The sequence below is a fragment of the Pseudomonas sp. RIT-To-2 genome, assembly GCF_029623465.1.
In the GTDB taxonomy this organism is placed as follows: domain Bacteria; phylum Pseudomonadota; class Gammaproteobacteria; order Pseudomonadales; family Pseudomonadaceae; genus Aquipseudomonas; species Aquipseudomonas silvicola.
Genome location: NZ_JAPYKM010000006.1, coordinates 111,771 through 226,836, shown reverse-complemented (window position 1 = coordinate 226,836; position 115,066 = coordinate 111,771). Strand labels below are relative to the sequence as shown.

Here is a 115,066-nt window from a genome sequence, read left to right as displayed (position 1 = left end):
CCACCCCTACCAGCCAACGACCGTCGGCGGCCGGCAAGGGGGTATCTATCCCGAAGCTGACGCCATTCTGTTGCTGCTGGTAGGCCACCCCGCCGCCTGCGGAAAGGTCATATTTGTTGCTGTAGGCGCGCACCCACGGGCCGCTGGTGCCATTACCCAGGCGCAATTCGCCCATGCGGCTGCGCAGCGTCGTGGTTTCGCCGTACCACACGGTAGGCGCGGCGTTGAACAGGCCCAGCACCGCTCGTGCGCTGGGGCTGACGATGGGGGTTCCACCGCCTTCCTCGCCTCCACTTCCCTCCTCGCCACCGCTACCTTCCTCGCCACCACCGTTTTCTCCCCCGGTGGTGCGTTGTACCAGCACCCAGTTCGCACCTTCATGCGCCAGGTCGTAGGTGTAGGTGCCCGCGTCGACCTGGCCACCCAGTACGGCGAATTGAGCGGACCCCGTGGGGCTGTTGACCAGCACCAGGCCCGAGTCGCCGGCCTTCGGCTCGGCACCGGTGTTGGCGACTGCCAAGGTGTGGCTGCCGCTCGCTTCACCGGTGATCACCAGCTTGTCGCCCTGCAACTGGGCGATATCGGTATTGAGGGCAAAGGTACCGGAGCCGGACAGGCTGCCCAGCGTCAGGGTGTTGAACGCGCCTACCTGCCCGTTCAGGTTCACCCGGCTGTTGTCGATGGCCAGGCTGTTGAGGTTGGCGCTCTGGGTCAGGTTCCAGACCGAGCTGCCGGCCAGGCTCAATTCGCCGACATCAGTCAGTTGCCCTGTCAGGGTTGACGCGTTTTGCAGGTTGACATCGGCCGTGGCGCCCGTGGCCGTGACGTTGCCGGTCATGGTGCTGTTGTCCAGCAGCAGGCTGGTTGTAGCGCCGTTGGAGGCATTCAGTGAGCCGTTCAGTTGGCTACCGTCACGCAGCGTTGTGTTGATGGTCGCCCCGCTGGCGGTGATGTTGCCGGTCATGCTGCTGTTGTCCAGAAGAAGTGTGGCGGTGGCACTGTTGGTGGCATTCACCGAGCCCACGAGGCTGCTGGCGTCTTGCAGGGTCGTGGTGACGGTGGCGCCGTTGGCGGTGATAGGGCCGGTCATGGTGCTGCTGTCCAGCAGCAGGCTGGCGGTGGTGTCGGCGTCGGCATTGACGGCGCCGATGATGCTGCTGCCGTTCTGCGCGGTGGTGCTGACCGTGGCGCTAGTGGCGTTGGTATCACCGGTCAGGGTGCTGCGGTCCAGGGCCAGGGTGGTGGTGGAAGAAACCGCGGCATTCAGGGCGCCAGTCATGGCGCTGCCGTTGGCCAGTGTCGCATTCACCGTGGCCCCTGTGGCGTTGGTGATACCCCCGGTCAAGGTGCTGGCATCGGCATTCAGCGTCGCGCTGGAGTTGGCCGTGGTTTCCAGGGCTATGCCGTTGCCACCGATCACCTCAGCGCCGTTGCGCAGGGTGATATCGGCGACGGGAATGCGGTTAGCCCGCGTTTGCACCAGCAGCAGCCCGCTGCCGCTGGTGCCTTGCAGCGTCGAGTTGTCGACGATCAAGGTGCCCAGCAGGCCGGGCGTGCCGGTACTGGGGACGTCTGCCGTGAACACGGCGCCGTTGGTCGCCCCTGCCACCCTGCTGCCCTGGCTCAAGGTGGCCGTGCCGGATACCAGGGCAACCCCGACACCGTTGCTGAAGATCGCCGAGGTGCTATTGCCGCTGGCGGTGACCTGACTGTTGATCACGGTCACCTGCCCACCGAAGTTAAGGTTCAGGCCGCGGCTGCTGGCATTGACCGTGCTGTCGGTCAGGGTACCGGTAGCTTGCGTACCGACGGTGACCCCAACGCTGGTGGTGCTGGTGAGGGTGCTATTGGCGACCGCTGCCGTGGCGCCGGCGCCTGTGGCCACCAGGGCGGCCGCGGCCCCTGGTGCCGCGGTTACCGTGGCGCCATCGAGGCTCACCGTCGAAGCGTTGGCGCTGATCTGCAGGGTCTGCCCGCCTGGGTTGACGACCAGGCTCGCGGCATTGGTCAAGGTCCAGAAGTCGGGGGCATCGCCGGGGTTGACGGTAGCGCTGGCGGGGCCGGCTAAAGTACCTGCGGTACTGTACCCGGAGCTCACCACTATAGAGTAAGCAAGGATCATCAATGAAGTGCGACGACGGCGTTGAATTGTTTTTTTCATACCGGCGGCCCTCGTCCGGAAGTTGGGTTGTGGGGTTGCACTGCCGATAACATATAGTTCAGGTTTTGCGTGTAGTGTTATTTGTATTTTGCGTTGGTTTGAATATTAATTATCACGCGGTTTTTAATCGGGTAACTGTTAGATTTGACAGGTGTCGGTGCGGGGGATGTTTGTTAGCGTATTTGAGGTCGAGGGTTTGAATGTTGGTCGCTTGAACTAACCGTCAAATGCTCTGTGCGCCTGCTGCCTATCGAAAATTCACTTTGATACGGCAGCTTTAATTTTTCTCAACGCTGGAGATCTACCCATGGGACACTTCAGAAGCATTCCGCTCGCTCGTCCGCTTCGCCCCTATAAAGGCAAGCGACTATCGCTGTTTGGCGCGCCAGTGGCACCTAATGCGCCCCCCTTGCTGGCCCCCAGCGTGCCCGATGCCGTGGAGGCGCCCGGTTATCCGCGTTATATCGTGGATAACTCCAAAGGCCAGGCGTCGTCGCCGGTGGCCATCGAGATTCCTTGGAACGAAGACTTCCTGCCCGCCTTCGGCTCCTATCCCGCCGATACCGTCCAGTTGCTGTTGGATGGCAGACCGTATGGCGAATTGCACGAAATTACCGTGGAAGAGTTTGACGCCGCAGCCCCGTTCACCATCATGTTGCCCCTTGCGCCTGATGATGAATTTGATCAGGACCACCAAGCCTATCGATTGCAGTATCTAGCCAATTGGAATGTGGGGGAGGGTGCGGACACCAGTATTAGCTCGGTCATCTTCATCGACCGTGTCGCCCCAGGCGGTAACCTGAATGGCCAGATTGTGCTGCCCAGCGTGGGCGACGATCGGGTGGTGTCCGCCGGCCAGCTGGACGACCAGCGGCGGCTGCTGGGACGTGTACCCAGTTACACTGGCGAGTGGCAGGGGGACACCATCACGCCTTACATTTACAAGGGTGGTCTTTATACCAACTTGACGGAATTCTCTATCCAGTTGCCTCCGGGCGCGGTGCCTTCGGTCGTCAATCTCTACTACCCGGAGGCGGCATTGATTGCCGCAGGGGACGGTCCTACCCTATTGGGTTACAAGGTGAAAGACCTGGCGGGTAATGAGTCGGTCTATTCTGAAGGCACCGGCGTTGTCCTGTTGCTGGCCGATGTGCCCCAGCCGGATGACCTTCTCGCCCCAGTGGTACCCCTGTTCAGCGACGATAACATCATCAATGAGGCGGACGCGCGCAACCTCGACGTGCTGATCCCCGCTTATCCCCATCCTGATCCGGCCGACTTCATCCGGCTCTATTGGGGGGGCAATGTCGTTAACTCGGGGTTCGTTGGGGATACAACGGCGGACCCGATCAAAACGTTCAGGGTCTTGTACACAAGTGTTCGCGATCACGCGGCTAACCCCTATCGTGCCGAGGTCAAGTGGGACCTTACCCGGTCAGGGGCTCCGCTTGGGACGTCGCCCGCTTTGGAGGTGACAGTCGATACGCGTCTGCCGGCCGGGCCCGACCCTGACCCGGAAACCCCGGAGCACGGCAACCTGCGCCTTCCAAGTGCCAGAGGCGAAGGTAGCGGTGACCTGAACGTGATCAGCGCCGGCCAATACGGTAAGGACGCACAAATTTCTGTTCCTTGGCCCGCAGCCACCGAAGATCCGGCTGTCAACTTCGCGGTCGGTGACCTTGTCACGGTGCGATGGGGCAGCACTCCCCTGCCAGTCCCTGCTTACAGCATCAGCGGCACGGACGTTACCAACCGCTTGCCGCTGAACTTCACGCTGACCGGAGCGCAGATGCGTGAGGAAGGGTCGGGTATCATCCCCTTGAGTTATGAGGTTGCCCGGAATTTTCCGGCTGCCGGGGATATCCCCGCGCACACCAATACGGCGTACTCCAATGTGCAGGAAGTGACGGTGGTCGGCACGGACGAACTGCCAGGCGGGGGGGCGGAACTGCCTGCCGGTAACTGGGTGCGGCTTAACAGCAACGGCGCACTGAACTTTGAAAACACCCGCAATGGTGCGCGTTATCGCATCAGCCTGACCTACGTCAACGTGGCGGTAGGGGACGTGTTGAACCTTTACTTCCAGGGTTACCAACGTACCAGTTCCACGATCACGCTTCCCAACACCTATTATGAGGCCACTCATACAGTGGGGCAGGGTGACCTTGGTAACACCTGGTACGACTTCCTTGTGCCCGAGTCCATGTTCACCACTGTGAACTTCCCGGGGGCGGTCAATAACGTACAGGTGAAATACGACGCCACAAACCATGCCGGTACAGGCGCGTCGGCTACCAGCCTGACGCTGATCGACTTGCGCGGTAGCTTGGCGCAGACCCCTGATGCCTCGTCCACTGGCAGTTCATCGACGGTTGGCAACGCAACCGGGCAGACCGCGACGTCGCCTTACCGCTCGCTGACTGCATCAGTACCCGACCGTAACGCAGCGATACTCGCCGCGTTCACCACGCAACTGAAGAACGGTGAATAAGGACGTGCGCGCAATAGGGTGAACTGGGCGGATGCACGAGCTGCATCCGCCCTTTTTTTCGGCCCGGATCGGCCATGCATATGCCGCCGCGCACCTCGCCGCTCGGCCCAGGGTAGCCTGAGGGCCGCACCTGTCAGAACCCGTATTCCAACCCGACACCCGCGTACCATGAAAGGCCTGGCGCCGCTTCGTAGTAGCGCTTGTTGCTGTCGCCCACGATCACCGAACCCACGTATCGCCGGTCCAGCAGGTTGTCCAGCCGCAGGGTTTCATGGAAGGTCCAGTGGTCTACCCTCTGCTCGAAGCGCGTGCGCCAGTTGAACACGGCGTAGGCGGGAGCGGCCTTGTCCTGGTTGGTGTCTTCCACATAAACCTTGCTGCGGTACATGCCTTCCAGGGCAGTGCTGGCCCAGCTGCGCGGCTGCCATTTCAGCTCGCCAAACAGGGTGTCCTTCGGCACGCCGGGCAGGTAGTTGCCCTTGTCCACTTGCTTGGCCGTGGCGCCGTTGCCGCTGACGAAGTCGCTGTCGTAGGTGGCTTTCAAGTGCGTGTAGGCGATCTGGGTGCTCCAGGTTTCGCTCAGTTGGCTGTCCAGCGATATTTCCAGGCCGCGGCGCAGGGTGCGGCCGGCGTTCTGGTAGCTGGTGCGGCCATCGGTGGAGTCGGCGACCACCAGCTCATCGTCGGTGGTGATCTGGAACAGTGCCGCGTTGATACGGCTGCTCTCGCCCACTTTGGCTTTCAGGCCTATCTCATACTGTTTGCTTTCGGACGGCTTGAGGCCGAAATTGAAGCCTTCGGCTGCGCCCGGGGCGTAGGCCATTTCCGCCTGTGTGGGGGTTTCGAAGCCTTTGCCGACGCTGACATAGCCGTGCAGGTTGTCGTTGAAGGCGTACATCACGCTCAGCGACGGGGTGTTCTGCTGGTAGTCCTTGCTGCCGCTGGCGTCGCCGTTGCTCAAGAACTGATCATGCACCTCCATGCGCATGGTGCTGTGGCGCAGGCCGGCTTGCAGGGTCCAGTCGCCTAGCGCCCAGTTGGCCTGGATGAAGGGGTCGAGGCTGGTGGCAGTGTCTGTTTCGTCGCGGCCCAGGGCGCCTTTCACGCCAAGGTTACTGCCGACGTAGTTCTGATAGCCCTGGCGGTCATCCTGGCTGCGGTCGTAGTCGAGGCCAGCAATCACCTTTAAGTCCCCGGGTGCACTGAGGATCGGCTGTACCCAGTGCAGGCTGCCGCCATAGAAGGTACGGTCGAAGTTGACCACGCCACCGCCGCGGGTATCGGCGGCCGAGCCCTTGGGAATAGACAAATACTGAATCACGCTGCGCGTCCCGTAGTAGGCCGTGGCCTGCAGCGTCGCATCGCCGAAATAGCGTTCGTAGTTCGCCCCCAGCTGCTGGTGGTCGATGCTCTTGCGGGTGTTGTAAGTCAGTGCGTTGGTGGCCACCGAGCGGGGGTCAGCCTTGTAGGCCGCCCAGGTCTGGCCCAGCGGATCCTGGGTGCCATTCTGTTCCAGGCTGCTGTAGATCAGCGCCAGTTTGCTGTCTTCGTCGGGCTTGAGGTTGAGCTTGGCGAAGGTGGTGTCGCGGCGCGCGGCGCTGTGGTCGCGGTAGCCGTCGGTGTCCATGCGCGAGGCGTCGAGCACGAAACCGGTGTCCTCATCGATTCCCCCTTCGGCGTACACATGGTTTTTGCTCATGCCGTCGCTGCCCATCAGCGTCTCGGCGCCGACTTTGGGCGCGCCTTGGCCGTCGCGGGAAAACATCTGGATAACGCCGCCGGCATTGCTGCCGTACAGGGTCGCCGCCGGCCCGCGCAGCACCTCGATGCGCTCGGCGGTGTCGAGGTTGAACGTGGCGGCCTGGCCCTGGCCATCCGGCGTGCTGGCCGGGATACCGTCGGCGATCAGCTTCAGCCCGCGCACCCCGAAGGCCGAGCGCGCGCCGAAGCCGCGGGAGGAAATCTGCAGGTCCTGAGCATAGTTCTGGCGGTTCTGGACCACCAGGCCAGGCACCCGTTGCAGCACTTCGGAGGCGTTGATGCCCAATTGCCCGTCGTGAATCTGCTCCTGGCTGACACTGTTCACCGAATACGGCAGGTCAAAGCTGCGGCTTTCGCTACGAGCACCGCTGACCACTACCGAATCCAGCACGACCTCGGGCGTGTCCGCCTGGGCCATGGGGCTGGCCAGCAGCAGGCCGGTGAGCAGGCTGCGACGGCGCAGGAAGGGCGGGGTAGAGGGCATGGCAGTGATCCGGGGTGGTAGAGGTATGAAAGCGGGCAAGTCTATCAAGGGTTGAGTGCGCGTCGCCTGTTTCCCGAGCTTCGCCCGGCCTGCGTCCTGCGTCACCTCGCCCCCCATATGCAGCCCCCCGCCCGAATGCGCTATAATCCCGCGCTTTAGCTGCCCACCGCCCCCGAGGCCCCCGGCGCACATATTCCGTTTAAAGAGGCTAGACCCTTGGCATTGACGATTCTTGGCCTGTCCGGCGCCCTTAGCCATGATCCTTCCGCGGCCCTGTACATCGACGGCAAGCTGATCGCGGCCGCCGAAGAAGAGCGCTTCGTTCGCGATAAACATGCAAAGAACCGCATGCCCTACGAATCGGCGAAGTTCTGCCTGGAGCAGGCCGGCATCAAGCCTTCGGACGTTGACGTGGTGGCGATTCCCTTCGCCCCCATCAGCCTGTTCGGCAAGGCCCGCTGGCACTATGCCAAGCGCTACTGGTACGCCCCGGATCGCGCCCTCGATGCGCTGTTGATGGGTAACCGCCGCTACAAGCGCTACCGCAACAAGATCGTCTGGTGCCTGGAGCAACTGGGCTTCGACCCGAAAAAGATCAAGATCGAGCCGGTGGAACACCACCTGGCCCACGCGTCCAGTGCCTACCACTGCTCGGGCTTCAAGGAAAAAACCGCGATCCTGGGTATCGACGGCAAGGGCGAGTACGCCACCACGTTCTTCGGCTACGGCGAAAACGGCAAGATCCACAAGATCAAGGATTTCTTCGACCCGGATTCGCTGGGCGGCCTGTACGGCGCGATCACCGAGTTTCTGGGCTTCGAGATGCTCGACGGCGAGTTCAAGGTCATGGGCATGGCGCCGTATGGCGACGCCAGCAAGTATGATTTCTCGCGCCTGGCCAGCTTCGAGAACGGCGAGCTGGTGATCAACACCGACTATGCCAACGTCATCGGCCTGCGCCGTTATAAAGAGAAAGGCAAAGGTTTCTACTTCTCGCCCAAGCTGATCGAATGGCTGGGCCCGAAACGTGAAGGCGACATCGCCGACGAGCCGTACATTCACTACGCGGCCAGCATGCAGGCGCTGTTCGAGAAGCTGGCGCTGCAGATGATCGACTACTACCTGGGCGACGTGCTCAAGGAAAGCGGCAAGCTGGCGTTCGCCGGTGGCTGTGCCCTGAACGTCAAGCTGAACCAGAAGATCATCGCGCGCAACGACGTGAAGGAGCTGTTCGTGCAGCCTGCGTCGGGCGATGCCGGTACCGCGGTCGGTGCCGCGGCGTATGTATCCCACGCCCGTGGCGTGCCGGTCGAGAAGATGGAGCACGTCTACCTCGGCCCCTCGTACAGCAACGAAGACGTGATCGCCGCCTGTGCGCGCCACCCGAGCAAGCCGGTGTTCCGCAAGCTGGAAAACATGCCCCAGAGCATCGCCAGGATCATGGTCGACGGCAACCCGGTGGCCTGGTTCCAGGGCCGCATGGAATTCGGCCCGCGCGCGCTGGGTGGTCGTTCGATCATCGGCTGCCCGAGCGTCGAAGGCGTGGCTGACCGCATCAACCACCAGATCAAGTTCCGCGAGCGTTGGAGGCCTTTCTGCCCGTCGATGCTCGACACCGTGGCCCCGCAAATGATCAAGATCGATCACCCGGCCCCCTTCATGACTTTCACCTTCGAAGTATCCGAAGAGTGGAAGACCCGCGTGCCGGAAGTGGTGCACGAGGACGGTACGTCCCGCGCCCAGGTGCTCAAGCGCGAATACAACCCGCGCTACTATGACATGATGAAGGCCCTGGAAGACCTGACCGGCAACGGCGTGTCGCTGAACACCTCGCTCAACCGCCGTGGCGAGCCGATGATCTGCTCGCCTACCGACGCCCTGAACATGTTCTTCGGTTCCGATCTGCAATACCTGATCATGGAAGACATCCTGGTGGTCAAAGACGGCGCGAACGCTTATGACACGCTCGGCTGAGCGCCATGTGCTGCAGTTCTGCCACGGCTATGACGGGCCGTTCCTGGACTGCGCGCGGCAATACGCCAGCCTCTTCGCCGGTACCGGCTATCGTGTGACCACGGTCTTCCTGACCGGGGTCGCCGACCCGCAGGTGGCGGCCGGCTGTGCGTCCGATGAAGTGCTGTTCATGGAATACAGCTCCAAGGCCATTCGTGGCCTGAAGCTGGGTGCCATCCGTGACCTGCGCAAGATCGCCGCCAGCCGCGATTTCAGTTTCTGCATCGCCCACCGTTTCAAACCCATCTACATCAGCTTGCTGGCTACCGACCTGCCGGTGATCGGCGTGCACCACGCCTTCGGTGACTACGAGCGCCGCTCTCGCAAGCTGTTCGCCCATCTGTTCCGCAAGCGCCTGAGCCTGCTGGGGGTGTCGGACGCGGTGCGCGACGACATGCGCCGTTGCCTGCCCAAGTGGCCGACCGGGCGCATCCGTACCCTGTATAACCGCATCGACGTGGCGGCCCTGCAGGCCAGCCAGTTGCCCGCCGAGCAAGCGCGCCAGGCGCTCAAGCTCGAGGCCGATGCCTGGGTGGTCGGCAACGTCGGCCGCCTGCACCCCGACAAGGACCAGGCAACCCTGCTGCGTGGTTTCGCCCAGGCGCTGCCGGCATTGCCTGCCAATGCGCTGCTGGCGATCATGGGGTCGGGCCGGCTGGAACAGGACCTCAAGGAACTGGCCACTGAACTGGGCATCAGCGAGCGGGTACGCTTCCTGGGCCAGGTGGCCGAGGCACGCCGCTACTTTCGGGCCTTCGATGTATTTGCCCTGAGCTCCGACAACGAGCCGTTCGGCATGGTGCTGCTGGAGGCCATGGCCGCTGGTGTGCCCTTGCTGGCCACGGCTTGTGGGGGGGCCAAGGAGGTCGTGGAAGGCGTGGGCATCCTGTTCCCCTTCGGCGACGCCGAGCACCTGGCCCAGGCCCTGGTGCACGTGTCTACGCTGAATGCCGAGCAGCGCCAGGCCTGTGCCGAACTGATGGCGCAGCGCCTGGGCGAGCGTTTTTCGGACCGGGCCGTCAGCGAGACTTTCTGGCGCCTGCCGCAAGTCACCGATATTACCGCGGAGGCTTGATGCTCAACCGTTTTCAGGGCTGGCGCGAACGCGGCTGGTCACTCATCGATGCTGCCACCTATGCACAGGCCTGGCAGCGTTTTGGCGGTAGCGTGGCTACCCACCCGCTGGTAGTGGAGCGCCTGGCCGACTTGGCGGGTATTCCCGTGCGCTACCTTGGTTGGGAGCAAAATGGCCAGCTCACGGCTGCCATTCCCACCTGGGGTCGCTGCGTGGCCCTGTCCAAGGATGTGCTCAAGCGTGCCGGCAAGAAAGGCCTGTTCGACCTGGGCAATGCCGAGCTGATTCTTCCCGCCGCCGCGGATGCGCAGGCGCCTTTGCGCCATGCCGTGCGTTACCTGTCGGAACTGAACCAGGGGCGTTTCGCCAACCTCAAGCCTCAGGCCGAAGCGCTGGCCATGGCGCGCACCCCGGAAGACCTGTCGAAGAAATTCCGCTACAACCAGCGTCGCGAATTGCGGCTATTGGAAGAGGCGGGCGGGGTAGTGCGCCCGGTCAGCGATTTCAGCAGCAGCGAACTGGCGGCAATCTATTGCGACCTGTTCCAGCGCCGCTGGGAGTTTCCTGCTACCGGTGCCGAGCGCATGGCTGAAGTGGTCGAACTGCTTCGTGAGCTGCTGATCGGTTCGGTGCTGTTTCTCAACGATGCCCCCATCGCCATCCAGTTGGTGTACCGCGTCGAGGCCCCGCAATGGGTCAGCATCGAGTACATCAATGGCGGCGTCGACCCGCAGACGCGAGCGTTCAGCCCCGGCAGCGTGCTCAGCTTCCTCAATACCCAGGCAGCGTGGGAAGATGCCCGCTCCCTTGGCAAGGCACTACGGTTTTCCTTCGGTCGCGCCGACCGAGAGTACAAGGACCGCTGGTGCAACCCCGTACCGGTATTCCAGATTTGAGCCGAAAACAGCAGCTTCTCAAACGTCATCGCCGTAACAAGCGCCTGGCCCTGCTGGCCGGGCTGGTGGTATTGGTACTTCTGGGCGTACTGGTGAAGTGGTGGCTGGCGCCGCTGCTGGCTGTGCTGGCCTGGGTGGCCCACGAGGCCTGGTTCGCCGACCACCTGTTCTACGCGCCAGGCGACGATTACCAGTACAACTTCGGTACCGATGCTCTACAGCCCGGCGTCACCCTGGCCGACGGTCGCTTGCGCTTGGCTGATGAGCTGGTGCTGACCGGCGGCGAGACACTGATGCTTGCGGTGCACGTCAAAGCGGGCTGGCTGGGGCGTTTCATCGACCCCCAGGTGCAGATAAGCGGTGCTGGCCAAGTGGATTACCAGGCGTTCGAGCGCGGCGTGGGTGGCGTGCGTTACCTGAACCTGAGCAGTTTCAGCGCCGCCCTGGCCGCGGGCGACCTGCAACTGCGCGGGCGCCACTGCCGGCTGGCGGGCGAACCGCGGCTGTGGCTGTGGCGCCACCCCGAGCTGCGCAACCGCCGGGTCATGGTCATCGCCCCCCACGCCGACGACGCCGAGCTCGCCGCCTTCGGGCTGTACAGCCAGGCCGACAGCTGGATCGTCACCTTGACCGCCGGCGAGATCGAAGCCGAACATTACCAGGCCATGGGCCTGCCTCGGGCCGAGGCCGCGCGGTTGAAAGGTCGCCTGCGTGCCTGGGACAGCATTGCCGTGCCTGCGTGGGCCGGCGTGCCACAGGAGCGGTGCGTGCAACTGGGCTATTTCTGCCTGCAGTTGCCCGCCATGCAGGCGGCGCCGGACCAGGCCATTGGCTCGCGTGAAGCCGACCTGGCCGATACCCGCCTGTTTCGCCAGTACAACAGCGTGACGCTGCCTGGCGACGCCGATGGTGTGCCGAGCTGGAACAACCTGCTGGCTGACCTGCGGGCCGTGCTGGAACTGGCGCGCCCCGAGGTGCTGGTGATGCCGCACCCAGCCATTGACCCACACCCCGACCACATCTGTTCCCAGGCTGCGGTGGTGGAAGCCCTGGAAGGGTTGTCCTGGCAGCCGGAGCTGATACTGGGCTACGCCAACCACTTGCACGACAACGATCGCTGGCCCATGGGCGATGCCCATGCGGGCGTCAGCCTGCCGCCGTTTTTTGATGCCTCGCAGGTCATGGTGCCGTGCTGCCTGGAACTGGCACCAGCCACCCAGGTCGATAAGGCCATGGCGTTGGGCATGATGCATGACCTGCAGCCCCGCCCGCCGTTCAAGCGCCGCCTGCGCCGCTGGTTGCAGCAGTGCCTGGCGGCAAGACGCTGGCCGCCCTATGGCGAGAATGAATTCATGCGCAAGGCTGTGCGCCGCCATGAGCTGTTTTGGATCGGTTCGCCGTCGCGGAGTAAAGAATGAAGGTGCTGTTCCTGGTACAAAAAGAGCAGCGGGTGATTCTTGATCGCCTTTATCAGGCCGTGGCCGAGCACTGCGAGTGCGACCTGCGCTGGCTGGACAGCGCCGACCAGCGCGACCTGCGTGGCTATTTCCGTCGCGAAGTGGATGCCAGCCAATACGACCGCATTCTGTTCTTCCTGCGTTTCAAGCAGGAAATCCGCCAGGTGGCCTTCATTCGCAGCGTGCCGAACCTGGTGATCCTGGAGCACGACGCCTACCAGAATTACATCGACTGCAAATACACCGGCAAATTCAGCCGTCATTACCGCAGTATCCCTTGGGTGCGGGTGATCAGCTCCGGTTTCCAGGTGACCGAGCGGTTGCGTCAGGAAGACGTTGATGCGGTATTCGTCGCCAAGGGTTACGACCAGACCCTGCTGCGTGACCTGGGGGTAGAGCGGGACATCGAGCTGGCCTTCGTCGGCAGCACCAACAGTGTCGCCTACAGTGGCCGCAAGGTGCTGCTGGACGAATTGGGGGCACGTGAAAACCTGCTGGTCACGCGTACCAAGTCCGGTGAGGACTACCTCAATACCCTCAACCGCATACGCTTCTTCGTCGGTGCCGATGTCGGCATGGGCGAGTACATGATCAAGAACTTCGAGGCGATGGCCTGCGGGTGCGTGTTGCTGGCGTGGGATCAGGGCGAGGTGGAGAACCGGGCGCTGGGCTTCGTGGACATGCACAACCTGGTGCTCTACCGCAGCGTGGAGCAGTTGCAGGAAAAGCTCGCCGTACTGCGCGCCGACCCCGAGCTTGTGCAGCGCATCGCCCGTAACGGCCAGCAGCTGGTGCAAAGCCAGTACAGCTTCGCGCGAATTGGTGAACAGATCGTCGAGGCCATGCGCCCCGCGCTGCGCCCGGCGGCGCTCAAGGGCGGCCTGGGCGAGTGGTGGTTGCGCCTGCGCCGAGCCTTGGCTGGCTAGTTTCATTTGAACAAACGGGCCAGGCCGTGCAGATTTACGCGTCCCGCCTTTTTTTGCCGCCCCAGCCTGTATGGCTAAAGGATTCGAGAATACGGATGTCTACCCTTGTACCTTCGCTGCCGGTCAACCGGCGTGTCAGTGAGTTTCTGATTCAGTACGTGCTGCCCCTGGGCTGGGTCGTGCTGCTGACTGGCCTGTTCTGGGTGGGCAACCGCTCCGCGGTGCATACCCTGTTCTATGTACTGCTGGCATTGCCTACCCTGGTTGCCCTGGTACTGCGCCCCCGCTTGCTCAAGCCGCTGCTAGGCAACAGCCTGTTCATCGCCTTCCTGCTTTTCAGCGTCTACATCTTCATCAGCCAGTTCTGGGCAGCGGGCATCGACGGTTTCGACGATGGCTACAAGCGTCCCTTTTACCTTGGCCTGCTGCTGTTCTCGGCCGGGTTGATGAACCATATCGATGCTCCCCGCTTTATCCTCTGCACCCGGGCCGCAGCAGTGCTGGCGGCGGTGTTCGCGGCGGGTTCGGTGGTGTGGTTTCTGGTCACGCCGCGGCCCATCGATGGCCGCCTGACCGGCTACGGGGCGCTGGAAAACCCGTTGTTGACCGCCCATGTGCTGGGCGCATTCGCCGCTTACTGGCTCGCGAGCTGGATACTGGCGCCGCGAATGCTCGATGCGCTGTCATTGTTATGCCTGGCCGCGCTGGGCGTGGCTATTCTGGCCACCGGTTCGCGCACGCCCATGGTCGGGCTGGGCGCGGCCGTGCTGTGGCTGCTGGTCGTCGGTAACCGCCGCCGTGCGCTATTGCTGGTCGGCCTGGTGGCGGCACTGGTGGTAGTACTGCTGCTGGTTGATCCCGCGCAGATTACCCAGCGTGGGGTCTCCTACCGCCCATCCATCTGGGCTGACTCCCTGCACCAGATCAGCCTCAAGCCCCTGCTGGGCTACGGGTATGGGACCTCCATGACGGTGAGCATCCCGGAGTTGCCAGGCGTCACCTTCTCCGACCCGCATAATATCGAGTTGGGCGTGCTGTATTCAGCCGGTATTGTCGGCCTGGTGCTATGGCTGGGGCTTTATGCGACCGCGGCGCGTTGGTGCTGGCAACTGCGTCGCGACCCGCTGATGATCATCGCCAGCACCTGGCTGATCTACGGGTTCGCCGCTGGCCTTACCGAAGGCAATGCGTTCTTCTCGCGGCCCAAGGAGCACTGGTTCCTGATCTGGATTCCAATGGCCATGGTATATGGCCGTGCACTGGCATTGCGCCTGCAGGCGCGCTAGCCGCGCAGGCCATCAATGGTGCTGGGGGCGTGGTGACAGTAGCCTGAACAGGCCGCGCACGGTCTTGCGGTTCCAGTGGCGAAGCGGAATCTGCTTGAGGGTTTCGCGCGCCAGCGGTTTGTTGTTCTTGGCGAACTTGAGGAACATCGAGTTGCGAAAACGCATGCACACCTGTTCATAGTCCGGGTGGTCGCTGAACTGCGCATAGGTGCGCAGTACATTGTCGATCATGAACCGGCCATTCTTGAAGGTGTTGGTGGGGTGGTCGCGATACTGTGCCAGGACTTCGCCCAGCACGTCGATGTAATAGCCGGCACGCAGAATGGCCAGGGTGATGTAGATGTCTTCCAGCCGAATGTCGGGGTTGAAGCCGCCTACCTGTTGCAGCGCCTCACGGCGGAACATCAGGGTGGCCGCGCTGGGGCCCGGCTTGCGGCCCAGGAACAGGTCATCGAATTCCAGGCGCCGGAATGGCAGGTTGCGGTGGCGCTGTTCGCGGGCGCCCATCACCTGGCCGAAGTGGTCGATGGTTTCGACATTGGCTGAACAGGCACCTACTTCCGGCTTGTCGGCCATGTAACTGACCTGGGTGGCGATGCGGTGGGGCAGCATGATGTCATCGGAGCCGAACGGCACGATCAGCGAGCCGCGGGCGCGGGCTATGCCAGCATTGAGGGTGCGCGACAAGCCCTGGTTTTCCTGGACCTGAAGGTCGAAGCCGTGTCGGGCCTGCAATTGGCGAAGCAGGGCGACACTGTCGTCCCTGGAGCCATCGTCGATGACCAGCAGCTCTATGTGGGGATAGGTCTGGTTCAGCACGCTCGCGATACTGGCCTCCACATAGGCCGCGTGGTTGTAGCACGCGATAAGGACTGTCACTAGCGGCTGGTCATTGGTGCGTGCAGTCATAAAGTGGCCTTGAGCAGAATTCTCGCGCAAACGGGCGACAGAGTCAGTTGAACGAGTGTCGCTGACATCAACCTGGGGGGCTGTCGTCGATTGAAAAGGGGCGTTCACAGGCCGAGCGCACCACTGCAATGATCTTGCCATGGGATGAAGGCGAATGCACCCCCGCCTGGCAGGTCAGACCAGGCGCTGGGCCAGTTGTTCACTGTTCCATTTTTGCGGGGCATGACGGGCGTAGGCGTCGAGGAACGGCACCCCGCCTTCCTGCAGCAGCCACTGGCGGTCTTCGTCATAGCGCAGCATGTGCTGGAAGTTGCGCAGGCACAGGCTCTTGCGCAGTGCCCAGGGGTAGGTGCGCAGGTCCGCGATGTCGATCAGGCCCAGCTCGTTCTGCGGGGTCATCACCACGTTGCCCAGGTGCAGGGAACGGAAGTACACCCCTCGCTCATGCAGCTGCGCCACGAAGCGGGCGAACTGGGTCAGCAGGGCGCGGGGTGGCGGCACGTCGGCGGTGATCAGCTGGCGCAGGGTCTGGCCGGGCAGGGGGGCATAATGCACCACGTCCCGTTCTATCTCGGCAACGCGGTAAATGCCCAGGATGCGCGGGCAAGGAATGCCGCGCTTGCTCAGCGCCTGGGTGTTGCTGGCGAACCGTCGAGCATAGGGGAACAGCGCTGCCGAAGTGATCACGCGCTTGCGGCGAAACAGCTTGATGAAGTTGCCGTTGGGCAGCAGCAAGACTTTCTCGCCGTGGCCGTCGGCCTCGATGACCCGGGCACCCTGGCGAAGGACCTGATAGTCCGCGTAGTCGAGTTTTTGCATGCCGGCCCCCTGAAAATAGCCGGCTATCATACCCTAGCTGGCCCCCATACGCTTAACCGGCCGCCCCTGTGGTAGTATTTCCGTTCTCTTGTACGTGCAGATTTTTATGAGTCATTCAGAAAAAGCCGAACCGTCCAGCCTCAAGGTCTACTTCCGCCTGCTGTCCTACATGCGGCCGTACGTGGGCATTTTTGCCTTGAGCATCGTAGGCTTCCTCATCTTTGCCTCCACGCAGCCGATGCTGGGCTACATCCTCAAGTATTTCGTCGATGGCCTGACCAACCCCAATGCCTCGCTGTTCCCCACCGTGCCTTACCTGCGCGACCTGCGGCTGCTGCAGGCGGTGCCGCTGCTGATCATTCTGATCGCGGCCTGGCAGGGGCTGGGGTCGTACCTGGGCAACTACTTCCTGGCCAAGGTTTCCCTGGGCCTGGTGCAAGACCTGCGCCTTCAGTTGTTCAACAACCTGCTCACCCTGCCCAACCGCTATTTCGACCAGAACAATTCCGGGCGCCTGATCTCGCGCATCACCTTCAACGTGACCATGGTCACGGGCGCGGCCACCGACGCCATCAAGGTGGTGATCCGCGAAGGCATGACCGTGGTGTTCCTGTTCGGCTCGCTGTTGCTGATGAACTGGCGCCTTACCCTGGTGATGGTCGCCATCCTGCCGCTGATCGCCGTCATGGTGCGTACCGCCAGCAGCAAATTCCGCAAGCAGAGCAAGAAAATCCAGGTAGCCATGGGCGATGTGACCCATGTTGCTTCCGAAACCATTCAGGGCTACCGCGTGGTGCGCAGCTTCGGCGGCGAGGCGTTCGAGCGCGAGCGGTTCTTCAAGGCCAGCCAGAGCAACACCGACAAGCAGCTGCGCATGACCCGCACCGGTTCCATCTACACGCCCATGCTGCAACTGGTGATCTACACCGCCATGGCCGTGCTGATGTTCCTGGTGCTGCTGCTGCGCGGTGATGCTTCGCCCGGTGACATGATCGCCTACATCACCCTGGCCGGCCTGTTGCCCAAGCCGATCCGTCAGCTGTCGGAAGTCAGTTCCACCATCCAGAAAGGTGTCGCCGGTGCCGAGAGCATCTTCGAGCAATTGGATGAAGAGCCGGAAGTGGACAACGGCACCGTCGAGCGCGAGCGCGTCAGTGGCCGCCTGGAAGTGCGCAACCTGAGCTTCACCTATCCCGACACCGAGCGGCGTGTGCTGGACAACATCAGTTTCACCGTCGAGCCGGGGCAGATGGTGGCGCTGGTGGGCCGTTCGGGCAGTGGCAAGTCGACCCTGGCCAGCCTGATCCCGCGCTTCTACCACCATACCGATGGCGAGATTCTGATCGATGGCGTCGAGGTCGAGGACTTCAAGCTGATCAACCTGCGCCGCCATATCGCCCAGGTGACCCAGCACGTGACGCTGTTCAGCGATACCGTGGCCAACAACATCGCCTACGGTGACCTGGCTGGCGCGCCGCGGGCCGATATCGAGAAGGCCGCGGCCGATGCGTATGCCATGGACTTCGTCCAGCAACTACCCAACGGTTTCGATACCCAGGTAGGCGAGAACGGCGTGCTGCTGTCCGGTGGCCAGCGCCAGCGCCTGGCCATTGCCCGTGCACTGCTCAAGAACGCCCCCTTGCTGATTCTGGACGAGGCCACCTCGGCGCTGGACACTGAGTCGGAGCGGCATATCCAGGCGGCATTGGACCAGGTCATGAAAGGCCGTACCACCCTGGTTATCGCCCACCGCCTGTCGACCATCGAGAAGGCCGACCTGATTCTGGTGATGGACCAGGGCCAGATCGTCGAGCGCGGCACCCACGACCAGTTGCTGGCGCACAACGGCTTCTATGCCAAGCTGCATGCCATGGGGCTGGATGAGCCGGTGGCGGCCGACATCACCTGACGGCCACATGTAGTCAGGTCTTTACGTTGGGGGCGGCCTTTGTGTCGCCCCCTTTACGTTGTTGACCAAAGGTAAATATATCTTCAGCCTCGCGTTGCTATTGTCGAGTCTCGCTGTCGCGGGTAGCCCACACGGGCCGCCGCACTCAAACGGGTACTGCAATGCTGCAACGTTTCGTCTGGAAGTTACTTCCCAAGTCCCAGAGGTCCTTTCTGCTGGGCCGCCTTTCGGTGGTTGACCGCCAGGCTGTCAACAAGTCCATGTCGGCCAGCCTGCGTTTTCCCGAGGCCTTCGCCCAGCGCGACTGCCTGTTCATACATGTGCCCAAGTGCGCGGGAAGCAGCGTGTGCACCGCCCTGTTCGATGGTTGGTACCCGGGCCATATCCCGTTGTACTGGTACGAACAGCAATTCCCTCGCCAGTTTGCCGCCAGCTTCAAGTTCGCCTTCGTGCGCGACCCGCTGGAACGGGCGTATTCGGCGTTCGCCTACCTGAAGGGCAACCCGCCCAACGACCGCGACCACACGGCTCACGCCATGGTCAACCGGTACACGGACTTCAACCAGTTCGTCAGCCACTGGCTGCATGCCGACAACCTGCACAAGCAGATTCATTTCGCCCCCCAGACCGATTTCCTCGTCGACTCGCTGGGCCATATGGCCATGGACTTCATCGGCCGTCAGGAAAATATCGGCGATGACTTTGGGCAGTTATGCGAGCATTTCGGGGTTGAGCGCGACTTGCCACGGGTCAACCCGTCACGCCAGCGCCTGCAAGCGCAGGCCCGGGACTTCTGTTCGGTTCGAACGCGGCGGTTGGTTCGCCGTGCCTACCAACGTGATTATGAGTTGCTCGGTTATGAGTGAGGCCCTGCCTGGCCTGGGAGAGGCACCACAGATCCAGCCTTGCGCCCCCAGCGTCCCGACCACCGCGCGCGCCGCGATCAAGGGCCAGCAGCCACGCTGCATCTGGTTGACGGGGCTGTCTGGCGCGGGCAAGTCGACGCTCGCCAACGCGCTGGAGGTGCAATTGCATCGGCGCGGGTTGCACACGTTCCTGCTGGACGGCGATAACGTTCGTGGGGGGCTGTGCAAGGACCTGGGCATGGACGCGGCGGCTCGCAAGGAAAACATGCGTCGCATGGCCGAGGTGGCTCGGTTGATGGTCGAGGCCGGGTTGGTGGTGATCGTGGCGGCTATCTCGCCATTTCGCGCCGAGCGCGAAGCCGCCAGGGCATTGTTCGGTAAGGGCGAGTTCCTTTCCGTTTACGTGAGCACGCCTTTCGCCGCCTGTGCACGCCGCGACCCCAAAGGGCTTTACCGCAAAGCCTTGAGCGGCCAGCTCAAGGACTTCACCGGGCTGGACAGCCCCTACGAGGCGCCGTTGGACGCCGATTGCAAGATCGACACCGCGAGCCTGTCGGTGGAAGAAGCCACCCTGTTATTGCTCGATCATCTGCAGGTCGCCTGAGCGGGAAGCGGGCGCCCCTGCTGTGCTAATATCCCGCCCCTGTCTATTTGTATGTGGGTTGCCCATGAAGTTGTCCATGCCGCGATTCGATCAAGCCCCTGTTCTGGTGGTCGGCGATGTCATGCTCGACCGCTATTGGCATGGCGGTACCTCACGGATTTCTCCCGAGGCGCCTGTGCCGGTGGTCAAGGTCGAGCAGATCGAGGATCGCCCAGGTGGCGCGGCCAACGTTGCCCTTAACATCGCCGCGCTCGGCGCCCCGGCGTCGCTGGTGGGTGTCACTGGCCAGGACGAGGCGGCCGAAAGCCTCGCCAACAGCCTGCAGGCCGCCGGTGTGCGTGCCCATTTCCAGCGTATTGCCCACCAGCCGACCATCGTCAAGCTGCGGGTCATGAGCCGCCACCAGCAATTGCTGCGTATCGATTTCGAAGAGCCCTTCGCCACCGACCCGCTGGCGCTGGGCGCCGACGTGGATGAGCTGCTGGAGGGGATCAAGGTGCTGGTGCTGTCCGACTACGGCAAAGGCGCGTTGAAGAACCACCAGGCGTTGATCCAGGCCGCCAGGGCCAAGGGTATTCCGGTATTGGCCGACCCCAAGGGCAAGGACTTTTCCATCTACCGCGGCGCCAGCCTGATCACCCCGAACCTGAGCGAGTTCGAGACCATCGTCGGCGGTTGCGCCGATGAGTCCGAACTGGTGGCCAAGGGTGCGAAGCTGATGAGCGACCTGGAGCTGGGGGCGCTGCTGGTGACCCGCGGCGAGCATGGCATGACCTTGTTGCGCCCCGAGCACCCGGCGCTGCATTTGCCGGCCCGTGCCCGCGAAGTGTTCGACGTGACCGGCGCCGGCGATACGGTTATTTCCACCCTGGCCGCGGCCATTGCCGCTGGCGAGGAGTTGCCCCACGCCGTGGCCCTGGCCAACCTGGCTGCGGGCATCGTGGTGGGCAAGCTGGGTACCGCGGCCATCAGCGCCCCGGAACTGCGCCGTGCCATCCAGCGCGAGGAAGGGTCGGAGCGTGGCGTGCTGGGCCTCGACCAGCTGCAACTGGCGATCGAGGATGCCCGTGCCCATAACGAGACGATCGTGTTCACCAACGGTTGCTTCGACATCCTCCACGCGGGCCATGTGACCTACCTGGAGCAAGCCCGTGCGCAGGGCGACCGCCTGATCGTGGCGGTCAACGATGATGCCTCGGTCAGTCGCCTCAAAGGCCCTGGCCGCCCGATCAACAGCGTTGACCGGCGCATGGCCGTGCTGGCGGGCCTTGGCGCGGTGGACTGGGTGATCAGCTTCGGCGAAGGCACTCCGGAAAACCTGCTGACCCATGTACGGCCTGATGTACTGGTCAAGGGCGGCGACTACTCGGTGGACCAGGTCGTGGGCGCTGACATCGTCAAGGCTTACGGCGGTACCGTGAAGGTGTTGGGGCTGGTGGAAAACAGCTCGACCACCGCCATCGTCGAGAAGATCCGCAGCAACTGAACCTGCCCGAAGCATGGGGATCGGCCACAGGGTGTTCCCAGCGATTGAGACCACCTCTGTGGGACCGGGCGCCAGCTCGGGAAGCAGACGGCGCGGTATTGCAGGCATACCGCGGTGTGGCGTTCCCGAGCTTCGACCGGTCCCACAGGTAACGGCAGGGCGGCGAGGAGGCTATTTGTGCAGATTGCCCCGCGCCAGGCGCAGCAGTGCCCGGGCCTTGTGGGTGAGTTTGCGCAGGCCAGTGCGGGGTTTGCGCACTTCGGCCAGGCCCTGCTGGTTCAGCCAGTCCTTCCAGCGAATCCTTTCTTCACGCACCACCCAGCCCTCCTGCGGTGCGAAGCTCTCTGCCAGGCAGAGACCTCGGGTACTGGCCGGGTGCAGTTGGCCTTTTTTCAGGGTGTACAGCTCCGCGCAGGGTTTGCCTTCGTCCAGCGGCATCAGGTACAGGTCGGGCCTGCTGCGGTCCAGGCGGGCCACCAGTTGTTCTTTCTCCAGGCGCTCATCCACATGGAAAAGGCTGAGGTTACGGGCTTCCTTGGGCAATTCCAGGCGCAGGTCATACACCAGTTGCAGCGAGGCCGTGGGCAGGTGGACATAGGCGCGCGGGCGTTCGATCAGGTTCAGGCTGCCAGTGCGCACCGGCAGTGCCGCGCCGGACAGCGGGCGCAACCTGAACGGCAGTTTCTCCCGATAGTGCAGCGCGCCGCTGTAGGGCGTGGGCAACCAGGTGTCATTGAAGCGGCCAATCAGCCAGCCTTCAGGGGTTTCCAGCAGGCACTCTTCGGCCACTTCCTGAATGGCAGTCAGCAGTGGCAGGTTCATTTCGTGGGCCGGCACGTAGCCGGAGATCAGCTTGAGCACCACGTCGCCCCTGTCCTGGCGGCGCTGGCGTACCAGGACCCAATAGTCGCGGTTTTGCCAGGTCAGGGTCAGGCGCACCGAAACCCCCAGGTTTGCCAGTTCCAGGGCGAAACGCTGGGGGTCGTCCACGTTCACCTGGCGACGGCGTTGCAAGGTCTGGGCGAAGTTCAGCGGCATGCCGACGCTCTGGTAACTCAAGCCTTCGGGCGTGGCTTCGACGAACAGTGGCAGGGTCTTGAAGTTGCTGGGGTTCTTTCTTATCAGGGTACGCGGCATGTCGGCTCCTTCTTGCGTCGGGGTCGGCCGCGTGGGCGGCTCCGTGTGTTTCAGCTCCCGCGAATGACAGCGGCTGCGGTGGCCACGTTATGGGCCAGGTGCAACGGGTTGATGGTACCGACAATAGCACTGGCCACGCCCGGGTGGGCAAACAGCAGATCGAAACTGGCCCGCACCGGGTCGGTGCCCGGGCTCAGGCAAGCGTGGCCGCTGGCCAGCGCCTTCTTCACCAGAATGCCCTTGCCGTGCGTGGCAGCGTAGTCCAGCACCGGGCGTTCGCCCTGTTCGTTGAGATTGTAGGTGACCATGGCGCAGTCGCCGCTTTCCAGCGCCTTCAGGCCGCCCGCCACGGTCTTGCCAGAAAAACCGAAGCCACGGATCTTGCCTTGCTCCTTCAAACGTACCAACGCCTCGTATACCCCCGTGTGTTCGAGGATGTGCAGGTCGTTGCCGTCTGAATGCACCAGCACCAGGTCGATGAAGTCGGTCTCCAGGCGCTGGAGGCTGCGCTCCACGGAAAAGCGCGTGTGCGCGGCACTGAAGTCAAAGTGCGATTGGCCGGCTTCGAACTCCTCGCCCACCTTGCTGACGATCACCCAGTCGTGGCGCTGGCCGCGCAGCAGCGGGCCCAGGCGTGTTTCGCTAGTGCCGTAGGCGGGCGCCGTGTCGATCAGGTTGATACCCAGCTGGCGGGCCTGGCCCAGCAGCTGGCGGGCTTGCTCATCATCGGGGATGGTGAAGCCGTTGGGGTACTTCACCCCCTGGTCGCGGCCCAGCTTGACGGTGCCCAGGCCCAGTGGCGAAACGCTCAGGCCGGTGCTGCCCAGTGGGCGATGCAGGTCGTGCAGGGTGGCGAGGGTCATGGCAGCAATTGCTCCCAGGGGGCCTGGCCCAGCGGGGGGCGTGACAATGGAGGCAGGCTCGGGTGTTGGCCCGGCTTGATGCCGTCGCGGTCCAGGCTGGCGATCACGCGGTCGGAGAAGTCCGGGGCCAGGGCCAGTTTGGTTGGCCAGCCCACCAGGAGCGCGCCCTGTTCGGCGAGGAACGCGTTATCGGGGCGAACCAGGCCCGACTGCGCCGGTTCTGCCCGGTCGACGCGCAAGGTAGCCCATTGCACCTGGCTCAGGTCTACCCAGGGCAGCAATTGCGCCAGTTCATTGCGGGCCGTGGCGATCTGCTGTTCTGGCGTGCGGGCCACGCCGTCGGCCTCGGCAATGTCGCCGCCCAGGTACCACACCCACTGGCCGTCGCGGGCCGGGTGGGTGGTGACCGTAATGCGTGGCTTGGTGCCGCCGCCCAGGCAGTGGGCGTACAGCGGCTTGAGGGTGGCGCCCTTGGCGATGATCATGTGCAACGGCCGGCGTTGCATGGCCGGCTGGTCCACGCCCAGGTTTTGCAGCAGCGCTGCAGTACCGGCGCCCGCACTCAATACCACCCGGCGGGCGCGAATCTCGCGGCCGTCGACGCGCAGGCCGGCCAGTCCACCGTTCTCCCGCAAGGGTTCTACGCTTTGGCCGGCCAGCAGGCCATCGCCGCCCAGTTGCGCCAGGCACTGGATGACGCTGGGGGTATCTACTACCAGCTCGGCCAGGCGGTAGACCTTGCCCTTGAATGCCTTGTCCTGCAGGGCAGGCGGTAGGTCGTTGCCTTTGACCTGGTCGACGCGCCCGCGCACCGCTTTGCTGGCAAAGAAGCTGGTGAGGTTGCCCGCCAGGGTGCCGGGCGACCACAGGTAGTGCGCCTGGGACAACACCTGCACGCCACTGAGGTCCAGCTCGCCGCTGCCGGCCAGCGCTTCACGCCAGCGCCGCGGCATGTCGGCGATGGCCTCGCTGGCGCCGGTCAGGGCACCGTGCAGGGCGTACTTGGCACCGCCATGGATGATGCCCTGGGACTTGAGGCTCTGCCCACCACCCAGGCTGGCATTTTCCACCAGCACGGTCGAATAACCCAGGCGCCGCAGGCGGGCGTTGAGCCACAGGCCGGCGACGCCAGCGCCGACAATCAGCACGTCAGTGGAAATAGCGGATGACATCGAGCAACCTCACAGGCGAAAACAGACCCGCAGTATACAGACTCAGTGCCCGGCGGTTTTCGAGAACAGCTGGATCACTACCACGCCCAGCAGGATCAAGGCCATGCCCGCCACGGCAGGCATGTCCAGCTTCTGGCCGTAGACGACCAGGGCGGCGATGCTCACCAGCACGATGCCCATGCCCGACCAGATGGCGTACGTGACGCCGACGGGAATGACCCGTACCACCAGAATCAGCATCCAGAACGCCACGGCATAGCCGCATATCACCAGGATCAGCGGCAGCGGGGTGCTCAGGCCTTTCACGGCTTTCATGCTGGTGGTGGCAATGACTTCGCAGCAGATGGCGAGTGCAAGATAGTAGTAGGCAATCATGTGTGAACCCTCTGAAGTTGCCTCGCATTCTAGTGGCTGGGCAGATGGGGTAAAGTGAATACCTATCGCTGGTGGAGATAGGTGGCCATGGCCCTTCGATGGAATCTGGAACAGATCGTGCTGTTCGTGCAGGTGGCCGAGCAGCGCTCGTTTTCGGCAGTGGCCCGCCAGCAAGGGCGCGCTCAATCGGCGGTCAGCAGCGCCATCGCGTTGTTGGAGGAAGACCTGGGCGTGACCTTGTTCAACCGCAGCAGCGGGCGGCAGCCGCAGTTGACTGAAGCGGGGCGGGCGCTGCTGGAAGAGGGGCGCGAACTGCTGCGCCAGTGCGAGCGCCTGGACGGTCGCGCGTTGGCCCTCAACCGAGGCCAGGAAGCACAATTGCGGGTGGCCCAGGATGAGGCGATGCCTTACCAGCCGGTGCTCGACAGCCTGGAGGACCTGGCCGGCACCTACCCGGCATTGGAAGTGCAGTTGGCCAGCGGCGCGCAGGGCGAGGTGGCGCGCAAACTGGTGGAGCGTCGTGCCGACCTGGGGCTGCTGTTTCACCATGAACACATGCCCGCGCAATTGGAGCGCCGGGCGTTGGGAAGCGTCGAGATGGTCACCGTGTGCGCGGTCAACCACCCCCTGGCCAGCGCCCGGCGGGTGAGCCGTCAGCACCTGGCCCGTCACCGACAACTACTGATCGCGCTGCAGACCAGCCAGTACGCTGGGGGCGACCCCATCAGCCCGCAGGTGTGGCGGGCTGACAGTTTCTACGCCATGGCCGAATTGCTGATGCGTGGCCTGGGCTGGGCCTGGCTGCCGCGCCATGTGGTGCAGTACCCGGCCTACCAGCAGCAGATGGTGGAACTGGCCAGCGAGTGGGTGCCCCCGGCGCTGGTGGTGGAACTGGTATGGCGCCGCGACGAGCCGCTGGGCCCCGCGGCCCGGCACCTGGCCGAGTGTTTCACCCGCCATTTGCGGGCCATTGGCTGAGCCGTGGCTCGACGGTGCCGTAGCAGTGGACCTGGCCACGTCCGGGGCGCCGCGCAACGTCAGCCTTACCGAGTGCGACGCCGACGCGGCCGGGTCCGCTGCTACACGCCTTACTTTTCTTGCAGAGCCTAGTAAACTCCGCGGCCATGAACAGAACCCTCTATACCTTGCTGTTTCACCTGGGGCTGCCGCTGGTGGCGTTGCGGCTATGGCTGCGCGCGCGCAAGGCGCCTGCCTACGCCAAGCGCATCGGCGAGCGCTTTGCCCGTAATCTGCCGCCCATGCGCACCGGTGGTATCTGGGTGCACGCGGTATCGGTGGGCGAAAGTATCGCCGCCGCGCCGATGATTCGCGAATTGCTGCTGCGCCACCCTCGGCTGCCCATCACCATCACGTGCATGACGCCCACCGGTTCAGAGCGAATCCAGGCCCTGTTCGGCAACGAGCCGCGTGTGCAGCACTGTTATCTGCCCTACGACCTGCCTTGGGCGTCGGCACGGTTCCTCGATCATGTTCAGCCACGCCTGGCGGTGATCATGGAGACTGAACTATGGCCCAACCATATTCACCAGTGTGCCGTGCGCGGTATCCCGGTGGCCTTGGCCAATGGGCGGCTATCCGAACGGTCGGCCCGTGGCTATGGGCGTTTTGCCAGACTCACCGCGCCCATGTTGGCGGAAATGAGCCTGATCGCCGTGCAGACCGAGACCGAGGCCGAGCGCTTCCGGCAACTGGGGGCCCGGCCCGAATGCGTGCAGGTGACCGGTTCGATCAAGTTTGATCTCAAGGTGGACAGTCAGTTGCTGGCGCGCGCGGCCAGCCTGCGTGAAGAGTGGCAGGCCTCGGGCCGCCCAGTGTGGATCGCGGCCAGTACGCACGAAGGCGAAGACCCGGTCATTCTCGACGCCCACCGCCAGGTGCTGAGCAGCCACGCTGATGCCCTGCTGATTCTGGTACCGCGCCACCCCGAGCGTTTCAACAGTGTGTTCGAGTTGAGCGTGCAGCAAGGTTTCACCAGCGTGCGGCGCTCCAGCGGCCAGCCTGTTACCGCGCAACACCAGGTGCTGGTGGGCGATACCATGGGCGAGTTGCTGTTCCTCTACGCCTTGGCCGACAGCGCCTTCGTCGGCGGCAGCCTGGTGCCCAATGGCGGGCACAACCTGCTGGAGCCGGCGGCACTGGCCAAGCCGGTGCTCAGCGGCCCGCACCTGTTCAACTTTCTGGAAATCGCCGCCATGCTGCGTGAGGCCAATGCGCTGATCGAAGTCGATGACGCCGCGGCGTTGGCGGTAGCGGTGCGGCAGCTGATCGAGTTGCCACAGGACGCTCGACGCAGGGGGGCGGCGGGCTTGGCGGTGATGCACGCCAACCAGGGCGCCCTGGAGCGCCTGCTCACCGCATTGGGCACGTTGCTCAAGTAATCCGGTCCCTGCAAGCGCTGGCTTGCCAGCAAGCGTTGCGGCCAGCTCCCACAGGTCAGGTGGTAGCGCTTATTTCCTTGCGGGCTTGAGCAGGTCCTGCGCAGCCTTCGCGAGGTCTGGCGGCAGGAAGTCCTTGTCAGGGTTGTAGTCGGGCTTCAGCCAGCGCGCCAGGTCCTGCAGGTCTTGCGGGCTGAGGGTGCCTGCCGCCTGCTTGAGGCGCAGGTTGTCGAGGATGTAGTCGTAGCGGCTATTGTTGTAGTCGCGTACCGAGGAATACAGCTGGCGCTGGGCGTCGAGTACGTCGACGATGTTGCGGGTGCCCACCTGGTAGCCAATCTCGGTGGCCTCCACGGCGCTCTGGTTGGAAATGATCGACTGCTTGCGGGCCTGCACCTGTTCTACATCGGTGTTCACCGCCCGGTGCAGGTTGCGGGTATTTTCCACCACCTGGCGGCGCAAGCCTTCGCGTTGCTGCTCGCTCTGGCTCAGGCGCTGGTAGGCCTCGCGCACCTGAGAACTGGTGAGGCCACCGCTGTACAGCGGAATGTTCACCTGCAAGCCGATGGTGCGCTGTTCCACATCGCCATGGTACTCCACCCCCGGGTAGGGGCTGGGGTTGCTGAAGCCCAGCAGGTCGTTGTCACCTTTCTGGTACTTGGCCACCGCATCCACCGTAGGCGCATGGCCGGCCTTGCGCTGGCGCAGGGTTTCCTCGGCGCTGGTCACGGCGTAGGCGCTGGCCTGCAGATTCAGGTTCTGCTGCGAGGCCGTTTCGACCCAGGTCTTGGCATCGTTCGGGCTGGGCGGCAGCACCGGCAGGGTGTGGACGATGCCCTGCACCGAGTTGTAGTCACGGTTGGTCAGGGTCACCAGGGCCTCGAAGGCATCGTCTACCTGGCGCTGGGCGAGGATGCGGTTCGCCCGCGCGGTGTCGTAGCTGGCCTGGGACGACAACACGTCGGTCTTGTCCGACAGGCCCACGTTGAACCGTTCGTTGGACTGGTCCAGCTGGCGCTTGAACGCGGCTTCCTCTGCCTTGGTGGCCGCCAGGCTGTCCTGGGCGCGCAGCACGCTGAAGTAGTCCTCGGCCGTCTGCAGAATCAGGTTCTGTTCGGTGGCCGACAGTTGCAGTGCGGCCTGTTCGTTGACCGCCTTGGCAGCCTGCAACTGGAACCAGCGGTCGGCACGGAAGATCGGCTGGCTGAGGGTCGCCTGGTAGGTCGTGCCGCTGCGGGTGGTGGTTTGCGCTGGCTCATCGAGCTGGGTACGCACGTCGGTGATATCGCTGCCCGCCGAGAGGTTGGGCAGCAGCCCCGCGCGTGCCTGGGGCACCACTTCGCTCTGGGCAGCATAGTCGGCCCGGGCGGCGGCCAGGTCGGCGTTGTTGTTCACGGCTTCCTGGTAGACGCTGACCAGGTCGGTACGGCTGGCCAGGGGGGCGATCTGCGCAGCCATGGCGTTGCACCCACTCGACACGGCAATGGCCAGTGCAATTTTGCGCAGCATGATTCAATCCTTGTCATTAATCGCAGTGCGAGTGTAGATGCCTGCGAGTTGCGCAACAATCAGGCATTTACGCCATTTATCGCACATCATCCCTCTGGGGCTTGGCGTTTTGCGGGCGGGGCGTCTAGACTGACGGCGTTCTTGTCGGGGTGCCTTGAGTGAAAGGCTGAGATCGGTTAATCCGGATCCCGTTGAACCTGATCAGGTTAGCGCCTGCGTAGGGAACAAGATTTCTCGTCCTCCCGGCGAGTCCTCTTGTGCTTCGTCCGGGAAAATCGTTCATTTCTTGAGCGGTTTGCGACGGTCCAAGCACAGCACCGCCCCAGGTGCAGTCCGTGCCTTTTCAGGTTCACTCCCGACATTCCACTGCTGGATGCTGTCTGGAGAGCCTGTGATGAGTAAACAAGAAAAAAACCTTGCCCACCTGAGCGAATCGGCTCAGGTCGACGCGCAATCGGTACAACCGTTCACCCGTTCGCAAAAAGTCTATGTGCAGGGCTCGCGCCCGGACATCCGCGTGCCCATGCGTGAAATCAGCCTGGACGTGACCCCCACCGACTTCGGCGGCGAGATCAACGCGCCGGTCACCGTCTACGACACCTCGGGCCCCTACACCGACCCCAATGTCACCATCGACGTGCGCAAGGGGCTGGCCGATGTACGCTCGGCCTGGATCGACGACCGTGGCGACACCGAACGCCTGGAAGGCCTGAGCTCGCACTTCGGCCAGCAGCGCCTGAACGATGCCGAACTGACCAAGCTGCGTTTTGCCCATGTGCGCAACCCGCGCCGGGCGAAGGCGGGCGCCAACGTCAGCCAGATGCACTACGCGCGTCAAGGCATCATCACCGCCGAGATGGAATACGTGGCCATCCGCGAGAACATGAAACTGGCCGAGGCCCGCGCCGCTGGCCTGCTCGAAGAACAGCACAAAGGCCATAGCTTCGGCGCCAGCATCCCCAAGGAAATCACCGCCGAGTTCGTGCGCGAGGAAATCGCCCGCGGCCGCGCCATCATTCCGGCCAACATCAACCACACCGAACTCGAGCCGATGATCATCGGTCGCAACTTCCTGGTGAAGATCAACGGCAACATCGGCAACAGCGCCCTGGGGTCATCCATCGAGGAAGAAGTGGCAAAGCTGACCTGGGGCATTCGCTGGGGCTCGGACACCGTCATGGACCTGTCCACCGGCAAGCACATCCATGAAACCCGCGAGTGGATCATCCGCAACTCACCAGTGCCGATCGGTACCGTGCCGATCTATCAGGCGCTGGAGAAGGTCAACGGCGTAGCCGAAGACCTGACCTGGGAGCTGTTCCGCGACACCCTGATCGAACAGGCCGAGCAGGGCGTGGATTACTTCACCATCCACGCCGGTGTGCTGCTGCGTTATGTGCCGCTGACCGCCAAGCGGGTGACGGGCATCGTCAGCCGCGGCGGTTCGATCATGGCCAAATGGTGCCTGGCGCACCATAAAGAGAACTTCCTCTACACCCACTTCGACGAAATCTGCGAAATCATGAAGGCCTACGACGTCAGCTTCTCGCTGGGCGACGGCCTGCGCCCCGGTTCCATCGCCGACGCCAACGACGAAGCCCAGTTCGGTGAACTGGAGACCCTGGGCGAGCTGACCAAGATCGCCTGGAAGCATGATGTGCAGTGCATGATCGAAGGCCCGGGCCATGTGCCCATGCAGTTGATCAAGGAGAACATGGACAAGCAGCTGGAATGCTGCGACGAGGCGCCGTTCTACACCCTGGGGCCGCTGACCACCGACATCGCCCCCGGTTACGACCACATCACTTCGGGCATTGGTGCGGCGATGATCGGCTGGTTCGGCTGCGCCATGCTCTGTTATGTGACGCCCAAGGAACACCTGGGCTTGCCCAACAAGGATGACGTCAAGACCGGCATCATTACCTACAAGATCGCTGCCCATGCCGCCGATCTGGCCAAGGGGCACCCCGGCGCGCAGATCCGCGACAATGCCCTGAGCAAGGCGCGTTTCGAGTTCCGCTGGGAAGACCAGTTCAACCTTGGCCTGGACCCGGATACGGCGCGGGCCTTCCATGACGAAACACTGCCCAAGGACTCGGCCAAGGTGGCGCACTTCTGCTCCATGTGCGGGCCGAAGTTCTGCTCCATGAAGATCACCCAGGAAGTGCGTGAGTACGCTGCGAACCAGAAGATCGAGGCGGTGGATATTTCCATGGAGGAGGGCATGCGCGAGCAAGCCCAGCGGTTCAAGCAGGAAGGTAGCCAGCTGTATCAGAAGGTCTGATTCATTCCTGATGGCTCATTGAAAATCGCAGGAGCTGGCAAGCCAGCTCCTGCAGGTTCTTAAAACAACCCATGTCTCTTTCGAGATCCAAATTGAACACACCCAGCCATTACTCCCCGGACGTCGCCGTCCCATCCTCCCAGCGCGTATTCGGCGCCCGGGACCTGTTTTCCCTGTGGTTTTCCCTCGGCATCGGCCTGATGGTGTTGCAGACCGGTGCCTTGCTGGCGCCGGGCCTGGGCCTGTCGGGTTCGCTGCTGGCGATTCTGCTGGGCACCGCCGTCGGCGTGGTGCTGCTGGCCGCTGTCGGCGTGATCGGCAGTGATACCGGCCTGTCTTCCATGGCCGCCTTGCGCCTGAGCCTAGGCCAATACGGCGCGTCATTGCCGGCGCTGCTCAACCTGCTGCAACTGGTCGGCTGGGGCGCGTTTGAAATCATCGTCATGCGCGACGCCGCCAGCCTGCTGGGCGCCCGCGCCTTCAGCGAAGGCAGCTTGCTGGCGAACCCCATGCTCTGGACCCTGGTGTTCGGTACATTGGCGACCCTGCTGGCGGTCAGCGGGCCGTTGACCTTCGTGCGCAAGGTCCTGCGCAAATGGGGAATCTGGCTGCTGTTGGCGGCTTGCCTGTGGCTGACCTGGAACCTGTTCGCCAAGGCTGACCTGGGCGCCTTGTGGGCCAAGGCCGGGGACGGCAGCATGGCCTTTGCCGCGGGCTTCGACATCGCCATCGCCATGCCCCTGTCGTGGCTGCCGCTGATCGCCGACTACTCACGCTTCGGCCGTGCGGCCAAGGGTGTGTTCGGTGGCACCGTGCTGGGTTTCTTCGTGGGCAACTTCTGGCTGATGAGCCTGGGCGTGGCCTATACCCTGGCATTTGCCCCGAGCGGCGAGACCAATGCCTTGTTGCTGGCCCTGGCAGGCGCCGGGCTCGGTATTCCGTTGTTGCTGATTCTGCTGGACGAGTCCGAGAATGCTTTCGCCGACATTCACTCGGCAGCGGTATCCACCGGTTTGCTGGTGCGCTTGAAAGTCGAACACCTGGCCCTGGCCATCGGCGTCATCTGCACGCTGATCGCCTGCTTCGCGCCCCTGGCCCAGTACCAGAACTTCCTGCTGTTGATCGGCTCGGTGTTCGCGCCGCTGTTCGGCGTGGTGCTGGTCGACCACTTCATCCTGCGCAAGCGCAGCAGCCAGGCCAAGGCCGTGCCGCTGCGCTGGACCGCCCTGGTGGCCTGGGGTGGCGGCATCGCCACCTACCACGTGCTGGCCAACCTCTACCCCGAGGTGGGCGCTACCTTGCCGTCACTGCTCCTGGCCGGGTTGCTGCACGCGGTACTGGCGGCCATCAGCCGCGGCCGGGAAACAGTTCCGGCCTGATCACGCCATTGAGGCGCAGGTAGTCGACCTTGATCTCCGGCTGGCCCAGGGCGTAGGGCGCGATGGTGTCCACGTCATACTTGAGAATGACGCCACCGTAGGTCAGGGCGATGTGCGGCGTTTGCTTGAAAGGCCAGTCGTGGACGAACTTGGGGTCGCTGGCCAGGCCGCGGGTCGCTAGCCAGCCGCGGTGTGCTTCTTCGGCGGCTTTCCAGAAGGCCGCTTCCTGGCCTGGCAGCAGCATGTCCTGCAATGTCAGCACCTTATGCTGCTGGCGCGACCAGTTGATGAAACCACGTCCTGGCGTGCCGTGAGGCGTGCCGGTATCCAGGTAGCTGGACACTTCGATGATCACCAGGCCGTCATGCTGCTCGCGTACCTTCGATTGCAGGTAGCTGCCATAGCCCGTTGGCGCCTGGCTGAGGAAGGTGTTCTCGTATTCCTTCAGCGAAGCAGGCAGCGGTGCATCGTTGCTGGTGCGGGTCAATTGCAGCAGGCGGCGCTCGATGATCGGGTCCAGGTCTGGCTCGTCGGGAAAGTGGATCACGTCCAGGTTCACCAGCGGGCAGTCCGGCGTGGTGCAGCCGGGCTTGGTGTGTTCCCAGGCATCACGCTTGGTTTGCAGTGCAGTGTGCATGTTCGGCTGGAACAGGCTCTGGCAGGCGCCCAGTGTCAGGGCCACGCAGGCCATGGCCGTGAATTTCAGAAGCGACATGGTGTTCCTTGGAGTTCAGGAAGAGGGTTGCGGGCAAATGCTGCCGTGCTTCGACTCTCGGCAACGGCTTCAGTTCGCCACTAAGCTCAATAGTATCGGGCCAGGGGGTTGCCGCCTATCTTGCCGGTCGCGGATCGGTCTTGAAAGGGGCTGCAAACACGCGGCATCACAGTTAGGATGGCGCGAAGCTGCATGGACGATGACGAGGTTTTACATGACAGACAGGGCCCAGCCGACCAAGGTCGAGATCCTCAAGCGCGAGAACTGCTACAAAGGTTTCTACCAGCTTGACCGCCTGCACTTGCGCCACGAACTGTTCGACGGCGGTACCAGCAAGGAGATGACCCGCGAAGTGTTCGTGCGTCATGACGCGGTGTGCGTGTTGCCCTACGACCCCAAGCGTGACGAAGTGGTGCTGCTGGAGCAGTTTCGCGTTGGCTCCATGCTCAAGACCGCCAACCCGTGGCTGGTGGAGATGGTTGCCGGTCTGATCGACAAGGCCGAGCAACCGGAAGAAGTTGCGCACCGCGAAGCCGAGGAGGAAGCTGGACTGACGTTGCAGGCGCTCTGGCCGATCACCAAATACTTCCCTTCGCCAGGTGGCAGCAACGAATTCGTGCACCTGTACCTGGGGCATTGCAGCAGCGAAGGCGTGGGCGGCCTGTTCGGCCTGAAAGAGGAAAACGAGGACATCCGCGTCACGGTCTGGGCATTCGAAGATGCCCTGCAGGCTGTGCGCGATGGCAAGATCATCAACGCGGCCACGATCATCGCCATTCAATGGCTGGCGCTGAACCGCGAGGAAGTCAGGGGGCTGTGGAAGTGAACCTGTTGCGCGAACGCTACCGCGTCGATCTGGTCGGCCTGCAGGCAGCCTGCGAGGCCAATTATGCTCGGCTGATGCGCCTGTTGCCGAACATGCGCCACGAGCAGCATTCGCGCAAAGTGGCCATGACCCAGGGCGAGCAGATGCTGGGCGTGCTCACTCTGGAAGTGGTGCTGGCCTGCCCGTATACCACCACCCTGCGCGTGCGTCAGGAACATAGCCTGCCGTGGCTGCCGGTGCCGCAGCTGGAAGTGCAGGTCTACCATGATGCGCGCATGGCCGAAGTGGTCAGCGCCGAGCATGCCCGGCGGTTTCGCAGCGTGTACCCGTACCCCAATGCCAGCATGCACCAGCCGGACGAGAAGGCTCAGTTGAACCTGTTCCTGGGGGAATGGTTGAGCCATTGCCTGGCGTGCGGGCATGAATATGAGTATGTGCGCTGAGCCATGCCCTCACGTCACCCCTGGTTGCCTTCAGCGCCGGTTTGAAGGCCTTGAGGTCGGCCGCAGCGAACATCAGGTGGCGGCCTGCGGTCGAGAGCTCAGCCCCGCGCAGCAAAGATTTTCATCCCCAGATGTGAGCCAAGTCCCCCATCAGGTTTGCCCCCCGCCCGCATCCCCACCATAATCCAGGCTGATCCCCGCCCAAGGAGACGGCCTTGCCGAGCGCACCTCTACCTACCGCCGATACACCTGTGCTGCTGGTGCAGATTTCCGACAGCCACCTGTTTGCCGAAGCGCACGGCACCCTGCTGGGCCTGAACACCGCTGACAGCCTGGCGCGCGTGGTGGAAAAGGTGTTGGCCGAGCAGCCGCACATCGACCTGGTGGTGGCCAGCGGCGACCTTTCCCAGGACGGAAGCGTGGAGTCGTACCGGCGTTTCGAGCAGCTCACCGCGCCAATCAAGGCCCCAAAGCGCTGGTTCGCCGGTAACCACGACGAACCGCTGCCTATGGAGCAGGCTGCCAAGGGGCAGGATTACCTGAAACCGGTGGTTGACCTGGGTAACTGGCGTATTACCCTGCTGGACTCATCGGTTCCCGGCTCGGTCCCCGGCTACCTCGCCGACGACCAATTGCAACTGCTGGCCCAGGCCCTCAGCGAGGCGCCGCAGCGCCATCACCTGATCTGCTTCCACCACCACCCGGTCTCCATCGACTGCAAATGGATGGAGCCCATCGGCCTACGCAATCCCCATGCGCTGTTCGAGGTGCTCGACCGCTTCCCCCAGGCCCGCGCGGTGTTGTGGGGCCACATCCATCAGGACTTCGAGCGCGAGCGCAACGGCGTCCGCCTGATCGCTTCGCCATCCACCTGCATCCAGTTCAAGCCCGGCAGCGAGGATTTCGCCCTGGATGAGCTGGCGCCGGGGTATCGGTGGTTGCGGTTGCTGCCGGACGGCAGGATCGAGACCGAGGTTTCGCGGTTGGAGGGGTTTGAGTTCACGCCGGATATGGGGGCGGATGGGTACTGAAACATTTGTGGAGGGGGCATCACGACTAGTAGAGTAATCCACGCGGCCCCGATGGAGCAGGAGGCTGTTCAATCCACAAGGAGCTACTGTGTTGCCATCTTCAAGCAGGCCGATAGGCCTTTATCCTGCGTCTGGGTGCGTTGGCATCGTCCCATCAAATTCGCCATCAGCACTCGCGTCAGCAGCCGGTGCTTATTTCACCCAAGCCGTTTATATCGAGGAAAAGGTCACTCTCTCCTTAGGCGCATTGAGTAATTTGGGATGGGATGGCTATCAACGATTGGTCTACGAACGTGCCGCTGCGGGCATTGCTCGCCAAGCCCAAGAGTTCCTCGCTCGGGGCTATGTAACGACTGCAGAACTAAGAGATCTTGTCGAGGTTCAGCGCAATGGCCTGGTCGTCTCGATGAGGAAGAGACTGACACCATTTGGACGCTTTTACTCGGAAAAGCTGAAGTCTGCGAAGTCGTTACCGACCGTCGACAGCCTTGTTGCCCGTAAGGGCTCCCCAATGGCTGTTTTGGCTAGCGTGGGGAAAACACGGGCGGTCACCAATCGAATCGCCGTTTTTGGGCGTTATGCGGGGCCGGCTGGGGTGGTGCTCGATATCGTAGTTGTAGGGGTTGTTATCCAGCAAGCTCCAGAGCAGGATCGAGCCAGGATTGCGACTAGAGAAATTAGCGGCGTGGTTGGCTCCTTCGCGGCCGGAACGGGCGGTATGTGGGCAGGCGGCGTTGCGGGTGCAACGTGGGCAGGAACCTGGGCTGCTCCGACGTTGGTAATCCCGGTAGTCGGAACTATTACGGAGGGCACTGCTATCGTCCTTGGTGGAGTCGCTGGCGCATTCATAGGCTCATGGTTGGGGCGTTCCGCGGGGCAAGCTGTCGGTGACCAGATCTGGAGGGTTGCGCCGGTGGAATGGACTGAATATGTGGGTTAAACGGCTGCTCGACAAGATCGATGCGCGCCTACCTTCCCGTCGGTTCGGGGTCGAATTTCGCTTCGAAGCAGACAGACTGGTGCTCGTTCAGAACGGCCAAGAGCAGCGCTTTACGCCTGTGCAGGTGCTGGATGTATTTGCGCACCGGCGTGAGCTCTACATGGAGGACTGCGTTTCATTAGTGGTTTGTCTGAAGGGTAATATCAGGCTCGAGGTTGATGAAGGAATACCCGGTTGGCGGAATCTTGACTACCAGCTAGCGAAGTTTATGGGCCGAGAAGTCAACGCGCAGTGGTATTTCGAAGCGCTGAATGCTGGGCCGGGCAGGCGAGTGGAAGTTCTTGGCTGAACTATGCCAAAGCGAAGGACACGAGGGTTTATGGCGAAAACAGAAACTTCACAAGCTTCCTCAGAGGGTATGGGGCACTCCGTGGACTTCGCTCATAGCACCCTAGCGGCCCCGCTGGCTGTGAAAGGCCCCAATTCAATGGCAGCGCTTACCATACGCGAAAGCTTCAAGAGAGAGGCTGAGGACTCATGGAGCCATTACCAGCGAACCGGTCGCCATCTAACCGGGGAGCAGGTTGGGGCATGGTTGAAAACCTGGGTTCGTGGCGATGAGCCACTCAGCGTCCTTGCGAAGTGGGATTTGCCCTGATCGTGACAAGCTGTTGGGCTTTCGCGCCGGTATCTGGATGGCCCAACATATCGTTTCCAAACATCTCAACCTGCCTAATCCCCCCATCCCACGGTAAACTGGCGCTCTTTTGCTCGGGAGGTGTCGGCGTGGCAGGTTCCATTCTCTATATACACGGGTTGAACAGCGCGCCGGCGTCGAAGAAGGCCAGCACCCTGGTCGAGGTCATGCAGCGCATCGGCCTGGAAGGGCAGTTGCGCGTGCCGGCGCTGCACCATCACCCGCGCCAGGCCATTGGCCAGCTGGAGGCGGCGATCGCCGAGCTGGGCGCGCCCTTGCTGGTGGGAAGCTCGCTGGGCGGCTACTATGCCACTCACTTGGCCGAGCGCCATGGGCTCAAGGCCCTGCTGATCAATCCGGTGGTCAACCCGCACCGCCTGTTCGACGGATTCCTGGGTACCCAGCAAAACCTGTATACCGGTGAGTGCTGGGAATTGACCCTGGACCACGTGGAGGCGCTCGGCGAGCTGGAAGTAGCGGCCCCGCAAGACCCCCAGCGTTATCAAGTGTGGCTGCAAACCGCCGATGAAACCCTTGATTACCGCCAGGCAGAGCGCTTCTACCGTGCCTGCGCATTGCGCATCCAGGCCGGCGGCGACCATGGGTACCAAGGCTTTGGCGCGCAACTGCCGAGCTTGCTGAATTTCGCCGGGATCGAACCCGGGCTGTACCGCGGCATCGATTTTGCCCAGCTTTGAGCTGCTTATTTTTCATGAACGACTGACGACGAGAACCCATGGCCAATCCCAGCGCTAGCTCTTATAACGCAGACGCCATCGAAGTCCTCTCGGGCCTCGACCCGGTGCGCAAACGCCCGGGCATGTACACCGACACCACGCGGCCGAACCACCTGGCCCAGGAAGTCATCGACAACAGTGTCGACGAAGCGCTGGCTGGCCACGCCAAGTCGATCCAGGTCATCCTGCACGCCGACCACTCGCTGGAAGTGAGCGACGACGGCCGCGGCATGCCTGTGGATATCCACCCGGAAGAGGGCGTCAGCGGTGTCGAGCTGATCCTCACCAAACTGCACGCCGGTGGCAAGTTCTCCAACAAGAACTACCAGTTCTCCGGCGGCCTGCACGGTGTGGGCATTTCCGTGGTCAACGCGCTGTCCAACCAGGTGCGGGTCAGGGTCAAGCGCGACGGCAACGAGTACCAGATGACCTTCGCCGATGGCTTCAAGGCCACCGACCTCGAGGTGATCGGCACCGTTGGCAAGCGCAACACCGGTACCAGCGTGTATTTCGCCCCGGACCCCAAGTATTTCGATTCGCCGAAGTTCTCGGTCAGCCGCCTCAAGCACGTGCTCAAGGCCAAGGCCGTGCTGTGCCCCGGCCTGTCGGTCACCTTTGAAGACAAAGGCACTGGCGAGAAGGTGGAGTGGCATTACGAAGACGGTCTGCGCTCGTACCTGGTGGATGCCGTCACCGAATTCAGCCGCCTGCCTGACGAGCCGTTCTGCGGCAGCCTGGCGGGTAACAAGGAAGCGGTGGACTGGGCCCTGCTGTGGCTGCCCGAGGGCGGCGACAGTGTGCAGGAAAGCTATGTCAACCTGATCCCCACCGCCCAGGGCGGCACCCACGTCAATGGCCTGCGCCAGGGCCTGCTGGACGCGATGCGCGAGTTCTGCGAATTCCGCAACCTGCTGCCGCGTGGCCTGAAACTGGCACCGGAAGATATCTGGGAGCGCATCGCCTTCGTCCTGTCGATGAAGATGCAGGACGCCCAGTTTTCCGGCCAGACCAAGGAACGCCTGTCGTCCCGCGAAGCCGCCGCTTTCGTTTCCGGGGTCGTCAAGGATGCCTTCAGCCTGTGGCTCAACGCCCACCCCGAGCTGGGCATGCAACTGGCCGAGCTGGCCATCAGCAATGCCGGTCGGCGCCTGAAGGCCAGCAAGAAGGTCGAGCGCAAGCGCATCACCCAGGGCCCGGCGTTGCCAGGCAAGCTAGCCGACTGCGCCGGCCAGGACCCGATGCGTTCCGAGCTGTTCCTGGTGGAAGGTGACTCCGCCGGTGGTTCGGCCAAGCAGGCGCGGGACAAGGAATTCCAGGCCATCCTGCCCCTGCGCGGCAAGATCCTCAACACCTGGGAAGTGGATGGAAGCGAAGTGCTGGCGAGCCAGGAAGTGCACAACATCGCCGTGGCCATCGGCGTCGACCCGGGCGCGGCGGACATGAGCCAGCTGCGCTACGGCAAGATCTGCATCCTCGCCGACGCCGACTCCGACGGCCTGCACATCGCCACGTTGCTGTGCGCGCTGTTCGTCCAGCATTTCCGCCCGCTGGTGGACGCCGGTCACGTCTATGTGGCCATGCCACCGCTGTACCGTATCGACCTGGGCAAGGAAATCTATTACGCCCTGGACGAGGCCGAGCGCGACGGCATCCTCGACCGCCTGGTGGCCGAGAAGAAACGCGGCAAGCCGCAGGTCACCCGATTCAAGGGCCTGGGCGAGATGAACCCGCCGCAGTTGCGTGAAACCACCATGGACCCCAACACCCGCCGCCTGGTGCAACTGACCCTGGACGACTTCGCCCAGGCCTCGGAAATCATGGACATGCTGCTGGCCAAGAAACGTGCGGGCGACCGTAAGTCCTGGCTCGAGTCCAAGGGCAACCTGGCCGAGGTGCTGACCTGATGCGGGCTGCGTTGGCAGCCCTGCTGCTGACCTTTTTGCCGCTGCTGGCGCAGGCCGAGCCGGTCGAGCAACTGAAGCTGCTGGCCGAACACCCGGTGGACGGTATGGTGGGCGGCAACCTTTCGGGGTTGGCCCTGTGCGGGGACCGCTTGTGGACAGAGTCGGACCGCGATGACGGGCTGATCTACCGCCTGGATATCCGCGAGCGCGTGTGGAAAGCCGAGCACGTGGCGATCGATGTGCCGCCACCGCCTGCCGACACCGGCCTGCCGCTGATGCTGCGGGCCACGGCCCATGCGGCATCGGTTATCCGCGGCGGTATCCTTGATTTCGAAGGCATCACCTGCGATGGCGCGGGTAACCGCTACCTGGTCAGCGAAGGTTTCGCCGCCGTTCTGAAAGTGCCCGTGGAAGGCAAGCCGTTCTGGTTGAAGATAGACCCGGCGGTTATCCGTGACGCCCATAACAAGGGCATGCTGCGCCGTTTCAACGCCATTTTCGAAGGCTTGACCATCAATGCCGCCGGCGATCACCTGTGGCTGGCCGCCGAACGTCAGAACCGTGGCCTGCTCTCCGTCTACAGGCAGCCAGGTGGTACCTGGGGTTGCCGAGGCGACTGTATCCTGCTCAACGAAGGTGGTGAAGAAATGCAGCCGGCCCAGTTGCCCGGTGCCCACGACGCCGCTCGCGACTTCTCGGACCTGGCGCTGTACAACGGCAAGCTGTACACCCTGGAGCGCAACATTTTCCAGATCTGCCGCCGCGACCTGCAAACCGGGCAGAAGGAACACTGCTGGTCGTTCGCCGACGAGGCGTTGATTCCCTCACGCCAGTACGCACAGAAATATGGCCTGGCCGAGGCGCTGGTGGTGGACGCCACCGGCGCCTGGGTGGGCGTGGACAACAACGACTGGACCCGCGCCGATGGCGAAGTTCGGCCGATTGTCTGGCGGTTCGCCGCGCCCCAGGGCGGCTGGGATGTGGCGCCGTGAGCCAGCAGCCTGCTGGCAAGCGGGCCGGGCGGATCTTCATGATTCTGGCCTGGGCGGCCTTGCTGTTCCTGGCCACCCGCTATTTCGGCCACTTGCAGCAGCAGCGCGAGAACCCCAACCCGGTGGTCGCCAGTGAACATGGCCAGGGTTACATCGAAGTGCGCCTGGCCAGCAATGGCCAGGGTCATTTCGTGGCCAGCGGTGCGATCAACGGCACCGCGGTACAGTTTATGCTCGACACCGGCGCCACCGACGTAGCGGTGGGCAAGTCCCTGGCCGAGCAGTTGAAGCTGCCTTACGGCTACCCGATCACGGTGAATACGGCCAATGGCCAGGCCCAGGGTTTCCGCACGCGCCTGGCCAGCCTGCAATTGGGCGACATCGTCCTCAAGGACGTGCGCGCCGTGGCCATCCCGGACATGGATGGCGACCAGGTGCTGCTCGGCATGAGCGCCCTGAAACAACTCGAATTTTCCCAGCGCGGCGGCACCATGCTGCTGCGCCAGACTACACAATGATGAGGCCCGCATGAGCGACTCCCTTGATCTCAGCCTGGACGGCGTAGAACGCCGCTCGCTGGCTGACTTCACCGAACAGGCCTACCTCAACTACTCCATGTACGTGATCATGGACCGGGCGCTGCCGCACATCGGCGACGGCCTCAAGCCGGTCCAGCGTCGCATTGTCTATGCCATGAGTGAGTTGGGGCTGGATGCCGATTCCAAGCACAAGAAGTCGGCCCGTACCGTGGGTGACGTGCTCGGCAAGTTCCACCCGCACGGCGACTCGGCCTGCTACGAAGCCATGGTGCTGATGGCGCAGCCGTTCAGCTACCGCTACACCCTGGTCGACGGCCAGGGTAACTGGGGTGCGCCTGACGATCCCAAGTCGTTCGCGGCCATGCGTTACACCGAGGCGCGGCTGTCGCGCTACTCCGAGGTGCTGCTCAGCGAGCTGGGCCAGGGCACCGCCGACTGGGTACCGAACTTCGACGGTACCCTGGACGAGCCGGCGGTACTGCCGGCGCGTCTGCCCAACATCCTGCTCAACGGTACCACCGGTATCGCCGTGGGCATGGCCACCGACGTACCACCGCACAACCTGCGGGAAGTGGCGACTGCCTGCGTGCGCTTGCTGGACGAGCCCAAGGCCACCGTCGAGCAGCTGTGCGAACACATCCAGGGCCCGGACTACCCGACCGAAGCGGAAATCATCACCCCGCGTGCCGAGCTGCTGAAAATCTACGAGACCGGCCGAGGCTCGGTGCGCATGCGCGCGGTGTATCGCATCGAAGACGGTGACATCGTGGTCACCGCGCTGCCGCACCAGGTATCCGGTGCCAAGGTGCTGGAGCAGATCGCCGCCCAGATGCAGGCCAAGAAGCTGCCGATGGTCGCTGACCTGCGTGACGAGTCGGACCATGAGAACCCGTGCCGCATCGTGATCATCGCCCGCTCCAACCGGGTCGACCTCGACGAATTGATGCAGCACCTGTTCGCCACCACCGAGCTTGAGTCCACTTACCGGGTCAACGTCAACATCATCGGCCTGGACGGCCGCCCGCAGCTGAAGAACCTGCGCGCGCTGTTGCTGGAGTGGCTGGAATTCCGCATCAACACGGTGCGCCGTCGCCTGAAGTTCCGCCTGGACAAGGTCGAGCGTCGCCTGCACCTGTTGGAAGGCTTGCTGGTGGCGTTCCTCAACCTGGATGAAGTGATTCACATCATCCGGACCGAGGAACACCCCAAGTCGGCGCTGATCGCCCGCTTCGAGCTGACCGAAACCCAGGCCGAATACATTCTGGAAACCCGCCTGCGGCAGTTGGCGCGCCTGGAAGAGATGAAGATCCGTGGCGAGCAGGAAGAGTTGGCCAAGGAACAAGCCAAGCTGCAGGCCCTGCTGGGCAGCGAAACCAAACTGCGCAAGCTGGTCCGTTCGGAGCTGATCAAGGATGCCGAAACCTACGGCGATGATCGTCGTTCGCCCATCGTCGCCCGCGCCGAAGCCAAGGCGCTGTCGGAAAACGAGCTGATGCCGACCGAGCCCGTCACCGTGGTGCTGTCGGAAAAAGGCTGGGTACGTTGCGCCAAGGGCCATGATATCGACGCCACCGGCCTGTCCTACAAGGCAGGCGACGGCTTCAAGACCTCGGCCATTGGCCGCTCCAACCAGTTCTCGGTGTTCATAGATTCCACCGGCCGCAGCTATTCGGTGGCATCGCACACCTTGCCGTCGGCGCGCGGCCAGGGCGAACCGCTGACCGGCCGCTTGACCCCGCCGCCTGGCGCCTCCTTCGAGTGCGTCCTGCTGCCCGATGACGATGCGCTTTACGTGATCGCCTCCGACGCCGGCTACGGTTTCGTGGTCAAGGGCGAAGACCTGCAGGCCAAGAACAAGGCCGGCAAGGCATTGCTCAGCCTGCCGAACGGTGCCAAGGTGCTGGCCCCACGGCCGGTGGCTGACCGCGAAAGCAACTGGCTGGCAGCGGTGACTACCGAAGGCCGGCTGCTGATTTTCAAGGTCGCCGACTTGCCCCAGCTGGGCAAGGGAAAGGGCAACAAAATCATCGGCATTCCAGGCGAGCGCGTGGCCAGTCGGGAGGAATATGTCACCGATTTGGCGGTGATTTCCGAGGGTGCGACCCTTGTATTGCAAGCGGGCAAGCGTACATTGTCGCTCAAGGGCGATGACCTGGAGCATTACAAGGGCGAGCGAGGCCGCCGGGGCAACAAGTTGCCGCGTGGCTTCCAGCGGGTAGATGCCTTGCTGGTGGAAAACGCGGGATAACGCGACCCAGAGCGTTCGGTCTGTCGTTTTAAGCGCAGATCGACGCTGAAGCGCTGGAGTCGTAGCGCATATTCGCGGATGATATGCCTTCTTGAGGTGCCGGCGTGGTCGTGCACCCGGACGAATTCGTTGAGTATCACTGCGGCGCGCCTTGTGGCTGCCGCCTGGATGAAATGATGACCTTTCTGCGCCTTCCTGTTTTATTGCTGACCGGCGTACTGGCCCTCGCGGGCTGCGCCGCTCACCAGCCGGTCGCGCTGTACCAGCTCGACAGTGGCAACCCCGGGCAACCCAAGCAGGGTGCCGGGATGTCGGTACTGCTGGGCCCGGTATCCGTGGCCGACTACCTGCAACGTGAAACCCTGTTGCAGCGCCAACCTGATGGCAGCCTCAGTGCCGCTACCGATGGCCGCTGGGCAGGCAGCCTGTCTTCGGACATCGACCAGTTGCTGCTGCGCCAACTGGCGTGGCGCCTGGACAGCCAGCGGGTGACCCTGGCACCGGCCAGCAACGCCGGCACGCCGGATGTACAGGTGCTGCTGTCGATTACCCGTCTGGACTCCGGCGACTCGCAGCCCGCCATTCTCGACGCCCAGTGGCGCCTGCTCGACCGCCGTGGCCAGGTACGGGACAACCGTATCGTCCACCTGGAAGAGAAACATGCTGGCGGTACCGCCGCCCAGGTGAAAGCCCAGGGCGTGCTGCTGCAGCGCCTGGCCGAACAGCTGAGCGTCGCGGTCAAGCCGCTGGCCAACCAGCCGGCGCTGGCTGACGAGAAGAAGGCTGCCGCCAAGCCGGTGGCCAAGGAAGAGCCGGACAAGCCTAAGATGCCATTGGCATCGCCTATCCGTACCGACATGGAAGTGTTCCGCTTCTAGGCCGTTACCCACAAAAAAGCCCGCAGCGATGCGGGCTTTTTTGTGGTCGCTGGGCGTCAGGCGCGGGTTTCGTGCATGCGCGCCAATTGGCGCTCCAGCAGCGACGGGTAGGGCTCCAGCAGGCGCTCCACGCAGCAGGCACCCTCGGGGCTGGCGATAGGGCGGATGCGGGCGCGCTGGCGCACCAGGCTGTCGTCGCTGATGCGGCGCTCCACCAGCAGCAGGTTGCGGCTGTGCTGGGACAACGCCAGGGCGTCCTGGGCCGGCTCGGTCAACAGCAGGTCGATCTGGCTCATGCCGGCCAGGTCATCGCCCAGTACCAGGCCCAGTTGCAGTTGCAGGGTAATGCCGCTGTCCGCTACTTCGATCTGCAATTGGTGACCCAGGGCCCGCAGCAGCTCACCGCAGCAAATGGCGTTGGTCAGGTAGTCCTCACCGCTGCTGTCGCTGTTGAACAGCATCAGCGTGCTGCCGTCGTTCAGGGTGTGCAGTTCGCTTTCGTACAGCGAGGCAGCCTGGTCCAGGCACCCACGGTAGCGCTGCAGCAATTCCATCAGGCGGGCGCGGGGCAGGCGTCGCAATTGCTCCTGGCCGCCCAGTTGAACCGCCAGCACGGCGCTGTGCTGGGGCTGCCTGGCGACCACGGGCGCAGGCATCGCGGCTGGCTTGAGTGCTACCGGCGCGGTGTCGCGCAGGTCGGCGAACGGGTCTTCGCCGTCCTCGTCTTCGTCTTCTTCGGCGTGGATGACCCGCTTGGGCACTGGCTTGACCGGCACCGGAGCGCTTTCGTCATAGCGGGTGTCGCGCAGGTTGCGCACCTCGAAGGCCGGGCCTTCGTCTTCCTCATCCTCGTCCTCGAACTCCGGTTCTTCCACTTCCGGCACGGGCGCAGGCTCAGGGGCGAAGCGCTGGTGAAGGTCGCGGGCCAGGTCGCCCACTTCATCCTGGCGCTGGGTGGCCGGGGTGTGTTCGTCGATCTCGCGCAGCCACACCCGCAGTTGCAGCAGCGGCGTGGAAATATTGCGGCCCATGCGAAGGCTCAGGACCAGTGCCACTACCAACAGGATCGCGGCCAGGATGCCCATGCTCTGCAGGCTGATGGTGAGCGGCTGCTGGAACTGGTTCATGTCCAGGCTGATGCGCAGATGCCCGGCCGTGACGTCCTGGAAGGTGATCTTGGTCTCGTAGACCCCGCCAGCCTCGCCCAGCAGGCCTGCCTTGGGCCGGTTGCCAGCCTCGGCCAGGGTCCGGTTGTCCACGCTGTAGATGGCGGCATGGGCCACCAGCGGGTTCTTCACCAGGTTGTTGAGCAGCACGTTGAGGCTGAGGATGTCGTTGGACACCAGCAGCTCGGTGGCGGAGGTAGCCGTTTGCGTGGTCAGGCTCTGGCCCACGGCATCGGCTTGCTCGTGCATGGCCTGCTTGAATTGCAAACCCATCACGCAGGCGTAGATCACCAGCGCCAGGGCGACCAGCACTACGTTGAGGCTGGCGATGCGCAATGCAATCGGTACACGGCGGTGGCGCAGTGCCCGGAAGATCAGCAGGAAGAAATTGTCGGTTTTTACTGGCGTGGGCCGGTTCACTGAGCGCGGCTCTTTATGTCCGTGAAGTTGCTGCGCAGTATAGCGACAGGCCCCAGAGCGGCAAAGCGCTGCCTGTGCCCGATGGTCACTGAAAGTAGGTAGAATGCGATTTTTTTCCACGAACGGGGTGCCCCTTGCGCGAAATCGTCCTGATTAACATCACCGGTTCAGACCGTCCTGGCCTGTTGGCTGCTGTCACCGGTGCGCTGGCCGAGGATGGCGTGAGCATTCTGGATATCGCTCAGTCGCTGCTGCACGGCGCCCTGTCGCTGGCCGTGGTTGCCTGCGCCGACGATGGGGCCCGGCTGGCGCTGTTGCGCGAGCGTATCCAGGGGGTAGCGGGTGCCCAGGCACAGTTCACTACGCTGTCGGAGAAGGACTACCTGGCATGGGCTGCCGCGGGCACTGACAACCGCTTCGTGGTCACGCTGATGAGCCGCCATGTCACCGCCAGCCAAGTGCGGAGCGTGACCGATATCGCTGGTCGTCACGGCTTGGTGGTCGAAGGTATCGACCGTCTGTCGGTTCGTCCGGGTTTGAGCGCTCCCGCCCCCGAAGGCAAGGCGTGCCTCGAGTTCACGGTGCGTGGCGTACCGGCGGATATCAACGCGCTGCGCCGTGACTTCCTGGCCGCGGCCATGCTGCTGGACGCCGATATCGCCATCCAGGAAGACACCCTGTACCGCCGCCACCGCCGCCTGGCGGTGTTCGACATGGACTCCACGCTGATCCAGGCCGAGGTCATCGACGAGCTGGCCAAGGCCCATGGCGTGGGCCACCTTGTGTCGGAGATCACTGAGCGGGCCATGCGCGGCGAGCTGGACTTCCGCGCCAGCTTCAAGGAGCGCATGGCGCTGTTGCAGGGCCTGGATGTGAGCGTGCTGGATGCCATCGGTGCCTCGCTGCGCCTGACCGAAGGCGCTGAGGTGCTGTTCGCCGAGCTCAAACGCCTGGGGTACAAGACGGCGATTCTGTCCGGTGGTTTCACCTACTTTGCCAAGCAGGTTCAAGCAAAGCTGGGCATCGACTACGTATTTGCCAACGAGTTGCAGGTGGTCGACGGCAAATGCACGGGCGTTGCCGTGGAGCCGATCGTCGACGCCCAGCGCAAGGCCGATCTGCTGGTGGAACTGGCCGAGAAGGAAGGCCTGACCCTGGAGCAGACCATTGCCGTGGGTGACGGTGCCAATGACCTGCCGATGCTGGCCAAGGCCGGCCTGGGCGTGGCCTTCCGTGCCAAGCCGCTGGTCAAGCAGTCGGCGCGCCACAACATCACCACCCTGGGCCTGGATGGGGTGCTGTACCTGCTGGGGGTACGCGACAGCCAGGCCTGATGGCGGCATGCGGGAGCTGGCAATTGAGCGCCCGCGAAAAGACAGGCACGGTTACACGGCCCGCACCGAGTCAGAGGTCCTTCCACAGCGAATCGAATTCGCTGTTCAACTGCTCCGCCACCGCCGGCGCGACTTCCAGAATGCGGTATTCGAACTGGTTGAAGCTGCCGGTGGAACTCACCTTGCGGCCCAGGTGGGCGCGTTGTTCGTCGCCATGGCTGTTGATCATCACCTTGTGCCCTTCCTGAAACGGCAGGCGTGGCGCCAGCAGCGATGCCTTGATGTCGATGGCGCGGATTTCCGGCAACTGCAGGCCACGCACGTACTGACTGTTTTCCTGGTTGTTGCGCAACAGCTGCAAGCCGCAGGGCAGGGCGTGAGGGGCAATCAGCTCAATGCCCATTTGCGTGCCGCCGCTGCGCACCTGGCGAATCCAGCGAACCACCGCCACGCTCCAGCCTTGGGAAGGGGCATCCTGAATGCCCACCAGTTCGCCGGCCTGCAGCTGCGCCGGTACTTCGCGTGGCCACGCCAGGCAATAGCCGCCGGGGCTGTGATTGACGATCTGCAGTTCATGCACAGGGTAGTCCCGCCCCGCCTGGGTGCCTGAACCCTCTGTGTCCAGGGCTGGGTATTCGATTTCCTCGTAGGGCAGCAGGTCGTTGTTCTCGCCATTTCTGGCGGCGTCGAAGGCATGGCTCCAGCTGTCATTGCCGCTCTGGCTGCGCGCCTGGAACGTGGCGCTAAGGCCTGCATCGGCACGTTTGAGCAGGCTGCTGAAATCGCGTTCGCCACCCAGGTAGTAGTGCAGGGTGCTCATGCCGATGCACAGGCTCATGGTGCCCTGGCCAGGTGTGCGCTGGAACGTGCGCTCGGCCACGTCGCCCCAGGCGGCAGCCATGTGCTGGAGCATGTCCACGGTCAGGCCGGCAGGCACCTGGAAGCGCGATTGGGAACGCTGTTCCACCGGGAGGTGCAGCCACTCGGTGATGGCCTTGACCAAGGGGTGTGGGTCCAGGCCGAGCATGGTCGGCAGTTGGCTGGCGGGAAACAGGTTCTTGTAGCGCGGCGGCGCGTCACTGTCGGGCGCCACGGCAAATTGCGCTTCGGCGCTGCTGGCCGGTATCACCCGCACGAGCGCACTCCAGGGTTCCAGCACGTTGGCCAACTGCAGGATGGCTTGTTGTCGCATCTGGTTGCAGCGTGAACTGCCCAGCAACAAGGTGGTGCCGTAGGTCTGTTCGATGCTCTGCTGGTGTGCCTGGGCTACCAGGTCATCGCTGACGAAGGTGCGGTGCAGCTGGAATTTCAGCGCCACCTGGTAGAGCTGGTGCAGTTCCAACCACAGCCCGTCGGGCACCGGGCAGTAGAGGAGGTTGGCACGAACCAGGGGGCCTTTGAGGGCATGCATGGCGCGCTGGATACCGGTGGCCAGCAGCAGGTTGCGGTCTTTCAGGCGCGCGGAAACCCGCAGCACGATCAGCTTGTAGCCCACGGCCAACAGGTTCTGCAGCGCCTGGCACAGGTTGGCGATCTTGCGTGCTCGCTCATCCAGTACGACGGCCTGGTTGAGAAAGTGCCGCTCCAGGTGGCTGCAGACGAAATACACCTCCGGGCGCAGCAGTTCCAGCAGTTGCAGGCGGTTGTCGCTGGGGGTCACCAACTGGTTGAGCTCGATCAGGCCCTGGTACAGCTGGCGCGCGGTTTCGCCCAGGTTGGCCTTGGGAAGTGCGGCGATCCAGCGTTTCAGATCGCGAGTGTTGGCCTCGCAGAACGACAGGCTGTGCTGTGACGGCGTGGGGGCGCGCAAAAGAGGTGGCGGGGTGGCGGCGGACATCGAGCGGTTCCCGTTGAGTCAGTCGTGCAAGGGTGACCTATTGTCACCCGATGGCGTAAAGACTGCACGGCCTTGGCGTCGCAGGCAAGTGCGCAACCCAGTCGCGGCAACTGGCTTTGATGGGGGCCGGCTTGGCACCGAGCTTTTGCGGGTTCGAAAAAACCGCTGGCAAGCCGGCCCCCCCCCCAAAAAAACATGCAGCGGCCCTGGCGGCCGCTGCCAAGGGGTGTCAGGCGTCAGCGCCCAGGCCGATGCGCTGGCCCATGTTGACCACGGAACCAGCAGCCAGCTCGTGGGCCCACTTCACTTGCTGTGGCCCGAACAACACGACTGCGGTGGAACCGAGCTTGAAGCGGCCCAGTTCTGCGCCTTTCTCCAGGTGAATGGGCGCGCGGGCGGCTTCGTCGTAGCGCACGGTCTTGAGCTCACGCTTGGGTGGCGTTACCAGACCGGCCCAGACGGTCTCGACCGAGGCCACGATCATCGCGCCCACCAGCACCACGGCCATCGGGCCGCGTTCGGTGTCGAACAGGCAGACCACGCGTTCGTTGCGCGCAAACAGCTCCGGCACGTTTTCGGCCGTGGTCTGGTTCACCGAGAACAGGCGGCCCGGCACGTAGATCATTTCCCGCAGGGTACCGGCCAATGGCATGTGCACCCGATGGTAGTCCTTGGGGGACAGGTAGATAGTGGAGAATTCGCCGCCCATGAACGGTGCGGCATTGGCCGGGTCGCCGCCCAGCAGTTCCAGGGTGCTGAAACTGTGGCCCTTGGCCTGGAAGATGCGGCCATGCTCGATGGCGCCCAACTGGCTGACAGCGCCGTCGGCCGGGCTGAGGATGGCGCCGGGGGTCGGGTCCAGCGGGCGGGCGTCGGGCTTCAGCGCGCGGGTGAAAAACGCATTGAAGTGCTCATAGGCAGTCAGGTCTTCGACCAGGGCCTGGGACATGTCGACCTGGTAGCGCTTGGCGAACCAGGCGGTAAAGGCGTTCTTGAACCAGCGCACGCGGCATTCAGCGACGCAGCCGGCCAGGCGCGACAGCAGGTGGTGGGGCAGCAGGTATTGGCTGAGGATGAACAAACGGGATTTCATCGGGTTTCCTTAAACTTCGACGGGCGTGTCGGGGTGGTTGCCCCATTCGCCCCATGAACCGGCATAGCCCTTGACGCGGGGGTAACCGAGCGCCTTGGCCACCAGGTAGGTAAAGCCGGAACGGTGGTGGGTCTGGCAGTGGGTGATGATTTCCTTGTCCGGGGTGATACCCAGGTTTTCAAGGATCTGTCGCATGTCGGTGCGGATGCGCAAGTTTCGGGCAGTGTCCATGCCGGCGGTCCACTCGAAGTTGACCGCGCCGGGGATATGCCCGCCCTTGGCCGCCAGCACCTTCTCGCCGCTGTATTCCAGTGGGCCGCGGGCGTCCCAGATGGCCAGGTCGGCGGCGCCAATACGGCTTTGCAGGTATTCGCGGGTGGCGGTGGGCCCTTCGTGCAGGGTCAGGTGCACGCTGCCGTTATGCGCTGCGGGTACGTCGCTGGTCAATGGCAGTTGCGCCGCTTCCCAGGCCAGCACGCCGCCGTCCAGGTAGTGATAGCGCTGGTGACCGATCACGTCCAGCAACCAGATGAAGCGCCCGGCCCAGCCGCCCCCTTCGTCGTCATACACGACATAGACGGCGTTGGGGTTGTGTCCCAGTTCGCCGAACAGCGATTCGAGTGCCGGCAAGGTCGGCATCAGCCCGGGAGCCGGTGGCTGTCCCAGTTGGGTGCGCTTGGGGTCGACGAAGCGCGCGCCGCGAATGTGGCCGGTGGCGTAACGTGCGGCGCTGGTCAGGTCGACCAGTATCAGCTCTGGAGCGTCGAGGCGCGGGAGCAGGTCGGCGGCTTCGATTACCAGCGGCAGGCCCGAGAAATCAGCCATGTGAGGTCTCCAGAAGAAAAAGTGGGGACAGATTGTAGCGCATGCTTCAGCTGCCGCGCTGGCTGAAGGTTGTCAGAGCGCGCTCTATGCATTGTGCGGTTTTTCCGAATGCCTGGACGGTAATTTCCGAGAATGGCCCGCCTCCCTGGTCCGCGACCACCAGCATCACCACACGGTCATTGCTCGCCAGGGAGCGCAGCAACAGGTGCTCGCCCTTGAACAGCCCGCGCAAGGCCGAGGGTATCAGCGCCGAGAACTGGGTATTGTTCTGCGGCGTCAGGCGGATTTGCGCGGCTTTGGTCAGCAGGCGCTGCACCACGTTGCTCTGGCTGATCAGCAGGTTGAGGCCGGAAGCTTCCGCCGGCAGCCCGGCTACCTGATGCACGCGCAGGTTGGTCTGGTTCTTGTCGATCATCAGCAGTAGCACCCGCTTCATGCCGCAGGCCACCAGTGCATCGCGGGCGCAGGTGGTCAGGTGCATGGCATTGGTGAACCTGCTGGGTTCGGCCAGCAGCTCGGCGCAGTATTTGCGCCAGCTGCCGAGGTCATCGGCGCTGGGTGGCAGCGCTGGCTGCTGGCCCCGGTGCACGCGGCGCGCATCCCATGGCCAGAGCAAGGCCTCGGCCGGGTGCCAGAGCCCCGGCACTGCGTAGTTGCGTGCGTTTTGTACCGCTTGTTGGTGCACCTGTTGTTGCAGCTCGCCCAAAGGCATTTGCAGGTAAAGGCAGGTCAGGTATTCCCAGCGCAGCAGGTGCGGGGTGTTCCAGGCCTCCTGGGCCGCCAGTGCCAGGCCGTTGGCCAGCACCACGGTGTTGGCGGGTTGGTTGAGCCAGCGGCGCAGGCTCGGGTCATCGTCCAGGCGCTGCTGCTGGCGCAGGCCATGTTCTTCATCACGGGCAATGTGCAGCACCTTGACCAGCTCGCGGTGCTCATCCAGCAACAGGTTGTAGCCGTGGAGGATCCAGGCCGGCAGGCGCCACAGGTGGGCCAGGCCTTGGCACAGGGCCAGCAGGCGCACGCCAAACAGTTCGTGCTCCACTTTGGCGGCTGCCTCGCCCTTGTGCACCACCCGCAGCTCCCATTCCTCCAGCAGGGCAGGGTGGGTGATGGCTAGGGGCCATAGCGGCGACAGGAACAGCAGGCTCCCCCAATGGACCTCCTGCCACAGCCGCGCCAGGCGCGCGGCAAATAAGCCGTTGGCCTGCTGCGCGGCGTGCTGGCTGATCAGCAGCAGTTGGCGCAGGCCCCGGGGCATGTCCTCGGGCAGCGCCGTGGGCAGGCGTTCGAGCAGTTCTTCGGTGCGCTTGAGCCCCAGGCGGTTGAGCGCCACCTCCAGGCTCTCCACCGGCTCGGCCAGGCTCTGGTTGATGTGGTGGTTGGCCTCGCGGATAACGCTCAGTACCAGTGCCGGGCTATCCTGCATCAGCTCGGCGATGTCGCGCAGCGAGCTGCGGCTATCTTCAAGGGCTGCGCGCACGCGGTCATGGCTGGCCACGGGCACCGGCAAACGCACGCCGTCGAGCAATTTCAGCCAGTCTGTAAGGGTATGGGGCGTCTTGGTAGGCACGTTGCGCTCAATTGGCATGCTGGAGGACCGAACTGGCTTTTCACCTTTTCAGGCTATAGTCTGGCGCAGAACTGCCGATAAGTAGAACAAGAGATTCAGAATCTTGCGCCCTCACCCTGACCACGACATGTAAGTGCTTCCAACCTATGGCTAAAATTATCGGCATCATCGTCGTATTCGCGAGTGTGCTCGGCGGATATGTTCTGTCCCACGGTAAGATTGCAGCGTTGATCCAGCCCTTCGAAGTGCTGATCATCGGTGGCGCCGCGTTCGGTGCCTTCCTGCAGGCGAACCCCGGCTACATGACCATGAAGGTCATCAAGAAAGGCTTGGGCATGTTCAAGTCGCGGTTCTCCCACGGCTTCTACATCGAAGTGCTGAGCCTGGTCTACGAGATCCTCAACAAGAGCCGTCGTGAGGGCATGATGGCAATCGAGAGCGACATCGAAGATGCCGCCGCCAGCCCCATTTTCGCCAAGTACCCGACCGTGCTCAAGGACGAGCGCATGACCGCTTATATCTGTGACTACCTGCGCATCATGTCGTCGGGCAACATGGCGCCCCATGAGCTCGAAGGCCTGTTCGACATGGAACTGCAGAGCATCAAGGAAGAGCTGGAGCACACCTCGCATGCGGTCACCGGCATCGCCGACGGCATGCCCGGTTTCGGTATCGTCGCGGCGGTACTGGGTATCGTGGTGACCATGGCGTCCCTGGGTGACGGCGACAAGGCCGTGATCGGCGCCCACGTGGGTGGCGCACTGGTCGGTACCTTCTTCGGTATTCTGGCAGCCTACGGTTTCATGGGCCCGCTGGCCACGGCCCTCGGTCACGATGCCAAGGAAGAAGTGAATGTCTACGAGGCCATCAAGGCCTCGCTGGTGGCCTCGGCCTCGGGCATGCCGCCCTCGCTGGCCGTTGAATTCGGCCGCAAGGTGCTGTTCCCGGCCCACCGCCCGAGCTTCTCCGAGCTGGAACAAGCAGTCCGCGGTCGCTGAGTCATGGAAAATAACCAGCCGATAATCATCAAGCGCGTCAAGCGCTTCGCCGGCGGCCACCATGGTGGTGCCTGGAAGATCGCCTTCGCCGACTTCGCCACGGCGATGATGGCGTTCTTCCTGGTGCTGTGGTTGCTGTCCACGGCCACCCCGGAGCAGAAACTGGCCATCGCGGGTTACTTCCAGGACCCGGTAGGCTTTTCCGAAAGCGGCTCGCCTTACATCATCGACATGGGGGGTACGCCCAAGCTCGCGCCGGACAAGACCCTGAACCCGGACATCGAGAGCTCGCCGCCCACGCCTACCACACCCGACAAGATCAACGAGAACGACGCCGAGCAGATGGCCGAGAAAATCGACCAGGAACGCTTGAACCTGCTGCTGCAGGAACTGCAGAACAAAGTGGACCAGAACCCGCAACTGCAGAAATTCAAGGACCAGATCCTGTTCGAGATCACTCAGGAAGGCTTGCGCATCCAGATCATGGACGCCGAGAACCGCCCGATGTTCGACACCGGCAGTGCGCGCCTGAAACCGTACTTCGAGGACATCCTGCTGGCCATGGCCGACACCATCAAGGCGGTGCCGAACAAGATCAGCGTCAGCGGCCACACCGACGCCCAGCCTTATTCGGGCCAGGGTGACTTCGGCAACTGGGAGCTGTCGGCCAACCGCGCCAACGCTGCCCGGCGTGCGCTGGAAGGTGGTGGTTATCCTGATGGTCAGGTTGCCCGAGTGGTGGGTTACGCGTCTTCTTCGCTGTTTGACCGCAAGAACCCGCTGAACCCGGTCAACCGCCGCATCGACATCGTGGTGCTGACCAAGAAGGCCCAGCGCGAGATCGAAGGCGAAAGCACTCCCGACGCCACGCCGCCTGCACCCGGGGCTGCCCCTGCCGCCGCACCGGCCGCACCGGGCACCCCGGCCCCGGCGGGCGCGGCGAAGCCGACGCCAGGGCCGGGGGCTTCGGCCGCTGACCCGAACGCGCCCGTGCAGCCGCGGGAGTTGCGCCAGAAGCTGAATCTCTTCGAGGACGGTACCTTGAAGATGGACGAGCCGAAGGAGTAACCCCGCTGCGTTGCCCGACGCCCGCCCCGACCCTGTCGCGGCGGGCGTCGTGCTTTTCAGGCATGACGGGTAATGGCGCTGATGATGTGGCGCGTGTGCCAGCCACACTCGGCGTGGGCCGCACCCCGCACCCTGGGAGATATGCGCTCCGGCCCAAACGGTTTGACCGCGATCACCGGCTTGCCCAGGCGCTGGGCCACCTCTATTTCGGGGTCGATCCACTGGCTATAGGTGGGGTACACCCCGGCCATGATCAGCAGTACCGAGCATGGCCGCAGGTGTTCGGCGATGGCCTGCTCCAGTTCTGCCGGCGTGCGCTCCACCACCGGGTGCGGGTCAGGCACCGCGTGGCTCTGGAAGATGAAGCTGGCGTCCAGTTCGAGCAGGTTGAGCAGGCGGTCGTAAGCGTCCGAATAGCGCCAGGAGCGGCTGATGAACAAGTGATAGGTCGACATGGCAGTCCCTTTCAGTCGAATGAGTGACGGGCTGACAATCGTTCAGAATCGTTTTATTCAGCAATGGATGGCGCGATAAAAAGAAGCGTCCTACATGCGGAGGTAAAATTTCCTACACGTTTCACCACAAAAACTTCGGAAACCGGCTTGCTGGCGCCCGCGCCCGCGGGGGCAGGAGCGCCAACGGCCCGCTAGTAGGTGTCTTCCGGCAAGCTGGCGATGATCGACCGGTAGCTGTTCATGCGCTGTTGCTGCACACGGCCTTCGGCCAAAGCCAGGAGCAGTGCGCAACCCGGCTCGCGGTCATGCTTGCAGTCGCGGAAACGGCAATGGCCAATCAGGTCGTCGAACTCGATGAAGCCAGCTTCCACGTCGGCGCGGCTCACGTGCCCCAGGCCGAACTCGCGAATACCAGGGGAGTCGATCAATTCGCCGCCACCCGGGAAGTGGAACAGCCGTGCCGTGGTCGTGGTATGGGTACCCTGCCCGGACAGCTCCGACAGCGGCCCCACGCGGGTCTGCACCTCGGGTAGCAGGCTGTTGACCAGCGAGGATTTGCCCACGCCGGACTGCCCGACGAACACGCTGATATGCCCGTCGAGTTGCGCCTGCAACTGCTGCATGCCATCACCGTGGTGCGCCGACACCTCCAGCAGCGGGTAGCCCAGCTGGCGGTACACGGCCAGCAGTGCATTCAGCGCCGGGGCGTTCTGGTCGTCGATGAGGTCGGCCTTGTTGAGCAACAGCAACGGGCGAATCCCCGCATGCTCGGCGGCCACCAGGTAGCGGTCGATCAGGTTGGCGTGTGGTTCAGGCATGGGCGCGAATACAATGACGATCAGGTCGACGTTGGCCGCCACCGGCTTGAGCTGGCCTCGGCTGTCTGGCCGGCACAGCTCGGTGCTGCGGGGCAGTTGGGCAACGATCACGCCGATGCCCTGGTTGCCCGCGCGCCATACCACCGTATCGCCGGTCACCAGCGCGGGCAAGTTGGCGCGCAGGTGGCAACGGAACACCTGGCCGGCCAGTTCGCCTTCCTGAGCCTCGACCTCTACCTGGACACCGAAGTGGGCGATCACCAGCCCTGTTTGTTCGGGGCCCAGGTCACCGCCTTCCAGCGCTTCCAGCGTGTGCGATTCGCGTTTGGCGGCGCGAGCGGCGCGCTCACCCTGGATTTTTTCGATGCGCCAATTCTGGCGACGGTTGAGCTGGCGTTTGGCCATGAGTGTTCCGTGCGGAGGGTAATTGAAACGGCGACGAGTTTAGCATGCCCGGGTGAGCTAAACTGCGCAGCCAAGCCGAGGAGTTTTTCACATGCAAAACGCTGACAACCTGATCTGGATTGACCTGGAAATGACCGGCCTGGACCCGGATACCGACGTCATCATCGAAATGGCCACTATCGTCACCGATAGTAACCTCAATACCCTGGCCGAAGGCCCGGTCATTGCCATTCACCACAGCGACGAAGTGCTGGCGCGGATGGACGAATGGAACACGCGTACCCACGGCAACTCGGGTTTGACCCAGCGCGTGCGTGACAGCAAGGTCAGCATGGCCGAGGCCGAAGCCCAGACCATCGCTTTCCTCGAACAGTGGGTGCCCAAGGGCAAATCGCCGATCTGCGGCAACAGCATCTGCCAGGACCGCCGTTTCCTGTACCGCCATATGCGCGCGCTGGAAAACTACTTCCACTACCGCAACCTCGACGTTTCCACCCTCAAGGAACTGGCCGCGCGCTGGGCGCCGGAGGTCAAGGACAGCTTCAAGAAGGGCAGCACCCACCTGGCGCTGGACGACATCCGCGAGTCGATCGCCGAGCTGCGTCATTACCGTCAGCACTTCATCAAGTTCTGATTTGGCGACGCCCGCGTCCCGGACGTGGCGCCGGGTGCAGGGGCTGGCTAATACACCGGACGCCGATTCAAGCGCAGCGACAGGGCAATATCCCCTGCCAGCGCCTCGATGTCGCCGATCTCGAGATTGGCCATGCTGACCCGCACCGCCGCACCGCTTCCCAGTTGGAAAGGCGCCCCAGCCTGCACGCCCCACCCATAGGATGCCAGCGCCTGGACCGCGGATGCCTCGTCCGCCACGGGCAGCCACACATGCATCCCTTCGCCACCTCGCTCGCACTGCACCCCATGGCGTTCCAATGCGTTGAACAACGCGTTGCGCCGCTGTGCATAACTTTCAGCAGCGCGCGGCAACAGCGCTTCATCCAGCGCCTGTTGCCACAACCTCGCGGCCAGCCGTTGCACCAGCAGGCTCACCCAGCGTGAGGCCAGTGACTGCAAACGCTGCATATCGGCCAGCACCCGGGGGGCGCCGGTCGCGACCGACAGCCGCAGGTCGGGCCCGAGAAATTTGCTCACCGAGGTAATGTGCACCCACAGCGCAGGCATCACCATGCCCATGGGCGGAACGGCATGGCTGAGCGGCCCCCAATGATCGTCCAGCATCAGCAAGGTCCCCGGCGCGTACTGGAGGGCAGTTGTCCAGGCGTGCCAGCGCGCGGCCGAGAACGTACGCCCGGTGGGGTTCTGGGCCCGGGGCGTGAGAATCACGGCAGTGGCGTCCTGCAGCGTCTGTTTACTCGCAACGCAGGCGCCGTGGGTGTCGCTGGCCAAGGCGACGGGTTTGAGCCGCAGGCTGGCCAGCAGCGCCAGCACCGGTGGCCAGCAGGGCGTCTCTACCAGTACCCGGTTGCCTGGCCGGCAGTGGGCGCGCAGGGCTTTTTCCATGCAATCCATTGCGCCCTGGAATACGCCGATGTCCTGGGAGGGCAGGTGCTGGCTGTGCAGCCAGCGGGCCGCGAGGGCCAGCAACTGTGGCTCATTGGCCTGGATGTCGTACCCGGTGTCGCGGGGCAGGTGACCCCAGTCGTCGCCGCGCAGGCGTGGAAGCAGGCGGCCGTCGACATTGCCGCTGGCCAGGTCGCGCAAATGCTCCGGCAGCGCATGCCGGGGAACCTCGGCCGCTTGCTGGGCTGCCACCCGGGTGCCGCGCCTGCCATCGGTGACGACCCACTGGGCATCGCGCAGCAGCTTGTACGCGGCGGCCACGGTGTTGGGGCTGACGTTGAGCTGCGCTGCCAGCGGGCGAACGGCCGGCAGCAGGTGCCCGGTAACAATTTCCCGGTCGCGGATTAGCCGCTCAATCGATTCAGCGATCTCGACAGCGGTGGAGCCAGTCACCAATAATGTACTCATACATTCACTATATTGTATTGGTACAAAAATGAAAAGTGCTTGGGTTGTGCGTCATGTGGCGTTTGAAGGCTTGGGGATCTTTGCCGAGGTGCTGGCACAGCGTGGTTACAGCGTGCGCATGTTGGAGGCGCCCGTGGCTGACCTCGACGGCCTGGATGCCGGCGAGCCGGATCTGCTGGTAGTGCTGGGCGGTCCCATTGGGGCCTTCGATGAGGCGGTCTATCCCTACCTGGGCGAGGTGCTGCAGCTGGTCGAGCAGCGTCTGGCGTCGGGCGGCAAGTTGCTCGGTGTGTGCCTGGGTGCGCAGTTGATCGCACGGGCAATGGGTGCCCAGGTAAAACCCATGGGTGTGAAGGAAATAGGCTATTGGCCGCTGACCCTGACGGCCGAAGGGCGCGCCTCGGTGCTGGCGCCCCTGCATGCGTCGATACCGGTGTTGCATTGGCACGGCGACCAGTTCGAGATTCCCCCGGGCGCCACGCACCTCGCGGCGTCCGCCATCTGCCCACATCAAGCATTCGTCGTCGGAGATGCCGTGCTGGCTTTGCAGTTCCATCTGGAAGCGGACCCACGGCAGATCGAGGCGTGGCTGGTAGGGCATGCTGCCGAATTGCACGGTGCTGGCATCGACCCGCGGGCGCTGCGCAGCCAGGCCGCCGAGTTGCGCGCTGGCGAGGTGCTGCTGTGCCAGCAACTGTTCGCCGATTGGCTCGACCTGCCTGCAGACCCAGCCTGATGCTGCTGGGCAGGGTTGAGGCCTTGCTGGTAGGCAAGGCGGTGCCTTTTACCCGGGAGGGTACCCACAGCGCCATCGCCAAACGGCTGGCGGGATCCACGGTGGCCGTCTCGACGCTGGGCCTGCAGGGCGATGAACAGGGCGATCGGCGCATCCACGGTGGCATTGACAAGGCGGTACATCAGTACCCGTCGGAGCATTACCCATCATGGCGCTCGCATGTGGGGGCGCATGCCCTGCTGCGGGCGCCGGGCGCGTTTGGCGAGAACCTCCATACGTCGGGCATGACGGAAAGCACGGTTTGCCTGGGGGATGTCATTCGCTGTGGCAGCGCGATGCTTGAAGTGAGCCAGACGCGGCAGCCCTGCTGGAAGCTCAACGACCGCTTTGCCGTGGGCGACATGGCGTTGCGCATGCAGCGTACGGGGATGACGGGCTGGTATTACCGGGTATTGGAAGAAGGCGAAATGAGCGTTGGCGATTCATTCGAACTGCTGGCGCGGCCTTATCCGGAATGGACCCTGTGGCGCATTATTTCAGTCCTCTACCACCGCTCGATGGATCGTGGCGAGTTGGCCAGGCTGCGCATGCTGCCTTTGGTGCCCTCGTGGCAACGGCTGGTTGATCGCCGTTTGAAGGAGGGGGAAGTGGAGGACTGGAGTGGGCGTTTGCAGGGTTCGACACCATTGATATGAGAAAGGAACTGTTTCATGGAACTATTCAGGGTTGAAGTCAGCAAGGAAGGAAAGGTGTGGTGTTCCATCGACGTTGAACGACCAGGCCCCTTGAGCGTTTTGGGTGATGTCATCGGCAGGTTCGGTGTGGAGGACGGTTTCAGTATAAGTGTGTTCAAGCGAGTGGGTGAAAAGCGGCTTCTTGAGTCGACACCCGAAGGTATAAAACTCTGTTTTGCCGAGCCGATTTTCACTCCCTATGTATTTGATTGACTGTTTGCCGGCTCTTTGTCTGTTTGAGTGTAGGAGGCTTCTCTTTATCGGCTATGGGGTATTGATTTGAACAATATTGCACGATAATTGTTTCTCTTGGGATCCACGCCCAAGTGAACAATCAAAGGTGCTGGTTACAGCATCGTCGTGCAGTATTTTCATGGAGAAGATCAATGTCCTGTGCGGGTGAAGAGTCCAGTGCGGTTATGGCTATGCTGGAAAAGCTCACAGTGCTCTGGAAAAGTCGGGCAGCGGTCAATCGTGCGCCGTTGCCGTTCGAACATATGGTATTTGATCCGACGCGTCCTGACTTCTGCGAAGGGTTGCTGCCATTCTCTCGGCATGAAGGGTGGCGTTGCGCAACGGCTGAGCAACAATCCGAATGCCTGACCTACGCCTGGATCATCTACAATCTGAAAACGATATATATCGAGTGCGATATTGTCACGCCTGCCTGTGAAGACCTCCTCAAGTTTTCGCCATTGGTCGGGCATCGAAGGTCCGTCATGCAGGAAGCCATCGCCGAGGCGTTGCTGGATGAGGCCCTGCACACGAAAATGTCGGTCAATGCGTGCAATTACATCTATGACAGGCGCCATGTACCGCTGCTGAACTTTTCGCAATTCAATCTGTTGCGCTGGAAAGATGAAATACTCGCGTCCTGCACGGCGGAGTGGCAACGCAGATTAACGCGCTTCGGCATGGCATGCGCCAGCGAAACCATGATTACCGACTATTTGAAGCGAATGTCGGAAGACACCGAGATTCAGGTTGTCTGTCGTGAGGTAACCAGAACGCATGCCGAGGATGAATGGAGTCACTCGAGTGTCTTTTCTTTCGTCGCCATGGATATTGTCCAAGGGCTCTCCAAGTCCGAGTGTTGTTATTTGCAGGAAGTCATCAGAAAAACCGTGCACATGTTTGCCGATAACGAAATGGGCGCTTGGGCGCATGTGTTCTCACTGGTGGGCCTGGCAGGCGCCAATGACATCATTGCCGACAGTCAGGGGTTTGGTGAAGTGCAGGTCTACACCGATTCCGTAACAGCATTGCTTGAGCGCATCGGCCTGGGTTGATTTCGTTGTCTGGATCATGGGGCGGGCAATACGGAGGAGGGGCATTTGGAATCGTTTTTGGTATGTGATTGGGTGCGACAGGAAGCACACGATATCTGGTCGATCGGCTTCACGCCTCTCAATGGTGAGGATAACAAGCAGATCGAGTTGGGACGTTTCATTTCCATCGACTTTCCGGATATGCAAGGGCGTTCCGGGCGTCGTTGTTATTCGATATGCGGGCTGGGGCCCGCACAGGGTTTCCAGGTGTCGGTCAGGCGGTCAGGCAATGGTGGCGTTTCCGATAGCCTTGTGGACCGAATGCGGCCTGGGTGCGTGGTGGGCCTGGCGGGGGTAGGGGGGGATATCAACATTGACCGGGTTGCGCAAAAGAACTCTTTGCTGATGGTGGCCTCGGGCATAGGGGTGACCTTGCCCGTTGCCCTTTTGCGTGGCCTGGTGCAACGGCGGCAGCAAGGTGAGCCTGTTCCCACGGTGCATCTGGTTGCGGTCATCCAGGACCTGCAGCGCTTGCCCTTCCTGCAGGAGCTGTTGTCACTTCACCTGGAGTCCGATTGGTTTGAGCTCAGTGTGTACTTGACCCGGCAGTGCGTTCTGCCGCGCATGCAATGCTTCAGCCATGGCAGGCCCGACCCGCAGGCGGTATTCGGGGCGCGGGGATGGGAAGGTGTAGTGATCTGCGGTGGCTCCCCGTTTGCTCAATTCCATGAGGAATGTGCGCGCCAGCGTTTGCCTGGCAGCGAAGTCTTCGTTGAGGCGTTCACCCGCCTGAACCTCGACAGCCCGGAGACGACAGCGGCAGCGCAGGTCAAGGCGCGGATTGATGGCCAGGTGGTGAATATCGACCCTGCCAGATCACTGCTGGAAGGGTTGGAGGCGCAAGGTGTTTCCATTCCCAACCAGTGCCGTGCGGGAATCTGTGGTCGGTGCCGGGTCAAGGTGCGGTCAGGTGAGTACCAGACCCGAGATGATTTCGCCATCAGTGCGAAGGACCGAGCGCAGGGTTACGTGCTGGCGTGTTGCACCTACGCGTTGGGTGATGAAATAGCCATAGAGCGACCCACTGCGCAACATAACCCGTCGGCCTGAGGGCGGTGTAATTCGATGGGTCCCAGGCCTGGGGGAAGTATCCAGTCACTGCGCCGAAGCGCGCTGCGCATGCTGGCGCAGCGCCCATTCCACATGCTCGCGCACCAGCTCGGAAGGGTATTCGCGCCGCGCAGCCAGTGCCTCCAGCACCGGAATGGTCGACGGCGCATTCCCCAGGCCCACTGCCAGGTTGCGCAGCCAGCGCTCATACCCCGCCCGCCGCAATGGCGACCCTTCGGTACTGCTGAGAAACGTCGCTTCATCCCACAGGAACAGCTCCGCCAAACCGGCGTTATCCAGGTTGTGCCGAGGCTTGAAGTCGCCCTCGCCGCTGGGGCGGGCGAAGCGGTTCCAGGGGCAGACGATCTGACAGTCATCGCAGCCAAACACGCGGTTGCCGATCAGGGGCCGCAGTTCTTCCGGTATCGCGCTTTTCAGCTCGATGGTCAGGTACGAGATGCACCGCCGTGCATCCAGTACGTACGGTCCGACGAAGGCATTGGTGGGGCATATGTCCAGGCAGGCGCTGCAACGGCCGCAGTGTTCCGTGGCGTGGGGTTCGTCCACGGGCAGTGGCAAGTCGACGAACAGTTCGCTGAGGAAGAAGTAACTGCCCGCCTTGCGGTTCAACACCAGGGTATTCTTGCCTATCCAGCCCAGGCCCGCCTGTTCGGCGATGGCCTTTTCCAGCACCGGGGCGCTGTCGACGAAGGCGCGGTAGCCAAACGGGCCGATGGCCTGCTGGATGCGTTCGGCCAGTTGCTGCACGCGCTTGCGGATCAGCTTGTGGTAGTCGCGGCCCAGGGCGTAGCGCGATACATAGGCCTTTTCCGGCTGGGCCAGCAGTTGCGCCATGCCGGTGTCGCCAGGTAGGTAGTCCATGCGCAGGGAGACCACGCGCAGGGTGCCGGGTACCAGTTCGTCAGGGTGCGAGCGCTTGCTGCCGTGGGCGCCCATGTATTCCATTTCGCCGTGGTAGCCGGCTGCCAGCCAGCGTTCCAGGTGTTTTTCGTGTTCGCCAAGGTCCAGGCCGGCGATGCCGACTTGCTGGAAGCCCAGTTCGCGGCCCCAGTCTTTGATGGATTGGGCCAGTGCGGGGAGATCGGCGATGACGGCGGACATGCGAAGAGGGAAACCGGGGCTGAGGTGGGTATAATTCTGCCAGACATTGCGAGTGAACGTTCAACCATGCCACTTCCAGACGACGACATGCCCGACCTGCTGTACAGCGCGGCCCAGGTGCGGGCGCTCGATGCGGCCCTGATCGCGGCCGGTACCGACGGTTTTGAACTGATGCAGCGCGCCGCCCACGCCGCCTGGCGCGCCTTGCGCCGGCACTGGCCCCAGGCCGATGGGGTAACGGTACTGGCCGGGCACGGCAACAATGCCGGCGACGGCTACCTGATCGCGGCCCTGGCCCAGCGAGCGGGCTGGTCGGTGACTGTGCTGGCGGTGGGTGATACCGCCCGTCTGCAGGGCGATGCCGCGGCGGCCCTGGCTGAGGCGCGGGCTGCCCGGGTCGACATCCAGCCGTGGTCGGCGGATACGCCCTTGCAAGGGGTGCTGGTGGACGCGCTGCTAGGCACCGGCCTGACCGGCACGGTGCGTTCGCCCTACGCCGACGCGATCGACGCTATGAACGCCAGTGGTCTGCCAGTGTTGGCGGTGGATATCCCTTCGGGGTTGTGCACCGATACCGGTCAGGTCCTTGGTCATGGGGTCAGGGCCGACCTCACGGTGACCTTCATCGGCTTGAAGTTCGGGCTGTTCAGCGGCCAGGCTGCCGACCAGGTGGGCCGCCTGGTGTTTGACGACCTGCAGGCTGAACCGGCGATCGTCGCTGCCCAGCCGGTCATGGCTCGGCGCCTGAGCATCGTTTCACTTCCCCGGCCCGCCCCAAGGCCCATGACCGCGCACAAGGGCAATTACGGCCAGGTGCTGGTCATCGGTGGCGACCTGGGCACGGGGGGCGCCACGTTGATGAGCGCCGAAGCGGCCTTGCGCACGGGGGCTGGCATGGTCAGCCTGGCGACCCGGGCCGAGCATGTGCCAGCGGCCATTACCCGGCTGCCCGAGGTGATGGCTCTGGGCGTTCATTCGTCCAATCAACTGCTGGGCCCGCTGGACAAGGCCGATATCGTCGTCATTGGCCCCGGCCTTGGCCAGGCCAGTTGGGGGCGTAGCCTGCTGTCCATTGCGGCGACGGTGGCCAAGGCTCAGGTCTGGGACGCCGATGCCCTGAACCAGTTGGCCGAGGGCCGCGTGGTCTTGCCGGCGGGGTGCGTCATTACTCCACACCCGGGCGAGGCAGCGCGCCTGCTGGGCGTGACAACCGCCCAGGTGCAGGCCGACCGTGCCCATGCGGCGCTGGCCCTGGCGAAGAAGTTTTCGACCGTCTGCGTACTGAAAGGCGCCGGCAGCTTGATCGCCGCGCCGGATGGTCGCCTGGCGCTGTGCAACCACGGCCACCCGGCCATGGCCACCGCCGGGCTGGGGGATGTGCTCAGCGGTGTGCTGGGCGCTCTTCTGGCGCAGCACATGGCCCCGTATGATGCCGCCTGTCTGGGCGTGTGGCTGCATGCGTGCGCGGGCGAGCAACAAGGTAGCAAGGGCCGCGGGCTGGCGGCCACCGATCTGATTCCAGCCATCCGTCAGTTGTTCGAGGAGCTGTCCCCTTGTCTGAAATAGAGCTGTTTGTGCCCGACGAAGACGCCATGGTCGCCTTTGGCGGCCGTCTGGCACAGGTCACCCAGGCCATCGGGGTGATCTTCCTCGAAGGCGACCTGGGAGCCGGTAAAACCACGCTGTCACGGGGGCTGATCCGGGGGCTTGGGCACACCGGCGCGGTGAAGAGCCCGACCTTCACCCTGGTCGAACCTTACGAGTCTGCGAGCTTTCGCGCCTATCATTTTGATCTGTATCGCCTTGTCGATCCCGAAGAACTGGAATTTCTTGGCATTCGGGATTACTTTGAAGGTGACGCTCTCTGTCTGATCGAGTGGCCTCAGCGTGGTGCGGGCTTTTTGCCAAAGCCTGACCTGACCATTACCATACGCCCCCACGCGGGCGGCCGTTCGCTGACTTTGACGCCACAGGGCGCGCGTGGCGAGTCGTGGTGTGCCGTCCTGGCACAGAAAATCAAATAATTCTGGGTGGGTGTTTGTATGCGCATTCGCGCGCTGGTCGCGTTGGTGGGGTTGCTGTTGGTGGCATATGCCGTCGACGCCGTGGCGGCTTCGCAGGTCAAGAGTGTTCGGCTGTGGCGAGCGCCGGATAACACGCGGCTGGTATTCGACCTGTCGGGCCCGGTCGAGCATAGCCTGTTCACCCTGCAATCCCCTGACCGCCTGGTGATCGACATCAACGGCGCCACCCTGGGCGCGCCGCTGAACCTGCCGATCGCCAACACGCCGATTACCTCGGTGCGTTCGGCCCAGCGCACACCCACCGACCTGCGGGTGGTCATCGACCTGAAAAAGGCCGTGACCCCGAAAAGCTTCTCCCTGGCGCCCAACCAGCAATATGGCAACCGCCTGGTGGTAGACCTGTTCGACAACGCCGCCGACGCCACGCCGCCACCGCCGGAGCCTACCGTGGCCACCACGCCCGCCGTGCCCGTGACGCCGGTGCAGCCGGCGATCAAGCTGGCGCCGGTGCCAAACGGCAAGCGTGACATCATCGTTGCCATCGACGCCGGCCACGGCGGCGAAGACCCGGGCGCCTCGGGGTCGCGCGGCCAACACGAAAAGGACATCACCCTGCAGATCGCCCGCGAACTGCAACGCCAGATCAACGGCGAGAAAGGCTTCCGCGCCGAATTGACCCGTACGGGTGATTACTTCATCCCGCTGCGCCAGCGCACCGAGATCGCCCGCAAGAAGGGTGCCGACCTGTTCGTGTCCATCCATGCCGACGCCGCGCCATCTTCGGCGGCCGTGGGCGCCTCGGTATTCGCGCTGTCCGAACGTGGGGCCACTTCCGAGACCGCGCGTTGGCTGGCCGACAGTGAAAACCGCTCCGACCTGATCGGTGGTGCCGGGGCCGTCAGCCTCGATGACAAGGACAAGATGCTTGCCGGCGTGCTGCTGGACCTGTCCATGACGGCCTCCCTCAGTTCCAGCCTCAACGTGGGCCAGAAAGTGTTAAGCAACATCGGCCGCGTGACCCCGCTGCACAAGGCGCGGGTCGAGCAGGCCGGGTTCATGGTGCTGAAGTCCCCGGACATCCCGTCGATCCTGGTGGAAACCGGCTTCATCTCCAACTCGGGCGAAGCCGCCAAGCTGCAAAGCTCCAGCCACCAGCAAGCCCTGGCGCGCTCCATCACCAGCGGCGTGCGCCAGTTCTTCCAGCAGAACCCGCCACCGGGCACCTACATTGCCTGGCTGCGTGACAGCGGCAAACTGGCCCAAGGGCCTACCGAGCACGTGGTGCGCCCCGGCGAAACCCTGCCCATGCTTGCCGTGCGCTACAACCAGTCGGTGGCTACCCTGCGCAGCGCCAACAACCTGACCACCGATGAATTGAAGATAGGCCAGACCCTGGAAATTCCTGCAACCGTACTGGCGGCACAGCAATGACGTCTTCCGCCCGTATCGAACTGCTCAGCCCCCGCCTTGCCAACCAGATCGCCGCTGGCGAGGTGGTTGAGCGCCCGGCGTCGGTCATCAAGGAACTGCTGGAAAACAGCCTGGACTCCGGCGCCCGGCGCATCGACGTGGAAGTGGAGCAGGGCGGCGTCAAGCTCCTGCGGGTGCGCGACGACGGCAGCGGTATTGCCTCGGACGACCTGCCCCTGGCGCTGGCCCGCCACGCCACCAGCAAGATCCGTGACCTGGAGGACCTGGAGCGGGTGATGAGCCTAGGCTTCCGGGGTGAGGCCCTGGCTTCCATCAGCTCGGTGGCGCGCCTGACGCTGACCTCGCGCACCCGGGATGCCGAGCAGGCCTGGCAGGTGGAAACCGAAGGCCGGGACATGTCCCCGCGCGTGCAGCCGGCGGCGCACCCGGTAGGTACTTCGGTTGAAGTGCGGGATCTGTTCTTCAATACCCCGGCGCGGCGCAAGTTTCTCAAAACCGAAAAAACCGAATTCGATCACCTTCAAGAAGTGATCAAGCGTCTGGCACTGGCGCGTTTTGACGTAGGCTTCCACCTGCGCCACAACGGCAAGAGCATCCTCAGCCTGCACGAAGCCCACGATGACACGGCCCGTGCCCGACGCGTGGGCGCCATCTGCGGCCCGGGTTTCCTGGAACAGGCGCTGCCCATTGAGGTGGAGCGCAACGGCCTGCACCTGTGGGGTTGGGTCGGCCTGCCGACCTTCTCGCGCAGCCAGGCCGACATGCAGTACTTCTTCGTCAACGGCCGCGCCGTGCGCGACAAGCTGGTGGCCCACGCAGTGCGCCAGGCCTACCGCGATGTGCTGTTCAACGGCCGCCACCCGACCTTCGTCCTGTTCTTCGAAGTCGACCCAGCGGTGGTAGACGTCAACGTCCACCCCACCAAGCACGAAGTGCGCTTCCGTGATGGGCGCATGGTGCATGATTTCCTCTACGGCACCCTGCACCGCGCCCTGGCGGACGTGCGCCCGGAAAACCAGTTGCCGTCTGCCCCGGCCATCGAACCAGTAGCGCGCCCCAGCGGCCTGGAGGCTGGTGAATTCGGGCCCCAGGGCGAGATGCGCCTGGCGGCCAACGTGCTCGAGCAGCAACAGCAGCAACCGGAAGTTGCCAGCCGCGGCTACAGTGCCAGCTCAGGTGCGGGCTACCAATACGTACCGCGCCCGGCCCAGCCGGCGCCCACCGCCGAGACCCAGGCGGCCTACCGTGAATTCTATGCGCCATTGCCCCAGGCAGCGGGCGCCGCGGCTCCCAACCTGCCGGAAGGCCAGGGTGACATACCGCCGCTGGGCTACGCGCTGGCGCAGCTCAAGGGCATCTACATTCTGTCCGAGAACGCCCAGGGGCTGGTGCTGGTGGACATGCACGCCGCCCATGAGCGCATCATGTATGAGCGCCTGAAAGTGGCCATGGCCAGTGAAGGCCTCAGTGGCCAGCCGCTGCTGGTGCCCGAATCCATCGCCGTCAGCCAGCGCGAGGCCGATTGCGCCGAGGAGCACGCCGTCTGGTTCCAGCGCCTGGGCTTCGAGCTGCAACGCCTGGGCCCGGAAAGCCTGGCCATTCGGCAGATCCCGGCCCTGCTCAAGCAGGCCGAGGCCAACCGCCTGGTGCATGACGTGCTCGCCGACCTCATGGAGTACGGTACCAGCGACCGAATTCAGGCCCACCTCAATGAACTGCTGGGCACCATGGCCTGCCACGGCGCCATCCGCGCCAACCGGCGCCTGGCCATCCCGGAAATGAACGGCCTGCTGCGCGACATGGAAAACACTGAGCGCAGCGGCCAATGCAACCATGGCCGTCCCACCTGGACCCAGATGGGCCTGGACGACCTGGACAAACTCTTCCTGCGTGGCCGTTGATACCGATGAGTGCGTTACCCCCAGCGATATTCCTGATGGGCCCCACGGCCGCCGGCAAGACCGACCTTGCCATCGAGCTGAGCAAAGTACTGCCCATCGAGTTGATCAGCGTCGATTCGGCGCTGGTGTACCGCGGCATGGACATCGGCACCGCCAAGCCTTCCAAGGACATCCTGGCCGCCCACCCACACCGCCTGATCGACATCATCGACCCGTCCGAGGCCTACTCGGCTGCCGAATTTCGTGCCGACGCCTTGCAGGCGATGGCCGAGATCACCTCGCGTGGCAATATCCCGTTACTGGTCGGCGGCACGATGTTGTATTTCAAGGCGTTGCTGGACGGGTTGGCCGATATGCCCCCGGCCGATTCCGCGGTGCGCGAACAGCTGGAGGCCATGGCCCAGGCCGGTGGGCTGCAGGTTCTGCACGACGAACTGGCCCGGGTCGATCCGGTATCGGCAGCGCGAATCCACCCCAATGACCCCCAGCGCCTGATCCGTGCATTGGAAGTTTACCGGGTAAGCGGTTCCAGCATGACCGAGCACCGCGCTCGACAATCTGCGCAAAGTACCGACGCAGGCGCTACGGGTGCCGGTCAATTGCCCTATACTGTTGCCAGCCTGGCGATTGCGCCGACGGATCGCCAGGTGCTTCACGAACGTATCGCCCTGCGTTTTCGGCAGATGCTGGAACAGGGGTTCGTCGACGAGGTCAGAGCCTTGCGTGCCAGAAGTGACTTGCACGCCGGCCTGCCGTCTATACGTGCAGTGGGTTACCGCCAAGTCTGGGATCATCTGGATGGCAAGCTGAGCTCGGTGGAAATGCAGGAAGGCGGCATCATTGCGACACGTCAACTCGCCAAACGGCAGTTCACCTGGCTGCGAAGCTTCGGTGATCTTCACTGGTTGGACAGCCTGGCTTGTGACAATCTGCCACGCACCTTGAAATACCTTGGAACGGTCTCCATATTGAGCTGAGTCCTTGTAATTGCCGTCTATCCTTGGGGTGGGGCGGCCTAAGCCATCATTTTTTCTGATATTTCTTACTATTGATCCTTAAAGGAGTGCGGCACATGTCAAAAGGGCATTCGCTACAAGACCCTTACTTGAATACATTGCGTAAAGAGAAGGTCGGCGTTTCGATCTACCTCGTTAACGGTATCAAGTTGCAAGGCACCATCGAATCGTTCGACCAGTTCGTGATTCTGCTCAAGAACACCGTAAGCCAGATGGTTTACAAGCACGCTGTCTCCACCGTCGTTCCTGTGCGCCCGATCCGTCTGCCTAGCGCAACCGAATCCGAGCATGGCGACGTCGAACCAGGTAACGCCTGATAGGAGTCTGCTTTGTTCTTTGAGCGCCACGGTGGTGGTGAACGGGCCATTCTCGTTCACTTGGATGGTCATGACCCTGAGGCGCGCGAAGATCCGCAGGAGTTTCAGGAGCTGGCCGTTTCGGCCGGCGCCGAAACTGTCGCGTTCGTCAACGTGGCGCGGCATCAGCCCACGGCCAAATACCTGATAGGCAGCGGCAAGGTCGAGGAATTGCGCGACCAGGTCAAAGCCGAACAGGTCGATCTGGTGATTTTCAATCACACCCTCACACCCAGCCAGGAACGTAACCTCGAACGTGCTTTCGAGTGTCGCGTGCTTGACCGTACCGGTCTGATTCTGGATATCTTCGCCCAGCGGGCGCGCACCCATGAAGGCAAGCTGCAGGTGGAACTCGCCCAGCTCGAGCACATGAGTACGCGACTGGTCCGCGGCTGGACTCACCTTGAGCGCCAGAAAGGCGGTATCGGCCTGCGTGGCCCGGGTGAAACCCAGCTGGAAACCGACCGCCGTCTGCTGCGGGTACGCCTGCGCCAGATCAAGGCGCGCCTTGAGAAGGTTCGCAGCCAGCGCGAGCAGGCTCGTCGTGGCCGTCGCCGCGCCGACATTCCTTCGGTCTCGCTGGTCGGTTACACCAACGCCGGCAAATCCACCCTGTTCAATGCCGTGACCTCGTCCGAGGTGTATGCGGCCGACCAGTTGTTCGCCACCCTGGACCCGACCCTGCGCCGTCTGGAGCTCGATGACCTGGGCCCGGTGATCCTTGCCGACACGGTGGGCTTCATTCGTCACCTGCCGCACAAGCTGGTGGAGGCTTTCCGGGCTACGCTCGAAGAGTCGAGCAATTCCGACCTGCTGCTGCACGTGATCGACGCCCATGAGCCGGAGCGCATGGCGCAGATCGAACAGGTCATGGCGGTGCTCACCGAGATCGGTGCCCAAGGGTTGCCGATCCTGGAGGTGTATAACAAACTCGACCTGCTTGAAGGGGTGGAGCCACAGATCCAACGCGATGCCGATGGCAAGCCGCAGCGGGTATGGGTGTCGGCACGCGACGGGCGTGGCCTGGACCTGGTCAAACAGGCCGTGGCCGAGCTGCTGGGCGAGGACCTGTTCGTCGCTACCTTGCGCCTGCCACAGCACCTGGCGCGCCTGCGGGCACAGTTTTTCGAGATGGGTGTGGTGCAAAGCGAGGCGCATGACGAGGAAGGTGCCAGCCTGTTGGCGGTGCGAATACCCCGTAGCGAGCTCAACCGTCTGGTCAGCCGGGCAGGGATGGAACCGCTGGAATTCATCGAGCAACACACTTTGCAATAAAAGCCCTGCAACGCGGCGGTGCCGCGAGCTCGGGCATTCTGTAGCATTGGTTGGCGCGCCGTGGGTGCGTCTTTGCTTTATCAGATGGAGAGCGCTATGGCTTGGAATGAGCCGGGTGGCAACTCGAACAATCAGGATCCTTGGGGTGGCAAACGCCGTGGTGGCGACCGCAAGGGGCCACCGGATCTCGACGAGGCCTTCCGAAAGCTGCAGGAAAGCCTGAACAGCATGTTCGGTGGTGGAAAAAAACGCGGTGGTGATGGCAACGGGTCTTCCAGGGGCGGTGGCTTCGGCCTGCTCGGGATCGGCCTGGTCGTGCTGGCCGCCATTTGGCTGTACAGCGCCATCTACGTGGTGGACGAGCAGGAGCAAGCCGTGGTGCTGCGCTTCGGCAAGTACTACGAGACCGTCGGCTCGGGCCTGAACATCTATTTCCCGCCCTTCGACAAGAAGTACCTGGAAAACGTGACGCGCGAGCGTACGTACACCAAGCAGGGCCAGATGCTCACCGAGGACGAGAACATCGTCGAGGTGCCGCTGACCGTGCAATACCGCATCAGCAACCTGCAGGACTACGTGCTCAACGTCGACCAGCCGGAAGTCAGCCTTCAGCATGCCACCGACAGCGCCCTGCGCCACGTGGTGGGGTCCACCACCATGGACCAGGTCCTGACCGAGGGCCGTGAGCTGATGGCCAGCGAAATCAAGAAGCGCCTCCAGGGCTTCATGGACACCTACAAGACCGGTATCACCATTACCCAGGTCAACGTGCAGAGCGCGGCCGCCCCGCGTGAAGTCCAGGAAGCCTTCGATGATGTGATCCGCGCCCGTGAAGACGAGCAGCGCTCGCGCAACCAGGCCGAAACCTACGCCAATGGCGTGGTGCCGGAAGCCCGTGGTCAGGCCCAGCGCATCATCGAGGACGCCAATGGCTACCGCGATGAGGTGGTGTCGCGTGCCAAGGGTGAGGCCGACCGCTTCACCAAGCTGGTGACCGAGTACCGCAAGGCACCGGAGGTCACCCGTCAGCGCCTGTACCTGGAGACCATGCAGGACGTCTACAGCAACACCAGCAAGGTGCTGGTGAGCAGCGAGAAAGGGGGTAACAACCTGATCTACCTGCCGCTGGACAAGATGGTCAACAGCAGCCACGGCAATGCGCCAGTGGTGTCGGGCAGCGTGACGCCGCCGGTCACGGACGCGGCAGGCGCCCGTGCGGCCGCCGATCTGCAGCAGCAACAACGTGAACTGCGTTCCAGGGAGACTCGCTGATGGGCAATAAATCACTGATCGCCCTGATCGTTGGCGTGGTACTGGCCATCGTGGCGTGGAACAGCTTCTACATCGTCTCCCAGACCGAGCGCGCGGTAATGCTGCGTTTCGGTCGCGTGGTACAGGCTGATGTGCCGCCTGGCCTGCACGTTAAAGTGCCGTACGTGAACCAGGTGCGCAAGTTCGACGCCCGCCTGATGACCCTCGATGCCCCTACCCAGCGGTTCCTGACCCTGGAGAAGAAGGCCGTGATGGTCGATGCGTACGCCAAGTGGCGCGTGAAGGACGCGGAGCGCTTCTATACCGCTACCTCGGGCATGAAGCAGATCGCCGATGACCGCCTGTCCCGCCGCCTGGAATCGGGGCTGCGTGACCAGTTCGGCAAGCGCACCCTGCACGAAGTGGTGTCGGGCCAGCGTGACGAATTGATGGCCGGTATCACCGAGTCGTTGAACAAGATGGCCAACGACGAGTTGGGCATCGAAGTCATTGATGTGCGGGTCAAGGCCATCGACCTGCCCAAGGAAGTGAACAAAAGCGTCTTCGACCGCATGAGTACCGAGCGTGAGCGTGAGGCTCGCGAGCACCGCGCCAAGGGTAACGAGCTGGCCGAAGGCATTCGTGCCGACGCCGATCGTCAACGCCGCGTGCTGCTGGCCGAGGCCTATCGCGAGTCGGAAGAAGCCCGCGGTGACGGCGATGCCCAGGCGGCCGCCATCTACGCCAAGGCCTACGGTCAGGATCAGGAGTTCTACTCCTTCTACCGTAGCCTGCAGGCTTACCGTCAGAGTTTCTCCAACAAGAGCGACGTGCTGGTGCTGGACCCAAGCAGCGACTTCTTCCGCTACATGGAGAAGTACAAGCCTTGAATGGAGCACTCCGCCGGGCGGTCAAATCGCCCGGCGGGGTGACCATTTCTGAAAACGTGTTATGATGCGGCAGCCGGGAAATTCCCGGCTTTTTTGCGTCTGCAAGATCGATTGGCCCTTCGCGCCAGTCTTTTGCGAAGTGTTTCAGACTGTTTCCAAAGTAATCGAGGGCAATGGCTCAAGCAGGCAGGGCGGCATGAAAACCGCTGCAACGTGCCTCGTCATTGCCTGCTTCACTCAAGGCTCGCCCGGAGGCGTGCCGCCCGGATCATAGGGGAAAGGCGTAATGGCAACGGTAGACCGCTGGCTGCTGCCAGATGGCATCGAAGAAGTACTGCCGCCGGAAGCGGCGCGCATCGAAGTAGCGCGTCGCCAGGTGTTGGATCTGTTCCAGAGCTGGGGCTATGAGTTCGTCGTCACCCCGCATATCGAGTACCTGGAGTCGCTGCTGACCGGCGCGGGCCAGGACCTGGATCTGCGCACCTTCAAGGTTGTCGACCCGCAATCCGGGCGGCAGATGGGCTTCCGTGCCGACATCACCCCGCAAGTGGCGCGCATCGACGCGCACACCCTGCGTCGTGAAGGCCCGAGCCGGCTGTGCTACGCCGGCAGCGTGCTGCATGCCCAGCCGCGGGCCCTGTCATCCTCGCGCAGCCCGATCCAGTTGGGTGCCGAGCTGTATGGCGATGCCAGCCCGAGCAGCGATGTGGAAGTGATCAGCCTGATGCTGGCTATGCTTCAACTGGCAGATGTCGCGGATGTGCACATGGACCTCGGCCATGTGGGCATCTACCGTGGCCTGGCGCGCGCCGCCGGCCTGAGTGGCGCCGTCGAGCAGCAGTTGTTCGATGCCCTGCAGCGCAAGGCCATCGACGAGGTCATCGCCCTCACCGAAGGCCTGCCAACCGACCTGGCGGCCATGCTGCGCGCACTTGTCGAGCTGTGTGGTGGGGCTGAAGTGTTCGCCGAGGCCCGTGTACGCCTGGCCAACGCCCCGGCGCCGGTCATCGCGGCCCTGGATGACTTGCAGGCCATCGCCGAACGCCTGGCGGCCCGTTTCCCCGAGCTGCCCTTGTATTTCGACCTGGGCGAGCTGCGCGGCTACCACTACCACACCGGTGTGGTATTCGCGGTGTTCGTTCCGGGTGTCGGCCAGTCGATCGCCCAGGGCGGTCGGTATGACGATATCGGCGCCGACTTCGGTCGTGCGCGTCCGGCGACGGGGTTCTCCACCGACCTCAAGACCCTGGTTACCCTGGGTCGCGCCGAGGTGGAACTGCCCAGCGGTGGCATCTGGATGCCAGACAGCACCGATGCGGCACTCTGGCAGCAGGTCTGCCAGCTGCGTCGTGACGGCCAGCGGGTGGTTCAGGCGCTGCCTGGCCAGGCGTTGAGCGCGGCCGCGGAGGCCGATTGCGACCGCCAATTGATTCAGCAGAACGGGCTGTGGCAAGTACTGCCGCTGGCTTCTTGAGTTTTCCCGCCGGCCGAAGCCGGCACCAAGTTTGCGCGAATGAGGACAAGTGTCATGGGTAAGAATGTCGTAGTCCTGGGCACCCAGTGGGGTGATGAGGGCAAAGGCAAGATCGTTGATCTGCTGACCGAACATGCAGCCGCCGTAGTGCGCTACCAAGGTGGCCACAATGCTGGCCACACCCTGGTGATCGACGGTGAAAAGACCGTTCTGCACCTGATTCCGTCGGGCGTGCTGCGCGAAGGCGTGCAATGCCTGATCGGCAACGGCGTGGTGGTAGCCCCCGACGCCCTGCTGCGTGAGATCATCAAGCTGGAAGAGAAGGGCGTACCGGTGCGTGAGCGCCTGCGCATCAGCCCCTCCTGCCCGCTGATCCTCTCCTACCACGTGGCCCTGGACCAGGCTCGCGAAAAAGCCCGTGGCGAGCACAAGATCGGTACCACCGGTCGCGGCATCGGCCCGGCCTACGAAGACAAGGTCGCGCGCCGCGGCCTGCGCATCGGTGACCTGTTCCACCGCGAGCGTTTCGCCGCCAAGCTGGGCGAGTTGCTGGACTACCACAACTTCGTGCTGGTCAATTACTACAAAGAGCCGGCCATCGACTTCCAGAAGACCCTGGACGAGTGCATGGAATACGCCGAGCTGCTCAAGCCGATGATGCTGGACGTCACCGCCGAGCTGCACGCCCTGCGTCGCGCTGGCAAGGACATCATGTTCGAAGGTGCCCAGGGCTCGCTGCTGGACATCGACCACGGTACCTACCCGTACGTGACCAGCTCCAACACCACCGCTGGCGGCATCGCCACGGGTTCGGGTGTCGGCCCCATGTACCTGGACTACATCCTGGGCATCACCAAGGCCTACACCACTCGCGTGGGTTCCGGTCCGTTCCCTACCGAGCTGTTCGATGACGTGGGTGCCTATCTGGCCAAGCGTGGCCACGAGTTCGGTGCCACCACCGGCCGTGCCCGTCGTTGCGGCTGGTTCGACGCCGTCATCCTGCGCCGCGCCATCGACGTCAACAGCATCTCGGGCATCTGCCTGACCAAGCTGGACGTACTGGACGGCCTGGAAACCATCAATATCTGCGTTGGTTACAAGAACGCCGAAGGCGCGGTCATCGACGCACCGACCGACGCAGACAGCTACATCGGCCTGGAGCCGGTGTACGAGCAGATGCCAGGCTGGAGCGAATCGACCCTGGGTGCCAAGACCCTGGAAGAGCTGCCATTGGCTGCCCGCAACTACATCAAGCGTGTCGAAGAGCTGGTCGGTGCACCGATCGACATCATTTCGACCGGTCCGGACCGCAACGAAACCATCGTGCTGCGTCACCCGTTCGCGTAAGCCTGCTGTAGCAAGCTCAAAGGGCCCTTCGGGGCCCTTTGTCGTTTCTGTCAGGCCCTCGGCGCCCAGGGCGCCCCTGCGGGCCTGGGCGAGGCCCGTGGCGTGCCTGATAAACCGAAGTGCCCTGCGCCCGGTCTGCACAGCGGCTCTGATAGCTGGGGGTGCCTTGAGGGGGTCGGGCGAAGCTCGGGAAGAGGGGGGCGCAATTTTCAAACGCCAGAAACGCAAAAACCCGCGTTAGCGGGTTTTTGGGGTGACTCAGAGACCAAGGATCTGTGAATCTGAATTGGTGCCCAGAAGAAGACTCGAACTTCCACGACCGTAAGGTCACCAGCACCTGAAGCTGGCGTGTCTACCAATTTCACCATCTGGGCATTTACTTCGACGTTGTCCGTCGTTGTGGGGCGCACTATACGGAGGGTATTGGAGGCTGTAAACCCCTGAGTGCAAAAATATTTGAAAAAGTTTTTCGGAGGCCAGAAACGCAAAAACCCGCTTTCGCGGGTTTTTGTGAGTGGCTCAAGATTGCTGTAATCTCAAGCCTGAATTTGGTGCCCAGAAGAAGACTCGAACTTCCACGACCGTAAGGTCACCAGCACCTGAAGCTGGCGTGTCTACCAATTTCACCATCTGGGCATCATCGTCAGCGCTGTTGCGTTTCCGATGGGGCGCACTATACGGGCGTCCTTTTGACCTGTAAACCCCTGTTATGAAAAAAGTTTAGGTTTTTTTGCATGGTGCAGGTTTCAGCCCGAATGTGCGGCATCGCGGGGGCTGTCAAACGGTGAAATTTCCCGTTTCAATACGCGTATGCCAAACTAACCCTTATATAGACAAGGTGAAATTTCTCTAATGGCCGATTGGCAGTCCCTCGATCCCGAGGCCGCTCGTGAAGCGGAAAAATACGAAAACCCTATTCCCAGCCGCGAGCTGATCCTCCAGCACCTCGACGAGCGTGGCTCTCCCGCCAGCCGCGAACAGTTGGTGGAAGAGTTCGGGCTGACCACCGAAGACCAGGTGGAGGCGCTGCGCCGCCGCCTGCGCGCCATGGAGCGCGACGCCCAGCTCATCTACACCCGCCGCGGCACCTATGCGCCCGTGGACAAGCTCGACCTGATCGCCGGTCGCATCAGCGGCCACCGCGACGGCTTTGGCTTCCTGATCCCCGACGACGGCTCCGATGACCTGTTCATGAGCCCGGCGCAGATGCGCCTGGTGTTCGACGGCGACCGTGCCCTGGCCCGGGTTTCCGGCCTTGACCGCCGTGGTCGTCGTGAAGGCGTGATCGTCGAAGTGGTGTCCCGTGGTCACGAGACCATTGTCGGCCGCTATTTCGAAGAGGGCGGTATCGGCTTCGTCACCCCGGACAACCCCAAGGTCAATCAGGAAGTGCTGATTACCCCGGGCCGCAACGCCGGCGCCAAGATTGGCCAGTTTGTCGAGGTGAAGATCACCCACTGGCCAACCCCGCGCTTCCAGCCCCAGGGCGATGTCATCGAAGTGGTCGGCAACTACATGGCGCCGGGCATGGAAATCGACGTGGCGCTGCGTACCTATGACATTCCTCACGTATGGCCGCAGGCCGTGCTCAAGGAAGCCGCCAAGCTCAAGCCCGAGGTGGAAGAGAAGGACAAGCAGAACCGCGTCGACCTGCGCCACCTGCCGTTCGTCACCATCGACGGCGAAGACGCCCGCGACTTCGACGATGCCGTCTACTGCGAAGCCAAGAGCAAACTGCGCCTGTTCAATGGCGGCTGGAAGCTATACGTGGCCATCGCCGACGTGTCCAGCTACGTGAAACTGGGCTCGGCCCTGGACGAAGAAGCCCAGGTGCGCGGCAACTCGGTGTACTTCCCCGAGCGCGTGATCCCGATGCTGCCGGAAGAGCTGTCCAACGGCCTGTGCTCGCTGAACCCGCACGTCGATCGCCTGGCCATGGTCTGCGAAATGACCATCTCCAAGACCGGCGAGATGACCGATTACCAGTTCTACGAAGCGGTGATCCACTCCCATGCGCGCCTGACCTACAACAAGGTCAGCACCATGCTCGAGCATTCGCGCACCAGTGAGGCCAAGGCCCTGCGCGGCGAGTACGGTGACGTGTTGCCGCATCTCAAGCAGTTGTACGCCATGTACAAAGTGCTGCTGGGTGCCCGCCATGCCCGTGGCGCCATCGACTTCGAAACCCAGGAAACCCGCATCGTCTTCGGTTCCGAGCGCAAGATCGCGGAAATCAAGCCGACTGTGCGCAACGACGCCCACAAGCTGATCGAAGAGTGCATGCTGGCCGCCAACGTTGCCACCGCCGAATTCCTGCAAAAGCATGAAATCCCGGCCCTGTACCGTGTGCACGATGGCCCGCCGCCAGAGCGCCTGGAAAAACTGCGCGCCTTCCTCGGCGAGCTGGGGCTGTCGATCAACAAGGGCAAGGACGGTCCGTCACCCAAGGACTACCGCGCGCTGCTGGAAAGCATCCAGGACCGTCCGGACTTCCACGTGATCCAGACCGTGATGCTGCGCTCCCTGAGCCAGGCGGTGTACAGCGCCGAGAACAACGGCCACTTCGGTCTGAACTACGAGGCGTACACCCACTTCACTTCGCCGATCCGCCGTTACCCGGACCTGCTGACCCACCGCGCCATCCGCAGCGTGATCCGCTCGAAGATGGACACCCCGCACGTCAAGCGTGCCGGTGCCATGACCATTCCGAAAGCGCGGATCTACCCGTACGACGAGCCGGCCCTGGAGCAGTTGGGCGAGCAGTGCTCCATGAGCGAGCGCCGTGCCGACGAAGCCACCCGCGACGTGGTCAACTGGCTCAAGTGCGAGTTCATGAAAGACCGGGTGGGCGAAACCTTCCCGGGCGTGATCACGGCCGTGACCGGTTTCGGTCTGTTCGTGGAACTGACCGATATTTTCGTCGAAGGCCTGGTGCACGTCACCGCGCTGCCGGGCGACTACTACCACTTCGACCCTGTGCACCACCGCCTCGCGGGCGAGCGCACCGGCCGCAGCTTCCGCCTGGGCGACACTGTGGAAGTACAGGTCATGCGGGTCGATCTGGATGAGCGCAAGATCGACTTCGGCATGTCGGAAAAAACCACCAGTGCTCCGGTGGGTCGCAAGAATCGCCAGGCTGAAAAGCCCGCGGCGAAGAAGGCTGCTGACAAGAAGCCTGCGGCCAAGTCCTACGACAAGCCTGCTTACGAAAAACCGGCCTACGAAAAGCCAGCGCCTGCCGCGCCGGTGTCCAAGCCGTCCAAGCGCCCGGCCAAGTCGTCGGAGTCGGCAAGCGCCTACCGCGCTTCCGATGCTGCGGCCAACAATGCCGACGTGCGCAAAAGCCGCGAAATGAAAAAAGCGCTGTTGGCCGAGGCCAAGAGCGGTGGCGGCAAGCCGGCGCGTTCGGACAAGTCGTCCGGCGCCAGCAAGCCCACCACGCATCGCAAAGGCCCGTCGAAGACGGGTGCCCGTAAACCGAAGGCGAAGTCATGAGTCAGTTGGAAAAGATCTACGGCGTGCACGCTGTGGAAGCCCTGTTGCGTCACCACCCCAAGCGGGTCAAGCAGATCTGGTTGGCGGAAAGCCGCAACGACCCACGTGTACAGCCGCTGATTGCCCTGGCCGCGGAAAACCGCGTGTCGGTGGGCCAGGCTGAGCGTCGCGAAATGGACGCCTGGGTCGAGGGCGTGCATCAGGGCGTGGTCGCCGAAGTCAGCCCTAGCCAGGTCTGGGGCGAGGCGATGCTCGACGAGCTGCTCGACCGTACCGAAGGTGCCCCATTGCTGCTGGTGCTGGATGGCGTGACTGACCCGCACAACCTTGGCGCCTGCCTGCGCACCGCCGATGCGGCGGGTGTGCTGGCCGTCATCGTGCCCAAGGACAAGTCGGCGACCCTGACCCCCGCAGTGCGTAAAGTGGCCTGTGGTGCTGCCGAAGTGATCCCGCTGGTGGCCGTGACCAACCTGGCGCGCACCCTGGAAAAACTCCAGCAGCGTGGCCTGTGGGTAGTGGGCACCGCTGGCGAAGCCGAGCAGGAGCTGTACCAGCACGACATGACCGGCCCGACCATCCTGGTCATGGGCGCCGAAGGCAAGGGCATGCGCCGCCTGACCCGCGAGCACTGCGATTACCTGGTGAAGCTGCCGATGCATGGCAGCGTCAGCAGCCTGAACGTGTCGGTGGCCACCGGCGTGTGCCTGTTCGAAGCCGTTCGTCAGCGCGGCGCCAAGAAGTAAGATCGGCGCCGTCTTTTTCCCGAGCTTCGCCCGGTCCCACGAGGGTTCATGCCGAACCCTGTAGGGCCGGGCGAAGCTCGGGAAGCAGGCACCGCAATTCTGTTCAAATATTCACCAATTCCCTTGCTTGTCCCCCGCCCCTTCTCTACAATTGCGCCCCTTGCCTCGACGGCAGGTGCTGGCAGTTCATCGTCGCCACCTTTTCCGCGAGCAAGACATACAGTGTCATTCACTCCTTGTCTGACCGCTCTGGCGGCAGGCTACAACCCGTAAGGAGCATTCATGCGTCATTACGAAATCATCTTTCTGGTCCACCCTGACCAGAGCGAGCAAGTCGGCGGCATGGTTGAGCGTTACACCAAGCTGATCGAAGAAGACGGCGGCAAAATCCACCGTCTGGAAGACTGGGGCCGTCGTCAACTGGCCTACGCAATCAACAATGTTCACAAGGCTCACTACGTGATGCTGAACGTTGAGTGCACCGGCAAGGCCCTGGCCGAGCTGGAAGACAACTTCCGCTACAACGATGCCGTGATCCGTAACCTGGTCATCCGTCGCGACGAAGCCGTAACTGGTCAGTCCGAGATGCTCAAGGCCGAAGAAAACCGCAGCGAGCGCCGTGAGCGTCGTGACCGTCCTGAGCATGCTGACAGCGCCGATGGCGATGACAGCGACAACAGCGACGCCAGCGATAACGCTGACGAGTAATCCACGGACCTTTTGAGGAGCCAATTACATGGCACGTTTCTTCCGTCGTCGTAAATTCTGCCGCTTCACCGCTGAAGACGTGAAAGAGATCGATTACAAAGATCTCAACACTCTGAAAGCCTACGTATCCGAAACCGGCAAAATCGTTCCAAGCCGTATCACCGGTACCAAAGCTCGTTATCAGCGTCAGCTGGCCGTCGCTATCAAGCGCGCCCGCTTCCTGGCCCTGCTGGCCTACACCGACAGCCACGGCCGCTGAGACCAGGTCGTCGACAAGTAACAAAGGATTGATGCATGCGCCCCATAGCTGATTTCATCATGCGCGGACGCGTGCAAGCCACCCTGGTGGTGGCGGGATGTGCGGCATTGCCGCTGTTGTTCTGGTTGAGTGCCGCCGCAGGTTGTCTTGTACTCCTGCGGCGCGGTTCGGACGCCTCGAGCGTCCTTGGTCTGGGGTTGTTGTCAGGGCTGGTTAGCTGGCACTTCACCCAAGACCCGGCAGGCCTTCTGGTGCTGCTGGGGGCTTGGAGCCTCGCGCTGATGTTGCGCGCAGGCCATTCCTGGAACCGCATACTGCTTGGCAGTGTGGCCGTGGGGCTGTTGTGTGCCGTGTGCGTGGGAACTGTGTTCAGTTCCGCCGTCGAACCGCTGGCCAAGGCATTTGCTGATGTCTTGCCGCAGGCGATGGGTGAGGTCTACCAGAATTTCTCGGCAGACCAGAAAGCCACATTCGGTGCACTGATGGTGCCGCTGACGATCATTTCAATCGCGTTTTCGTCGCAGGTCCTGAGCGTGCTATGCCTGATCCTTGGGCGTTATTGGCAGGCGATGTTGTATAACCCCGGTGGGTTCGGCCGCGAGTTTCGCGACATCCGAATCCCCCGAAAAGTGGCGCTGTCACTGCTGGCCATCATGTGCCTCGCACCGTTCTTCGGTGTGTACACATTGATCTTGTCGCCGTTGTGCAGTGTTCCACTGGTCTTTGCCGCGCTGGCCCTGATACATGGGCTGGTGGCGCGCAAGAAACTGGCAGGCTTCTGGCTTGTAGGGGTTTATGTGACATTGCTGCCTTTCATGCAGTTGCTCGGTCCTTTGCTCGTGGTTTTGGCCATTGTCGACAGCCTGATTGATTTTCGCGGACGTTTGGCGTCGAAAGACGCCGACAATGCGAACGGTGAAGGTTAAAAGTTAGAGGATTTCCACATGCAACTGATCCTTCTGGAAAAAGTCGCCAACCTGGGCAACCTGGGCGACAAAGTAAACGTTAAGGCTGGTTACGGCCGTAACTACCTGCTGCCTTACGGCAAAGCCACCGCCGCGACCCCAGCCAACCTGGCTGCGTTCGAAGAGCGTCGTGCCGAGCTGGAAAAAATCGCAGCAGACAAGAAAGCTTCGGCTGAAACTCGCGCTGCCCAACTGGCTGAGCTGGAAGTGACCATCACTGCCACCGCCGGTGACGAAGGCAAGCTGTTCGGTTCGATCGGCACCCACGACATCGCTGACGCTCTGACCGCCTCCGGCGTTGAAGTTGCCAAGGCTGAAGTTCGTCTGCCGAACGGCACCATCCGTAACGTTGGCGAATACGACGTTGCCGTGCACCTGCACAGCGACGTAGAAGCTACCGTACGCGTTGTCGTCGTAGCTGCTTAAGTAATGCCGATCGGCTTGGCACCTTCGGGTGCCAGCCGGTAACATCGGGCACGATCCTGTCTAACAGGTCGTGCCCTTTGTCTTTCTGTATCCCCTGATTTCAAGTGGCCATGAACGAGATATCCGCTCCCGAGCAATACGATCTGCAAACCGCTGCCCTGAAGGTGCCGCCGCATTCCATCGAGGCCGAACAGGCCGTGCTCGGTGGCTTGATGCTGGACAACAACGCCTGGGAACGTGTGCTCGATCAAGTTTCGGACGGCGATTTCTACCGTCATGACCATCGCCTGATCTTCCGCGCCATTGCCAAGCTGGCTGACCAGAACACGCCGTTCGACGTGGTTACCCTGCATGAGCAGCTGGACAAGGAAGGGCAGAGCAGCCAGGTCGGCGGCCTTGGCTACCTGGGTGAGCTGGCGAAAAACACGCCGTCGGTCGCCAACATCAAGGCCTATGCCCAGATCGTCCGTGAGCGGGCCACCCTGCGCCAGTTGATCAGCATCAGCAACGAGATTGCTGACAGCGCATTCAACCCCCAGGGCCGCAACGCCGCCGAGATCCTCGACGAGGCCGAACGGCAGATCTTCCAGATCGCCGAGGCCCGGCCGAAAACCGGCGGCCCGGTGAGCGTGAATGACCTGCTGACCAAGGCCATCGACCGCATCGACACCTTGTTCAACACTGATGAGGCCATCACCGGCCTGTCCACTGGCTACACCGACCTGGACGAGAAGACCAGCGGCCTGCAGCCGGCCGACCTGATCATCGTCGCCGGCCGGCCGTCCATGGGCAAGACCACCTTCGCCATGAACCTGGTGGAGAACGCCGTGCTGCGCAGCGACAAGGTGGTGCTGGTCTATTCGCTGGAGATGCCAGGTGATTCGCTGGTCATGCGGATGCTCTCGTCCCTGGGCCGTATCGACCAGACCAAGGTGCGTTCCGGCCGCCTGGACGATGACGATTGGCCGCGCCTGACCTCGGCGGTCAACCTGCTCAACGACCGCAAGCTGTTCATCGACGATACCGCCGGCATCAGCCCTTCGGAAATGCGTGCGCGTACCCGCCGCCTGGTGCGCGAGCACGGCGACATCGGCCTGATCATGATCGACTACCTGCAGCTGATGCAGATCCCGGGGTCCAGTGGTGACAACCGTACCAACGAGATTTCCGAGATTTCCCGGTCGTTGAAAGCCTTGGCCAAGGAATTCAACTGCCCAGTGGTGGCGCTGTCGCAGCTCAACCGCTCCCTGGAACAACGCCCCAACAAGCGCCCGGTGAACTCCGACTTGCGTGAATCGGGTGCGATCGAGCAGGACGCCGACGTGATCATGTTCGTGTACCGGGACGAGGTGTACCACCCGGAGACCGAGCACAAGGGCATCGCCGAGATCATCATCGGCAAGCAGCGTAACGGCCCCATCGGCTTCATCCGCCTGGCCTTCATCGGCAAATACACGCGCTTCGAGAACCTGGCCCCAGGCAGCTACAACTTCGACGACGACGAGTAACGTCAATCAGGATTCAAGGACCACCCCTGTGGGACCGGGCGAAGCTCGGGAATCAGGCGACGCGGACTATCGAATATAGCGTCGCGGCCTTCCCGAGCTTCGCCCGGTCCCACAATTGGTCAAAATTTGTGCTATATTCCGCGCCCGCGTTTTTTCAACACGTAGCCACACGGTCATCGACATGCAAGCAGCCAAGCCGTTATTCGACTATCCAAAGTACTGGGCCGAGTGTTTCGGGCCAGCGCCATTCCTGCCCATGAGCAGGGAGGAGATGGATCAGCTTGGCTGGGATTCCTGTGACATCATCATCGTCACCGGTGATGCCTATGTCGACCATCCGTCGTTTGGCATGGCCATCATCGGCCGCCTGCTGGAAGCCCAGGGCTTTCGCGTGGGCATCATCGCCCAGCCCGACTGGACGTCCAAAGACGACTTCATGAAGCTGGGCGAGCCGAACCTGTTCTTCGGCGTCGCGGCCGGCAACATGGACTCGATGATCAACCGCTACACCGCGGACAAGAAGATTCGTTCCGACGACGCCTACACCCCAGGCGGCCTGGCGGGCAAGCGCCCCGACCGCGCCAGCCTGGTGTACAGCCAGCGCTGCAAGGAAGCCTACAAGCATGTGCCGATCGTGCTGGGCGGCATCGAGGCCTCGCTGCGCCGCATCGCGCACTATGACTACTGGCAGGACCGCGTTCGCCATTCGATCCTGATCGACGCGTGCGCCGACATCCTGCTGTACGGCAACGCCGAGCGCGCCATCGTCGAAGTGGCTCAACGTCTGTCCTACGGGCAGAAGATCGAAGACATCACGGACATTCGCGGTACCGCCTTCGTGCGCCGCGACACGCCCCAGGGCTGGTACGAAGTGGACTCCACCCGTATCGACCGCCCGGGCAAGATCGACAAGATCATCAACCCGTACGTCAACACCCAGGACACCCAGGCCTGCGCCATCGAGCAGGAAAAGGGCGAGGTCGAAGACCCGAACGAGGCCAAGGTCGTGCAGATCCTGGCCAGCCCGCGCATGACCCGCGACAAGACGGTCATCCGCCTGCCGTCGTTCGAGAAAGTACGTGGCGACGCCGTGCTGTATGCCCACGCCAACCGCGTGCTGCACCTGGAAACCAACCCGGGCAACGCCCGCGCGCTGGTGCAGAAGCATGGCGAAGTGGATGTGTGGTTCAACCCGCCGCCCATTCCCATGACCACCGAAGAAATGGACTACGTGTTCGGCATGCCCTACGCGCGCATCCCGCACCCGGCGTACGGCAAGGAAAAAATTCCGGCCTACGACATGATCCGCTTCTCCGTGAACATCATGCGTGGCTGCTTCGGCGGCTGCACCTTCTGCTCGATCACCGAGCACGAAGGCCGCATCATCCAGAACCGTTCCGAAGAGTCGATCATTCGCGAGATCGAAGAGATCCGCGACAAGGTGCCCGGTTTCACCGGTGTCATTTCGGACATGGGCGGGCCGACCGCGAACATGTACCGCATCGCCTGCAAGAGCCCGGAAATCGAATCGGCGTGCCGCAAGCCGTCGTGCGTGTTCCCGGGTATCTGCCCGAACCTGAACACCGACCACTCGGCGCTGATCCAGCTGTACCGCAGTGCTCGTGCCCTGCCGGGGGTGAAGAAGATTCTGATCGCCTCGGGCCTGCGCTACGATTTGGCGGTGGAGTCGCCGGAGTACGTCAAGGAGCTGGTCACCTACCACGTGGGCGGCTACCTGAAGATTGCGCCGGAGCACACCGAAGAAGGCCCGCTGAACCAGATGATGAAGCCGGGTATCGGCTCGTACGACAAGTTCAAGCGCATGTTCGAGAAGTATTCGAAAGAAGCGGGCAAGGAACAGTACCTGATCCCGTACTTCATCGCCGCGCACCCGGGTACCACCGACGAAGACATGATGAACCTGGCCCTGTGGCTCAAGGGCAACGGGTTCCGCGCCGACCAGGTGCAGGCCTTCTACCCGTCGCCCATGGCGTCGGCCACGGCCATGTACCACTCGGGCAAGAACCCGCTGCGCAAGGTCACCTACAAGAGCGACCCGGTCACCATCGTCAAGAGCGAAGAGCAGCGCCGCTTGCACAAGGCGTTCCTGCGCTACCACGACCCGAAGGGCTGGCCGATGCTGCGTGAAGCGCTGGAACGCATGGGCCGCGCCGACCTGATCGGCCCGGGCAAGCACCAGTTGATCCCGCTGCACCAGCCGGCCACCGACACCTACCAGAGTGCACGGCGCAAGAACTCGACGCCGGCCGGCAGCCACAAGGTGGCCAAGGAAACCCGCATCCTGACCCAGCACACCGGCCTGCCACCGCGTGGCAGCGACGGCTCCAAGCCGTGGGACAAGCGCGAACAGGCCAAGGCCGCCGCCGAAGCCCGCGCCAAGGAAGCCGCCAAGGCCCGCCACGATGCGGCCAAGGGTGGCAAGGGCAAGAAGAAACCGTCACGCCAGCCGGTATTGCCGCGCTGAGTTGATATCCCCCTGTAGCCGCGGCCTCCAGGCCGCGCCACAGGCGCCGAGCAGCACCGACCCCACCGTATAAGGGCCGCGTGCTGCCAGACGGCGATTGCGGCATGTATCGCGTCTCCCCCACTGAACAAGGAACCGTCCAGTGAGCACAGCTCTCATCCAACCTTTCACCACTCCCTCGCAACGTTTTGCCCGCCAGCGCATTGAAACCAGCCTCAACCTGCCGCGCCTGTTCGCGGCCATCGACGCCGACCCCGGTATCGTTGGGGCTGGGGTGGTGTATATCGACAGCGACTTCAATGTCATTACGCTGCGTGAGTTCAAGCCGATCTGCAGCAAGGCGGTTAAGCGGGTCATTCTGCGCGAGGCCAAGCGGCATACAACGCCGGAGCAATTCATCAATCTGGTGCAAACAGACAGACGCGAGTCGCAGGTTCTTCAGGAAGCGATCAACGCCGGTTTGTCGTGCATGGGCGCGGTATTGAGCTGGGTCGTGATGCTCAGCGGCACCATCGCGGCGCCCTTTACCGGCGGGACAAGTACGGTCATCACTTTTATCGGTTACAGCGCAGCGACTGCCAGTGGTCTGCAATGCATTGCCGGCGTCGGGCGTACGGCGGTATCCGCTTACGACCAGGGGGCGGTCGATGAACTGGATAGCAATGAGTGGTACCAGGCTGTGTCCCTGATTCTGGATGGGATGTCATTGGCGGGCGTTGGCGCATCAGCGGTGACGACCACGAAACTGCTCATGATGGTCAAGGCCAGCAGTGGCAGACCGTTGCGCATGGCACTGCAGGGGCTGAACCGTCAGGAGCGCAAGCGGTTGACAGCTGAATTGCTTGCCCTGAAGGACCCGAAACTGACCCCTAAATTGATGAAGCTCAGGCAGGCAGCCAAGGCCTTGGAAAAGCGCTATACGCCGGCGCAGTTCAAGCACGCCACGGTTACCCAGATCAAGGACGCGCTCGGTGCCTCTCTTGGTGTGATCGGTAGCGCCCGGTCGGGGAATATCAATGTTGCCGTTGGGCTGTATGAGGAGCATGGCGAGTGAGCACAGAACTGAACCCGGTCAGCTGGCTCGCCAGGTACTACCCGGTATTCATTGGCGTAGTGCTCTGCAGTTGCGTGGCAATCGGAACAGCCGTTGCGGTCATTGGCTTCTCCTACTTGGGTGATGTTGCGCTCAAGCCCATCAAGGGCCTCGCACTTCTGGGGGGTGGCACGCTGGCCGGGCTTATAGTGTTCCTGGCCCACTTCATCATGGTGCGTGGCCGGCTTGCAGCTATGTGGGTCATTGTGGCTGTCCTGTTGGGCTGCCTGTTCACAGGACTTCCCAGCTATCTCTATCAGCCTCCTCTGGGCGTTTACGCGGTAGCGGTGCTATCGCCGCTTATTGGTTTGCTGCTGCTCAACTCCAGAAGGCACCGCGAGATGCGTCAGCATTGGTTGATGTTGCGTCGCCAGCGCGAGGGGCGTAGCCAATCCGGTCGTTAGCAATGTGCTTCGGCCATCGCAAAACTGCAGAGCTGGAGCGGTAATGTGGCCTCTGGAAACCTGGGCGATACCGGCAAGTCCATCAGCAGGGCTGTACGAGGAACTGAGTGATGACTGAGGTATCAAGCTTTCGCCAGTGGCTGGGGCGCTACCTGCTGGTGTTCATGGGTGTCATATTCATGGGGTGTTTTTCGTTGGGGGCGGCGGTGGCGATGGTGGCCAATGCACTCGGCAACGTTCACCAGCGCGCGATCTACGGTTGGCTGGCGTGCCTGGCACTGGGGGCTGTGCTGGTTCACATCAACCTGTTCATCGTGCTGGGGTGGCGTAACTGGGCAGGCGTAATGGCGGCTTTCTTCGTAGCGTGCTTGCTGGCGGTTCTGGCGGCGTTCGATCCCGGTGCTTCCCGCGTCATGGTCGGCGGCTGCCTGCTTTGGCCCGTGATTGGTCTGCTGTTGCTGAACAGCAAGCGCCACCGGGAAATGCGCGCGGGCATCCAGGCGAGGCGCCAACGGCGCCTTTTGCGACGCAGTGCCTGACTGGCCCAACAGTCGCCTCGCTCAGTTTCGTCATGCGCGCGCCCGATAAATGTGCAACGCTGTCGACGCAAACCGGGCATGGCACGATCTTGGTGCTGTGCTTGAATGAGCAAGCGCTCTAACGCTTGGCTTTGCCACGTGGCATAAGTCTTGCGCGGTACGCTTACCGTCCAGGCTCGCAGGAGGCACGCCGTGTCGATCCATGTCGCATTGCACCATGTCACGCATTACCGTTACGACCGTGCGGTTGAACTTGGCCCGCAGATCGTGCGCCTGCGCCCTGCGCCCCATAGCCGTACGCGGGTGCTTTCCTACGCGTTGAACGTACTGCCCGAGCAGCATTTCATCAACTGGCAGCAAGACCCTCAGGGCAATTACCTGGCACGCCTGGTGTTCCCGGAGAAGACCCGCGAATTTCGCGTTGAGGTGGACCTGGTCGCCGAGATGGCGGTGTTCAACCCGTTCGACTTCTTCCTTGAGCCTTATGCGGAAAATATCCCTTTCGCCTATGCCAAGGACGAACAGCACGAGCTGGCGCCATACCTGGAAAAGCTGCCGCTGTCGCCGAAGTTCGACGCCTACCTGAAGGGCATCGACCGCACGCCCATCCCGGCGGTGGACTTCCTGGTGGGCATCAACCAGCGCCTGAGCCAGGACATCGGTTACCTGATTCGCATGGAGCCTGGCGTACAAACGCCGGAGCAAACCCTGGAAAACGCCTCCGGCTCGTGCCGCGATTCGGCCTGGTTGCTGGTGCAGTTACTGCGTCACCTGGGCCTGGCCGCGCGCTTCGTGTCTGGCTACCTGATTCAACTGGCCGCCGACGTCAAGGCGCTGGATGGCCCGTCCGGTACCGAGGTGGACTTCACCGACCTGCACGCCTGGTGCGAGGTCTACCTGCCCGGTGCCGGCTGGATCGGCCTGGACGCTACCTCCGGGCTGTTCGCCGGTGAGGGGCATATTCCGTTGGCCTGCAGCCCGGACCCGTCCTCGGCGGCGCCCATCAGTGGCCTGGTGGAACCGTGCGAGTGCGAGTTCGGCCACGAAATGTCGGTGACCCGGGTCTGGGAGGCACCACGGGTCACCCGGCCTTACACGGACGAGCAGTGGCAAGCGATCCAGGCGCTCGGGCGGCAGATCGACGCCGACCTGGTGGAGGGCGATGTGCGCTTGACCATGGGGGGCGAGCCGACCTTCGTGTCTATCGACGACCCAGACGGTGCCGAATGGAACACCGCCGCCCTCGGTGACGCCAAACGCACACTCTCCGCCCAGTTGTACCAGCGCATGCGTCAGCAGTACGCGCCCAACGGCCTGGTGCACTTCGGCCAGGGAAAATGGTACCCGGGGGAGCAACTGCCACGCTGGTCGTTGAACGCTTACTGGCGGCTGGACGGCGAACCGATCTGGCACGACGACGCGCTGATTGCCGACGAAAGCAAAGACTACGGCGCCACCGGTGAATTGGCAGGACGCTTTCTGGCCAGCGTCGCGGAGCGGCTGAAATTGCCGCCGCGCTTTGTTTTTCCTGCCTACGAAGACAACTTCTACTACCTGTGGCGCGAGGGCGCGCTACCCAGCAACGTCACCGCCGAAGACTCGCGCCTGGGCGAAGAAATGGAGCGCAAGCGCCTGCGCAAGGTGTTCAGCCAAGGCCTGGATAAAATCATCGGCCAGGTGCTGCCGCTGGCCCGCACCGCCGCCGGTGACCAATGGCAAAGCGGCCGCTGGTACCTGCGCGACAGTCGTTGCCGCCTGGTACCCGGTGACTCGCCCCTGGGCTACCGCTTGCCTCTGGCTTCGCAGCCGTGGGTGACCGCCGCCGAATACCCCTTCGTTCACCCCCGTGACCCCAACCAGGATGTGGGCGCGCTGCCAACTTCGGAGCAATTGCAGGTGGCTGGCCAGGCACCCGCGATCGAAACCGACCGTGCGCCAGCGCTGGACGAGTCAGCCGATTGGCTCACCCGCACGGCGTTGTGCGCCGAGGCCCGAGAGGGGCGGCTGTACGTGTTCATGCCGCCGCTGGCAGAGGTCGAGGACTACCTGGCATTGGTCAGCGTCATCGAGGCCACCGCCAGGGAGCTGCGCTGCCCAGTGCTGCTGGAAGGCTACGAGCCGCCCCATGACCCGCGCCTGGCCAACTTCCGTATTACCCCCGACCCTGGCGTGATCGAGGTCAACGTACAGCCGTCCGCCACCTGGGATGAGTTGGTGCAGCGCACCGAGTTTCTTTACGAACAGGCCCGGGAAAACCGCCTGAGCACCGAGAAATTCATGATCGACGGTCGCCACACCGGTACAGGTGGCGGCAACCATTTCGTGCTCGGTGGCGCCACGCCTGCGGACTCGCCGTTCCTGCGCCGCCCCGACCTGCTGCGCAGCCTGATCAGCTACTGGCACAACCACCCGTCGCTGTCGTACCTGTTTTCCGGGCTGTTCATCGGCCCGACCTCCCAGGCCCCGCGCATCGACGAAGCGCGCAACGACTCGCTGTACGAACTGGAAATCGCCTTCCAGCAAATGCCGGCGCCGGGTGAGCCGTGCGCCCCGTGGCTGGTGGACCGCCTGCTGCGCAACCTGTTGATCGACGTGACCGGTAACACCCACCGGGCCGAGTTCTGCATCGACAAGCTTTACTCTCCTGACGGCGCCACCGGTCGGCTGGGGCTGCTGGAACTGCGCGGTTTCGAGATGCCGCCCCATGCGCGCATGAGCCTGGTGCAGCAACTGTTGCTGCGTGCGCTGGTCGCGCGCTTCTGGCGTGAACCATACGCCCCGGCCAAGCTGGCGCGGTGGGGTACCGAGCTGCATGACCGTTTCATGCTGGCGCATTTCATCGAACAGGATTTTGCCGATGTCATCGCCGAACTGAACACTGCCGGTTACCCACTGCGAGCTGAATGGTTCGCTGCGCACCTGGAGTTCCGCTTCCCCAAGATCGGCGACTACGCCGTGGCCGGCATCGAGCTGGAACTGCGCCAGGCCCTGGAGCCTTGGCACGTGCTGGGGGAGGAGGGCGGTGCCGGTGGAACCGTGCGCTACGTGGACTCCTCGCTCGAACGCCTGCAGGTCAAGCTCAACGGCCTGTCACCCCAGCGCTACGTGGTGACCTGCAACGGCCGCACCCTACCGTTGCAGCCCACCGGCCGAGTGGGCGAATACGTGGCCGGCGTGCGGTTTCGCGCCTGGCAGCCGTTCAACTGCCTGCAGCCGACTATCCCGGTGCATGCGCCGTTGGTGTTCGACATCCATGACACCTGGATGCAGCGCTCCCTGGGCGGCTGCCAGTACCACGTGGCCCATCCCGGTGGCCGCAACTACGAGACGTTGCCCGTCAACGCCAACGAAGCGGAAAGCCGCCGTCTGTCGCGTTTCTTCCGCCTGGGTCATAGCCCTGGCCCGCAGCCGGCACCTACACTCACGAACAACGATGAGCTGCCGATGACACTGGACATGCGTCGCACCTGAAAAGGAGGGCCGGGCTACCGGCCGTCCGCATTATTCTGATGCTTTACTGCCCGTGCCGAGCGTTCCATGCCAGACCTGCTTGACCGATACCCGCTGACGGCGGGAAGTTTTGACGAGATGCTTCAGGCAGACGGCTCGGTGCGTGCGCACTGGCGCAGGCTGTTCGAGCATTTGCAGCGCAGCACCCCTTCGCAACTGACCCAGCGCCAGGCGTTGCTGACCCGGCAGATCCAGGAAAACGGCGTGACCTACAACGTCTATGCCGACCCCAAGGGCGCCGACCGCCCGTGGGAACTGGACCTGTTGCCCCACGTTATACCTGCGGCCGAATGGCAGCAGTTGCGGGCTGGCATCGCCCAGCGTGCGCGCCTGCTCAATGCGGTGCTGGCCGACATCTACGGGCCTCAGAACCTGATACGGGAAGGCCTGCTACCCGCCGAACTGGTATACGGGCACAACAATTTCCTCTGGCCATGCCAGGGCCTGAAACAGCCCGGGGACATGTTCCTGCACCTGTATGCCGTGGACCTGGCGCGCACCCCCGATGGCCGCTGGTGGGTCACCGCCGACCGCACCCAGGCGCCGTCCGGTGCCGGTTATGCCCTGGAAAACCGCATGAGCGTCTCCAGGGCGTTCCCGGAGCTGTACCGCGACCTCAAGGTCGAGCACCTGAGCGGGTATTTCCGGACACTGCAGGACACCCTGCGGCGCCTGGCGCCAGACGGCCACGACTCGCCGCTGATCGTGCTGCTCACGCCCGGGCGCTTCAACGAGAGCTATTTCGAACATCTGTACTTGGCCCGGCAGCTTGGCTACCCGCTGGTGGAAGGCAGTGACCTGACCGTGCGCGATGCCACCGTCTACCTCAAGACCCTCAGCGGCCTGCGTCGGGTGCACGCCATCATGCGCCGGCTGGACGACGACTTCTGCGACCCGCTGGAATTGCGCACCGACTCCGCCCTGGGGGTGCCGGGCCTGCTGGAAGCCGTGCGCCAGGGCCGGGTGCTGGTGGCCAACGCGCTGGGCAGCGGCGTGCTGGAATCCCCCGGGCTGCTGGGCTTCCTGCCCACGATCAACGAACACCTGTTCGGCGAAAAACTGATCCTGCCCTCCATTGCCACCTGGTGGTGTGGCGAGCCTCCGGTAATGGCCCAGGCGCTGGAAAAGCTGCCCAACCTGGTGATCAAGCCCGCCTTCCCGTCCCAGAGCTTCGCACCGGTATTCGGTCGCGATCTGGACGCCAGGCAGCGCAAGGCCATGGCCGAGCGTATCCAGGCGCGCCCCTACGCCTATGTGGCGCAAGAGCTGGCGCAGCTTTCCCAGGCGCCGGTATGGCAAGGCAGCGGGCAACTGGCGCCACGCGCCATCGGCATGCGCGTGTATGCCGTGGCCGGCCACGACGGTTACCGGGTGCTGCCTGGCGCGTTGACCCGGGTGGCGGCCGAGGCCGACGCCGAGGTGGTCTCGATGCAGCGCGGTGGTGCCAGCAAGGACACGTGGGTGCTGGGCGAGCGTGCACCCATCGGCGAGCAGTGGAAGGCCCTGCGGACCATCGGCGCGCACGATGTGGTCAGGGTCGACCCCTACCTGCCGTCACGGGTGGTGGAGAACCTGTTCTGGTTCGGCCGCTATTGCGAGCGCTGCGATGATAGCGCGCGCCTGCTGCGCATCATTCTGGGCCGCTACATTGATGGCGATGACCCGCTGGCCCTGCAAGCCGCTGTGGAGCTGGGCGAGCGCCTGGGGCTGTTGCCCGAAGAAGGTGAACTGCAGGAGCGCCTGCTGGCGGCCTTGCTGGGTGAAGACTGGGCCTACAGCCTGCGCAATAACCTGCAACGGTTGCAGTGGGCGGCATCACAGGTGCGTGGCAAGCTTTCGCGGGAGAACTGGCAGGCCCTGGTGGAGCTGCAGCGCGAGGCCCAGGGCCTGGACGTGGAAGACCCCGACCTGGGCGAACTGCTGGACTTCCTCAACCGCCTGGTGATGTCGCTGGCCGCGCTATCGGGCTTCGCCCTGGACGACATGACCCGTGACGAGGGCTGGCGCTTCCTGATGATCGGCCGGCGTATCGAGCGCCTGCAGTTTCTCAGCACCAGCCTGGCCGGCTTCCTGCGTGGCGTGGGTATTGCCGACCAGGCAGGCCTGGAATGGTTGCTGGAGCTGGGCAACAGCAGCATCACCTATCGTTCGCGCTACCTGGCGGTGCCACAGTTGATACCGGTGCTGGACTTGCTCCTGCTCGATGACCAGAACCCCCATGCCGTGCTGTTCCAGCTCAAGCAGGTGAACCGCGCGCTACGCCGCCTGAACGATGAATTCGCTGTCCCGCGCGAGCGCGGTCTGGCCATGCTCATCGAGCGGCTGTCGGCCTTCGACCTGGGCAGCCTGGAAAACCCACTGTTCGGTGCGCCCAGCGTGCAGGCGGTGCTCGACGGCCTGGCCGACCTGTTGCAGACCATTGCCGAAGCCAGCGGCCAGGTGTCCGACCGCCTGGCCTTGCGCCATTTTGCCCACGTCGATGATGTCAGCCAACGGACGGTGTCGGTATGAGTGCCCAGTACCAGATCATCCACGATACCCATTACCACTACGACAGCCCGGTGTCCCTGGCCCAGCAGCTGGCGCACCTGTGGCCGCGCCCGTGCGCCTGGCAGCTGTGCCGGGAGCAGGTGCTGGAGATCAGCCCCCATCCCAGCTGGCGAGTCGACGACTACGACGTGTTCGGCAACCCGCTGACGCGCATGACCTTCGAGCGCCCCCATGATGCCTTGAAGGTGAGCGCGCGCTTGAAAGTGGAAGTGCTGCCGCGGCCCGCGGTGGACTTCGCCCGTTCGCAAGCCTGGGAAGTGGTGCGTGATGCCTTGTGCTATAGCAGCGCGCCCATCGCCGAAGACCTGATGAAGGCCTGCCGCTACCGCTTCGAGTCGCCGTACGTGCGGCTCAAGCAGGCCTTCGTGGCCTTTTCCGCCAGTTGCTTCCCGCCCGGGCGGCCGTTGCTGGAAGGGACCCAGGCGCTGATGGAAAAAATCTTCGAGGAGTTCACCTTCGACGCCGAGGCCACCCAGGTGGCGACGCCATTGACCGAAGTGCTGGAGCGCCGGCGCGGGGTGTGCCAGGACTTCGCTCACCTGATGCTGGCCTGCCTGCGCTCGCGCGGGCTGGCGGCACGCTACATCAGTGGCTACCTGCTGACCCAGCCACCGCCCGGCCAACCGCGGCTGATCGGTGCTGATGCTTCCCATGCCTGGGTATCGGTGTACTGCCCGCCGCTGGGGTGGATCGACTTCGACCCTACCAACAATGTGCAACCGGCGCTGGAGCACATCACCCTGGCGTGGGGCCGGGATTTTTCCGATGTGTCGCCTTTGCGAGGGGTGATTCTGGGGGGCGGCAGCCATGACCCGGAAGTGCAGGTCACGGTCATGCCGCTGGACGAAGTGCCGGGCTGATCAGTCCGGCTGCTTGTCGGTCCACTTGGGCAGCACCGTGGGTTGCCAGGCGTCCAGGGCATCGAGCAGGGCGTCGGCCGAGTCGTTCACCTGCAGCATGGCGCGGTGTTGTTCGCGCACGAAGTTCTCTTGCACCAGGTGGTCCAGGAAACCGGTGAGCTTGCTGTAGAAGCCATTCACTTCCAGCAGGCCAAGGGGCTTGCCGTGGTAGCCCAACTGGCCCCAGGTCCATACCTCGAACAGCTCTTCCAGGGTGCCCAGGCCGCCAGGCAGGGCGATGAAGGCATCGGCCAGCTCGGCCATGCGTGCCTTGCGCGCATGCATGCCGTCCACCACTTCCAGGCGGGTCAGGCCCTTGTGGCCAATTTCGAGATCATTGAGGCTGTGGGGGATGATGCCAATGGCTTCGCCACCCGCTTGCAGCACGGCGTCGGCGACGATACCCATCAGGCCCACTGCACCACCGCCGTACACCAGGGTGAGTTTGCGCTCGGCCAGCGTCCGGCCCAAGGTCACGGCGGCGTCCCGGTAAGCCGGATTGTTGCCGCTGCTGGCGCCGCAGAAAACACAGACTGAAGTCAGTGACATGGGGGTGCTCCTGGCAATGGGGGTGTCATAGGGTAAAGGCCCCGCTGCTCTGGCTCCAGCTTTTCATTCAGTCGTCCGGGCACTCGGTACCGGTGTTGCCGCACGCATAGGCGGCGAGGAGACTGCGCAGGAAATTGTTCATGTAAACGCTCCGTGATTGATATTGTATACAATATGCGGTGCGTGCAATGATTGTCCCGTTGATTCTGTCGATGAGGCTCATAGAAGAAGCCTTGCTTAAAACCTGTCCTGGAGATTCACCATGTTCGCGAAAGTAGCTGCTGCCTCCCTGCTTGCCCTGGCTGCCGGCCAGGTATTCGCCGCCGATTGTTCGGTAGACGTCGATTCCACTGACAGCATGACCTTCGACAAGAAGGCCATCGAAATCAGCAAGACCTGCAAGACCTTCACCGTCAACCTGGGCCACTCGGGTTCACTGGCCAAAAATGTCATGGGCCACAACTGGGTACTGAGCAAGGCGGCAGACGCCCAGGGCGTGGCCTCTGACGGCATGGCCGCCGGCATCGACAAGAATTACCTCAAGGACGGTGACGAGCGCATCCTGGCTCACACCAAAATCATTGGCGCGGGCGAAAAAGACTCGGTGACCTTCGATGTGTCCAAGCTGCAGGCCGGCACGGATTACGCGTTCTTCTGCTCATTCCCAGGGCACATCTCGATGATGAAAGGCACCGTCACCCTGAACTGACCGCGCAGGCCTCGGCCAAGCGCAGGAGCTGGCAAGCCAGCTCCTGCCGGTGCGTCAGGGTTTGACCTTGAACACATGCCGCAGGTACGCCACGAAGTTCTCGTCCCTGCATTGTGTCTTCGCCGCTTCGTCGGAGATCTTCGCCACCGGCTGGCCATTGCAGTCGGTCATCTTCAGCACGATGCTCATCGGCTCCACCCCGGGGATGTCGCAGGTCAGGTTGGTGCCGATGCCAAAGCTGACATTGATGCGCCCGCGCAGCGCGCGGAAAATCTCCAAGGACTTGGGCAGGTTCAGCCCATCGGAAAACACCAGGGTCTTGCTCATGGGGTCGATGCCCAGCGCCTGGTAATGGGCGATGGCTTTTTCCGCCCATATCACCGGGTCGCCCGAGTCATGGCGCAAGCCATCGAAGAGTTTCGCGAAATACAGGTCGAAGTCACTGAGGAAGGCATCCATGGTGATGCAGTCCGTCAGCGCTATACCTAGCAACCCGCGGTATTCACGCACCCAGCAATCCAGGGCGGCGCTCTGGCTGTCGATCAGCCGCGGCCCGAGTTGCTGGTGCGCCATGATCCATTCGTGGGCCATGGTGCCCAGCGGCTTGATGTCCAGCTCGCGCGCCAGGTGCACATTGCTGGTGCCCACAAAACGCCCAGGAAAGTCATGCTTGAGCACGGACACCACTTCCTCCTGGACCTTGTAGGAAAAGCGTCGGCGGGTACCGAAGTCGGCAACCTGCAACTCGGCAAGCTCATCGGCCGAGGCATGGGTGGTCAGCCAGTCGAACTTGCGGTACAGCTGCTCCCGGGCCTGGCCCAGGGTCACTTCGCGGTAACGCACGCGGTTGCGCACTTCGCTGACGATGGCCAGCAGCGGCACCTCGAAGAGGATCACGTGCAGCCACGGGCCACGCAAGCGAATGCTCAACTGGTCGTTTTCGATGCTGGTCTGCAAATAACGCAGATTGAAGCGGAACAGTCCCAGGAAACGCAGGAAGTCCGGCTTCATGAAATTGATGCGCTCCAGGAAACCCAGCTGGTCGCTGCTCAGGCTCAGTTCGCACAGCCGCTCGATCTGGTAGCGGATCTCCGCCAGGTAAGGGCGCAAGTCTTCGCCATTGCGGCAACGAAACTCCCACTCCACCTCGACGTTGGGGTAGTTGTGCAGGACAGCCTGCATCATGGTCAGTTTGTACAAATCGGTGTCGAGCAAGTTCTGCACGATGCGATCAGCGAATACGCTCTCGCTCATTGAGGGCTCCAACTGGGCCTGGCGGCATGACTGAAACGGTAGTGGCGCACAGTAAAGGTACATTCTGCCAGTGTTTTGCCCAGCCTGCGCGCTGCTTACGTTTGGCACGAAAGCCTCTGGCACCGCCATTTCACAACCTATATAGCTGGTTTCCAAACAAACTCTCCGTTTTTGCCGACAATGGCTAGCCTTAAATGGTGCGTGGCGTAGCAATTACGCACCGGTGATGTGCACTTCGGTTACGCACCCTGTTACAGCTCGGTTGCACAGTTTGTTGCTAGCAGGTTGCAATGATGGCACGCCAGGGTTGCTCCTTTTGTTCAATAAGGTGTTACCAGGCGCGATCCAGACGGTTGCACGACCCGCAGGGAGGCGGGCGCAGGGCCTTGGCACCGTAAACGGTCAGGCGTTTTCACCGTTTGAAAATCGGATGGCACGGCGCTTGCTCAGAGCAATTGCTGAAGTTGTGAAGTTGTAGTGCCAACCAAAAAAACTCAGGAGCACCACCTCATGTCGCAGACGTTTTACAGGAAAGGTTTTCTGGCTCTCGCGGTCGCTACTGCGCTGGGAGTTTCTTCGTTTGTTCAGGCAGCCGACATCAAGATCGGCGTGGCAGGCCCAATGACCGGTGCCAACGCATCGTTCGGCGAGCAGTACATGAAGGGGGCGCAAGCCGCCGCTGATGAAATCAACGCCCACGGCGGCGTGAATGGCGGCAAGATCATCCTGGTGGCTGGCGATGATGCCTGCGAACCGAAGCAGGCGGTGGCGGTGGCCAACAAACTGGCAGACCAGGACAAGGTCGCCGGTGTGGTCGGGCACTTCTGTTCCTCGTCGACCATCCCGGCGTCCGAGGTGTATGCCGATGCAGGCGTGATTGCCATCACTCCGGGCTCCACCAACCCGCAGGTCACCGAGCGTAACCTGACCGCCATGTTCCGCATGTGTGGCCGGGACGACCAGCAGGGCGTGGTGGCTGGCGACTATATCGTCGACGTGCTGAAGGGCAAGAAAGTCGCAGTCATCAACGACAAGGACACCTACGGCAAGGGCCTGGCCGATGCGACCGCCAAACAGCTCACTGCCCGAGGCGTCAAGCCAGTGCTGGAAGAAGGCCTGACCCGTGGCGAAAAAGACTTCAGCGCCCTGGTGACCAAGATCCGCGCCGCAGGCGCCGACGTAGTGTACTTCGGCGGCTTGCACCCGGAAGCCGGCCCGCTGGTTCATCAACTGCGTGAGCAGGGCCTGAAGGACGTGAAGTTCATGTCCGACGATGGCGTGGTCACCGACGAACTGGTGACCACCGCAGGCGGCGCCCAGTACGTCGATGGCGTGTACATGACCTTTGGTGCCGACCCGCGCCTGCTGCCAGACAGCAAGGCGGTGGTCGACCAATTCCGCAAGTCCGGTTATGAGCCTGAAGGCTACACCCTGTATGCCTACGCCTCGATCCAGGCCCTGGCCGCCGGCTTCAACGGTGCCAAGTCCGACAAGGGCGAAGACGCCGCCAAATGGTTGAAGGCCAACCCGGTGAAGACCGTCATGGGTACCAAGACCTGGGACAGCAAGGGTGACCTGAAAGTCTCCGACTATGTGGTGTACCAGTGGGACAAGGACGGCAAATACCACCAGCTCGAAAAGCAGAAATGACATGAGGTCGGACCGGCTTGCGGGGTAACCCTCAAGTCCGGTCAAACTGGGTCCGGCCCATTGTCGGCCGGCCCCGTCAGTTCTCTTATTTACCGCTCGTATCCAGAGTGGGCAGGCTCGGCTTGCCCGCGCGGACCCGTGCGGCCCAGAAGTTCGTGAGCGTGCATGATGGATGGTATTTTCCTGCAACAAATGATCAACGGCCTGACCCTGGGGTCGGTCTACGGTTTGATTGCCATCGGCTACACCATGGTCTACGGCATCATCGGCATGATCAACTTCGCCCATGGCGATGTGTACATGATCTCCGCCTACCTGGCCGCTATCGGCCTGGCGGTACTGTCGTTCTTTGGGGTCGAGTCCTTCCCTTTCCTGATTCTCGGCACGCTGGTGTTCACCATCGTGGTCACCGGGGTCTACGGTTTTGTCATCGAGCGGGTGGCCTACAAGCCGCTGCGCAACTCCACGCGCCTGGCGCCGCTGATCAGTGCCATTGGCATCTCGCTGATCCTGCAGAACTACGCGCAGATCGCCCAGGGCCCCAACCAGCAGGGCGTGCCCACGCTGCTCAGTGGTGGCTGGCGCTTCGACATCGGCACCGGCTTCGTGCAGATCACCTACACCAAGGTGTTCATCCTGGTGGCCGCGTTCGCCGGCATGGCGGCACTGACGTACATCATCAAGTACACCAAGCTGGGCCGCATGTGCCGGGCCACCCAGCAAGACCGCAAGATGGCTTCGATCCTGGGTATCAACACCGACCGGGTGATTTCCTACGTATTCATCATCGGCGCGGCCATGGCGGCCCTGGCCGGTGTACTGATCACGGTCAATTACGGCACCTTCGACTTCTACGCCGGCTTCATCATCGGCATCAAGGCCTTCACCGCGGCAGTGTTGGGCGGTATCGGCTCGCTGCCGGGGGCCATGCTCGGTGGCTTGATCCTGGGTGTTGCCGAGTCGCAGTTCTCGGGCCTGATCAACTCTGACTACAAAGACGTGTTCAGCTTCGCCCTGCTGGTGCTGATTCTGATCTTCCGACCCCAAGGCCTGCTGGGTCGCCCACTCGTGGCGAAGGTATAACTATGTCTGCTGCCCCAATCAAACCCGTTGATATCAAGCAAAGCCTGATCGACGCAGTCATTGCCGGCCTGCTGGCGCTGATCGTATTCGGGCCCATCGTCGGCGTAGTGCTGCAAGGCTACAGTTTCAACCTGCAACCAACTCGCGTTGCCTGGCTGGTGCTGGCCGTGGCGGCAGGACGTTTCCTGATCAGCCTGTTCCTGCAGACCCCGCGTGGCATTCGCCTGTCCCAGGGCATGGAGCGCGGCGGTTCGGGCGTGCATGTGCTGGCGCCGGGGCACAAGTCGGCGCTGCGCTGGGTGATCCCGCTGGTGATCGTGCTGGCTATCGTCTTCCCTGCGTTTGCCAACAAATACGTGCTGACCATCGTTATCCTCGGGCTCATCTACGTGCTGCTGGGCCTGGGCCTGAACATCGTGGTAGGCCTGGCGGGCCTGCTCGACTTGGGTTACGTGGCCTTCTATGCCATTGGCGCCTACGGCCTGGCCCTGGGCTACCAGTACTTGGGCCTGGGTTTCTGGTCGGCGCTGCCGCTGGCAGCCCTGGCGGCGGCGTTCGCCGGTTGCATATTGGGTTTCCCGGTGTTGAGGATGCATGGCGACTACCTGGCCATCGTGACCCTGGGCTTCGGTGAAATCATCCGCCTGGTGCTGAACAACTGGCTGTCGTTCACCGGAGGCCCGAACGGTGTGCCGGTGCCAGCACCGACCTTCCTGGGCCTGGAGTTTGGCCGGCGGGCCAAAGAGGGCGGCGTGCCCATCCACGAATTCCTGCACATCGACTACAACCCTGACCTGAAATTCGTCTTCATCTACGCCGTACTCTTCCTGGTGGTGATCGGTGTGCTGTACGTCAAGCACCGCCTGACCCGCATGCCGGTAGGCCGTGCCTGGGAAGCCCTGCGCGAAGATGAGATCGCCTGCCGGGCCATGGGCCTGAACCACGTGCTGGTCAAACTCTCGGCCTTCACCCTGGGGGCGTCTACCGCCGGCCTTGCCGGCGTGTTTTTCGCCAGTTACCAGGGCTTCGTCAACCCCACCTCATTTACCTTCTTCGAGTCTGCGTTGATCCTGGCCATTGTGGTACTGGGCGGCATGGGCTCCACGGTCGGCGTGGTGATTGCCGCGTTCGTGCTGACCGTGGCACCGGAGCTGCTGCGTTCGTTCGCCGAGTACCGGGTGCTGCTGTTCGGCGTGCTGATGGTACTGATGATGATCTGGAGACCGCGCGGCCTGATTCGCATCAGCCGTACCGGCGTGGTTCCGCGTAAAGGAGTGGCGCCATGAGTGAATACGTACTCACGGTTGAAAAACTGATGATGCACTTCGGTGGCATCAAGGCCCTCAGCGATGTCAGCCTGAAGGTCAAGCGCAATTCGATCTTTGCCCTCATTGGCCCCAACGGTGCCGGCAAGACCACGGTGTTCAACTGCCTGACCGGCTTCTACAAGGCGACAGGCGGGCGCATCGAGTTGCAAACGCGCGGCATGAAGACCAACGTCATCCAGCTGCTGGGCGAGCCTTTCCAGCCGACCGACTTTGTTTCGCCGCGCAGTTTCGCCAGCCGCCTGTACTACAAGATGTTCGGCGGCACCCACCTGGTGAACCGCGCCGGGCTGGCGCGCACCTTTCAGAACATCCGCCTGTTTCGGGAGATGTCGGTGGTGGAAAACCTGCTGGTGGCCCAGCACATGTGGGTAAACCGCAACATGGTGGCCGGTATTCTCAATACCCGCGGGTATCGCCAAGCCGAGGAGGACGCGCTCAATACCGCGTTCTACTGGCTGGAAGTGGTAGACCTCGTGGACTGCGCCAACCGCCTGGCGGGCGAGCTTTCCTACGGCCAGCAGCGCCGCCTGGAAATCGCCCGCGCCATGTGCACGCGGCCCCAGGTGATCTGCCTGGACGAACCGGCCGCTGGCCTCAACCCGCAGGAAACCGAGGCTCTGAGCGGCATGATCCGCCTGCTGCGCGACGAGCACGACATGACCATCGTGCTGATCGAGCACGACATGGGCATGGTCATGGGCATTTCCGACCATATCGTGGTGCTGGACCATGGCAACGTGATCGCCGAAGGCGGCCCGGAGCAGATCCGTAACGACCCGAAAGTGATCGCCGCCTACCTGGGCGCGGATGAAGAGGAGCTGGCATGAGTAACCCGATCCTCGAACTGAAAGAGATCGACGTCTTCTACGGCCCCATCCAGGCGTTGAAGAAGGTCTCGATGCACATCAACGAAGGCGAGACCGTGAGCCTGATCGGCTCCAACGGCGCGGGCAAGTCGACCCTGTTGATGTCCATCTTCGGCCAACCGCGCGCCGCGGCCGGGCAGATCATCTACCAGGGTACCGACATCACCAGGAAGTCGTCCCACTACATCGCCTCCAACGGCATTGCCCAGTCACCGGAAGGCCGGCGGGTATTCCCGGACATGTCGGTGGAAGAAAACCTGATGATGGGCACCATCCCCATTGGTGACAAGTTCGCCGGCGAAGACATGCAGCGCATGTTCGACCTGTTCCCCCGGCTCAAGGAACGCCGCAACCAGCGCGCCATGACCATGTCGGGCGGCGAGCAGCAAATGCTCGCCATCGCCCGGGCCCTGATGAGCCGGCCCAAGCTGTTGCTGCTCGACGAACCGTCGCTGGGCTTGGCGCCCATCGTGGTGAAACAGATTTTCAGCACCTTGCGCGAGCTGGCCAAGTCGGGCATGACCATCTTCCTGGTGGAGCAGAACGCCAACCACGCGCTGAAGCTGTCGGACCGCGCGTACGTGATGGTCAACGGCGAGATCCGGCTGACGGGCACGGGGCAGGAGCTGTTGACCAATGACGAGGTGCGCAACGCTTACCTCGGCGGCCATTGACCGGTCGAATCAGCAGCCAGAAAAGGGTTTTCCACAGCATTGTGGAAAACCCTTTTTCGTTGTTCGCCCACTGCGACATAAAACCGCCCTAATTCATTGTTTTGTCATGCAATGCACTTGTCCCCGTTTATTGTGGAACGGGCTGTGGGTAAGTTGGGTGTAGGTTGCTGAACGCCTTGATCGGCGTGGCTTTCAGAGGTGTGGTCAATATTTGATCAGGTATTTTCAGGTCGGCTGGTACGCGCTTTGTCAAGCTCTTATCCACCGCCGAATACCGTTCGTCATGGCTGCGAAAACCTGTGGATAAGTCTGTGGGCAAGCCTTGGAAAGATGCCGCTGAGGGCCGTGGTTGCTGGCCTGGCGCCACCCCTGCTATTTTCGCTCGTGCGTGGTCTGGCCCAGGGCTGCATGATTGCCTGGATCCGGTCAAGGCCATTACCGCTTACAACCGGCTACACGCCCCGCGGCAGGCGGGTTTGTCCACATGGCAGTTGCCCACGGATACTGTGCAAGGCCCTGTGGATAAGGTGCGCACAAGGTGCGGCGGCCCAGCTGGGGCAAGGGTTTGCGGCCTTCGATCATTTTTTGATCAGGCCGGGGTTTAACTTGCCGTCGCGCCAAAGCGCGGGCATGCTTTGAAACGATCTTTCCCACAGCCTTTCCAGGAGCATGCAATGACTTCCACCGTGTTTATCACCGGCGCCACTTCCGGGTTTGGCGAAGCCTGTGCCCGCCGTTTCGCCGAGGCAGGCTGGTCGCTGGTGCTGACCGGCCGCCGTGAAGACCGCTTGAGCGCCCTGGGCGAAGAGCTGGCCAAGCAGACCAAGGTGCACACCCTGGTACTGGACGTGCGGGACCGCAAAGCGATGGAAGAAGCCATCGCCAACCTGCCGCCGGAATTCGACAAGCTAACCGGCCTGATCAACAACGCCGGCCTGGCCCTGGGTGTCGACCCCGCGCCCAAGTGCGACCTGGACGACTGGGACACCATGGTCGACACCAACGTCAAAGGTCTGATGTACAGCACGCGCCTGCTGCTGCCACGCCTGATCGCCCAAGGCCGCGGTGCCAGCATCGTCAACCTGGGTTCCGTGGCCGGCAACTACCCGTACCCGGGCAGCCACGTGTATGGCGCCACCAAGGCGTTCGTCAAACAGTTCTCGCTGAACCTGCGCTGCGACCTGCAGGGCACGGGCGTGCGGGTGACCAACCTGGAGCCGGGGCTGTGTGAAAGCGAGTTCTCGCTGGTGCGCTTCAATGGCGACCAGGCGCGCTATGACGCCACCTACGCGGGTGCCGAGCCGATCCAGCCGCAGGATATTGCTGACACCATCTTCTGGATCCTGAACACCCCGGCCCACGTCAACATCAACAGCCTGGAGCTGATGCCAGTGACCCAGAGCTGGGCAGGCTTCGCCATCGAACGGCCGCACAAAGCCTGACGGGCGCTTCAGTGCCGAGCTAAGGCCTGATAACAGGTTGCCAGGTGGTAAGGGGTGGTCGACGGCATGTCCAGCCGGCTCACCGTGCCGCTGGCATCACGGCACTCGTACCAGCCGCCTTCGTGCAGGAAGCGCTCGCGCAGCACCTGCACCTGGCTGGCTACGTAACCCCCGGCCCGCAGGGTCAGTGCCCGCAGGTATTCGGCCTGAGCCCAGATGCGCTGGGTGCCATCACGTACTCTGCCGTCCACGTCAAGCATCGCCAGCACGCCACCCGCCTGCACGCCCAGCCGTTCGGAAGGGGCGAACGCCGCCTCCAGGGAGCCGTGCAATTCACTGCCCTTGAGCAGTGGCGACGACTCCAGCAGGTAGAACCACTCGAACTGATGGCCTGGTTCCCACCAGTTATCCACAGCGCCGCAGGGCTTTTCCATCAGGAAACCGGAAACCGGATCGACGAAGCGCGCTTGCATGGCCAGGCAGAGGTCCACCAGCGCGGCTTCCACGGCGTCGTCCTGGCGTACTGCCAGGGTGGCCAGGAAAGCCTCGGCCAGGTGCATCAGCGGGTTTTGCAGCGGCCCTGCACTCTGTGTCGACCAGTCCTCGCCCAGCACCGCCTCGTACAGGCCGTCACCTGTGGAAAACTGTGTGGCCACCACGCTCAGCGCGGCGTCCAGCACCGACTCGGCCAGCGGGTCGCGAGACTGCTGCCAGTAGTGCGCACAGGCGAAGATGATGAAGGCGTGGGTATACAGGTCCTTGCTGCGGTCCAGTGGGCGGGCGTGTGCATCGATGCTGTAGAACCAGCCGCCATGCTCGGCGTCGTGGAAGTGCTTCTGCAGCGAACGGAACAGCGCCGCCGCGTGCTCATGGGCGCCAGGCACGTCAGCCAATGTGGAGAACAGGTACAACTGCCGGGCACAGGCCATGGCACGGTAGCGCTGCACGGGCATGGGCCGCTGCTGCGGGTCCAGGGCCTCGTAGGGCAACGCCAGTTCGGCGTTCCAGCCGGGGCCTTGCCACAGGGGCACGATGGTCTTCAGGAAGTGCTCATGCACAGCGGTGAAGGCATTGGAGAGGGAAGCAGCTTCTGGCATGAGGAAAAGTCGTCACGGCGGTCTGAACGTCGGGGCGACATGGTAGCAGGTCTTGCCAGCCTGTTCGCCAGCCATGGCGGCGAACAGGCGGCAAGCGGTCAGCCGGCCAGCAGCCAGGCGCCGGTCAGTGCCGACAGGGCGCCGACCACGCGTACCAGCAGGCTGGCGGCCTGGGGTAGCACGCGCACCACGGCGTAGCCCACGGCATGCAGGGCAGCGGTGGCAGCGACGAAGCCGGCAGCGTAGGCCCATGGGTTGGACATCTCCGGCAGCTCAAGGCCGTGAGCGACGCCATGGAACAGCGCGAACAGGGCGGTGGCGCCAACGGCCAGCGCTACCGGCGGGCGAATGGCCAGGGCCACGGCCAGGCCCAGGGCCAGTACCGAGGCGGCGATGCCGCTTTCCAGGCCTGGCAGCTCCAGGCCTTCGAAGCCCAGCAGGCCGCCGATCAGCATGGTGCCGACGAAGGTGCAGGGCAGGGCCCAGCGGGCGTTGCCGGTCTGCTGTGCGGCCCACAGGCCCACGGCGAGCATGGCCAGCAGGTGGTCGATGCCGGTCAGCGGGTGCAGCACACCGGCGACGATGCCGTGTTCACCGTGGCCGGGGTGGGCAAACGCCAGGGCGGGGGTCAGCAGCAGGGCGGCGGCGCCGAAGAGTTTTTTCAGGGTCATTGATTGGCTTCCTTGTGAAGTGGCAGGTGCGCTCTTTGGAAAATGGGCGATCAGGCGGCGGTCAGCAGGCCTTGGCGTTCGATGAAGGCGATGATGGCCTCAAGGCCCTGCCCGGTCTTCTGGTTGCTGAACACGAACGGCTTGTCACCGCGCATGCGCCGGGTGTCGCTGTCCATCATTTCCAGGGAAGCACCCACCAGCGGTGCCAGGTCGATCTTGTTGATCACCAGCAGGTCGGATTTGCAGATGCCCGGGCCGCCCTTGCGCGGCAGCTTGTCGCCGGCCGACACATCGATCACGTAGAGGGTCAGGTCCGACAGCTCCGGGCTGAAGGTGGCCGAGAGGTTGTCGCCGCCCGACTCCACCAGAATCAGGTCCAGGCCGGGGAAACGGCGGTTGAGCTGGTCCACGGCCTCCAGGTTGATGGAGGCATCCTCGCGAATGGCAGTGTGCGGGCAGCCGCCGGTTTCCACGCCGATGATGCGCTCGGGGGCCAGGGCCTCGTTGCGCACCAGAAAGTCGGCGTCTTCGCGGGTGTAGATGTCGTTGGTGACCACGGCCAGGTTGTAGCGCTCGCGCAGGGCCAGGCACAGGGCCAGGGTCAGGGCGGTCTTGCCGGAACCGACCGGGCCGCCAATGCCGACACGCAGGGGCTGGGTATTCATGATTGTCATCTCCTAGGAACGGAACAGGCGGCTGTACTGGCGCTCATGGGCCATGCTCGCCAGGGACAGGCCGAAAGCGGCGCTGCCATAGTGGTGGGGGTCAAGTTCAGTGGCGTGCTGCTGCGCTTGCTGCAGCAAAGGCAGCAGTTGGCTGGTCAGTCGCTGTGCGGCTTGCTGGCCCAGGGGCAGGGTTTTCATCAGTACCGCCAGCTGGTTTTCCAGCCAGCTCCACAGCCAGGCGGCCAGGGCATCGGCGGGCCTGATCTGCCAGGCGCGGGCCGCCAGGGCCCAGCCAAGGGCCAGGTGCGGTTCGGCGGTGGCCGCGAGGAAGTCCTTGGCGGCGGCGTCCAGTTCGGGCAGGCCATCGAGCAGTTGCTTGAGCGAATAGCCCATCTGCCGGCTTTCCTGGGCCATTTCCCGGGTTTCGCGGCTGGCGCGGTGCTCATCACTGAGCGTGCGCAGCGCAGCCCAGTCATCGCTGGCCGCGGCTTTGCAATGGGCCAGCAGCAACGGTGCTTCGAAGCGCGCCAGGTTGAGCAGCAGTTGGTCGCTGATCCAGCGTCGGGCGTCGTCGGCCTGCTTCACCGTGCCTTGTTCCACGGCCATTTCCAGGCCTTGGGAATAGCTGTAGCCGCCGATGGGCAGTTGTGGGCTGGCCAGACGCAGCAGGGCCCAGGCCGGGTTCATGTACGTACGCCGAACTGGTGCAGTTTGGGCGCGTAGTTGAAGTCTTCCTCCCCCGCGCGCGAGTGGTGGTGGCCACCGCCGTAGGCGCCGTGCTCGGGCTGAAAGGGCGCTTCGATGGCTTCAGTGCTGGCCCCCAGTTGCTCGAGCATGGCCTTGAGCACGTAGTCGTCCAGCAGGCGCAGCCAGCCGTCACCCACTTGCAGGGCCACGTGGCGGTTGCCCAGGTGGTAGGCGGCGCGGGTCAGTTCGAAGGCGTTGGCGCAGGTGACGTGCAGCAGGGCTTCGGGGCGCGCGACCACTTTGACGATGCGCCCGTCCTGGGCTTCGAGGCATTCGCCATCATGCAAGGGCGGCTGACCGCGTTCGAGGAATAGCCCGACGTCCTCGCCATCGGCACTAAAACAGCGCAGGCGGCTTTTGCTGCGGGCTTCGAAATTCAGGTGTAATTCGGCCGACCAGTCAGGTTTTGGCTCGGTTCTGCGGTGGATCACCAGCATTTTCAGGCATCCGGCTGTGTGCGATGAAGTGCTGACAGCAAGTGTCTTGCCAACATGCTAGCGCTGCGAATGCCGGCCCTGTGCCAGAACGTTGGGCAACAAATTGATACAAATTGGTGCGCATGCCGGTATCTGGCACCAACTTGGTTCAGTCGTCAATACTGCTCAGGCCCTGCCAGTGCTTGGCGCCCATGAAAATGAAGCGCAGTTGCTGGGTGATCTTCGCTTGGGGCGACAATTGCCGCGGTTGGCGTTCGGCGGGGGCGTCGATCAGCTCCGGCAAGGTGGCGAACACGGTCTTGACCACCAGGTCCGCCATCACGGCCAAGGCGGCGCGGTCCAGGTGTTGCCACTTGGGCATGAGCGCCAGGTCGGCGGCAAGGTCAGAACTGATGCCATCGCGCAAGCAGGTCAGCGCCTGGCGCACCGGGCGTGAATCACCGTACTGCTCACGGGCCAGAAACAGGAACTGCGAGCGGTTGGCCGCCACACTGTCCAGAAAGATGCGCACCGAGGCGTCGGTGAGCCCACCGAGCTCGAATTCATTGCGGCGCACGCGGCGAATGGTGTCACGAAAGGTTTCGCCCACTTCATTAACCAGGGCCAGGCCCAATTGGTCCATGTCATCGAAATGGCGATAGAAGCCGGTGGGCACGATCCCTGCGGCCTTGGCCACTTCGCGCAGGCTGATGCTACCGAATCCGCGCCCCGCGTCGATCAACTGCCGGGCGGCGTCGAGGAGGGCATGGCGGGTCTGCTGTTTCTGTTCGGCGCGGGCTAGCATGGTGCGGAGTTCTTTGGAGGGCAGCGCAGCACTCTAGCAAATCGGGGGAAAAATCAAAGCCCGGTGCGGGGACCGGGCTTTTTTCAGGGCAGCCAAGACTCAGCTCGCGCGGTTCAGGGTACGGTCGGAACCATCCTGGGCGACTTGCAGCACGGTGCGGTCGGCGTCGGCCTGGCTGACGCGGTTCAAGGTGCGGTCCGAGCCGTCTTGAGCGACGCGGTTCAGGGTGCGGTCAGAACCGTCCTGGGTCACGCGGTTCAAGGTGCGGTCAGAACCGTCCTGAGCGACGCGGTTCAGGGTGCGATCCGAGCCGTCTTGAGTGACACGGTTCAGGGTGCGATCCGAGCCATCTTGAGCGACGCGGTTCAGAGTGCGATCCGAGCCGTCCTGAGCGACGCGGTTCAGCGTGCGGTCAGAACCATCCTGGGCAACGATCACAGCGGCGCTGTGCTGGGTAATCGCAGGTTGAACGTTGCCAGCGGCGAATACGTTGGCGGCCAGTACAGAGAGGGTCAGGGTCAGCAGCAATTGGCGTTTCATGGTTTGGCGCTCCTTTGGAGGGCTGAAAAGTGGGTACGAAGCCAATGCTACTCTTGAGAATTAGATATAAAAGTTCATATAGGTAATGGTAACAATCAACCAAATTGATTGTTCGCTTCCAGGCCTCTAAATCAACGCTTTAGCGTGGTTGTCGGTGCACCGCTTGGGGGATTTTCCAGCGGCCGTGCGCCGTTGTGGAACCAACCTGTCGATGCATCGGTCGGCCGATTTCATAAATCGGGTTAAACCCCCAGCCGCTTTGCCAGTCCTAGAAGGTAATGCTGCAACCGAGCGCACCGCCCGCAGGCGGCCCCGCTGTCATTTGGAGATTCGTGCATGACGCGCCCTCGCAAGATCCTGGCCTGGATAGTTGGCACCCTGGTAGTACTGATTGCCGTACTGGTGGTGGTCATCGCCACTTTCGACTGGAACCGCGTGAAGCCGACGCTCAATGCCAAGGTGTCGGAGGCCTTGCACAGGCCGTTCGCCATTAATGGCAACCTTGACGTGCTGTGGGCCCGCGAGCCGCAGGAAGGCGGCTGGCGTGCGTGGGTGCCATGGCCCCATTTCGTTGCCGAAGACCTGACGCTGGGCAACCCGGAGTGGTCCAAGGAACCACAAATGGTTAGCCTCCAGCGCGTGGAGTTCCGCCTGTCGCCATTGCCGCTGCTGGCTGAGCGCATCGTCATCCCGCGCATCGACCTCACCCAGCCCGACGCCAACCTGCAGCGCCTGGCTGACGGCCGCGCTAACTGGACCTTTGACTTCGGCCCTAAAGACCCTGACGCCGAGCCGTCGAAATGGGTCATGGACATTGGTGCGATCGGTTTCGACAAGGGCCATGTGGTGTATGACGACGTGACCCTCAAGGCCCATGCCGATGTACTCATAGACCCTCTGGGCAAGCCCATTCCGTTCAGCGATATCGTTGGCAGCGGCGCGGCCAAGAAGGTCACCGACCAGGGCGCGACTGCTCAGGACTACGCTTTCGGGTTCAAGGTAACGGGCCGATACAAAGACCAGCCCGTCAACGGCACAGGCAAGATCGGCGGCCTGCTGGCATTGCAGGATGCCGCGCAACCCTTCCCGGTGCAGGCAGACGTGCGCATTGCCGACACCCATGTCGCCGTTGCCGGTACGCTGACCGACCCGCGCAACCTGGGGGCCCTGGACCTGCGCCTCAAGCTCGAAGGTGCGAGCCTGAGCAAGCTGTACCCGCTGACCGGCGTGACGCTTCCCGACTCGCCGCCGTACTCCACCGACGGCCACCTGCAAGCCAAGCTGCATGAGCCCACGGGCGCGAGCTTCGAATACCAGGGCTTCAACGGCAAGATCGGCAACAGCGACATCCACGGTGACCTGGCCTTCGTCGCCAGCCAACCGCGGCCCAAGCTGAGCGGTAAGCTGGTATCCAACCAACTGCTGTTCACTGACCTTGCGCCCCTGATCGGCGCCGACTCGAACGCCAAGCAGGCGGCTCGCGGCAGTGAAAGCAAGCAGCCGGCCGGCAAGGTGCTGCCGGTCGAGGAATTCCGCACTGACCGCTGGCGCGCCATGGACGCCGATGTGGAATTCACCGGCAAGAAAATCGTGCAGAGCAAGGACCTGCCGTTCACCGACCTGTACACCCACGTGGTACTCAATGACGGGCAATTGAACCTGGAGCCTCTACGTTTTGGCGTCGCCGGGGGCAACCTGGACGCGCAGATCGGCCTCAATGGCCGCACCACGCCCCTGCAGGGCCACGCCAAGCTGACCGCGCGGGGCTTCAAGCTCAAGCAGCTGTTCCCGACCTTCGAACCGATGAAAACCAGTTTCGGCCAACTCAATGGCGATGCCGATATCAGTGGTACTGGCAACTCGGTATCTGCGTTGCTGGGCAGCGCCAACGGCAACCTCAAGCTGTTGATCAATGACGGCGCCATCAGCCGCGGCCTGATGGAGATCGCCGGGCTCAACGTCGGCAACTACGTAGTGGGCAAGATCTTTGGCGACAACGACGTGAAGATCAACTGCGCTGCTGCCGACCTTGGCATCAAGGACGGCCTGGCCACGCCACGCTTGATTGTGTTCGATACCGAGAACGCGATCATTTACGTCGATGGTACGGTCAACTTCAAGACCGAGCAGTTGGACTTGAAGATCAACCCCGAGTCCAAGGGCTTCCGCCTGCTGTCGCTGCGCTCGCCCCTCTACGTGCGCGGGCCGTTTGCCAAGCCCAGCGCCGGGGTGCAGGCGGTGCCGTTGCTGTTGCGCGGCGCCGGCATGGTTGCCTTGGGTGTGGTGGCGGCACCGGCGGCTGGCCTGCTGGCGCTGGTGGCGCCCAGCGGTGGCGAGCCCAATCAGTGCACGCCGTTGCTGGAGCAGATGAAGGCAGGCAAGGCGCCGAAGACGGTGCAGAGCACACATTGATTGGGTAAGTCCCGCGGTGCCTCGTTCCCACAGAGTCTGTAGCCGCTACTCTGTGGGACCGGGCGAAGCTCGGGACCCCGGCACCACTATTTTCAAGGCAAAAAAAGGACCGGTTTCCCGGCCCCTTGGTACCACGACAAGCCTTACAGCCCTTCGAGGATGTCCGCCATGTCGTCGGCGTGTTCTTCTTCCTGAGCCAGGATGTCTTCGAACACGCGACGAGTGGTAGGGTCTTTGTCGCCGATGTACTGGATGATCTCGCGGTAGCTATCGATGGCAATGCGCTCGGCCACCAGGTCTTCGTAGACCATTTCCTTCAAGGTGCTGCCAGGCTTGTACTCGGCATGCGAGCGGCCACTGAGGCTGTCGGGGTTGAAATCCGGCTCACCGCCCAACTGCACGATACGCTCGGCCAGCTTGTCGGCATGTTCGGCTTCCTGGGTAGCGTGCTCCAGGAACTCCGCGGCCGCCACCTGTGCCTTCACGCCCTTGGCCATGTAGTAATGGCGCTTGTAGCGCAGCACGCACACCAGCTCAGTGGCCAGTGAGTCGTTGAGCAGGCGGACGACTTCCTCGCGGTCGCCTTCATAGCCTTCGGTCACTGCGCCGTTGTCCACGTTCTGGCGAGCGCGATCACGCAGGGTGTTCTTGTCGATCGTTGCAATACTCATGGCAATCTCCAGGCTATTCGGTACGGTTGGGGCCTTCGGGCTCTATCGCCCCCGTCAACTGGGGGCCCGGCCCGATCGGTTCAGAGGTTGTGAGTGCACGGCAGGCCGGAAAGTTTTATCGGGCTTGCTGCGCACCGACATCAGGGCATGGCGTTGACGTTGGCCTTGCGCTGGGCGCAGGTCATGAAACCCTTGCTGTCCACGTGGCCGCTGGCGTCGAAGCTGACGTAGTAGGCCTGTTGCTTGCCATCGGTGTTGAGCACGTAGTTGTTGCAGGTGCCAGCCGTGGTCTTGCCATTACCGTCGACCACCGAGGACGGCGTGCCGCCAATGGCGATGACCTGCTGCATGGTCATGCCGTTATCGACTTGCTTGACCAGCGGTTCATTGCGATAGGTGACGAAGTCCACCGGGTTTTCGACCTTGGTGTTGGCGCAGCCAGCCAGCGAAGCCAGTACGCACACAGCGGCCAGGGTTTGCTTGTACATAGGTGTCGCTCCTTCGAATGAGCCAATAGTGGCCCCGTAATACTTTGAGCAACGGCGTCGTCCGAAGGTTCGATGTCAGTGCGCTAGTATTGAAGTTTGCCTTCAGGATCGCCCGCCATGTCAAAGCCCGGTGCCACGCGCTACCCCCTCGTCCTTGTGCCCGGCATGCTCGGGTTCGTGCGCCTGGTGCTGTACCCCTACTGGTTTCGCATCGTGCGGGCCTTGCGGCGGGGTGGGGCGCAGGTGTTCCCCGTTCAGGTCTCGCCCATCAACGCCACCGAAGTGCGGGGCGAGCAGTTGCTGCTCATCATTCAGCGCATCCGCCACGAGACCGGTGCCGCCAAGGTCAACCTGATCGGCCACAGCCAGGGTGCCCTCACAGCCCGCTACGCGGCGGCCAAGCGCCCGGACTGGGTGGCCTCGGTGACTTCGGTGGCGGGGCCCAACCACGGTTCGGAACTGGCGGACTACCTGGAGCGGCGCTACCTGCACAACTCGGTGGGGGGGCGCTTGCTGCATGCTGTCCTGTACCTGCTGGGCCTGCTGATGGGCGTGCTGGAGACCGGTTGGCGGGGGCCGATTCTGCCCATCGATGTGCACGCCTCGCACTTGTCCCTGACCTGTGCCGGGGTGGCGCACTTCAACCAGCGTTATCCACAGGGCATCCCGCTGACCTGGGGTGGCCAGGGCGAGCCGGTGGTCAACGGGGTGCATTACTATTCCTGGTCTGGCGTGCTGCAAGACCCGCGCAGCGATGGCGGCGGCAACCGCCTGGACGGCTCGCACATCAGTTGCCGGTTGTTTGCCAAAACCTTCGTGCGCGAAGCAGGGCAATGCGATGGCATGGTGGGGCGCTATAGCTCGCACCTGGGGTACGTGATCGGCGATGACTACCCCATGGACCACCTGGACATCGTCAATCAGTCCCTTGGGTTGGTGGGCAAGGGTGCCGAACCGGTGCGGCTGTTCACTGAGCATGCTGCCCGGCTGAAAACAGCCGGGCTTTAGGGGCGGGCCGGAGCAGCGGAAAAGTTTGGCTACACTTCAGGTCGAGGCCGCGCGGCCCAGCGCGGCGACAAGGAGACCACTCCATGAAAATGCTGCACGCGCCCCTGTTGGTACTTGGCCTGCTGCTGTGCTCGCAGGGTTTCGCCGCCACCGCGCAACAGAACAAAATGACGACCTGCAACGCCGACGCCACGGCCAAAAGCCTGAAGGGTGACGAGCGCAAGACCTACATGAGCACTTGCCTGAAGGCTACCCCAGCCGCCACCAAGACCCTGACGCCGCAGCAGCA

Annotated in this window: 100 protein-coding genes, 2 tRNA genes and 1 riboswitch (2 of these 103 only partly in view); of the genes, 70 read left to right on the top strand and 32 right to left on the bottom strand. The window is 63.1% G+C overall.

The window, feature by feature from the left end:
• Positions 1-2,161 carry the 5' portion of an autotransporter outer membrane beta-barrel domain-containing protein gene (locus tag QBK88_RS08285; protein WP_277961667.1) on the bottom strand. Its footprint begins 653 nt before the window's first position, so the window shows 2,161 of its 2,814 coding nt (coding positions 1-2,161); the start codon lies at positions 2,159-2,161; its stop codon lies off the left edge, out of view.
• Between the two features lie 307 nt (positions 2,162-2,468).
• Here QBK88_RS08285 and QBK88_RS08280 point away from each other — a divergent pair, with 307 nt between their 5' ends.
• Positions 2,469-4,652 (top strand): hypothetical protein, encoded by a 2,184-nt coding sequence (locus tag QBK88_RS08280; protein WP_277961666.1) that lies wholly within the window; start codon positions 2,469-2,471, stop codon positions 4,650-4,652.
• Positions 4,653-4,785: 133 nt separating this feature from the next.
• On the opposite strand, the gene QBK88_RS08275 is transcribed toward QBK88_RS08280, so the two are convergent.
• Positions 4,786-6,897 carry a TonB-dependent receptor family protein gene (locus QBK88_RS08275; RefSeq protein WP_445764907.1) on the bottom strand — a complete coding sequence of 704 codons (2,112 nt, stop codon included), beginning with the start codon at positions 6,895-6,897 and terminating at the stop codon, positions 4,786-4,788.
• A 216-nt stretch (positions 6,898-7,113) separates the two neighbouring features.
• Here QBK88_RS08275 and QBK88_RS08270 point away from each other — a divergent pair, with 216 nt between their 5' ends.
• The 6 genes from QBK88_RS08270 to QBK88_RS08245 all read left to right on the top strand — a co-directional run bounded on the left by QBK88_RS08270 (position 7,114) and on the right by QBK88_RS08245 (position 14,550).
• A complete protein-coding gene (locus QBK88_RS08270; protein WP_277961665.1) occupies positions 7,114-8,871 on the top strand; it encodes a carbamoyltransferase family protein in 1,758 nt (585 codons plus the stop codon).
• Positions 8,855-9,985, top strand: a complete 1,131-nt coding sequence (locus QBK88_RS08265; RefSeq protein ID WP_277961664.1) for a glycosyltransferase — start codon at positions 8,855-8,857, stop codon at positions 9,983-9,985. The genes QBK88_RS08270 and QBK88_RS08265 overlap by 17 nt, the downstream gene beginning before the upstream one ends.
• A complete protein-coding gene (locus tag QBK88_RS08260) occupies positions 9,985-10,881 on the top strand; it encodes an antimicrobial resistance protein Mig-14 (RefSeq protein ID WP_277961663.1) in 897 nt (298 codons plus the stop codon). The genes QBK88_RS08265 and QBK88_RS08260 overlap by 1 nt, the downstream gene beginning before the upstream one ends.
• Entirely contained in the window at positions 10,878-12,299 is a 1,422-nt protein-coding gene (locus QBK88_RS08255; protein ID WP_277961674.1) for a PIG-L family deacetylase, read from the top strand. Before QBK88_RS08260 ends, QBK88_RS08255 begins: the two co-directional genes overlap by 4 nt.
• Positions 12,296-13,264, top strand: coding sequence for a glycosyltransferase family protein (locus QBK88_RS08250; RefSeq protein WP_277961662.1), 969 nt, complete (start codon positions 12,296-12,298; stop codon positions 13,262-13,264). The genes QBK88_RS08255 and QBK88_RS08250 overlap by 4 nt, the downstream gene beginning before the upstream one ends.
• A gap of 95 nt (positions 13,265-13,359) precedes the next feature.
• A complete protein-coding gene (locus QBK88_RS08245) occupies positions 13,360-14,550 on the top strand; it encodes an O-antigen ligase family protein (protein ID WP_277961661.1) in 1,191 nt (396 codons plus the stop codon).
• Between the two features lie 12 nt (positions 14,551-14,562).
• Here QBK88_RS08245 and QBK88_RS08240 read toward each other — a convergent pair whose 3' ends face one another.
• Positions 14,563-15,459: a glycosyltransferase family 2 protein gene (locus QBK88_RS08240; protein ID WP_268145943.1), complete on the bottom strand. Its 897-nt coding sequence runs from the start codon at positions 15,457-15,459 to the stop codon at positions 14,563-14,565.
• Positions 15,460-15,633: 174 nt separating this feature from the next.
• Positions 15,634-16,278: a phosphotransferase gene (locus tag QBK88_RS08235; RefSeq protein WP_277961660.1), complete on the bottom strand. Its 645-nt coding sequence runs from the start codon at positions 16,276-16,278 to the stop codon at positions 15,634-15,636.
• A 106-nt stretch (positions 16,279-16,384) separates the two neighbouring features.
• On the opposite strand from QBK88_RS08235, the gene msbA reads away from it, so the two are divergent.
• The 4 genes from msbA to hldE all read left to right on the top strand — a co-directional run bounded on the left by msbA (position 16,385) and on the right by hldE (position 21,143).
• Entirely contained in the window at positions 16,385-18,187 is a 1,803-nt protein-coding gene (gene msbA, locus QBK88_RS08230; protein WP_277961659.1) for a lipid A export permease/ATP-binding protein MsbA, read from the top strand.
• A 161-nt stretch (positions 18,188-18,348) separates the two neighbouring features.
• Positions 18,349-19,053: a sulfotransferase family 2 domain-containing protein gene (locus QBK88_RS08225; RefSeq protein WP_268145940.1), complete on the top strand. Its 705-nt coding sequence runs from the start codon at positions 18,349-18,351 to the stop codon at positions 19,051-19,053.
• Positions 19,046-19,657 (top strand): adenylyl-sulfate kinase, encoded by a 612-nt coding sequence (gene cysC / locus QBK88_RS08220; protein ID WP_277961658.1) that lies wholly within the window; start codon positions 19,046-19,048, stop codon positions 19,655-19,657. The genes QBK88_RS08225 and cysC overlap by 8 nt, the downstream gene beginning before the upstream one ends.
• A 64-nt stretch (positions 19,658-19,721) precedes the next feature.
• Positions 19,722-21,143 (top strand): bifunctional D-glycero-beta-D-manno-heptose-7-phosphate kinase/D-glycero-beta-D-manno-heptose 1-phosphate adenylyltransferase HldE, encoded by a 1,422-nt coding sequence (hldE, locus tag QBK88_RS08215; RefSeq protein ID WP_268145938.1) that lies wholly within the window; start codon positions 19,722-19,724, stop codon positions 21,141-21,143.
• A gap of 171 nt (positions 21,144-21,314) precedes the next feature.
• Here hldE and QBK88_RS08210 read toward each other — a convergent pair whose 3' ends face one another.
• The 4 genes from QBK88_RS08210 to QBK88_RS08195 are packed head-to-tail and all read right to left on the bottom strand — an operon-like array spanning position 21,315 to position 24,690.
• Complete coding sequence (locus QBK88_RS08210) at positions 21,315-22,280, bottom strand: metal ABC transporter ATPase (protein WP_277961657.1); 966 nt, start codon at positions 22,278-22,280, stop codon at positions 21,315-21,317.
• Positions 22,281-22,330: 50 nt separating this feature from the next.
• Positions 22,331-23,143, bottom strand: coding sequence for an aldo/keto reductase (locus tag QBK88_RS08205; protein ID WP_277961656.1), 813 nt, complete (start codon positions 23,141-23,143; stop codon positions 22,331-22,333).
• Positions 23,140-24,315, bottom strand: a complete 1,176-nt coding sequence (locus tag QBK88_RS08200; protein WP_277961655.1) for an FAD-dependent oxidoreductase — start codon at positions 24,313-24,315, stop codon at positions 23,140-23,142. Before QBK88_RS08200 ends, QBK88_RS08205 begins: the two co-directional genes overlap by 4 nt.
• 42 nt (positions 24,316-24,357) lie before the next feature.
• Positions 24,358-24,690: a DMT family transporter gene (locus tag QBK88_RS08195; protein WP_268145934.1), complete on the bottom strand. Its 333-nt coding sequence runs from the start codon at positions 24,688-24,690 to the stop codon at positions 24,358-24,360.
• Positions 24,691-24,777: 87 nt separating this feature from the next.
• On the opposite strand from QBK88_RS08195, the gene QBK88_RS08190 reads away from it, so the two are divergent.
• Both QBK88_RS08190 and waaA read left to right on the top strand, forming a co-directional pair.
• Entirely contained in the window at positions 24,778-25,668 is an 891-nt protein-coding gene (locus tag QBK88_RS08190) for a LysR family transcriptional regulator (protein WP_268145933.1), read from the top strand.
• A 146-nt stretch (positions 25,669-25,814) separates the two neighbouring features.
• Complete coding sequence (gene waaA / locus QBK88_RS08185) at positions 25,815-27,089, top strand: lipid IV(A) 3-deoxy-D-manno-octulosonic acid transferase (protein WP_277961654.1); 1,275 nt, start codon at positions 25,815-25,817, stop codon at positions 27,087-27,089.
• Positions 27,090-27,158: 69 nt separating this feature from the next.
• Here waaA and QBK88_RS08180 read toward each other — a convergent pair whose 3' ends face one another.
• The gene (locus QBK88_RS08180; protein WP_277961653.1) at positions 27,159-28,595 is read right to left on the bottom strand and encodes a TolC family outer membrane protein; all 1,437 of its coding nucleotides are present in this window, start codon (positions 28,593-28,595) and stop codon (positions 27,159-27,161) included.
• A gap of 135 nt (positions 28,596-28,730) precedes the next feature.
• Positions 28,731-28,836: riboswitch (TPP riboswitch) on the top strand.
• 153 nt (positions 28,837-28,989) lie between these two features.
• Here QBK88_RS08180 and thiC point away from each other — a divergent pair.
• Together thiC and cytX are read left to right on the top strand one after the other, a co-directional pair.
• Complete coding sequence (gene thiC / locus QBK88_RS08175; RefSeq protein ID WP_277961652.1) at positions 28,990-30,879, top strand: phosphomethylpyrimidine synthase ThiC; 1,890 nt, start codon at positions 28,990-28,992, stop codon at positions 30,877-30,879.
• A gap of 92 nt (positions 30,880-30,971) precedes the next feature.
• Positions 30,972-32,258, top strand: a complete 1,287-nt coding sequence (cytX, locus tag QBK88_RS08170; RefSeq protein WP_277961651.1) for a putative hydroxymethylpyrimidine transporter CytX — start codon at positions 30,972-30,974, stop codon at positions 32,256-32,258.
• Here cytX and QBK88_RS08165 read toward each other — a convergent pair.
• Positions 32,227-32,973 (bottom strand): DUF3298 domain-containing protein, encoded by a 747-nt coding sequence (locus QBK88_RS08165; RefSeq protein WP_277961650.1) that lies wholly within the window; start codon positions 32,971-32,973, stop codon positions 32,227-32,229. The genes cytX and QBK88_RS08165 overlap by 32 nt on opposite strands.
• A gap of 214 nt (positions 32,974-33,187) precedes the next feature.
• Here QBK88_RS08165 and QBK88_RS08160 point away from each other — a divergent pair, with 214 nt between their 5' ends.
• The 11 genes from QBK88_RS08160 to QBK88_RS08110 all read left to right on the top strand — a co-directional run bounded on the left by QBK88_RS08160 (position 33,188) and on the right by QBK88_RS08110 (position 44,208).
• Complete coding sequence (locus QBK88_RS08160; RefSeq protein WP_158157212.1) at positions 33,188-33,799, top strand: NUDIX domain-containing protein; 612 nt, start codon at positions 33,188-33,190, stop codon at positions 33,797-33,799.
• Complete coding sequence (locus QBK88_RS08155; protein ID WP_158157214.1) at positions 33,790-34,242, top strand: DUF1249 domain-containing protein; 453 nt, start codon at positions 33,790-33,792, stop codon at positions 34,240-34,242. Before QBK88_RS08160 ends, QBK88_RS08155 begins: the two co-directional genes overlap by 10 nt.
• A gap of 215 nt (positions 34,243-34,457) precedes the next feature.
• Positions 34,458-35,273, top strand: coding sequence for a 3',5'-cyclic-AMP phosphodiesterase (gene cpdA, locus QBK88_RS08150; protein WP_277961649.1), 816 nt, complete (start codon positions 34,458-34,460; stop codon positions 35,271-35,273).
• A 91-nt stretch (positions 35,274-35,364) separates the two neighbouring features.
• Positions 35,365-36,213, top strand: a complete 849-nt coding sequence (locus tag QBK88_RS08145; protein WP_277961648.1) for a hypothetical protein — start codon at positions 35,365-35,367, stop codon at positions 36,211-36,213.
• Entirely contained in the window at positions 36,203-36,562 is a 360-nt protein-coding gene (locus QBK88_RS08140) for a hypothetical protein (protein WP_277961647.1), read from the top strand. The genes QBK88_RS08145 and QBK88_RS08140 overlap by 11 nt, the downstream gene beginning before the upstream one ends.
• A gap of 437 nt (positions 36,563-36,999) precedes the next feature.
• On the top strand, positions 37,000-37,608 hold the full coding sequence (locus QBK88_RS08135; protein WP_277961646.1) for a YqiA/YcfP family alpha/beta fold hydrolase: 609 nt from the start codon (positions 37,000-37,002) through the stop codon (positions 37,606-37,608).
• Positions 37,609-37,646: 38 nt separating this feature from the next.
• A complete protein-coding gene (gene parE / locus QBK88_RS08130) occupies positions 37,647-39,551 on the top strand; it encodes a DNA topoisomerase IV subunit B (protein ID WP_277961645.1) in 1,905 nt (634 codons plus the stop codon).
• Positions 39,551-40,543: an esterase-like activity of phytase family protein gene (locus QBK88_RS08125; RefSeq protein ID WP_277961644.1), complete on the top strand. Its 993-nt coding sequence runs from the start codon at positions 39,551-39,553 to the stop codon at positions 40,541-40,543. Before parE ends, QBK88_RS08125 begins: the two co-directional genes overlap by 1 nt.
• Positions 40,540-41,061, top strand: coding sequence for a TIGR02281 family clan AA aspartic protease (locus QBK88_RS08120; protein WP_277961643.1), 522 nt, complete (start codon positions 40,540-40,542; stop codon positions 41,059-41,061). The genes QBK88_RS08125 and QBK88_RS08120 overlap by 4 nt, the downstream gene beginning before the upstream one ends.
• 10 nt (positions 41,062-41,071) lie before the next feature.
• Complete coding sequence (gene parC, locus QBK88_RS08115) at positions 41,072-43,330, top strand: DNA topoisomerase IV subunit A (protein WP_268145919.1); 2,259 nt, start codon at positions 41,072-41,074, stop codon at positions 43,328-43,330.
• A gap of 176 nt (positions 43,331-43,506) precedes the next feature.
• Complete coding sequence (locus tag QBK88_RS08110) at positions 43,507-44,208, top strand: PqiC family protein (protein WP_268151216.1); 702 nt, start codon at positions 43,507-43,509, stop codon at positions 44,206-44,208.
• 56 nt (positions 44,209-44,264) lie between these two features.
• Here the strand turns inward: QBK88_RS08110 and QBK88_RS08105 are convergent, their stop codons facing one another.
• Positions 44,265-45,794 carry a histidine kinase gene (locus tag QBK88_RS08105; protein ID WP_277961642.1) on the bottom strand — a complete coding sequence of 510 codons (1,530 nt, stop codon included), beginning with the start codon at positions 45,792-45,794 and terminating at the stop codon, positions 44,265-44,267.
• Between the two features lie 134 nt (positions 45,795-45,928).
• Here QBK88_RS08105 and serB point away from each other — a divergent pair, with 134 nt between their 5' ends.
• Positions 45,929-47,128, top strand: a complete 1,200-nt coding sequence (gene serB / locus QBK88_RS08100) for a phosphoserine phosphatase SerB (RefSeq protein ID WP_277961641.1) — start codon at positions 45,929-45,931, stop codon at positions 47,126-47,128.
• A 70-nt stretch (positions 47,129-47,198) separates the two neighbouring features.
• Here serB and QBK88_RS08095 read toward each other — a convergent pair whose 3' ends face one another.
• From QBK88_RS08095 to QBK88_RS08080, 4 genes are all read right to left on the bottom strand, one after another.
• Positions 47,199-48,965 (bottom strand): molecular chaperone, encoded by a 1,767-nt coding sequence (locus QBK88_RS08095; protein ID WP_277961640.1) that lies wholly within the window; start codon positions 48,963-48,965, stop codon positions 47,199-47,201.
• A 229-nt stretch (positions 48,966-49,194) separates the two neighbouring features.
• Positions 49,195-50,058, bottom strand: a complete 864-nt coding sequence (asd, locus tag QBK88_RS08090) for an archaetidylserine decarboxylase (protein ID WP_277961639.1) — start codon at positions 50,056-50,058, stop codon at positions 49,195-49,197.
• 9 nt (positions 50,059-50,067) lie between these two features.
• On the bottom strand, positions 50,068-50,883 hold the full coding sequence (locus QBK88_RS08085) for a rhodanese-like domain-containing protein (protein WP_268145914.1): 816 nt from the start codon (positions 50,881-50,883) through the stop codon (positions 50,068-50,070).
• A gap of 46 nt (positions 50,884-50,929) precedes the next feature.
• Entirely contained in the window at positions 50,930-52,468 is a 1,539-nt protein-coding gene (locus QBK88_RS08080) for an HDOD domain-containing protein (protein WP_277961638.1), read from the bottom strand.
• Positions 52,469-52,596: 128 nt separating this feature from the next.
• Between QBK88_RS08080 and motA the strand changes: the two genes are divergently transcribed.
• Both motA and motB read left to right on the top strand, forming a co-directional pair.
• Positions 52,597-53,448, top strand: coding sequence for a flagellar motor stator protein MotA (motA, locus tag QBK88_RS08075; protein WP_277961637.1), 852 nt, complete (start codon positions 52,597-52,599; stop codon positions 53,446-53,448).
• A gap of 3 nt (positions 53,449-53,451) precedes the next feature.
• The gene (gene motB / locus QBK88_RS08070; protein ID WP_277961636.1) at positions 53,452-54,516 is read left to right on the top strand and encodes a flagellar motor protein MotB; all 1,065 of its coding nucleotides are present in this window, start codon (positions 53,452-53,454) and stop codon (positions 54,514-54,516) included.
• A gap of 56 nt (positions 54,517-54,572) precedes the next feature.
• Here motB and QBK88_RS08065 read toward each other — a convergent pair whose 3' ends face one another.
• Together QBK88_RS08065 and rsgA are read right to left on the bottom strand one after the other, a co-directional pair.
• Positions 54,573-54,971: a TIR domain-containing protein gene (locus tag QBK88_RS08065; RefSeq protein WP_277961635.1), complete on the bottom strand. Its 399-nt coding sequence runs from the start codon at positions 54,969-54,971 to the stop codon at positions 54,573-54,575.
• A 191-nt stretch (positions 54,972-55,162) separates the two neighbouring features.
• Entirely contained in the window at positions 55,163-56,194 is a 1,032-nt protein-coding gene (gene rsgA / locus QBK88_RS08060; protein WP_277961634.1) for a small ribosomal subunit biogenesis GTPase RsgA, read from the bottom strand.
• A gap of 91 nt (positions 56,195-56,285) precedes the next feature.
• Between rsgA and orn the strand changes: the two genes are divergently transcribed.
• Entirely contained in the window at positions 56,286-56,828 is a 543-nt protein-coding gene (gene orn, locus QBK88_RS08055) for an oligoribonuclease (RefSeq protein ID WP_268145909.1), read from the top strand.
• Positions 56,829-56,875: 47 nt separating this feature from the next.
• On the opposite strand, the gene QBK88_RS08050 is transcribed toward orn, so the two are convergent.
• Complete coding sequence (locus tag QBK88_RS08050; protein WP_277961633.1) at positions 56,876-58,183, bottom strand: aminotransferase class I/II-fold pyridoxal phosphate-dependent enzyme; 1,308 nt, start codon at positions 58,181-58,183, stop codon at positions 56,876-56,878.
• Between the two features lie 28 nt (positions 58,184-58,211).
• Between QBK88_RS08050 and QBK88_RS08045 the strand changes: the two genes are divergently transcribed.
• From QBK88_RS08045 to QBK88_RS08025, 5 genes are all read left to right on the top strand, one after another.
• Positions 58,212-58,919, top strand: coding sequence for a glutamine amidotransferase (locus tag QBK88_RS08045; RefSeq protein WP_277961632.1), 708 nt, complete (start codon positions 58,212-58,214; stop codon positions 58,917-58,919).
• Entirely contained in the window at positions 58,919-59,614 is a 696-nt protein-coding gene (locus tag QBK88_RS08040) for an MOSC domain-containing protein (protein ID WP_277961631.1), read from the top strand. The genes QBK88_RS08045 and QBK88_RS08040 overlap by 1 nt, the downstream gene beginning before the upstream one ends.
• 15 nt (positions 59,615-59,629) lie before the next feature.
• Positions 59,630-59,866, top strand: a complete 237-nt coding sequence (locus tag QBK88_RS08035; RefSeq protein WP_277961630.1) for a hypothetical protein — start codon at positions 59,630-59,632, stop codon at positions 59,864-59,866.
• A 173-nt stretch (positions 59,867-60,039) separates the two neighbouring features.
• Positions 60,040-60,942, top strand: a complete 903-nt coding sequence (locus QBK88_RS08030; RefSeq protein WP_277961629.1) for a diiron oxygenase — start codon at positions 60,040-60,042, stop codon at positions 60,940-60,942.
• Between the two features lie 45 nt (positions 60,943-60,987).
• Complete coding sequence (locus QBK88_RS08025) at positions 60,988-62,031, top strand: 2Fe-2S iron-sulfur cluster-binding protein (protein ID WP_277961628.1); 1,044 nt, start codon at positions 60,988-60,990, stop codon at positions 62,029-62,031.
• Positions 62,032-62,076: 45 nt separating this feature from the next.
• Here the strand turns inward: QBK88_RS08025 and queG are convergent, their stop codons facing one another.
• Positions 62,077-63,153 (bottom strand): tRNA epoxyqueuosine(34) reductase QueG, encoded by a 1,077-nt coding sequence (queG, locus tag QBK88_RS08020; RefSeq protein ID WP_277961627.1) that lies wholly within the window; start codon positions 63,151-63,153, stop codon positions 62,077-62,079.
• A gap of 66 nt (positions 63,154-63,219) precedes the next feature.
• On the opposite strand from queG, the gene QBK88_RS08015 reads away from it, so the two are divergent.
• The 11 genes from QBK88_RS08015 (at position 63,220) to QBK88_RS07965 (ending at position 76,118) form a co-directional block, all read left to right on the top strand.
• Complete coding sequence (locus QBK88_RS08015; RefSeq protein ID WP_277961626.1) at positions 63,220-64,719, top strand: NAD(P)H-hydrate dehydratase; 1,500 nt, start codon at positions 63,220-63,222, stop codon at positions 64,717-64,719.
• Positions 64,707-65,177: a tRNA (adenosine(37)-N6)-threonylcarbamoyltransferase complex ATPase subunit type 1 TsaE gene (gene tsaE / locus QBK88_RS08010; protein ID WP_268145900.1), complete on the top strand. Its 471-nt coding sequence runs from the start codon at positions 64,707-64,709 to the stop codon at positions 65,175-65,177. Before QBK88_RS08015 ends, tsaE begins: the two co-directional genes overlap by 13 nt.
• Before the next feature lie 6 nt (positions 65,178-65,183).
• Positions 65,184-66,608 (top strand): N-acetylmuramoyl-L-alanine amidase, encoded by a 1,425-nt coding sequence (locus QBK88_RS08005; protein ID WP_268145898.1) that lies wholly within the window; start codon positions 65,184-65,186, stop codon positions 66,606-66,608.
• The gene (mutL, locus tag QBK88_RS08000) at positions 66,605-68,509 is read left to right on the top strand and encodes a DNA mismatch repair endonuclease MutL (RefSeq protein ID WP_277961625.1); all 1,905 of its coding nucleotides are present in this window, start codon (positions 66,605-66,607) and stop codon (positions 68,507-68,509) included. The genes QBK88_RS08005 and mutL overlap by 4 nt, the downstream gene beginning before the upstream one ends.
• A 5-nt stretch (positions 68,510-68,514) precedes the next feature.
• Positions 68,515-69,486, top strand: a complete 972-nt coding sequence (gene miaA, locus QBK88_RS07995) for a tRNA (adenosine(37)-N6)-dimethylallyltransferase MiaA (RefSeq protein WP_277961624.1) — start codon at positions 68,515-68,517, stop codon at positions 69,484-69,486.
• A gap of 95 nt (positions 69,487-69,581) precedes the next feature.
• The gene (hfq, locus tag QBK88_RS07990) at positions 69,582-69,842 is read left to right on the top strand and encodes an RNA chaperone Hfq (RefSeq protein ID WP_008368554.1); all 261 of its coding nucleotides are present in this window, start codon (positions 69,582-69,584) and stop codon (positions 69,840-69,842) included.
• Between the two features lie 12 nt (positions 69,843-69,854).
• Positions 69,855-71,156, top strand: a complete 1,302-nt coding sequence (gene hflX / locus QBK88_RS07985) for a ribosome rescue GTPase HflX (RefSeq protein ID WP_277961623.1) — start codon at positions 69,855-69,857, stop codon at positions 71,154-71,156.
• 96 nt (positions 71,157-71,252) lie between these two features.
• Positions 71,253-72,428, top strand: a complete 1,176-nt coding sequence (gene hflK, locus QBK88_RS07980) for an FtsH protease activity modulator HflK (protein ID WP_268145897.1) — start codon at positions 71,253-71,255, stop codon at positions 72,426-72,428.
• Positions 72,428-73,297, top strand: a complete 870-nt coding sequence (gene hflC, locus QBK88_RS07975) for a protease modulator HflC (RefSeq protein ID WP_268145896.1) — start codon at positions 72,428-72,430, stop codon at positions 73,295-73,297. Before hflK ends, hflC begins: the two co-directional genes overlap by 1 nt.
• Positions 73,298-73,583: 286 nt before the next feature.
• Entirely contained in the window at positions 73,584-74,771 is a 1,188-nt protein-coding gene (locus tag QBK88_RS07970) for an ATP phosphoribosyltransferase regulatory subunit (protein WP_277961622.1), read from the top strand.
• Between the two features lie 54 nt (positions 74,772-74,825).
• Positions 74,826-76,118, top strand: coding sequence for an adenylosuccinate synthase (locus tag QBK88_RS07965; protein ID WP_158157081.1), 1,293 nt, complete (start codon positions 74,826-74,828; stop codon positions 76,116-76,118).
• A 287-nt stretch (positions 76,119-76,405) separates the two neighbouring features.
• On the opposite strand, the gene QBK88_RS07960 is transcribed toward QBK88_RS07965, so the two are convergent.
• Both QBK88_RS07960 and QBK88_RS07955 read right to left on the bottom strand, forming a co-directional pair.
• Positions 76,406-76,492, bottom strand: a tRNA-Leu gene (locus tag QBK88_RS07960).
• A 175-nt stretch (positions 76,493-76,667) separates the two neighbouring features.
• Positions 76,668-76,754: transfer RNA gene (locus QBK88_RS07955), tRNA-Leu, on the bottom strand.
• Positions 76,755-76,970: 216 nt separating this feature from the next.
• Between QBK88_RS07955 and rnr the strand changes: the two genes are divergently transcribed.
• The 14 genes from rnr to QBK88_RS07885 all read left to right on the top strand — a co-directional run bounded on the left by rnr (position 76,971) and on the right by QBK88_RS07885 (position 95,663).
• Positions 76,971-79,613, top strand: coding sequence for a ribonuclease R (gene rnr / locus QBK88_RS07950; protein ID WP_277961621.1), 2,643 nt, complete (start codon positions 76,971-76,973; stop codon positions 79,611-79,613).
• Entirely contained in the window at positions 79,610-80,356 is a 747-nt protein-coding gene (gene rlmB, locus QBK88_RS07945) for a 23S rRNA (guanosine(2251)-2'-O)-methyltransferase RlmB (protein WP_277961620.1), read from the top strand. The genes rnr and rlmB overlap by 4 nt, the downstream gene beginning before the upstream one ends.
• Before the next feature lie 282 nt (positions 80,357-80,638).
• Complete coding sequence (gene rpsF, locus QBK88_RS07940) at positions 80,639-81,064, top strand: 30S ribosomal protein S6 (RefSeq protein ID WP_027979704.1); 426 nt, start codon at positions 80,639-80,641, stop codon at positions 81,062-81,064.
• A gap of 28 nt (positions 81,065-81,092) precedes the next feature.
• Positions 81,093-81,323, top strand: coding sequence for a 30S ribosomal protein S18 (gene rpsR / locus QBK88_RS07935; protein WP_008368574.1), 231 nt, complete (start codon positions 81,093-81,095; stop codon positions 81,321-81,323).
• Between the two features lie 35 nt (positions 81,324-81,358).
• Entirely contained in the window at positions 81,359-82,249 is an 891-nt protein-coding gene (locus QBK88_RS07930) for a hypothetical protein (protein ID WP_277961619.1), read from the top strand.
• An 18-nt stretch (positions 82,250-82,267) separates the two neighbouring features.
• Positions 82,268-82,714 carry a 50S ribosomal protein L9 gene (gene rplI / locus QBK88_RS07925; RefSeq protein WP_027979702.1) on the top strand — a complete coding sequence of 149 codons (447 nt, stop codon included), beginning with the start codon at positions 82,268-82,270 and terminating at the stop codon, positions 82,712-82,714.
• Between the two features lie 110 nt (positions 82,715-82,824).
• Entirely contained in the window at positions 82,825-84,222 is a 1,398-nt protein-coding gene (gene dnaB / locus QBK88_RS07920) for a replicative DNA helicase (RefSeq protein WP_277961618.1), read from the top strand.
• 181 nt (positions 84,223-84,403) lie between these two features.
• On the top strand, positions 84,404-86,707 hold the full coding sequence (locus QBK88_RS07915; RefSeq protein ID WP_277961617.1) for a YgiQ family radical SAM protein: 2,304 nt from the start codon (positions 84,404-84,406) through the stop codon (positions 86,705-86,707).
• A 142-nt stretch (positions 86,708-86,849) separates the two neighbouring features.
• On the top strand, positions 86,850-87,761 hold the full coding sequence (locus QBK88_RS07910; protein WP_277961616.1) for an NAD synthetase: 912 nt from the start codon (positions 86,850-86,852) through the stop codon (positions 87,759-87,761).
• On the top strand, positions 87,758-88,204 hold the full coding sequence (locus tag QBK88_RS07905; RefSeq protein ID WP_277961615.1) for a hypothetical protein: 447 nt from the start codon (positions 87,758-87,760) through the stop codon (positions 88,202-88,204). Before QBK88_RS07910 ends, QBK88_RS07905 begins: the two co-directional genes overlap by 4 nt.
• 110 nt (positions 88,205-88,314) lie before the next feature.
• On the top strand, positions 88,315-88,743 hold the full coding sequence (locus QBK88_RS07900; protein WP_277961614.1) for a hypothetical protein: 429 nt from the start codon (positions 88,315-88,317) through the stop codon (positions 88,741-88,743).
• Positions 88,744-88,935: 192 nt separating this feature from the next.
• Positions 88,936-92,214: a transglutaminase family protein gene (locus tag QBK88_RS07895; protein WP_277961613.1), complete on the top strand. Its 3,279-nt coding sequence runs from the start codon at positions 88,936-88,938 to the stop codon at positions 92,212-92,214.
• Between the two features lie 66 nt (positions 92,215-92,280).
• On the top strand, positions 92,281-94,764 hold the full coding sequence (locus QBK88_RS07890) for a circularly permuted type 2 ATP-grasp protein (RefSeq protein WP_277961612.1): 2,484 nt from the start codon (positions 92,281-92,283) through the stop codon (positions 94,762-94,764).
• Positions 94,761-95,663, top strand: a complete 903-nt coding sequence (locus QBK88_RS07885; protein ID WP_277961611.1) for a transglutaminase-like domain-containing protein — start codon at positions 94,761-94,763, stop codon at positions 95,661-95,663. The genes QBK88_RS07890 and QBK88_RS07885 overlap by 4 nt, the downstream gene beginning before the upstream one ends.
• On the opposite strand, the gene QBK88_RS07880 is transcribed toward QBK88_RS07885, so the two are convergent.
• A complete protein-coding gene (locus tag QBK88_RS07880) occupies positions 95,664-96,251 on the bottom strand; it encodes a TIGR00730 family Rossman fold protein (RefSeq protein ID WP_277961610.1) in 588 nt (195 codons plus the stop codon).
• 262 nt (positions 96,252-96,513) lie between these two features.
• On the opposite strand from QBK88_RS07880, the gene azu reads away from it, so the two are divergent.
• A complete protein-coding gene (gene azu / locus QBK88_RS07875) occupies positions 96,514-96,960 on the top strand; it encodes an azurin (RefSeq protein WP_277961609.1) in 447 nt (148 codons plus the stop codon).
• Positions 96,961-97,014: 54 nt separating this feature from the next.
• On the opposite strand, the gene pncB is transcribed toward azu, so the two are convergent.
• Positions 97,015-98,214: a nicotinate phosphoribosyltransferase gene (gene pncB, locus QBK88_RS07870; protein WP_277961608.1), complete on the bottom strand. Its 1,200-nt coding sequence runs from the start codon at positions 98,212-98,214 to the stop codon at positions 97,015-97,017.
• 510 nt (positions 98,215-98,724) lie between these two features.
• Here pncB and QBK88_RS07865 point away from each other — a divergent pair.
• The 6 genes from QBK88_RS07865 (at position 98,725) to QBK88_RS07840 (ending at position 105,257) form a co-directional block, all read left to right on the top strand.
• On the top strand, positions 98,725-99,864 hold the full coding sequence (locus QBK88_RS07865) for an ABC transporter substrate-binding protein (RefSeq protein WP_277961607.1): 1,140 nt from the start codon (positions 98,725-98,727) through the stop codon (positions 99,862-99,864).
• Positions 99,865-100,032: 168 nt separating this feature from the next.
• Complete coding sequence (locus QBK88_RS07860; RefSeq protein ID WP_277961673.1) at positions 100,033-100,947, top strand: ABC transporter permease subunit; 915 nt, start codon at positions 100,033-100,035, stop codon at positions 100,945-100,947.
• 2 nt (positions 100,948-100,949) lie between these two features.
• Positions 100,950-102,233 carry a high-affinity branched-chain amino acid ABC transporter permease LivM gene (gene livM / locus QBK88_RS07855; protein WP_277961606.1) on the top strand — a complete coding sequence of 428 codons (1,284 nt, stop codon included), beginning with the start codon at positions 100,950-100,952 and terminating at the stop codon, positions 102,231-102,233.
• Positions 102,230-103,102: an ATP-binding cassette domain-containing protein gene (locus QBK88_RS07850; RefSeq protein ID WP_277961605.1), complete on the top strand. Its 873-nt coding sequence runs from the start codon at positions 102,230-102,232 to the stop codon at positions 103,100-103,102. Before livM ends, QBK88_RS07850 begins: the two co-directional genes overlap by 4 nt.
• The gene (locus tag QBK88_RS07845; RefSeq protein ID WP_277961604.1) at positions 103,099-103,815 is read left to right on the top strand and encodes an ABC transporter ATP-binding protein; all 717 of its coding nucleotides are present in this window, start codon (positions 103,099-103,101) and stop codon (positions 103,813-103,815) included. The genes QBK88_RS07850 and QBK88_RS07845 overlap by 4 nt, the downstream gene beginning before the upstream one ends.
• A 674-nt stretch (positions 103,816-104,489) precedes the next feature.
• A complete protein-coding gene (locus tag QBK88_RS07840) occupies positions 104,490-105,257 on the top strand; it encodes an SDR family oxidoreductase (RefSeq protein WP_277961603.1) in 768 nt (255 codons plus the stop codon).
• A gap of 8 nt (positions 105,258-105,265) precedes the next feature.
• Here the strand turns inward: QBK88_RS07840 and QBK88_RS07835 are convergent, their stop codons facing one another.
• The 7 genes from QBK88_RS07835 to QBK88_RS07805 all read right to left on the bottom strand — a co-directional run bounded on the left by QBK88_RS07835 (position 105,266) and on the right by QBK88_RS07805 (position 110,198).
• Positions 105,266-106,354 carry an AGE family epimerase/isomerase gene (locus QBK88_RS07835; protein WP_277961602.1) on the bottom strand — a complete coding sequence of 363 codons (1,089 nt, stop codon included), beginning with the start codon at positions 106,352-106,354 and terminating at the stop codon, positions 105,266-105,268.
• A 98-nt stretch (positions 106,355-106,452) separates the two neighbouring features.
• On the bottom strand, positions 106,453-107,025 hold the full coding sequence (locus QBK88_RS07830) for a HupE/UreJ family protein (RefSeq protein WP_277961601.1): 573 nt from the start codon (positions 107,023-107,025) through the stop codon (positions 106,453-106,455).
• Positions 107,026-107,075: 50 nt separating this feature from the next.
• The gene (gene ureG, locus QBK88_RS07825) at positions 107,076-107,690 is read right to left on the bottom strand and encodes an urease accessory protein UreG (RefSeq protein WP_158154357.1); all 615 of its coding nucleotides are present in this window, start codon (positions 107,688-107,690) and stop codon (positions 107,076-107,078) included.
• 12 nt (positions 107,691-107,702) lie between these two features.
• Positions 107,703-108,377, bottom strand: a complete 675-nt coding sequence (locus tag QBK88_RS07820) for an urease accessory UreF family protein (RefSeq protein ID WP_277961600.1) — start codon at positions 108,375-108,377, stop codon at positions 107,703-107,705.
• On the bottom strand, positions 108,374-108,874 hold the full coding sequence (gene ureE / locus QBK88_RS07815) for an urease accessory protein UreE (protein WP_277961599.1): 501 nt from the start codon (positions 108,872-108,874) through the stop codon (positions 108,374-108,376). Before ureE ends, QBK88_RS07820 begins: the two co-directional genes overlap by 4 nt.
• A gap of 148 nt (positions 108,875-109,022) precedes the next feature.
• On the bottom strand, positions 109,023-109,658 hold the full coding sequence (locus QBK88_RS07810; protein ID WP_268145874.1) for a TetR family transcriptional regulator: 636 nt from the start codon (positions 109,656-109,658) through the stop codon (positions 109,023-109,025).
• A 99-nt stretch (positions 109,659-109,757) separates the two neighbouring features.
• Complete coding sequence (locus QBK88_RS07805) at positions 109,758-110,198, bottom strand: phage infection protein (RefSeq protein WP_277961598.1); 441 nt, start codon at positions 110,196-110,198, stop codon at positions 109,758-109,760.
• Between the two features lie 336 nt (positions 110,199-110,534).
• Here QBK88_RS07805 and QBK88_RS07800 point away from each other — a divergent pair, with 336 nt between their 5' ends.
• On the top strand, positions 110,535-112,610 hold the full coding sequence (locus tag QBK88_RS07800) for an AsmA family protein (RefSeq protein ID WP_277961597.1): 2,076 nt from the start codon (positions 110,535-110,537) through the stop codon (positions 112,608-112,610).
• A 143-nt stretch (positions 112,611-112,753) separates the two neighbouring features.
• On the opposite strand, the gene QBK88_RS07795 is transcribed toward QBK88_RS07800, so the two are convergent.
• Together QBK88_RS07795 and osmE are read right to left on the bottom strand one after the other, a co-directional pair.
• The gene (locus tag QBK88_RS07795; RefSeq protein WP_277961596.1) at positions 112,754-113,281 is read right to left on the bottom strand and encodes a ferritin-like domain-containing protein; all 528 of its coding nucleotides are present in this window, start codon (positions 113,279-113,281) and stop codon (positions 112,754-112,756) included.
• Between the two features lie 140 nt (positions 113,282-113,421).
• Complete coding sequence (gene osmE / locus QBK88_RS07790; protein ID WP_268145871.1) at positions 113,422-113,769, bottom strand: osmotically-inducible lipoprotein OsmE; 348 nt, start codon at positions 113,767-113,769, stop codon at positions 113,422-113,424.
• A gap of 117 nt (positions 113,770-113,886) precedes the next feature.
• Between osmE and QBK88_RS07785 the strand changes: the two genes are divergently transcribed.
• The gene (locus tag QBK88_RS07785) at positions 113,887-114,777 is read left to right on the top strand and encodes an esterase/lipase family protein (RefSeq protein ID WP_277961595.1); all 891 of its coding nucleotides are present in this window, start codon (positions 113,887-113,889) and stop codon (positions 114,775-114,777) included.
• An 83-nt stretch (positions 114,778-114,860) separates the two neighbouring features.
• On the top strand, positions 114,861-115,066 hold the 5' portion of the coding sequence (locus tag QBK88_RS07780; RefSeq protein ID WP_277961594.1) for a PsiF family protein. The gene runs 91 nt beyond the window's last position; only the first 206 of its 297 coding nucleotides appear in the window; its start codon is at positions 114,861-114,863; the stop codon falls past the right edge of the window.

What these genes read in the sequence shown, in the direction of transcription:
- QBK88_RS08280 (WP_277961666.1), top strand. Translation starts at nt 2,469, where the DNA reads ATGGGACACTTCAGAAGCATTCCGCTCGCTCGTCCGCTTCGCCCCTAT.
- QBK88_RS08275 (WP_445764907.1), bottom strand. Translation starts at nt 6,897, where the DNA reads ATGCCCTCTACCCCGCCCTTCCTGCGCCGTCGCAGCCTGCTCACCGGC.
- QBK88_RS08265 (WP_277961664.1), top strand. Translation starts at nt 8,855, where the DNA reads ATGACACGCTCGGCTGAGCGCCATGTGCTGCAGTTCTGCCACGGCTAT.
- QBK88_RS08260 (WP_277961663.1), top strand. Translation starts at nt 9,985, where the DNA reads ATGCTCAACCGTTTTCAGGGCTGGCGCGAACGCGGCTGGTCACTCATC.
- QBK88_RS08250 (WP_277961662.1), top strand. Translation starts at nt 12,296, where the DNA reads ATGAAGGTGCTGTTCCTGGTACAAAAAGAGCAGCGGGTGATTCTTGAT.
- QBK88_RS08245 (WP_277961661.1), top strand. Translation starts at nt 13,360, where the DNA reads ATGTCTACCCTTGTACCTTCGCTGCCGGTCAACCGGCGTGTCAGTGAG.
- QBK88_RS08240 (WP_268145943.1), bottom strand. Translation starts at nt 15,459, where the DNA reads ATGACTGCACGCACCAATGACCAGCCGCTAGTGACAGTCCTTATCGCG.
- QBK88_RS08235 (WP_277961660.1), bottom strand. Translation starts at nt 16,278, where the DNA reads ATGCAAAAACTCGACTACGCGGACTATCAGGTCCTTCGCCAGGGTGCC.
- msbA (WP_277961659.1), top strand. Translation starts at nt 16,385, where the DNA reads ATGAGTCATTCAGAAAAAGCCGAACCGTCCAGCCTCAAGGTCTACTTC.
- QBK88_RS08225 (WP_268145940.1), top strand. Translation starts at nt 18,349, where the DNA reads ATGCTGCAACGTTTCGTCTGGAAGTTACTTCCCAAGTCCCAGAGGTCC.
- cysC (WP_277961658.1), top strand. Translation starts at nt 19,046, where the DNA reads ATGAGTGAGGCCCTGCCTGGCCTGGGAGAGGCACCACAGATCCAGCCT.
- hldE (WP_268145938.1), top strand. Translation starts at nt 19,722, where the DNA reads ATGAAGTTGTCCATGCCGCGATTCGATCAAGCCCCTGTTCTGGTGGTC.
- QBK88_RS08210 (WP_277961657.1), bottom strand. Translation starts at nt 22,280, where the DNA reads ATGCCGCGTACCCTGATAAGAAAGAACCCCAGCAACTTCAAGACCCTG.
- QBK88_RS08205 (WP_277961656.1), bottom strand. Translation starts at nt 23,143, where the DNA reads ATGACCCTCGCCACCCTGCACGACCTGCATCGCCCACTGGGCAGCACC.
- QBK88_RS08200 (WP_277961655.1), bottom strand. Translation starts at nt 24,315, where the DNA reads ATGTCATCCGCTATTTCCACTGACGTGCTGATTGTCGGCGCTGGCGTC.
- QBK88_RS08195 (WP_268145934.1), bottom strand. Translation starts at nt 24,690, where the DNA reads ATGATTGCCTACTACTATCTTGCACTCGCCATCTGCTGCGAAGTCATT.
- QBK88_RS08190 (WP_268145933.1), top strand. Translation starts at nt 24,778, where the DNA reads ATGGCCCTTCGATGGAATCTGGAACAGATCGTGCTGTTCGTGCAGGTG.
- waaA (WP_277961654.1), top strand. Translation starts at nt 25,815, where the DNA reads ATGAACAGAACCCTCTATACCTTGCTGTTTCACCTGGGGCTGCCGCTG.
- QBK88_RS08180 (WP_277961653.1), bottom strand. Translation starts at nt 28,595, where the DNA reads ATGCTGCGCAAAATTGCACTGGCCATTGCCGTGTCGAGTGGGTGCAAC.
- thiC (WP_277961652.1), top strand. Translation starts at nt 28,990, where the DNA reads ATGAGTAAACAAGAAAAAAACCTTGCCCACCTGAGCGAATCGGCTCAG.
- QBK88_RS08165 (WP_277961650.1), bottom strand. Translation starts at nt 32,973, where the DNA reads ATGTCGCTTCTGAAATTCACGGCCATGGCCTGCGTGGCCCTGACACTG.
- QBK88_RS08160 (WP_158157212.1), top strand. Translation starts at nt 33,188, where the DNA reads ATGACAGACAGGGCCCAGCCGACCAAGGTCGAGATCCTCAAGCGCGAG.
- QBK88_RS08140 (WP_277961647.1), top strand. Translation starts at nt 36,203, where the DNA reads ATGTGGGTTAAACGGCTGCTCGACAAGATCGATGCGCGCCTACCTTCC.
- parE (WP_277961645.1), top strand. Translation starts at nt 37,647, where the DNA reads ATGGCCAATCCCAGCGCTAGCTCTTATAACGCAGACGCCATCGAAGTC.
- QBK88_RS08125 (WP_277961644.1), top strand. Translation starts at nt 39,551, where the DNA reads ATGCGGGCTGCGTTGGCAGCCCTGCTGCTGACCTTTTTGCCGCTGCTG.
- parC (WP_268145919.1), top strand. Translation starts at nt 41,072, where the DNA reads ATGAGCGACTCCCTTGATCTCAGCCTGGACGGCGTAGAACGCCGCTCG.
- QBK88_RS08110 (WP_268151216.1), top strand. Translation starts at nt 43,507, where the DNA reads ATGACCTTTCTGCGCCTTCCTGTTTTATTGCTGACCGGCGTACTGGCC.
- QBK88_RS08095 (WP_277961640.1), bottom strand. Translation starts at nt 48,965, where the DNA reads ATGTCCGCCGCCACCCCGCCACCTCTTTTGCGCGCCCCCACGCCGTCA.
- asd (WP_277961639.1), bottom strand. Translation starts at nt 50,058, where the DNA reads ATGAAATCCCGTTTGTTCATCCTCAGCCAATACCTGCTGCCCCACCAC.
- QBK88_RS08085 (WP_268145914.1), bottom strand. Translation starts at nt 50,883, where the DNA reads ATGGCTGATTTCTCGGGCCTGCCGCTGGTAATCGAAGCCGCCGACCTG.
- QBK88_RS08080 (WP_277961638.1), bottom strand. Translation starts at nt 52,468, where the DNA reads ATGCCAATTGAGCGCAACGTGCCTACCAAGACGCCCCATACCCTTACA.
- motA (WP_277961637.1), top strand. Translation starts at nt 52,597, where the DNA reads ATGGCTAAAATTATCGGCATCATCGTCGTATTCGCGAGTGTGCTCGGC.
- motB (WP_277961636.1), top strand. Translation starts at nt 53,452, where the DNA reads ATGGAAAATAACCAGCCGATAATCATCAAGCGCGTCAAGCGCTTCGCC.
- QBK88_RS08065 (WP_277961635.1), bottom strand. Translation starts at nt 54,971, where the DNA reads ATGTCGACCTATCACTTGTTCATCAGCCGCTCCTGGCGCTATTCGGAC.
- rsgA (WP_277961634.1), bottom strand. Translation starts at nt 56,194, where the DNA reads ATGGCCAAACGCCAGCTCAACCGTCGCCAGAATTGGCGCATCGAAAAA.
- orn (WP_268145909.1), top strand. Translation starts at nt 56,286, where the DNA reads ATGCAAAACGCTGACAACCTGATCTGGATTGACCTGGAAATGACCGGC.
- QBK88_RS08050 (WP_277961633.1), bottom strand. Translation starts at nt 58,183, where the DNA reads ATGAGTACATTATTGGTGACTGGCTCCACCGCTGTCGAGATCGCTGAA.
- QBK88_RS08045 (WP_277961632.1), top strand. Translation starts at nt 58,212, where the DNA reads ATGAAAAGTGCTTGGGTTGTGCGTCATGTGGCGTTTGAAGGCTTGGGG.
- QBK88_RS08040 (WP_277961631.1), top strand. Translation starts at nt 58,919, where the DNA reads ATGCTGCTGGGCAGGGTTGAGGCCTTGCTGGTAGGCAAGGCGGTGCCT.
- QBK88_RS08035 (WP_277961630.1), top strand. Translation starts at nt 59,630, where the DNA reads ATGGAACTATTCAGGGTTGAAGTCAGCAAGGAAGGAAAGGTGTGGTGT.
- QBK88_RS08030 (WP_277961629.1), top strand. Translation starts at nt 60,040, where the DNA reads ATGTCCTGTGCGGGTGAAGAGTCCAGTGCGGTTATGGCTATGCTGGAA.
- queG (WP_277961627.1), bottom strand. Translation starts at nt 63,153, where the DNA reads ATGTCCGCCGTCATCGCCGATCTCCCCGCACTGGCCCAATCCATCAAA.
- QBK88_RS08015 (WP_277961626.1), top strand. Translation starts at nt 63,220, where the DNA reads ATGCCACTTCCAGACGACGACATGCCCGACCTGCTGTACAGCGCGGCC.
- mutL (WP_277961625.1), top strand. Translation starts at nt 66,605, where the DNA reads ATGACGTCTTCCGCCCGTATCGAACTGCTCAGCCCCCGCCTTGCCAAC.
- miaA (WP_277961624.1), top strand. Translation starts at nt 68,515, where the DNA reads ATGAGTGCGTTACCCCCAGCGATATTCCTGATGGGCCCCACGGCCGCC.
- hfq (WP_008368554.1), top strand. Translation starts at nt 69,582, where the DNA reads ATGTCAAAAGGGCATTCGCTACAAGACCCTTACTTGAATACATTGCGT.
- hflK (WP_268145897.1), top strand. Translation starts at nt 71,253, where the DNA reads ATGGCTTGGAATGAGCCGGGTGGCAACTCGAACAATCAGGATCCTTGG.
- hflC (WP_268145896.1), top strand. Translation starts at nt 72,428, where the DNA reads ATGGGCAATAAATCACTGATCGCCCTGATCGTTGGCGTGGTACTGGCC.
- QBK88_RS07970 (WP_277961622.1), top strand. Translation starts at nt 73,584, where the DNA reads ATGGCAACGGTAGACCGCTGGCTGCTGCCAGATGGCATCGAAGAAGTA.
- QBK88_RS07965 (WP_158157081.1), top strand. Translation starts at nt 74,826, where the DNA reads ATGGGTAAGAATGTCGTAGTCCTGGGCACCCAGTGGGGTGATGAGGGC.
- rnr (WP_277961621.1), top strand. Translation starts at nt 76,971, where the DNA reads ATGGCCGATTGGCAGTCCCTCGATCCCGAGGCCGCTCGTGAAGCGGAA.
- rlmB (WP_277961620.1), top strand. Translation starts at nt 79,610, where the DNA reads ATGAGTCAGTTGGAAAAGATCTACGGCGTGCACGCTGTGGAAGCCCTG.
- rpsF (WP_027979704.1), top strand. Translation starts at nt 80,639, where the DNA reads ATGCGTCATTACGAAATCATCTTTCTGGTCCACCCTGACCAGAGCGAG.
- rpsR (WP_008368574.1), top strand. Translation starts at nt 81,093, where the DNA reads ATGGCACGTTTCTTCCGTCGTCGTAAATTCTGCCGCTTCACCGCTGAA.
- QBK88_RS07930 (WP_277961619.1), top strand. Translation starts at nt 81,359, where the DNA reads ATGCGCCCCATAGCTGATTTCATCATGCGCGGACGCGTGCAAGCCACC.
- rplI (WP_027979702.1), top strand. Translation starts at nt 82,268, where the DNA reads ATGCAACTGATCCTTCTGGAAAAAGTCGCCAACCTGGGCAACCTGGGC.
- dnaB (WP_277961618.1), top strand. Translation starts at nt 82,825, where the DNA reads ATGAACGAGATATCCGCTCCCGAGCAATACGATCTGCAAACCGCTGCC.
- QBK88_RS07915 (WP_277961617.1), top strand. Translation starts at nt 84,404, where the DNA reads ATGCAAGCAGCCAAGCCGTTATTCGACTATCCAAAGTACTGGGCCGAG.
- QBK88_RS07900 (WP_277961614.1), top strand. Translation starts at nt 88,315, where the DNA reads ATGACTGAGGTATCAAGCTTTCGCCAGTGGCTGGGGCGCTACCTGCTG.
- QBK88_RS07890 (WP_277961612.1), top strand. Translation starts at nt 92,281, where the DNA reads ATGCCAGACCTGCTTGACCGATACCCGCTGACGGCGGGAAGTTTTGAC.
- QBK88_RS07885 (WP_277961611.1), top strand. Translation starts at nt 94,761, where the DNA reads ATGAGTGCCCAGTACCAGATCATCCACGATACCCATTACCACTACGAC.
- QBK88_RS07880 (WP_277961610.1), bottom strand. Translation starts at nt 96,251, where the DNA reads ATGTCACTGACTTCAGTCTGTGTTTTCTGCGGCGCCAGCAGCGGCAAC.
- azu (WP_277961609.1), top strand. Translation starts at nt 96,514, where the DNA reads ATGTTCGCGAAAGTAGCTGCTGCCTCCCTGCTTGCCCTGGCTGCCGGC.
- pncB (WP_277961608.1), bottom strand. Translation starts at nt 98,214, where the DNA reads ATGAGCGAGAGCGTATTCGCTGATCGCATCGTGCAGAACTTGCTCGAC.
- QBK88_RS07865 (WP_277961607.1), top strand. Translation starts at nt 98,725, where the DNA reads ATGTCGCAGACGTTTTACAGGAAAGGTTTTCTGGCTCTCGCGGTCGCT.
- QBK88_RS07860 (WP_277961673.1), top strand. Translation starts at nt 100,033, where the DNA reads ATGGATGGTATTTTCCTGCAACAAATGATCAACGGCCTGACCCTGGGG.
- livM (WP_277961606.1), top strand. Translation starts at nt 100,950, where the DNA reads ATGTCTGCTGCCCCAATCAAACCCGTTGATATCAAGCAAAGCCTGATC.
- QBK88_RS07850 (WP_277961605.1), top strand. Translation starts at nt 102,230, where the DNA reads ATGAGTGAATACGTACTCACGGTTGAAAAACTGATGATGCACTTCGGT.
- QBK88_RS07845 (WP_277961604.1), top strand. Translation starts at nt 103,099, where the DNA reads ATGAGTAACCCGATCCTCGAACTGAAAGAGATCGACGTCTTCTACGGC.
- QBK88_RS07840 (WP_277961603.1), top strand. Translation starts at nt 104,490, where the DNA reads ATGACTTCCACCGTGTTTATCACCGGCGCCACTTCCGGGTTTGGCGAA.
- QBK88_RS07835 (WP_277961602.1), bottom strand. Translation starts at nt 106,354, where the DNA reads ATGCCAGAAGCTGCTTCCCTCTCCAATGCCTTCACCGCTGTGCATGAG.
- QBK88_RS07830 (WP_277961601.1), bottom strand. Translation starts at nt 107,025, where the DNA reads ATGACCCTGAAAAAACTCTTCGGCGCCGCCGCCCTGCTGCTGACCCCC.
- ureG (WP_158154357.1), bottom strand. Translation starts at nt 107,690, where the DNA reads ATGAATACCCAGCCCCTGCGTGTCGGCATTGGCGGCCCGGTCGGTTCC.
- QBK88_RS07820 (WP_277961600.1), bottom strand. Translation starts at nt 108,377, where the DNA reads ATGAACCCGGCCTGGGCCCTGCTGCGTCTGGCCAGCCCACAACTGCCC.
- ureE (WP_277961599.1), bottom strand. Translation starts at nt 108,874, where the DNA reads ATGCTGGTGATCCACCGCAGAACCGAGCCAAAACCTGACTGGTCGGCC.
- QBK88_RS07810 (WP_268145874.1), bottom strand. Translation starts at nt 109,658, where the DNA reads ATGCTAGCCCGCGCCGAACAGAAACAGCAGACCCGCCATGCCCTCCTC.
- QBK88_RS07805 (WP_277961598.1), bottom strand. Translation starts at nt 110,198, where the DNA reads ATGAAACGCCAATTGCTGCTGACCCTGACCCTCTCTGTACTGGCCGCC.
- QBK88_RS07800 (WP_277961597.1), top strand. Translation starts at nt 110,535, where the DNA reads ATGACGCGCCCTCGCAAGATCCTGGCCTGGATAGTTGGCACCCTGGTA.
- QBK88_RS07795 (WP_277961596.1), bottom strand. Translation starts at nt 113,281, where the DNA reads ATGAGTATTGCAACGATCGACAAGAACACCCTGCGTGATCGCGCTCGC.
- osmE (WP_268145871.1), bottom strand. Translation starts at nt 113,769, where the DNA reads ATGTACAAGCAAACCCTGGCCGCTGTGTGCGTACTGGCTTCGCTGGCT.
- QBK88_RS07785 (WP_277961595.1), top strand. Translation starts at nt 113,887, where the DNA reads ATGTCAAAGCCCGGTGCCACGCGCTACCCCCTCGTCCTTGTGCCCGGC.